98 protein-coding genes, 3 pseudogenes and 2 riboswitches (1 of these 103 cut by a window edge) are annotated in these 115,343 nt (G+C 39.2%); of the genes and pseudogenes, 71 read left to right on the top strand and 30 right to left on the bottom strand.

The features are described from left to right. The 3 genes from CEF19_RS08455 to CEF19_RS08445 all read left to right on the top strand — a co-directional run. Positions 1–170 carry the 3' end of a ferritin-like domain-containing protein gene (locus tag CEF19_RS08455; RefSeq protein ID WP_100408255.1) on the top strand. It extends 253 nt beyond the left edge of the window, so only the last 170 of its 423 coding nucleotides appear in the window; its start codon lies beyond the left edge, outside the window; the stop codon is at positions 168–170. 571 nt (positions 171–741) lie between these two features. After that, positions 742–3,777 carry a rhamnogalacturonan lyase family protein gene (locus CEF19_RS23730; RefSeq protein WP_100405683.1) on the top strand — a complete coding sequence of 1,012 codons (3,036 nt, stop codon included), beginning with the start codon at positions 742–744 and terminating at the stop codon, positions 3,775–3,777. A gap of 185 nt (positions 3,778–3,962) precedes the next feature. Further along, a riboswitch (cyclic di-GMP riboswitch) is annotated at positions 3,963–4,047 on the top strand. A gap of 80 nt (positions 4,048–4,127) precedes the next feature. Further along, positions 4,128–5,426 carry a DUF5667 domain-containing protein gene (locus tag CEF19_RS08445; RefSeq protein ID WP_100405682.1) on the top strand — a complete coding sequence of 433 codons (1,299 nt, stop codon included), beginning with the start codon at positions 4,128–4,130 and terminating at the stop codon, positions 5,424–5,426. Positions 5,427–5,557: 131 nt separating this feature from the next. Here CEF19_RS08445 and CEF19_RS08440 read toward each other — a convergent pair whose 3' ends face one another. The 3 genes from CEF19_RS08440 to CEF19_RS08430 all read right to left on the bottom strand — a co-directional run bounded on the left by CEF19_RS08440 (position 5,558) and on the right by CEF19_RS08430 (position 9,572). Further along, positions 5,558–6,286 (bottom strand): response regulator transcription factor, encoded by a 729-nt coding sequence (locus tag CEF19_RS08440; protein WP_319830072.1) that lies wholly within the window; start codon positions 6,284–6,286, stop codon positions 5,558–5,560. 242 nt (positions 6,287–6,528) lie between these two features. Continuing rightward, positions 6,529–8,364 (bottom strand): midas domain-containing protein, encoded by a 1,836-nt coding sequence (locus tag CEF19_RS08435; RefSeq protein WP_100405681.1) that lies wholly within the window; start codon positions 8,362–8,364, stop codon positions 6,529–6,531. A gap of 287 nt (positions 8,365–8,651) precedes the next feature. Beyond that, complete coding sequence (locus tag CEF19_RS08430; RefSeq protein WP_100405680.1) at positions 8,652–9,572, bottom strand: ArsR/SmtB family transcription factor; 921 nt, start codon at positions 9,570–9,572, stop codon at positions 8,652–8,654. Positions 9,573–9,844: 272 nt separating this feature from the next. Here CEF19_RS08430 and rraA point away from each other — a divergent pair, with 272 nt between their 5' ends. The 9 genes from rraA to CEF19_RS08385 all read left to right on the top strand — a co-directional run bounded on the left by rraA (position 9,845) and on the right by CEF19_RS08385 (position 22,010). After that, on the top strand, positions 9,845–10,327 hold the full coding sequence (gene rraA, locus CEF19_RS08425) for a ribonuclease E activity regulator RraA (RefSeq protein ID WP_100405679.1): 483 nt from the start codon (positions 9,845–9,847) through the stop codon (positions 10,325–10,327). A gap of 175 nt (positions 10,328–10,502) precedes the next feature. Then, entirely contained in the window at positions 10,503–13,469 is a 2,967-nt protein-coding gene (locus CEF19_RS08420) for an EAL domain-containing protein (RefSeq protein ID WP_100405678.1), read from the top strand. Positions 13,470–13,603: 134 nt separating this feature from the next. Then, complete coding sequence (locus CEF19_RS08415) at positions 13,604–13,735, top strand: CPBP family glutamic-type intramembrane protease (RefSeq protein WP_227521957.1); 132 nt, start codon at positions 13,604–13,606, stop codon at positions 13,733–13,735. Between the two features lie 938 nt (positions 13,736–14,673). After that, positions 14,674–16,008, top strand: a complete 1,335-nt coding sequence (locus tag CEF19_RS08410) for an arabinan endo-1,5-alpha-L-arabinosidase (RefSeq protein ID WP_198510262.1) — start codon at positions 14,674–14,676, stop codon at positions 16,006–16,008. Between the two features lie 94 nt (positions 16,009–16,102). Next, entirely contained in the window at positions 16,103–17,485 is a 1,383-nt protein-coding gene (locus tag CEF19_RS08405) for an ABC transporter substrate-binding protein (RefSeq protein ID WP_100405676.1), read from the top strand. A gap of 81 nt (positions 17,486–17,566) precedes the next feature. Then, a complete protein-coding gene (locus tag CEF19_RS08400) occupies positions 17,567–18,442 on the top strand; it encodes a carbohydrate ABC transporter permease (protein ID WP_227521956.1) in 876 nt (291 codons plus the stop codon). 60 nt (positions 18,443–18,502) lie between these two features. Then, positions 18,503–19,345 carry a carbohydrate ABC transporter permease gene (locus CEF19_RS08395; RefSeq protein WP_100408252.1) on the top strand — a complete coding sequence of 281 codons (843 nt, stop codon included), beginning with the start codon at positions 18,503–18,505 and terminating at the stop codon, positions 19,343–19,345. A 116-nt stretch (positions 19,346–19,461) separates the two neighbouring features. Continuing rightward, positions 19,462–20,454: a glycoside hydrolase family 43 protein gene (locus CEF19_RS08390; RefSeq protein ID WP_100405675.1), complete on the top strand. Its 993-nt coding sequence runs from the start codon at positions 19,462–19,464 to the stop codon at positions 20,452–20,454. Positions 20,455–20,552: 98 nt separating this feature from the next. Then, on the top strand, positions 20,553–22,010 hold the full coding sequence (locus tag CEF19_RS08385) for an arabinan endo-1,5-alpha-L-arabinosidase (protein ID WP_100405674.1): 1,458 nt from the start codon (positions 20,553–20,555) through the stop codon (positions 22,008–22,010). 70 nt (positions 22,011–22,080) lie between these two features. Here the strand turns inward: CEF19_RS08385 and CEF19_RS23725 are convergent, their stop codons facing one another. From CEF19_RS23725 to CEF19_RS08340, 9 genes and pseudogenes are all read right to left on the bottom strand, one after another. Further along, a complete protein-coding gene (locus CEF19_RS23725) occupies positions 22,081–22,509 on the bottom strand; it encodes an RICIN domain-containing protein (RefSeq protein ID WP_227522086.1) in 429 nt (142 codons plus the stop codon). A gap of 18 nt (positions 22,510–22,527) precedes the next feature. Then, a pseudogene (locus tag CEF19_RS08380) lies at positions 22,528–23,439 on the bottom strand (glycoside hydrolase family 43 protein); the annotation flags it as partial. A gap of 469 nt (positions 23,440–23,908) precedes the next feature. Continuing rightward, positions 23,909–25,633 carry a M14 family zinc carboxypeptidase gene (locus tag CEF19_RS08375; RefSeq protein ID WP_100405673.1) on the bottom strand — a complete coding sequence of 575 codons (1,725 nt, stop codon included), beginning with the start codon at positions 25,631–25,633 and terminating at the stop codon, positions 23,909–23,911. A 158-nt stretch (positions 25,634–25,791) separates the two neighbouring features. Then, complete coding sequence (locus CEF19_RS08370) at positions 25,792–26,235, bottom strand: DUF4362 domain-containing protein (RefSeq protein WP_100405672.1); 444 nt, start codon at positions 26,233–26,235, stop codon at positions 25,792–25,794. Between the two features lie 40 nt (positions 26,236–26,275). Beyond that, complete coding sequence (locus CEF19_RS08365) at positions 26,276–27,001, bottom strand: class I SAM-dependent methyltransferase (protein WP_100405671.1); 726 nt, start codon at positions 26,999–27,001, stop codon at positions 26,276–26,278. A gap of 489 nt (positions 27,002–27,490) precedes the next feature. Beyond that, positions 27,491–29,404, bottom strand: coding sequence for an FtsX-like permease family protein (locus tag CEF19_RS08355; protein WP_100405669.1), 1,914 nt, complete (start codon positions 29,402–29,404; stop codon positions 27,491–27,493). Beyond that, positions 29,391–30,179: an ABC transporter ATP-binding protein gene (locus CEF19_RS08350; protein ID WP_100405668.1), complete on the bottom strand. Its 789-nt coding sequence runs from the start codon at positions 30,177–30,179 to the stop codon at positions 29,391–29,393. The genes CEF19_RS08355 and CEF19_RS08350 overlap by 14 nt, the downstream gene beginning before the upstream one ends. 104 nt (positions 30,180–30,283) lie before the next feature. Further along, positions 30,284–31,306, bottom strand: a complete 1,023-nt coding sequence (locus CEF19_RS08345; RefSeq protein ID WP_227521955.1) for a sensor histidine kinase — start codon at positions 31,304–31,306, stop codon at positions 30,284–30,286. 14 nt (positions 31,307–31,320) lie between these two features. Further along, positions 31,321–31,998: a response regulator transcription factor gene (locus CEF19_RS08340; RefSeq protein ID WP_100408250.1), complete on the bottom strand. Its 678-nt coding sequence runs from the start codon at positions 31,996–31,998 to the stop codon at positions 31,321–31,323. A gap of 282 nt (positions 31,999–32,280) precedes the next feature. On the opposite strand from CEF19_RS08340, the gene CEF19_RS08335 reads away from it, so the two are divergent. The 3 genes from CEF19_RS08335 to CEF19_RS08325 all read left to right on the top strand — a co-directional run bounded on the left by CEF19_RS08335 (position 32,281) and on the right by CEF19_RS08325 (position 33,886). Further along, positions 32,281–32,463 carry a CsbD family protein gene (locus CEF19_RS08335; RefSeq protein ID WP_100405667.1) on the top strand — a complete coding sequence of 61 codons (183 nt, stop codon included), beginning with the start codon at positions 32,281–32,283 and terminating at the stop codon, positions 32,461–32,463. Between the two features lie 220 nt (positions 32,464–32,683). Further along, positions 32,684–33,514 carry an undecaprenyl-diphosphate phosphatase gene (locus CEF19_RS08330; RefSeq protein ID WP_100405666.1) on the top strand — a complete coding sequence of 277 codons (831 nt, stop codon included), beginning with the start codon at positions 32,684–32,686 and terminating at the stop codon, positions 33,512–33,514. A 159-nt stretch (positions 33,515–33,673) separates the two neighbouring features. Next, positions 33,674–33,886, top strand: coding sequence for a DUF4083 domain-containing protein (locus CEF19_RS08325; RefSeq protein ID WP_100405665.1), 213 nt, complete (start codon positions 33,674–33,676; stop codon positions 33,884–33,886). A 539-nt stretch (positions 33,887–34,425) separates the two neighbouring features. Here the strand turns inward: CEF19_RS08325 and CEF19_RS08320 are convergent. Further along, on the bottom strand, positions 34,426–35,895 hold the full coding sequence (locus tag CEF19_RS08320; RefSeq protein ID WP_227521954.1) for a S8 family serine peptidase: 1,470 nt from the start codon (positions 35,893–35,895) through the stop codon (positions 34,426–34,428). Between the two features lie 101 nt (positions 35,896–35,996). Next, positions 35,997–36,078: riboswitch (cyclic di-GMP riboswitch) on the bottom strand. A 363-nt stretch (positions 36,079–36,441) separates the two neighbouring features. On the opposite strand from CEF19_RS08320, the gene CEF19_RS08315 reads away from it, so the two are divergent. The 6 genes from CEF19_RS08315 to CEF19_RS08290 all read left to right on the top strand — a co-directional run bounded on the left by CEF19_RS08315 (position 36,442) and on the right by CEF19_RS08290 (position 44,574). Further along, a complete protein-coding gene (locus CEF19_RS08315; protein ID WP_100405664.1) occupies positions 36,442–38,619 on the top strand; it encodes an S-layer homology domain-containing protein in 2,178 nt (725 codons plus the stop codon). 158 nt (positions 38,620–38,777) lie between these two features. Beyond that, a complete protein-coding gene (locus CEF19_RS08310; RefSeq protein ID WP_100405663.1) occupies positions 38,778–39,023 on the top strand; it encodes a hypothetical protein in 246 nt (81 codons plus the stop codon). Positions 39,024–39,087: 64 nt separating this feature from the next. Continuing rightward, a complete protein-coding gene (locus CEF19_RS08305; RefSeq protein WP_100405662.1) occupies positions 39,088–39,351 on the top strand; it encodes a hypothetical protein in 264 nt (87 codons plus the stop codon). 157 nt (positions 39,352–39,508) lie between these two features. Then, the gene (locus CEF19_RS08300; protein WP_100405661.1) at positions 39,509–40,897 is read left to right on the top strand and encodes an efflux RND transporter periplasmic adaptor subunit; all 1,389 of its coding nucleotides are present in this window, start codon (positions 39,509–39,511) and stop codon (positions 40,895–40,897) included. A 1-nt stretch (position 40,898) separates the two neighbouring features. Continuing rightward, complete coding sequence (locus CEF19_RS08295) at positions 40,899–44,015, top strand: efflux RND transporter permease subunit (protein ID WP_100405660.1); 3,117 nt, start codon at positions 40,899–40,901, stop codon at positions 44,013–44,015. Further along, the gene (locus CEF19_RS08290; RefSeq protein WP_198510261.1) at positions 43,996–44,574 is read left to right on the top strand and encodes a TetR/AcrR family transcriptional regulator; all 579 of its coding nucleotides are present in this window, start codon (positions 43,996–43,998) and stop codon (positions 44,572–44,574) included. Before CEF19_RS08295 ends, CEF19_RS08290 begins: the two co-directional genes overlap by 20 nt. A gap of 82 nt (positions 44,575–44,656) precedes the next feature. Here the strand turns inward: CEF19_RS08290 and CEF19_RS08285 are convergent, their stop codons facing one another. Both CEF19_RS08285 and CEF19_RS08280 read right to left on the bottom strand, forming a co-directional pair. After that, entirely contained in the window at positions 44,657–45,094 is a 438-nt protein-coding gene (locus tag CEF19_RS08285; RefSeq protein ID WP_100405658.1) for a hypothetical protein, read from the bottom strand. 222 nt (positions 45,095–45,316) lie between these two features. After that, on the bottom strand, positions 45,317–45,751 hold the full coding sequence (locus tag CEF19_RS08280; RefSeq protein WP_100405657.1) for a hypothetical protein: 435 nt from the start codon (positions 45,749–45,751) through the stop codon (positions 45,317–45,319). A gap of 786 nt (positions 45,752–46,537) precedes the next feature. On the opposite strand from CEF19_RS08280, the gene CEF19_RS08275 reads away from it, so the two are divergent. Then, positions 46,538–47,455, top strand: a complete 918-nt coding sequence (locus tag CEF19_RS08275; RefSeq protein WP_100405656.1) for a sensor domain-containing diguanylate cyclase — start codon at positions 46,538–46,540, stop codon at positions 47,453–47,455. On the opposite strand, the gene CEF19_RS23110 is transcribed toward CEF19_RS08275, so the two are convergent. Continuing rightward, positions 47,456–47,863 carry a hypothetical protein gene (locus CEF19_RS23110; protein WP_157800913.1) on the bottom strand — a complete coding sequence of 136 codons (408 nt, stop codon included), beginning with the start codon at positions 47,861–47,863 and terminating at the stop codon, positions 47,456–47,458. It abuts the gene before it with no gap. Between the two features lie 136 nt (positions 47,864–47,999). Between CEF19_RS23110 and CEF19_RS08265 the strand changes: the two genes are divergently transcribed. The 3 genes and pseudogenes from CEF19_RS08265 (at position 48,000) to CEF19_RS24100 (ending at position 53,997) form a co-directional block, all read left to right on the top strand. Continuing rightward, positions 48,000–48,203, top strand: coding sequence for a PLDc N-terminal domain-containing protein (locus CEF19_RS08265; RefSeq protein ID WP_100405654.1), 204 nt, complete (start codon positions 48,000–48,002; stop codon positions 48,201–48,203). 1,144 nt (positions 48,204–49,347) lie between these two features. After that, positions 49,348–51,594: pseudogene (locus CEF19_RS24105) on the top strand (rhamnogalacturonan lyase); the annotation flags it as partial. Between the two features lie 129 nt (positions 51,595–51,723). Beyond that, positions 51,724–53,997, top strand: coding sequence for an S-layer homology domain-containing protein (locus CEF19_RS24100; protein ID WP_406565384.1), 2,274 nt, complete (start codon positions 51,724–51,726; stop codon positions 53,995–53,997). Positions 53,998–54,089: 92 nt separating this feature from the next. On the opposite strand, the gene CEF19_RS08255 is transcribed toward CEF19_RS24100, so the two are convergent. Both CEF19_RS08255 and CEF19_RS08250 read right to left on the bottom strand, forming a co-directional pair. After that, a complete protein-coding gene (locus tag CEF19_RS08255; protein WP_406565383.1) occupies positions 54,090–55,352 on the bottom strand; it encodes a diguanylate cyclase domain-containing protein in 1,263 nt (420 codons plus the stop codon). Between the two features lie 9 nt (positions 55,353–55,361). Continuing rightward, complete coding sequence (locus tag CEF19_RS08250) at positions 55,362–55,547, bottom strand: hypothetical protein (protein WP_100405651.1); 186 nt, start codon at positions 55,545–55,547, stop codon at positions 55,362–55,364. A 434-nt stretch (positions 55,548–55,981) separates the two neighbouring features. Between CEF19_RS08250 and CEF19_RS08245 the strand changes: the two genes are divergently transcribed. The 5 genes from CEF19_RS08245 (at position 55,982) to CEF19_RS08225 (ending at position 62,754) form a co-directional block, all read left to right on the top strand. Continuing rightward, positions 55,982–56,464, top strand: a complete 483-nt coding sequence (locus CEF19_RS08245; protein WP_100405650.1) for a GNAT family N-acetyltransferase — start codon at positions 55,982–55,984, stop codon at positions 56,462–56,464. 96 nt (positions 56,465–56,560) lie between these two features. After that, the gene (locus tag CEF19_RS08240) at positions 56,561–57,079 is read left to right on the top strand and encodes a phage tail protein (RefSeq protein WP_100405649.1); all 519 of its coding nucleotides are present in this window, start codon (positions 56,561–56,563) and stop codon (positions 57,077–57,079) included. Positions 57,080–57,102: 23 nt separating this feature from the next. Then, complete coding sequence (locus tag CEF19_RS08235; RefSeq protein WP_100405648.1) at positions 57,103–57,600, top strand: phage tail protein; 498 nt, start codon at positions 57,103–57,105, stop codon at positions 57,598–57,600. A 20-nt stretch (positions 57,601–57,620) separates the two neighbouring features. Further along, on the top strand, positions 57,621–58,145 hold the full coding sequence (locus tag CEF19_RS08230; protein WP_100405647.1) for a phage tail protein: 525 nt from the start codon (positions 57,621–57,623) through the stop codon (positions 58,143–58,145). 70 nt (positions 58,146–58,215) lie between these two features. After that, positions 58,216–62,754: an S-layer homology domain-containing protein gene (locus CEF19_RS08225; protein ID WP_100405646.1), complete on the top strand. Its 4,539-nt coding sequence runs from the start codon at positions 58,216–58,218 to the stop codon at positions 62,752–62,754. Positions 62,755–63,115: 361 nt separating this feature from the next. Here the strand turns inward: CEF19_RS08225 and CEF19_RS08215 are convergent, their stop codons facing one another. After that, positions 63,116–63,571, bottom strand: a complete 456-nt coding sequence (locus CEF19_RS08215) for a hypothetical protein (RefSeq protein WP_100405644.1) — start codon at positions 63,569–63,571, stop codon at positions 63,116–63,118. Between the two features lie 149 nt (positions 63,572–63,720). Between CEF19_RS08215 and CEF19_RS08210 the strand changes: the two genes are divergently transcribed. From CEF19_RS08210 to CEF19_RS24225, 23 genes and pseudogenes are all read left to right on the top strand, one after another. After that, positions 63,721–64,764, top strand: a complete 1,044-nt coding sequence (locus CEF19_RS08210; RefSeq protein ID WP_100405643.1) for an S-layer homology domain-containing protein — start codon at positions 63,721–63,723, stop codon at positions 64,762–64,764. A gap of 221 nt (positions 64,765–64,985) precedes the next feature. Then, positions 64,986–65,753, top strand: a complete 768-nt coding sequence (locus tag CEF19_RS08205; RefSeq protein WP_100405642.1) for a tyrosine-protein phosphatase — start codon at positions 64,986–64,988, stop codon at positions 65,751–65,753. Positions 65,754–66,473: 720 nt separating this feature from the next. Next, positions 66,474–66,644 carry a hypothetical protein gene (locus CEF19_RS23105; protein WP_157800912.1) on the top strand — a complete coding sequence of 57 codons (171 nt, stop codon included), beginning with the start codon at positions 66,474–66,476 and terminating at the stop codon, positions 66,642–66,644. A gap of 628 nt (positions 66,645–67,272) precedes the next feature. Continuing rightward, positions 67,273–69,093, top strand: a complete 1,821-nt coding sequence (locus CEF19_RS08200; RefSeq protein WP_100405641.1) for a polysaccharide biosynthesis protein — start codon at positions 67,273–67,275, stop codon at positions 69,091–69,093. A 37-nt stretch (positions 69,094–69,130) separates the two neighbouring features. Beyond that, a complete protein-coding gene (gene galU, locus CEF19_RS08195) occupies positions 69,131–70,018 on the top strand; it encodes a UTP--glucose-1-phosphate uridylyltransferase GalU (RefSeq protein ID WP_100405640.1) in 888 nt (295 codons plus the stop codon). Positions 70,019–70,055: 37 nt separating this feature from the next. Next, complete coding sequence (locus tag CEF19_RS08190) at positions 70,056–70,436, top strand: type II secretion system protein (RefSeq protein WP_100405639.1); 381 nt, start codon at positions 70,056–70,058, stop codon at positions 70,434–70,436. A gap of 482 nt (positions 70,437–70,918) precedes the next feature. Next, entirely contained in the window at positions 70,919–72,034 is a 1,116-nt protein-coding gene (locus CEF19_RS08185) for a DegT/DnrJ/EryC1/StrS family aminotransferase (RefSeq protein WP_100408248.1), read from the top strand. Continuing rightward, a complete protein-coding gene (locus tag CEF19_RS08180) occupies positions 72,034–72,678 on the top strand; it encodes a sugar transferase (protein ID WP_100405638.1) in 645 nt (214 codons plus the stop codon). Before CEF19_RS08185 ends, CEF19_RS08180 begins: the two co-directional genes overlap by 1 nt. Beyond that, positions 72,675–73,295 carry an acetyltransferase gene (locus tag CEF19_RS08175; RefSeq protein ID WP_100405637.1) on the top strand — a complete coding sequence of 207 codons (621 nt, stop codon included), beginning with the start codon at positions 72,675–72,677 and terminating at the stop codon, positions 73,293–73,295. The genes CEF19_RS08180 and CEF19_RS08175 overlap by 4 nt, the downstream gene beginning before the upstream one ends. 27 nt (positions 73,296–73,322) lie before the next feature. Beyond that, positions 73,323–74,489: a glycosyltransferase family 2 protein gene (locus CEF19_RS08170; protein WP_100405636.1), complete on the top strand. Its 1,167-nt coding sequence runs from the start codon at positions 73,323–73,325 to the stop codon at positions 74,487–74,489. A 90-nt stretch (positions 74,490–74,579) separates the two neighbouring features. Then, a complete protein-coding gene (locus CEF19_RS08165; protein WP_100405635.1) occupies positions 74,580–75,893 on the top strand; it encodes a nucleotide sugar dehydrogenase in 1,314 nt (437 codons plus the stop codon). 34 nt (positions 75,894–75,927) lie between these two features. After that, positions 75,928–77,079 carry a glycosyltransferase family 4 protein gene (locus CEF19_RS08160; RefSeq protein ID WP_100405634.1) on the top strand — a complete coding sequence of 384 codons (1,152 nt, stop codon included), beginning with the start codon at positions 75,928–75,930 and terminating at the stop codon, positions 77,077–77,079. A 107-nt stretch (positions 77,080–77,186) separates the two neighbouring features. After that, complete coding sequence (locus CEF19_RS08155; RefSeq protein WP_100405633.1) at positions 77,187–78,413, top strand: MATE family efflux transporter; 1,227 nt, start codon at positions 77,187–77,189, stop codon at positions 78,411–78,413. A 28-nt stretch (positions 78,414–78,441) separates the two neighbouring features. Continuing rightward, on the top strand, positions 78,442–79,980 hold the full coding sequence (locus CEF19_RS08150) for an asparagine synthetase B family protein (RefSeq protein WP_100405632.1): 1,539 nt from the start codon (positions 78,442–78,444) through the stop codon (positions 79,978–79,980). Further along, positions 79,977–80,705, top strand: a complete 729-nt coding sequence (locus CEF19_RS08145) for a CatB-related O-acetyltransferase (RefSeq protein WP_100405631.1) — start codon at positions 79,977–79,979, stop codon at positions 80,703–80,705. Before CEF19_RS08150 ends, CEF19_RS08145 begins: the two co-directional genes overlap by 4 nt. A gap of 8 nt (positions 80,706–80,713) precedes the next feature. Beyond that, positions 80,714–81,991, top strand: a complete 1,278-nt coding sequence (locus CEF19_RS08140; RefSeq protein ID WP_100405630.1) for an O-antigen polymerase — start codon at positions 80,714–80,716, stop codon at positions 81,989–81,991. Between the two features lie 110 nt (positions 81,992–82,101). Beyond that, a pseudogene (locus tag CEF19_RS08135) lies at positions 82,102–83,266 on the top strand (nucleotide sugar dehydrogenase). 79 nt (positions 83,267–83,345) lie between these two features. Continuing rightward, positions 83,346–83,651 (top strand): transposase, encoded by a 306-nt coding sequence (locus tag CEF19_RS08130; protein WP_100405629.1) that lies wholly within the window; start codon positions 83,346–83,348, stop codon positions 83,649–83,651. Beyond that, positions 83,638–83,964: a hypothetical protein gene (locus tag CEF19_RS08125; protein ID WP_100405628.1), complete on the top strand. Its 327-nt coding sequence runs from the start codon at positions 83,638–83,640 to the stop codon at positions 83,962–83,964. Before CEF19_RS08130 ends, CEF19_RS08125 begins: the two co-directional genes overlap by 14 nt. A gap of 80 nt (positions 83,965–84,044) precedes the next feature. Continuing rightward, entirely contained in the window at positions 84,045–84,296 is a 252-nt protein-coding gene (locus CEF19_RS24230) for a DDE-type integrase/transposase/recombinase (RefSeq protein ID WP_100405627.1), read from the top strand. A gap of 62 nt (positions 84,297–84,358) precedes the next feature. Then, on the top strand, positions 84,359–84,583 hold the full coding sequence (locus CEF19_RS08115; RefSeq protein ID WP_100405626.1) for an IS1096 element passenger TnpR family protein: 225 nt from the start codon (positions 84,359–84,361) through the stop codon (positions 84,581–84,583). Continuing rightward, a complete protein-coding gene (locus CEF19_RS23100) occupies positions 84,580–84,747 on the top strand; it encodes a hypothetical protein (RefSeq protein WP_157800911.1) in 168 nt (55 codons plus the stop codon). The genes CEF19_RS08115 and CEF19_RS23100 overlap by 4 nt, the downstream gene beginning before the upstream one ends. A 453-nt stretch (positions 84,748–85,200) precedes the next feature. Further along, positions 85,201–85,359 (top strand): hypothetical protein, encoded by a 159-nt coding sequence (locus CEF19_RS24225; RefSeq protein ID WP_406565347.1) that lies wholly within the window; start codon positions 85,201–85,203, stop codon positions 85,357–85,359. A gap of 366 nt (positions 85,360–85,725) precedes the next feature. On the opposite strand, the gene CEF19_RS08105 is transcribed toward CEF19_RS24225, so the two are convergent. Continuing rightward, a complete protein-coding gene (locus CEF19_RS08105; protein WP_227521952.1) occupies positions 85,726–86,580 on the bottom strand; it encodes an AraC family transcriptional regulator in 855 nt (284 codons plus the stop codon). A 294-nt stretch (positions 86,581–86,874) separates the two neighbouring features. On the opposite strand from CEF19_RS08105, the gene CEF19_RS08100 reads away from it, so the two are divergent. Then, positions 86,875–87,678 (top strand): rhamnogalacturonan acetylesterase, encoded by an 804-nt coding sequence (locus CEF19_RS08100; RefSeq protein WP_100405625.1) that lies wholly within the window; start codon positions 86,875–86,877, stop codon positions 87,676–87,678. A gap of 50 nt (positions 87,679–87,728) precedes the next feature. Continuing rightward, complete coding sequence (locus CEF19_RS08095) at positions 87,729–89,402, top strand: rhamnogalacturonan acetylesterase (protein ID WP_100405624.1); 1,674 nt, start codon at positions 87,729–87,731, stop codon at positions 89,400–89,402. Between the two features lie 189 nt (positions 89,403–89,591). On the opposite strand, the gene CEF19_RS08090 is transcribed toward CEF19_RS08095, so the two are convergent. Next, positions 89,592–89,909 (bottom strand): hypothetical protein, encoded by a 318-nt coding sequence (locus tag CEF19_RS08090; RefSeq protein ID WP_227521951.1) that lies wholly within the window; start codon positions 89,907–89,909, stop codon positions 89,592–89,594. Positions 89,910–89,957: 48 nt separating this feature from the next. After that, entirely contained in the window at positions 89,958–90,092 is a 135-nt protein-coding gene (locus tag CEF19_RS23955) for a hypothetical protein (RefSeq protein WP_264755129.1), read from the bottom strand. Between the two features lie 176 nt (positions 90,093–90,268). Between CEF19_RS23955 and CEF19_RS08085 the strand changes: the two genes are divergently transcribed. The 3 genes from CEF19_RS08085 to CEF19_RS08075 all read left to right on the top strand — a co-directional run bounded on the left by CEF19_RS08085 (position 90,269) and on the right by CEF19_RS08075 (position 92,022). After that, on the top strand, positions 90,269–90,745 hold the full coding sequence (locus tag CEF19_RS08085; RefSeq protein WP_100405623.1) for a cell wall hydrolase: 477 nt from the start codon (positions 90,269–90,271) through the stop codon (positions 90,743–90,745). A 26-nt stretch (positions 90,746–90,771) separates the two neighbouring features. Next, positions 90,772–91,242, top strand: coding sequence for a spore coat protein GerQ (gene gerQ, locus CEF19_RS08080; protein ID WP_100405622.1), 471 nt, complete (start codon positions 90,772–90,774; stop codon positions 91,240–91,242). Positions 91,243–91,653: 411 nt separating this feature from the next. Further along, a complete protein-coding gene (locus CEF19_RS08075) occupies positions 91,654–92,022 on the top strand; it encodes a hypothetical protein (RefSeq protein WP_100405621.1) in 369 nt (122 codons plus the stop codon). Here the strand turns inward: CEF19_RS08075 and CEF19_RS24220 are convergent. Then, a complete protein-coding gene (locus CEF19_RS24220; protein WP_100405620.1) occupies positions 91,976–92,236 on the bottom strand; it encodes a diguanylate cyclase domain-containing protein in 261 nt (86 codons plus the stop codon). The two genes, CEF19_RS08075 and CEF19_RS24220, sit on opposite strands and share 47 nt — an antisense overlap. A 48-nt stretch (positions 92,237–92,284) precedes the next feature. Continuing rightward, positions 92,285–92,464 carry a small acid-soluble spore protein H gene (locus CEF19_RS08065; RefSeq protein ID WP_100405619.1) on the bottom strand — a complete coding sequence of 60 codons (180 nt, stop codon included), beginning with the start codon at positions 92,462–92,464 and terminating at the stop codon, positions 92,285–92,287. A 133-nt stretch (positions 92,465–92,597) separates the two neighbouring features. Between CEF19_RS08065 and CEF19_RS08060 the strand changes: the two genes are divergently transcribed. From CEF19_RS08060 to CEF19_RS08045, 4 genes are all read left to right on the top strand, one after another. Further along, positions 92,598–93,059 carry a hypothetical protein gene (locus tag CEF19_RS08060; RefSeq protein WP_198510260.1) on the top strand — a complete coding sequence of 154 codons (462 nt, stop codon included), beginning with the start codon at positions 92,598–92,600 and terminating at the stop codon, positions 93,057–93,059. Between the two features lie 125 nt (positions 93,060–93,184). Beyond that, complete coding sequence (locus tag CEF19_RS08055; RefSeq protein ID WP_100405618.1) at positions 93,185–93,916, top strand: nucleotidyltransferase family protein; 732 nt, start codon at positions 93,185–93,187, stop codon at positions 93,914–93,916. Between the two features lie 339 nt (positions 93,917–94,255). Continuing rightward, on the top strand, positions 94,256–94,492 hold the full coding sequence (locus CEF19_RS08050; protein ID WP_100405617.1) for a hypothetical protein: 237 nt from the start codon (positions 94,256–94,258) through the stop codon (positions 94,490–94,492). After that, positions 94,470–95,156: a YdcF family protein gene (locus tag CEF19_RS08045; protein WP_157800909.1), complete on the top strand. Its 687-nt coding sequence runs from the start codon at positions 94,470–94,472 to the stop codon at positions 95,154–95,156. Before CEF19_RS08050 ends, CEF19_RS08045 begins: the two co-directional genes overlap by 23 nt. 224 nt (positions 95,157–95,380) lie before the next feature. On the opposite strand, the gene CEF19_RS08040 is transcribed toward CEF19_RS08045, so the two are convergent. Then, positions 95,381–95,857, bottom strand: coding sequence for a type 1 periplasmic-binding domain-containing protein (locus tag CEF19_RS08040; protein WP_157800908.1), 477 nt, complete (start codon positions 95,855–95,857; stop codon positions 95,381–95,383). A gap of 250 nt (positions 95,858–96,107) precedes the next feature. Between CEF19_RS08040 and CEF19_RS08035 the strand changes: the two genes are divergently transcribed. Genes CEF19_RS08035 through CEF19_RS08025 form a run of 3 tightly spaced genes read left to right on the top strand, consistent with a single transcriptional unit; the run spans position 96,108 to position 100,942 of the window. Further along, positions 96,108–97,988 (top strand): DUF2264 domain-containing protein, encoded by a 1,881-nt coding sequence (locus CEF19_RS08035; protein ID WP_100405614.1) that lies wholly within the window; start codon positions 96,108–96,110, stop codon positions 97,986–97,988. Beyond that, a complete protein-coding gene (locus CEF19_RS08030) occupies positions 97,969–99,801 on the top strand; it encodes a heparinase II/III family protein (RefSeq protein WP_100405613.1) in 1,833 nt (610 codons plus the stop codon). The genes CEF19_RS08035 and CEF19_RS08030 overlap by 20 nt, the downstream gene beginning before the upstream one ends. 13 nt (positions 99,802–99,814) lie before the next feature. Continuing rightward, entirely contained in the window at positions 99,815–100,942 is a 1,128-nt protein-coding gene (locus CEF19_RS08025) for a glycoside hydrolase family 88 protein (protein WP_100405612.1), read from the top strand. A 296-nt stretch (positions 100,943–101,238) separates the two neighbouring features. On the opposite strand, the gene CEF19_RS08020 is transcribed toward CEF19_RS08025, so the two are convergent. After that, positions 101,239–101,868: a nitroreductase family protein gene (locus tag CEF19_RS08020; RefSeq protein WP_100405611.1), complete on the bottom strand. Its 630-nt coding sequence runs from the start codon at positions 101,866–101,868 to the stop codon at positions 101,239–101,241. 123 nt (positions 101,869–101,991) lie between these two features. Between CEF19_RS08020 and CEF19_RS08015 the strand changes: the two genes are divergently transcribed. Further along, positions 101,992–102,348: a winged helix-turn-helix transcriptional regulator gene (locus CEF19_RS08015; RefSeq protein ID WP_100405610.1), complete on the top strand. Its 357-nt coding sequence runs from the start codon at positions 101,992–101,994 to the stop codon at positions 102,346–102,348. Between the two features lie 97 nt (positions 102,349–102,445). Here the strand turns inward: CEF19_RS08015 and CEF19_RS08010 are convergent, their stop codons facing one another. Then, positions 102,446–103,231, bottom strand: a complete 786-nt coding sequence (locus CEF19_RS08010) for an SDR family oxidoreductase (protein WP_100405609.1) — start codon at positions 103,229–103,231, stop codon at positions 102,446–102,448. 572 nt (positions 103,232–103,803) lie between these two features. Here CEF19_RS08010 and CEF19_RS08000 point away from each other — a divergent pair. Both CEF19_RS08000 and CEF19_RS07995 read left to right on the top strand, forming a co-directional pair. Then, positions 103,804–104,934 carry a plasmid pRiA4b ORF-3 family protein gene (locus CEF19_RS08000; RefSeq protein ID WP_227521950.1) on the top strand — a complete coding sequence of 377 codons (1,131 nt, stop codon included), beginning with the start codon at positions 103,804–103,806 and terminating at the stop codon, positions 104,932–104,934. A gap of 490 nt (positions 104,935–105,424) precedes the next feature. After that, positions 105,425–110,302, top strand: a complete 4,878-nt coding sequence (locus CEF19_RS07995; protein ID WP_100405606.1) for a glycerophosphodiester phosphodiesterase family protein — start codon at positions 105,425–105,427, stop codon at positions 110,300–110,302. 170 nt (positions 110,303–110,472) lie between these two features. On the opposite strand, the gene CEF19_RS07990 is transcribed toward CEF19_RS07995, so the two are convergent. Next, positions 110,473–110,679 carry a hypothetical protein gene (locus CEF19_RS07990; protein WP_100405605.1) on the bottom strand — a complete coding sequence of 69 codons (207 nt, stop codon included), beginning with the start codon at positions 110,677–110,679 and terminating at the stop codon, positions 110,473–110,475. Between the two features lie 247 nt (positions 110,680–110,926). Between CEF19_RS07990 and CEF19_RS07985 the strand changes: the two genes are divergently transcribed. Both CEF19_RS07985 and CEF19_RS07980 read left to right on the top strand, forming a co-directional pair. Then, the gene (locus tag CEF19_RS07985) at positions 110,927–111,430 is read left to right on the top strand and encodes a GNAT family N-acetyltransferase (RefSeq protein ID WP_157800907.1); all 504 of its coding nucleotides are present in this window, start codon (positions 110,927–110,929) and stop codon (positions 111,428–111,430) included. Positions 111,431–111,444: 14 nt separating this feature from the next. Then, on the top strand, positions 111,445–111,867 hold the full coding sequence (locus CEF19_RS07980; RefSeq protein WP_100405603.1) for a VOC family protein: 423 nt from the start codon (positions 111,445–111,447) through the stop codon (positions 111,865–111,867). Between the two features lie 485 nt (positions 111,868–112,352). On the opposite strand, the gene CEF19_RS07975 is transcribed toward CEF19_RS07980, so the two are convergent. Further along, positions 112,353–113,765, bottom strand: a complete 1,413-nt coding sequence (locus tag CEF19_RS07975; protein WP_100405602.1) for a glycoside hydrolase family 18 protein — start codon at positions 113,763–113,765, stop codon at positions 112,353–112,355. A gap of 251 nt (positions 113,766–114,016) precedes the next feature. Between CEF19_RS07975 and CEF19_RS07970 the strand changes: the two genes are divergently transcribed. Beyond that, positions 114,017–114,406 (top strand): VOC family protein, encoded by a 390-nt coding sequence (locus tag CEF19_RS07970; protein ID WP_100405601.1) that lies wholly within the window; start codon positions 114,017–114,019, stop codon positions 114,404–114,406. A gap of 57 nt (positions 114,407–114,463) precedes the next feature. Here the strand turns inward: CEF19_RS07970 and CEF19_RS07965 are convergent, their stop codons facing one another. After that, positions 114,464–114,748, bottom strand: coding sequence for a hypothetical protein (locus CEF19_RS07965; protein ID WP_100405600.1), 285 nt, complete (start codon positions 114,746–114,748; stop codon positions 114,464–114,466). Positions 114,749–115,343 lie beyond the last annotated feature (595 nt).

Here is a 115,343-nt window from a genome sequence, read left to right as displayed (position 1 = left end):
AAGCAAGAAAAGCGGAGTATGAAACGATCAAGCGTTATGAAACACGTAAGAAACTGGCTGATGAGTTAGGTCAGACCGAGCTTGTTGTTAAGCTTGAAGATATGATAGCCGATGAAACGCATCATATGGAAGAATTAGATCGCATATTAGCAGACACTCGTCTGAACTAAAGAGAAGATGGGAAAGGGTCCTGTAGATTCTACAGGGCCCTTTTGTGATCTTGCTAATAGATGTTATAGAGCTAAGAACAAAAAAACCTCTGTCTCTATTGGTTCTATAAGACTAGAACTCTTGATTCAGGTAATAAATTAAAAGATTCTTTTCATTTCTAACATAATCTGAACATCTATAATTCTGCGACATATACATAGTAAATATTTCAACATAATCAGACAAAAACCGACATTAACCTCGCGTTTTCTGCTGTATTTGTATTGTTATTCATTACTTTTTAAAAGATATTTAACATTTTTTCTATATAAATGTTTGAAAACGCCTACTATACTGTGGGTACATATGACAAAGCACATTTTAGGTTTTGCGAAAGATTAGTCCCGGTCAATGGTCTTAATGCTGCCTATAGGTACGCTTACTTAATTAACCTAAATAAGTAATAACTCTTAAGAACTATTATAATATTTGGAATTGTAACCGCTTAATCTTAAGGGGGTGATGCGACGGTTTTGATAAAGGTATTTGAAACATGGTTTCACAAATTTCTATCAAAACAGGGAGGGTTTTATGTTCAGGAAAAAGTTTTCAATGTTTATGGCCACGACAATGGTTTTTACAATGTTCTCAAGTTCGGGTGCATTTGTTCAAACGGCTACAGCTGAAGAAGGGCAAGATGAGCTGCCTTTGAAGTTTGATTTTGGTTCAGCGAGTAGTCCTGTAGCAGATGGATACTTGAGTGTGTCGAACACAATGATCTATGATGAGGAACGAGGCTACGGGTTGAACAAGGCTGTGGCAGAGCGTAATCGTGGAGGTCCAGATGCCTTACGACGAGATTTTACGCTTGATGGAAATTATGAATTTATGGTTGATCTTCCGAACGGTGATTATTTTGTTCGACTGATTGCAGGAGATGATATTGCCTTCAACCGTACGGGCTTTACCGTCGAGGGGGAGAATAAAGGAAATATTTCTTCACAAGCCGGTGAGTATGCTGAGCTCACGACGATGACATCCGTCTTGGATGGGCAATTAAATATAGCTATGAGTGAAAATGGCAGAGTGAATGGGCTTGAAATTATTCCTATGTCTGAAATCACGACCCTTGAAGTAGCAAGCAAGGAACTTTCTCCAGAAGCGTCTGTTACGTTAACTTGGGAGGAAAATGATGCTGCAGAGAGTTACTCGGTTTATCGTAAGGCTGAAGGAGAAGCTGATTTTAGTAAAATTGGTAGCTCCGATTTGGCTGAGTATGTTGACACAAGCGCAGAGCTAGGCTTTACATACACGTATGCTGTGGCTTTAGTCAACGAACAAGGCATTGAATCTGATAAAAGTAATGAAGTGACAGTAACGATGATAGACGAATCTGTTGAAGTAGGTAGTGCACCAACGAATTTACAACTTAAAAGCGCTACAGAGGAATCTGTGACGTTCTCTTGGAATGCGGTAGATGGTGCGGTTGAATATTATGTGTACCGTGCGCGTTACAATGAAGCGGACTATCCAGAGGGAGCCGTTTCATATTCGAAGGTGGGCACAGCGAAGACGCCTGAGTTTACTGATGAGTCGGTCATTACGAATCGCCATTTTTACTATAAAGTAAAAGCAGCGAATGAAGGTGGGATTTCGGAAGCATCAAGCGTGCTTGAAACTCCAATTGAACTAAAGCAATTACGCCAAATGGAAAAGCTCAACCGCGGGTTAGTTGCTGTTGATACTGAGGATGGCATTTATGTTGGGTGGAGAATGTTTGGTACCGATCCTGGAAATGTAAGCTTTGATTTGTATCGTGATGGGGAAAAAATTACCGAACAACCGTTAACATCAAGTACAAATTATCTTGATGAGAATGGAAACATTGACTCTACTTATCAGGTTCGCATTCACAATGGGAGTGGGGAACCACTTTCGGAAGAAGTGAGTGTTTGGTCTGAGCAATACTTAAGTGTTCCACTTGAAAAGCCTGAAGGTGGCGTAACGCCAGACGGTGTGTCTTACACGTACTCAGCAAATGATGTGAGTGTTGGTGACCTAACAGGTGATGGAGAATACGAAATTATTTTGAAATGGGATCCTTCAAACTCAAAGGATAACTCTCGTTCTGGCTATACTGGAAATGTATTTATCGATGCGTATAAGCTAGATGGGACAAAGCTTTGGAGAATTGATGCAGGTGTAAACATCCGAGCAGGTGCACATTATACACAATTTCTAGTTTATGATTTTGATGGTAATGGCAAGTCTGAGGTTGTCTTTAAAACCGCGGATGGCACGACAGACGGAGCAGGAACCGTAATCGGAGACCCGAACGCTGATTACAGAAATAGCTCAGGTTATATTTTAAGTGGGCCTGAATATTTAACCGTGTTTGAAGGTGAAACAGGTAAGGCATTAGATACAGTGGATTATTATCCACCAAGAGGCGATGTAAATAGTTGGGGAGATGGCTATGGAAATCGTGTTGACCGTTTCCTAGCAGGAGTCGCTTATTTAGATGGAGAGCGTCCGAGCTTTGTGATGGCACGCGGATATTATACAAGATCCGTTCTTGCTGCTTACAATTTCCGCGATGGCGAAATTACGCAAGAATGGGTATTTGACAGCAATGAACCTGGTAACGGAGCGTATGCTGGTCAAGGAAACCATAGCTTATCTGTTGTTGATGTTGACGGTGATGGTTTTGATGAAATTTATTATGGCGGTGCGGTTATAGACCATGATGGTACTGGTCTTCATACAACAGGATGGGGACATGGTGATTCAAATCATGTTACAGATTTAAATCCGAATCGACCAGGAATTGAAGCGTTTCAAGCACATGAAAGCTCATCATCGCCATTTGGTTACGGTATACGTGATGCGGAAACGGGAGAATCATTATGGGGAGTTCGAACTGGAACAGATGTAGGTCGTAGTTTAGCGGCAGATATCGATCCTCGTTATGATGGAGCTGAGCTTTGGGCATCAGCAAGCTGGGATGGAACTTCAGGAACGAGCGGCTTGTTTACAGTTGAAGGTGAACGCATTTCAGATAAGTCACCACAATCGATTAATCACGCAGTATGGTGGACTGGAGATTTATTAAGAGAGTTACTCGACCATGATTTTAACCCAGATACTGATCCACATGGTGTCGGGAAAATCGAGAAATGGAACTGGGAAGAGGAAAAGCTTGAAACAGTTTTTATTCCAGAAGGGACCCGTACAAATAACTGGACAAAGGGGAATCCTTCCCTACAAGCTGATTTGTTTGGGGACTGGAGAGAAGAAGTAATCTGGCCTAGTAGTGATAGCACAGAGCTTCGTATTTACACAACGACTCATATGACGGACCATCGTATTTATACGTTAATGCATGATCCTACGTATCGACTTGCTGTGGCTTGGCAGAACGTTGCCTACAACCAGCCTCCTCATGTTGGCTTCTTCCTTGGTCACAACATGGATACCCCGCCAACACCAAACATCGTCACGGGCGATGAAGTAGCGGGACCTATTGCTTGTGAAAAGCCAGGCAAAGGAAAAGGACACGGTTATGGGATTGAGAATGGAAACGGACCATGTAACAATAATGGAAATGGGCAAGGGAATCGTCCATAATTAAAATAAGAGAAGGCAGCCTTTAGGGGCTGTCTTCTTTTAGGTGGTAACTGCAAAAGAACCCTTTAAATTACATAAAAATCATCCATTTTTCCTGGTCTAATAAACTATATTCAAAACAACTGATTTGCAGTATGATGGACTCAGAATAATATCCTAGTACTAATTAGCAATATTATTCCTCATTTGAATAAAGGCAAATCTGTCGAAAGATGGAGACGCAAAGTCACAGACCTAATGCTTTGATGCTATGGTGGCTGGGCTGCTGAAGAATGGAGAATGGAAACTTTTATAGTTAAATTCAAAATTCTTTCGATTCAAATAAACTATTTGATTTGGGAGGTTTTTTTGTGTTGATACGGAAATTTAGAAATGTTATGGCAACGAGTCTACTAATAAGTGTGAGTGTGTTTGTTGTAGGAACACATGTGTATGCGGACAACCATGAAACAACGGAGGAAGAAGCTACAGAGGTGACAGAAACTGAAGTAGTAGAACCAGTTGAAGAGTCAACAGAGGAGTTACCTGCTGAGGAGGGTGAGATAGTTGATTCTCCTAGTGAAGCTGAGGAAGAAGAGTCTTCTTTACTACCAGGGGATTTACTCTATTTTGTTAAGCGATTACAAGAGAATCTTCAAATGGCTTTTACCTTTGACGACGTGAAAGAGGCAGAGTTATTCGCTGATTTTGTTGAAGAGCGCATTAAGGAAGCAGAAGCTTTGTTTGCAAATGGAGAGGAAGAATTAGCAGCTGAAACCCTCCAAAGAGCGATTGACCAACAAGAACTTGCTTTAGCTAAATACGAAGCGGCTGAACCTACAGAACCTGAAGCAGAAGAGGCTAAGGGTGATGCTAGTCAAGATACTACTGAAAGTGAGCCGGTAACAGAAGAAGATGGAGAAGCAACAGAAGGAACTGAAGTAGAAGAGGTTGATGCAGTTCGAGTTAACCTAGAAGCAAAGTTTGAATCGAATCTTCTTGCCCTACAAGCTGCGCTAGAGAAGGTAACGAATCCTCAAGCAAAAGCTTCCTTAGAGAAAAACGTTGCAAAAGCTCAAGAAAGACTTGAAAAGAAAATCAACAAAGCATTAGCAAAGCTTGGCGAAAAAGAAGCTGAGTTAGAAGAAATAGCTTTAGAGGAAGAAGATAGTGAAGTAGCTGAAACCGTTGAAGAAGAAACAGAGGAAGGAACAGAGCCTCTTGAAGAAATTGCTGATCCTACAGATGAAGAGGAAGATGTAGTTCTCGCACTTGGGACGCAACAAGTAATCGAAACGGAAGAAGAACAAATTGCGGTAAAGAAAACGGAAGAGAAAAAGCAAGATGTTGCAAAGAAAACGGAAGAGAAGAAGCTAGAGGCCGAGAAGAAGGCTGAAGAGAAAAAGCTAAAAGCAGAGAAGAAAACGGAAGAGAAGAAGCAAGAAGCTGAGAAGAAGGCCGAAGAGAAAAAGCAAGAAGCAGAAAAGAAGGCTGAAGAAAAAAAGCAAGAAGCAGAAAAGAAGGCTGAAGAAAAAAAGCAAGAAGCTGAGAAGAAAGCCGAAGAAAAGAAGCAAGAAGCTGAGAAGAAGGCTGAAGAGAAAAAGCAGGACGCAAAAAAGAAGAATGAAGAGAAAAAGCAAGAGGACGACGCTACAGATCAGGAAGACTAAGATTATTAGTTTTCTATACATTGATTGTTATTTCAGGTAATAAAATGGGCAAAGAAAGTTGCTCATAAATAAATGAGGGAAGGCAGCCTTTTGGGGCTGTCTTCTTTTAGGTGAAGCATCGAGGGCTTTTATTATGTTCCGGCGGATTGTTGGTGGATAGATGGGACGGCTTCAACTTCAAACTTATAGCCAACGCCCCACACCGTTCTCAACACATCGCAACCAACTTTGTTTAACTTATTTCTGATTTTTTTGACATGGGCGTCAACAATTCTGATATCTCCGAAGAAGTCATAGCCCCAAATATGTTCCAGTAAGGTTTCGCGTGTGTAGACGTTACCAGGCGTTTTAGCAAGATATACGAGTAAATCAAATTCCTTTGGGCGAAGTGTTACTTTTGTATCTTTAACAATGACTTCCCGCCGGTCGACATCAATTTTAATTGTGCCATAATCATATGTATACGGATGTTCTTTTGTAATCTCCATGCTTGAGTTGTCCACTCGACGAAGGATGGCTTTGACTCGAGCGATTAGTTCTCTTGGGCTAAAGGGTTTTGTTATATAATCATCAGCCCCTAATTCTAAACCTAGTACACGGTCAAATTCATCACCGCTCGCTGTTACGAAAATAATCGGTACATTGGATACTCTACGAACCTCGCGACATACATCATACCCATCCATTTCAGGCATCAGTAAATCTAGAATAATTAAATCGGGTTGTTCCTGTCTGACTATCTCAATAGCAGCCTTCCCGTTGTCAGCCTCAAACGTAGTAATTTGTTGCTTTTTTAGGTAATGAGTAATGATGTTTCGGATGTTGTCATCATCATCTGCTACCAAAATCGTAAGCATCATGAAACCTCTCCTTTAATTCCTCATAGTCTATCGGAATTGCCCATAAGAAGCTTGTCCACTTATACAAGGTAACATTATAAGCGAAGGTGTCACAAGGGACCTAAGTTTGAACATCAATCCTAACCTCAATTCAAAAAGAGATTTGACGTAGTTCATAAGCCTAAAGAAAAGGAAGGCTAGTTCCAATTTCATAAGAAAGAGGAGTCCGGTTCCGGACCCCTCTCATACGTACTTAGTTAACCTTATTTTAAAAAGGTTAAAAAGTTAGAATAAGCCGTTTTAACTTTATCATAGTAACCAGCCAGCTTATCAAGTGTAGTTTCATATTCAACAGTAGTAGAGTCAGTTTGTTCGCCAGCCTCCACCTCAGCATCTGCTTCAGCTTCTGCATCACCTGTTACAACAACAGGGTTCTCAGCTACTTCCTCAACGACACTGTCAACTTCAGAAGTTACATCGCCAGTAGTAGAGTCAACATCCTCAACAACACCGTCAAGCTCAGAAGCTACATCGCCAGTAGTAGAGTCAACATCTTCAACGACACCGTCAAGCTCAGAAGCTACATCGCCAGTAGTAGAGTCAACATCTTCAACGACACCGTCAACTTCAGAAGCTACATCGCCAGTAGTAGAGTCAACATCTTCAACGACACCGTCAAGCTCAGAAGCTACATCGCCAGTAGTAGAGTCAACATCCTCAACGACACTGTCAAGCTCAGAAGTTACATCGCCAGTAGTAGAGTCAACATCTTCAACGACACCGTCAAGCTCAGAAGTTACATCTCCAGTAGTAGAGTCAACATCCTCAACGACACCGTCAACTTCAGAAGTTACATCGTCAGTAGTAGAGTCAACATCCTCAACGACACTGTCAATTTCAGAAGCTACGTCTTCCGTTTCTGAAGTAATGTCTTCAGATGAAAGAGCATCTAAGTATTCTTGAATGTATAGGTCAGTAGACTGAATTAACTGATCATAATGGTTAAAAATTGTTTGGTAGTTCGCGTAAATTTGCTCTTCGATAGCATTTGTTTCGTCAGCCGGAGCTTCTTCTTCAACTACCTCATCAGAATCAGAAGTGTTTTCGTCAGCCGGAGCTTCTTCCTCAACTACCTCATCAGAATCAGAAGCGTCTTCGTCAGCCGGAGCTTCTTCCTCAACTACCTCATCAGAATTAGAAGCGTCTTCGTCAGCCGGAGCTTCTTCCTCAACTACCTCATCAGAACCAGAAGTGTTTTCGTCAGCCGGAGCGTCTTCCTCAACTACCTCATCAGAATCAGAAGTGTTTTCGTCAGCCGGAGCGTCTTCGTCAGCCGGAGCGTCTTCCTCAACTACCTCATCAGAATCAGAAGTGTTTTCGTCAGCCGGAGCTTCTTCTTCAACTACCTCATCAGAATCAGAAGCGTCTTCGTCAGCCGGAGCGTCTTCCTCAACTACCTCATCAGAATCAGAAGTGTCTTCGTCAGCTGGAGCTTCTTCTTCAACTACCTCATCAGAATCAGAAGTGTTTTCGTCAGCCGGAGCGTCTTCGTCAGCCGGAGCGTCATCCTCAACTACCTCATCAGAATCAGAAGCGTCTTCGTCAGCCGGAGCGTCTTCCTCAACTACCTCATCAGAATCAGAAGTGTCTTCGTCAGCTGGAGCTTCTTCTTCAACTACCTCATCAGAATCAGAAGCGTCTTCGTCAGTAGGCTCTTCTTCATCAGCTGCATCATCAGAATCAGAAGCGTCTTCATCAGTAGGCTCTTCTGATTCTGTTGGTTCTTCATCTTCTATAGTATCTTCATCATTTTCTGAGTCGTCCTCAGGGTCAGTGTTTAGCCATTCAGCTGCGATTTCATAGTTACCTTTAGCAACCTCTCGCATTATCTTTCCTTTTTCAGGTGAGTCTGGAATATTTATTGCCGCTTCAGATACAATTTGGCCATGGTTTTTAGAACGAGTTTCTAGTTCAGCTGCGGAAACAGGCGCGCCAGCAGCAGCAAATGTACTTGCAAGCATTGCTGTGGATACTACTAATGGAACGACTTTCTTTGAATGCTTTCCTCTTTTGTTACGTTCATTTCTTTTTTCTACCATGTTTTAGTTCCTCCTCATAATGTGTTCAAAATTTTTAGGTAAACCCACGATTTCATTCTTAGACTTGGTTGACCGAGTTTGGATTGAAATTAATGGTTAGTACCCTCCTTTTTTTGACGTGCAGCTTTCCTAACTGCTTGTCTAACACTCTACAGAAGAAATGTAACGAAACTATGACCTATCTTAGACATAATTTAGACCTTTTTTAGAACAAAGAAAAAACCCCAGTGTCTACAGGGGTTGGTAAGAGTCTATGAACGTTAAAAGGCAAGAAAGAATACCCTTTTCTATTTTTCTTGGGAACTTTTGGAGTAATATAAACGAAAGACAATATCCTGGTTATAGTTTCCGAAACCTGAACCGAAGATGGTCGCGCCGCCCACATGTCTAGCGTCGTTATCTACGGAAATTCGAAAAATCCATTGTTTATCAAGAATACCAACATCATTAATAGTAACGTTGGATATTTTAGTGCCGTCAATAAATGTGCCACTAGATGTAATGCGTAACAGCTTTAATAGACCATATTGATTAATAACCCTTGGCCACCAATCAGGTGTGTACTTACCAGGGGCATCACCAAAGTCACCAGGACTTGTCCATGTGCCAACTACTACATTATTTAAAGTGAAAGAGATATCTGAAGGCCAATTATCGTTTGTAAAAGGGGCTTCTGAAGATAACTCCATTGAAATCACAAGTTCATCCGGCGTTTCACTAGGTAATAAGAAATTTGACAGCTTGTATTCAATAAACCCTTTACCAAACCAAAGGATTTTCGCGTTTACACGTGCTGGATCCAAAAAGTACCGAGGCTCATCAAATTCACCTACAAATTTTTCGACAGTGGCGAGTCCACAGGTAGGTTCAACATGGAAATCCGTATAGTGTCCTACAGATACTTCCGTTTGATGGTAATCCTGTGCTAGGATTTGTTGGGATGGAAATGTAATTTCTATATTATCGACGTTCATCACACATAGTTTTTGAACACCAGCCCGACCAGGAACCATTTGGCTACGGATGATATTAGCTTTTTCAAGTTTTTTAATATGCATAGTCATAATAGCGCTACTTAACCCTGTTGCTTCAGCTAGCTCTCTAATATTCATCGATTTAACGGTAAGCAGTTGAATGATTTTCAGTCTAACTTTACTAGCGAGAGCTTCGTAAACAGGAAGGGAGTTTTCAGAAATGTCTATTTCCATAAATGTGCTCCTTTTTCTTGTTGAAATCGTCCAATATAACCGATCATACAACCTATATAGCAATTTAACAAGTATATTAATGTTTTATACTATAAAATATTAGAATGCGAAAAAATAACTCTACTAAGGTTTCAGAACACCGATGTACAGCAGATATAAAATAAATAATGAAAATATTGATTATTGCATGGAAACGCTTTAACGTGGATGTTAAGAATGGTATGATAAAGAAAGATTTATGGATTCGTTAGGATACATTAGGAGGGATAGGGTTGAGTTTTTATACTTCTGAGCTATGTGATAAGCATCAAGATGAAATTTATGTAGCCGAACGTTCACTGTTTGAGTATTTTGGTAATAGCAAAGCTTTTTCTGGACCAATCGTCACGATAAAAGTTTATGAAGATAACGGACTTGTGGAGAATATAATCGATACTGCTGAAAAAGGTAGTGTTATTATTATTCATGGCTCTGGTTCGCGCCGTTGCGCTCTTCTTGGAAAACAATTAACGGAGAAAGCAGTTGAGAGAGAGATTGCGGGAATCATTGTATATGGTTGTATTAGAGACTCTCATCAAATTAATCAAATGGACATTGGTATAATCGCAATAGGGACAAACCCAATTATGAGTGTCAAAGAAGGAGCAGGAGAGAAGGATATCCCTGTTCACTTTGCCGGCATTGATTGGATTCCAGGCCAGTATACGTATGCGGATCAAGATGGAATCATCATTGCCAAACGGAAATTAGTGTAACGACCTTAATAACCTTAGCTCAAAAGGCATGAAGAGCTAAGGTCTTTTTATTATTATAAATCAATTCTTAACGTTACCTATAAAAGAAACAACGTACTATTTTAATCTATAGGTTTCATAATCCAGTCTATCAATCATTCCAGTACTTATTAATACGCACTAGAAGGTGATACAAATGCAAAAGACTATCGGTGTGTTAACACCTGTTTTAGATGGGTTTTATCATGGCAATTTATTAATAAATATCTCAAAAAAAGCGAAAGAGTGTAATTTTAAAGTCGTTGTGTTCGGAACATCTGCTAGCAATTATTCACATACCTATGCTTTAGATTATGTCGACGGATGGATTGTGATTATGGATGCCGTAGATAATAACTATCTAAAACAAATAAGAAAAGCTGGTAAACCTATTATCGGGATAAATACGTTATTAGACTGCGATTATACAATTTCAATCAATAATGAAGAAATGATGGAGTGTGCCATTCGTCATTTAGTGGAACACGGACATGACTGTATTGCGTATGTAGGAGATTCACATTTTTATGATGCGAATCAACGGTTTACTAGTTATGTTAAAGCTTTAAATACTAACCAGATAAAGTATAACGAGGCGTGGTTTTGCAATACTCTGGAACTCCATCCTCGTGATATTGTAAAAGATATGGTAGAGAAAGGTTTACCATGTACAGCTATTGTTGCCGTGAACGATAATATTGCACTAGACTTAATCCATCATTTTAGAAAATATACTATACGTGTTCCTGAAGATATAGCAATTATCGGATTTGACAATAGTCCCGCCGCTAAGTCTAGAAACCCTTCTTTATCTACAATTCATTTACCTATTAGGGAAATTGGCGAACAAGCTGTATTAGTTTTAATTGATATTTTACATAACGAAAATAAGCGTCGTTCGTTTTCTAATGTTAAGGCCTTTCCTGTTTTTCGAGAAAGTTGTGGGTGTAGCGTTAATTCCTCAAGGGATTATGAGCCTTCCGAAACGATTGAACACTTAACAAATATGGTAGCGCGAAATTTTAATTTAGGGCAATTAATGCAATCTAGCAATTATAAAGACATTATTGAAATGAACTGGTTAATCCATACACCATTTCGTAAAGGTCTATTAGGATTATGGGACACAAATCATAACAAACAACTAAAAGTAACTCAGTTTAATATGGATTTTGAACATAATAAACAAGAAAATATTCAAGTTGGACATTGCGGGCCTACTCAATTTCCATTGGAGAACGTCCTTTATAATGAGACGTTTATGCAAGATGAAAATGAAATGATTATTATCCCCATCGTCCAAGACGATAAAGAGTTAGGGGTTTTTGCTTTTGCTGGCTTAGCAGATATGACAACGCTAGCGACTCCTTTAAATACAACGTATCAACTAGCGAATTTCTTTGCATCAGCCCTACTTCGGGCCTCTATGACGGAGGAAATAAAGTCTTATTCCGAGCAATTAGAGATTATATCTAACATTATGTATGATGGTATCTGGACGTTAGACTTTCTTTCAAAAAAAATCTCAAGCCGAGGTGGGATTAACCATATACTCGGTTATTCAAACAACGGTTTTGAGTTTCATTTCGCTGAAATAATAGAAATGATTCATCCAAAAGACCGAGTAAAAGTTATGGGAAGTTTTCAAGAACACCTTAAGCACTCTTCCCCTTTTGAAGTAGAGTGTAGGTTTCTCCATACAAAAGGTCATTATATTTGGATGTACATTACCGGACAAGCACAGCGTGACTCTTACGGAGAAATTACAAAAGTACTTGGGTCAATAATGGATATTTCGAATCGAAAAAAGGCAGAGGAACGTATAAATGAGCTCGCCTATCAGGATACACTCACAGGACTATCAAACCGATTGTACTTTGAGGAACAGCTAATCATCTTATTAGAAGAAGCAAATCAAAACTATAACAAAGTTGCTCTTCTGTTATTTGACTTGGATCGATTTAAAATAGTTAATGATAGCTATGGTCATCAAGCTGGTGATAGGTTACTTCAGTATGTGGCAGAAAGAGTTCGTTCCATTGCTAATGAAGACAATCTAATAGCGCGGTTAGGTGGAGATGAATTCGTTATCGTTATGCCTGTTATTCACAGTGTGGAAGAAGCTTATGAATTGGGATTGAAAGTTGTAGCAAGCTTGAATGAACCCTTTTTAGACGAAGACAGAGAGTATCATATTTCAAGTAGTATTGGATTAAGCATTTATCCTGATAACAGTTTAGATTCTGAAACACTGAGGCTACAAGCGGATATTGCGATGTATAATGCCAAAGCCCAAGGAAGAAATAGACTTCAATTATACAATAAAGAAATAAATGATTATAATTTCGATCGTTTGAATATGGAAAGTTATTTAAGAAAAGCACTAGAACGAAACGAATTTATATTACATTATCAACCTCTATATGAAATAGAAACAGGTGAAATCCTCGGTGTTGAAGCATTATTACGATGGAAGTCGGCTGAATTCGGAATGGTGAAGCCAATGGACTTCATACCACTTGCCGAAGAAACAGGTCTAATTATACCAATAGGTGAGTGGGTTCTTAAAGAGGCTTGTCATTTGAACAGCCTATGGAAGGGGATGGGTTTTCCTCACCTTAAAATATTTGTAAACATTTCATCAAGACAATTAAATCATACTAGTTTTGTAAACCGTGTAGAATCGATATTGAAGGAAACAGATTGTTGCCCGGGAGATTTATGTTTAGAAATTACCGAAACTACGATGCTTGAGGACATAAGTTATAGTAGAAAAATGCTTCAGGAATTAATAGAAATAGGCGTGAGTATTGCTATTGATGATTTCGGTACAGGTTATTCATCATTATCCCTGTTGAGAGATTTACCGATACAAACTATAAAAATTGATAAGTCATTTATTGACGACGTCACAACTGACATTAAAAACAGCTCTATTGTACAAGCAGTCATTAATATGTCTCACATTATGTCTTTGAAAGTTGTGGCAGAAGGTGTTGAAACTTATGATCAATTAGAGGTTCTAAAAAAATTAGAAATTGATTATATACAAGGTTATTTCATTAGCAAACCGCTCCCTTATGAGGAATTAGTAAGTTGGTACCAGTCATTTTCCGTCGTTTGAGCTGGATGTAAACGATAAATGGTATCCCGCTTGCTCAGTTTCAAACAGTATACCTTCGTTTTTTAATGCGAATTTAATGACTAGTCCAGGCTTCGGCCTTCCGCTATTATCATTGGAATCCCGTTGTACTAAGCGTGCTTTTTTCTCTTGGAGGCCTCCTCTATGCATGGAGCATTTTGAAAACAAACAGTATCTACCCTGCAGTCATTTTCCATATGGTTATAAATATGGGGATGTTTTTAAGTGGATGGAACCTGCAAATATAATAAGAGTGTAAAAGCTGCTCTAGCTAATATATGAATAAAGATACATGACCTCCTTGAGCTGAGGTCATGTATCTTTAGGTTAGACTATATAAAACCCTCGATTTAAAGGGGCACTGAAAAAGGTACGGTTTTCACCTTTTTCAGTGCCCCTTTAAGCAATGAGCGGAACCGTTGCTTTGTCTTAAGCCTGCTATGAGTGGGTTTCTCGTAGCATGCGCGCAACGTGTGGAGCCATTGCTACTTCCTCGAATTTGCTAAAGGAACTTTTCCAGTGCCCTCCGATTTACCTACTTCTAGCTGCCCTATCTCTCTTGTCTCTTCCGTTGTGACAGTTTTGAATTTCATTGAGTTTCTGCAATGATTATGATCCCTTCTTGTGTTTCCTTAAACACCTCCAATAAAGCGGTATTAACATTCTTAGAGTATCGTTCTGAATCTTTAAGCTAATGTCAGGTAATTTTCATATAAGTGATAGATAAGACAAACATAATAATCGTTAGAAAAAAGTTAAACCACTTTTCCAGCCGAGTTTGACGTTTCTCGATTTATCCCCCTTATACACAATAAATATATTAATCAAATGTATAATATACTTATATTGGAAAAAGGAAGTAGGTTTCTGAGAGACTTTTTGGATATAATATACATTTTAGGGATTTTGAGAGTTTTAAAAGGGTCAAGTAATTGTCGGATTGAGTAGATACATTGGTATTATAGTAAGTATAGAGTATCTTTTACTAATTAGTAAGGGTATTTCGGTGTTGAAAAGAATACAATAAATATTATAACAATAAAATTAAAAGTTGAGAAATTATGAAAAATTACATTGACAGCGCATACAATTAAAATTATAATTAGGTTAATTAAGTTAATGAAAACATTAATTGAATAATGTTAGATTTAATATAATTATTAATCATAGTTTTAGGAGGGATTTGGTGAAAGGTCCGTTTAAGCCTCCTCATTACTTAAGTGAAATAGAACGCGCTCTAAGTGATGATGTTAGTGAATGGTCGATTTACAATGCACATGATCCATCAATTATTAAAGATGGAAAATACTATTATGTGTTTTCAACAGATACGAAAACAAGTTCAACTAATAGTAAGATAGCTTCTGGAGCTCAAGTTCGAAGGTCTACGAACTTAGTAGATTGGGAATGGGTAGGACATGCCCTTGATGGTGTACCCCAAGAAGCATATGAATGGACAAAAGCAGAAGGCCTTTGGGCACCAGAGGTTGTAAAGTGGGATGGCCAGTATTACTTATATTACTGTGCTTCTCAATTTGGAACCAATCAATCATTTATCGGTGTTGCAACAAGTTCATCTATTGAAGGACCATGGGTTGACCGGGGTAAGGTGTTTAAAACCTCAAAGGAAAATAAGCCAAATGCCATTGATCCTAATTTAATCTTAGATAAAAAAGGCACTCCTTTTATGATATACGGCTCGTTTTTCGGTGGTATCTATGCAATAGAGCTTGACAAGAAAACCGGGAAACCAATTGAGTCAAATGAAGGAGTCTGTATTGCAAAACGAGAGAATGAAACAAAAGAAGGAGCGGTAGAGGGGCCTTACATGGTCTACCACCCTGAATACGATATGTACTATTTGTTTGTCTCGTATGACTCTTTGTTTTCAAATTACAATGTCCGAGTAGGTCGTTCAAAACATATAACAGGTCCGTTTCTTGATTATAACGGAAGAGACTTGAATGATGACGAGTATAGACCCTCCGATGATATCGGTAACAAAATTTTGGCAGGATATTCGTTCCGTGATGGAGATGGATGGATGGCTCCTGGTCATAACTCAATATTAGAAGATGAAGGACACTATTATATTTGTCATCATGCAAGAATGCTTGATAGGAAAGATTTGTTTTGCATGCATATTCGTAAAGTAGTATGGACGTCAGATGGATGGCCAGTTGTATCACCAGAGCGCTATGCCGGTGAGGGGCTTGAGGTAATTGAAGAAAATGAATTACTTGGGAACTGGGATGCAATCGAATTTGGACGAGAAATAGAAGGTATCAACGTATCATTCGACTTCAAATTCCTTGAAAATGCAGATGTAAATATTCACGGAAAAGCTTTCAGGTGGAAGAAGACAGATGACATAACGGTGCAAATATATCAAGAAGATACTAATTTTAGTATTGAACTTAAAGTTCTTCCTGCATGGGATTGGAAAAGCAATCAGAAAACTTTAGTCTTTACGGGTATGGACAATACAGGTACATGCATATTCGGAAAAAAGCTACCTTAACCTAATTTCCAAAGGCTGAGTCACTTAGAGTCTCAGATTATATTTGTCTTTAATAGTAGCGTTTACATTACAATGTCAAAGGAGTGTTATTCAGATGATAAAAAAGAAATGGTTTACTAGTTTGGTTATGTTATTGATTTTAAGTGTTACTTTAATGGGTTGTTCAAGTAATTCTGGTGGGTCAGATTCTTCAGACAAAGGTGGAAGTTCAGATTCACCTGAAAAAGTAAAACTTTCAGTTAATATTTGGGCTCAGCCACATGAGGAAGAAATCTATAAAACGATTATTGCTGATTTCGAAGCAGAGAACCCTCATGTTAGTGTCGATTTTGTAGTTACACCGGGCGATGATTATAGTACAAGATTACAAACATTAATGGCTGGTAACAGAACACCGGATATCTTTTACTTAGGTGCTGGAGACACAAACTTTTATGTGGATACAAACCGAGTTCTTGATATTACAGATTTAGCAAACGATTCAAATGTATTAGATTTAGATAATATGTGGGAAAGTGGAATTTCAAGATATACAGTAGATGAGCGTATTTATGCACTTCCGAAAGATGTTGGTCCATTCGCTTATGCGTATAACAAAGATTTATTTGATGCAGCTGGTGTTGAGTATCCAAGTAGCACAGAGCCTTATACTTGGGATGAATATATTGAAGTTGCGAAGAAATTAACCCTTGATAAAAGTGGAAAACATCCGGATGAAGCTGGATTTAATAATAAAGAAATTGCCCAATTTGGCGCAGGCTTCTGGTGGTTAGAGCCAGCTGTCTATTCGAATGGTGGCCATTGGTTAAATGAGGATGCTACGGAAATTATTATTGATGAGCCTGAATTTATTGAAGCATTACAATATGTTGCGGACCTTCGTTTGGTTCATAATGTTGTACCTTCTCAAGAGCAAGAGTCTTCAACAAACAGTTACCAAAGATGGTTGAATGGTACGAGTGCAATGTTCCCGATGGGTCCTTGGGATCAAGCGGCTTTCTGGGAATTAGACTTTGACTATGACTTAATGCCTTGGCCTGCAAGTCCAAATACTGGTGAATCACGGACTTGGCTTGGTTCTTTAGGATTTGCGGTATCTGCACAAACAAAACATCCGCAAGAAGCTTTTGACCTTGCTGCTTATTTAACTGTAGATGAGGATGCTCAACGTAACTTAATGAACCGTGGGGCACAAGTTCCAAACTTGGTTGACATGGCAGAAACAGAGTATTTAGAAACAGATTTCGCTCCAGAGAGTAAGGAAGTATTCTTAAATGTTATCAAAGAACAATCACAGCCCCTACCTCACGAATTAACATATGATAGAGAGTGGTTCGATTACTTTACTCAAACCGTTGTAGATGTTTATGAAGGTAGAAAAACAGCCGAAGAATATGTACATGATGTCAAACCGGAGCTTCAACGATTACTAGATAATTCAATTGAAAAAGCGAAAAACGCTAGAGCTAATCAATAATCTAGTCTACAAAGGGGTACGAAACGATAAAAACGTTTCTACCCTCTCTCTATTTACAAAAAAATTTGTGAGGTGAAAAAGGTGAATTCTCTGAAAAAAAGACAAACAATGCTCGCATATTTATTTATTTTGCCGCTGCTTTTTCAGTTTGTTGTGTTTACATCAGGACCAATGCTTTATTCCGTTTACATTAGTTTAACAGAGTGGAATATTTTGCAACCGGCAAAGTTTGTGGGGCTAAGCAATTATATCTCTATTTTCTCTGATGCTCGTTTTTGGACATCGCTTGGGAATACCGTGTTCTACCTGCTTGGGGTTCCAATTGGTCTGTTTCTCTCCTTAATAATTGCTATTTGGATGAATCAAGGAATAAGAGGAACAGCATGGTATCGTGTCATTTATTACTTACCTGCGATCTCTTCTTTAGTAGCCATTACAATATTGTGGCAATGGATATATAACGCGGAATATGGTTTAATGAATCACTTTTTAGGTTTGATTGGAATAGAAGGGCCTAACTGGATTCGCAATGAATCGTTTGTTAAGCCAGCAATTATTATCATGGGAATTTGGAAAGGGATCGGTATAACCATTATCTTCTATTTAGCTGCATTGCAAAATATACCAAAGCAATTATATGAAGCAGCTGAAATTGACGGTGCGAATTTCCTTCATAAATTCAGGTTTGTCACCCTTCCATTGTTAACACCGATTACGTTCTTTTTAATCATTACAGGGATTATTAACTCCCTCCAAATATTTGTAGAGATCCAAATCATGGTTCCTGATGGCGGACCAAATTATGCTGGGGCATCGATTGTCTTTTACCTCTGGCAAAAAGCTTTTGTATATTATGAAATGGGTTATGCCAGTGCACTAGCATGGGTTCTTGGAATTCTGATGTTCATTGTGACTTACATTCAATTTAAGCTATCAACAAAATGGGTGCATGAGTAAAGAAGAGGGGGGAGAATCATGGGTCAAATACAGGTTAGTGAAAAATCGAACGTGAAGGTAATGAAACGGAGCACAGGTAAGAGAATTAAAAATGGCTTAGCTCATTTATTACTTACCACAGGTGCAATATTCATGTTAGCGCCCTTAGTTTGGATGATTTCAACGTCATTAAAAACGAATAGAGATACGCTAATTATGCCACCAAAGTGGATTCCTGATCCTTTTGTTTGGACAAAATATATTGAAATTTGGGAAAAGGCATCACTTCATTTAGGGTTTTTGAACAGTTTATACATGGCAGTGCCGATTATTTTATTCGGAACCTTTGCGACAAGTTTAGCGGCATTTGCATTTTCAAAAATGCAGTTTCCGTTCAAAGAAGGTATTTTCCTTGGGTTACTAGCAACAATGATGATTCCTTTTCCGGTCATTATGATTCCGCAGTTTCTGGTTTTTTCGCAGATAGGCTGGGTTGATACTTTACTACCATTAGTTGTTCCACAAATGCTTGGGAATGTATTTATGCTGTTTTTCTTAAGACAATATTTAAATGGAATATCAAATGAAATCATTGAAGCAGCAACCATAGACGGGAGCTCGATGTTTGGTACGTATTGGAGAATCATTCTCCCGATTATTAAACCTGCGATTGCGGCACAGGTTATATTATGGTTTATGGCCGTATGGAATGATTATTTAGGACCACTCATTTATCTATTTAGTCCAGATAAAATGACAATCCAATTGATGATTGCTAATTTCAATGCCTACTATGCGATTCAAAATGACTTTCCGTTAATTATGGCGGCGTCGGTAGTAGCGATGTTACCAATTATTATTATCTTTCTAATTTTCCAAAGACAGATTATTGAATCGGTTGCGGTTTCGGGTATTAAAGGCTAAGAATAATTAACGATTCATATTATCTTAATTCAGGATAATATGAATTGTATTCATCATTTTTTTGTAGTATAGTTTACAAATACATTAATTAAATAACAATAATAAGGAGAATAACGATGGAAAATCAGCTTTATAAAAATCCTATTGTCGAGCAACGTGCCGATCCATGGGTATATAAACACACAGATGGATTCTACTATTTTACCGCGTCCGTACCTGAGTATGACCGTATCGAACTTCGTAGAGCTCAGTCTATTCAAGGATTAGGTGAAGCCGAGGCTAAAACAGTATGGTGGAAGTATGATAGAGGACCAATGAGTGCAAATATTTGGGCTCCAGAGATTCACTTCATTGATGAAAAATGGTACATCTACTTTGCCGCAGCAAAAACGGCTGAGACAAATGAAGGATTGTTTGATCATCGTATGTTTGTTTTAGAAAATGCAGCAGCAAATCCTCTTGAGGGTGAATGGGTAGAAAAAGGGCAAATTAAAACAAAGTGGGAGTCATTTGCTCTTGATGCTACAACGTTCGAGCACCAAGGAACGAGATATTTAGTTTGGCCACAAAAAGACCCTGAAATTGAGGGGAATTCAAATTTATATATTGCAAAAATGAGTAATCCTTGGACGATTACTGGTGAGCAGGTGATGATTACTACACCTGAATATGACTGGGAAAAGATTGGCTTTCTAGTGAACGAAGGACCAGCTGTGATAAAGCATAAAGATAAGATATTCATTGCTTTTTCTGCAAGTGCGACGGATTATAACTACTGCATGGGTTTCTTGCATGCTTCGGATACAAGTGATTTGCTTGATGAGAATTCTTGGATAAAGCACCCTGAACCTGTTTTTCAAACGAATGAAAAAACAGGGCAGTATGGGCCTGGACATAATAGCTTTACCGTTTCCGAAGATGGTTTACAAGATGTAATGGTTTACCATGCGAGAAACTATAAAGAGATTGAGGGAGACCCCCTCTATGATCCGAACCGCCACACAAGAGCTCAAGTGATTACTTGGGATGCTCAAGGTTTTCCTGTTTTTGGGGAGCCGGTTCCAGATGCAAAGCCGGTTGTTAGTAAAAATAAGCACCTATTAAGATAACCAAAGAAAGAGGATGTCAGCGAGAGTGGCAACCTCTTTCTCTATTTAGTCCTTTTCTATGAAAGACTTTATATGTTTGAACTAAGGAGAATGCTTCCATGAAAAAAAGAGTGATTATTATCACCATTGTCATTATTTCTCTTTTTATTGGCTTGTTTACGTATTATGGATTAAATGGGGAAGGTAATCAGCTTGTCATGCCTGCCCCACCAGCGGAGGAACCTATTCCCAAAGTTGATACAGCAATTATGCATAATGAATCAAAATGGACTACAAACAATACACATGATGGGGAAATTATCAAGGTTGATGATTGGTATTATGTGTTCTCAACTGACTATATGGTTGCAGGAGAAGTTAAACCTGGTATTATGTTACGGAAATCACCAGATTTAATTAACTGGGAGTTTGTTGGTCGAGTCTTTGACGCTGTTCCTGAAGAAGCAAAGGAATGGACGAATGGAGCATCAATTTTTTGGGCTCCTGATGTGATTGAGATGAATAATACATTCTATCTTTATTATTCTGTTTCGGAATTTGGAACGAAAAACTCTTATATCGGGGTTGCCACGAGTTCTTCAATTGAAGGGCCTTGGGAGGATCAAGGTGAAGTATTTAAGTCGAAAGTTGGCGATGACAACCAAGTAAATGCAATCGATTCAGGTATTATCCTTGATAGAGAAGGCGAACCATGGATGGTCTTCGGTTCCTACGAAGGCGGTTTATTCATTACTGAATTAGATCAAGCAACAGGAAAATTAAAGGACCCCGGTAATCAGGGAACGCTCGTTGCAAATAAAGGAAGTCAAAACCATCAAGCTTTAGAAGGTCCTGCTATTATGTACAATGCAGATACGGATTATTTTTATTTAACGGTTTCTTATGGTTGGCTTGAGGATACCTACAATGTAAGAGTGGGTAGGTCTAAAGAGATTACTGGTCCTTATACCGACTATAATGGGAATGATCTTGTTGATATTGAAACAACCACAGGTTCCCCAGATGTCGGAACCAAAATCGTCGGATCCTATGCGTTTAATAATGATAACGGATGGCAAGGGACGGGGCACAATGGTTTGTTAAAGGATGGAGATGATTACTTTCTCGTTCATAATGCTCGAGCTGGGGATGATATTTATTGGTCGCATCTTCATGTAAGGAAAGTACTGTGGACAGAAGATGGTTGGCCTGCAATATCACCACAACGGTATGCAGGAGAAGTTGAGCAAAAGGTAACTGAAAAACAACTTGTCGGCGATTGGGAAAAGATCGTTTTAGATCGGTTAGATGATCGCATGCTTTCTTCTGATGTCCTTACTCTTTTACCAGATGGGAAGATAGGGGATGCTTCAGATGAAGACTACTGGGAGTTGGTCGGTGAGAATACATTAAAATTATCCTATCATGCTCCTGGCGATGCTCCTGATGATTATTGGGTCGAGAATGTGATTGTAGCTCCTGCGTGGGATTGGGAGAACTGGAATGAGACTCTCATATTCACAGGTTATTCACAGCAGTTCGGTGAAGCGATATGGGGAAAGAAAACGGTCCAATAACAAAATAACATATGAAGGGGTTGTGTCATAAGGTTAAAACCCACCTTATAACACAACCCTTGTTTATGTGTTAGTTCACTTTCACAAGCTGCCACTGCTGATTCGTTCCACCATGATAGTCATACTGTAAAACGTCTGACCCATTTGAAGTGCCATAACCATCTAGCGATTTACCAGAATGTCGGTTTGTTATTCTATAGTATCCATTTCCAAGTGGAACAAGACTAAATTGTTGGTTGTTTCCGCCTAAATCTGAATATTGAACGATATCCCCGCCGTTATTTGCACTCCATTCAAAAACCTCCAACGCCTTGCCGCTATTTGCATTCACAAATTTATAGTTGCCGTTATTAAGGTCAGTAATTGTCCACTGTTGGTTCGTCCCCCCATTATCAGTCCATTGAACCACATCAGCCCCATCAGCCGTACTTTTCCCAGTAACTTCAGCTACTTTCCCAGATGCTCGGTTAACTAACTTATATTTTGAACCAGTTAAAATGCCTGCTGCATTTTTATCGTAGGTAGGCCATCCTTGTGTATCCCAGTAGAGGTCATTAATAAGTAGACGAGGCATTCCATTATTTTGGCCATCATAGGCATGACGAACAATAATGTTGTTATAAACATCTTGATGACCTGGTCCAATCCAGCGGCCATTGCTTGATTCTATAATGGTTCCCCCGCCATTTAGCATATTGATGCCATTTTTATCAACGTATGGACCAGTGACGTTAGCCGATCGTCCATAAGCAATTTTATACGTACTGTCTGTACCTTTGCAGCACTTATCATAAGATACAAATAAGTAATAGTACCCATTCTTGTAAGTAATATTAGGTGCTTCAATCGCATGCTCAGGATCATTTGGTCTAGCGGCAATCGAGTAAAGCTGTCCGGTTGGCTTCATCGTGTTTTTGTCTAAACGAGTTAATTTAATTCCTGACCAAAATGAACCGAAGGAAAGGTAAGGATCTCCATTTGGAGTGATAACCAAATCTCCATCAATCGCATTATAATTATCAGAGTAAGTAGACCTTATCACGAGTCCGTCGTCTCTCCAGTTTCCAGAGCTGATACTCTCTGTCGAAATAAGACCTATGAAAGAGTTGTTACCTCCGAATGTTGACACTGAATAATATAGCCAATATCTTCCGTTGTAATACTGTATATCGGGGGCCCACTGAGCACTTGTATGATCAGGGACATACTGACGCCACCACGATAACGGCTGTGGAAATATAGTCGGAGCAGCAGACCAGTTAGTTCCATTGCTTGAACTTAATACGCGAAGTCCATTTTTATCAACTTCGCCTGTTCCAAAAGCCCACCATGTATTGTTTTCTTTAATGATTGATGGATCATGTAGCATGAGGTCGCCAGAAAGATCCCAGAAATCAGCGGAAACAGTTTGAGAAAGGGTAAAAAGCATGAGAATCGTTAAAAGCAATATTTTTCCTTTAACTTTCCAATTCTTATTGTTCATATAAGAGCCTCCATGTTTTTATTTGTAAACTAGTAACCAACTAACCTGTAAGTGTCGGTGACCTCCTCTCTTTAATTATCGTAAGCGTTGCCAAAATGAGAAAAATGGGAATATTTACAACACTCACATTTTTCATTGTAAAATAAAACTTTTTAATTAGCAATAGTATAAATTAAGTAATAAAATAATTAACTATAACAAAAAGGTAAAAAGAGGGCACTGAAAAAGGTGCGATTTTTGAAGCCACTGAAAAACCCTTTGAAAGCATTTCGAGGAAGTGCAATGGCTCCGCAGTCGCTCGCCCAACTATGAAAAAGCCCTGCTATAGCAGGGCTTTCAAAAAATGCGACACTTTGCACATTGAAAAAAGGCCACTGAAAAAGTGAAACCCGCACTTTTTTCAGTAGCCTTTTATTTAAAACTGAGCCAAATCTTCTTCCTCGTATTGAAGGACACGATTATCAATAAGGTTTATATACGCTTCTTCTAGTTCAAGTTCTTTCTCCTCTAGTTGAAGAACGAGGGCTTTTATTGGTTCTACGGGTTCGATATGGAAGGCAGCAAGCTGTTCGAATAAACCGCCCACTTCCTCTATCAGCTCTTCTTCTAGCTTTGCTTCTAATTCTTTCAGTAATTCATTCCGTTTAAAGACAAGAAGCAACGACTGCTCCGTCGCTTTTGGTAACTCAACATAAGCCTGGGTCACAATGCGACGATTACCGACGCCGATAATCCGTTCAATCGCATCCTCTGTCCGAGTCACTTCAACGAGCATTTGCTCATAAGCCGCGGTCACCTCATCGGTTACTTCTCCTTCTTTTAGAGCAACAACCAGATCATCATAACGCGTTAGTAGGAGTTCGCCTCGGTTAATCGCACGAATCATGACCGTAGCTCGACGTCTCAATTCAACGGTCCGCTCGATTCTTTCTGTTAGATGTCTCTTTAAGCTGCCACTGTTTAACTGGCGGACAGTACTTGCTGCTTTTGAAATCGCTAAGTTTGCATCAAGATATGTTTCTTCAAATTCAGGACTCAGTTTAACATCAGCTGGTGTTGGCACAATATAGTAAGTAGTCAGTTTGCTAGCGATGTCTTCAGCCTTAGCGACCTCGCGTTGTGCCACATCTCTTAAACGATTAAGGTATAGCTTATGTCCTTCTTTCGCTACGTATAATGGAACATAGCGATTCTGTTTCCATGCCCGGTCAAAGGCAGAGAGTGGAAGATTGGTTGCTCCCACGTAACGTCCGAGTTCAGGTGTGAATGCAGGACGCTTATAGTCTTGAATAAACCAGTCAGTCATTCCTCCCCCTGATGGATTCGACCCACCTGGAATCAAGCGGTAGCCTGTCATTCTACCAATTTGTGTAGCATACGATAAATCGCGTTGGAACTGGCTTCCGCTTTGCAGGAAGTTCCAGAAAAGAATCTCGCCACTAGAGTGATAGTTAACTGCCATCTCTGGATCAATTCGTTTCGTAAAATCGACAATGGCCTTCGTTTCACTAGAAGAGTGAGGGGAAGGTCCTTTATAGTTAGCAAAACTCGGTTTTCCTGTATTGTTACGGATAGTACTCCAATTGGCATCGTATTGGCGGTTCAAATCGACACCCTTGCCGTTTGCCTTCCATCGCTTAAAGTCACGACTGCCGTTATTCATCGCAATTAAAGCAGCATGATCCTTAGCTGGGAAAGAACTTAAGCCGTTTTGCTGTAATTCAACCCCATCCGGATTGATCATCGGAACAAACCAAATCGTCGTATTATTTAAAATTGAACGAAGAGGGTACCGCCCGCCGTCATAGCTACGATTGCTACGATATGCTTGGGCATATTGCTCAAGCATGTACAGGTTCAAATTGGTCGTTAGCCACTCGCGTGCATGATGAGATCCGTTCACAAATATGGTAGAATTCCCTTTTCCTAAGGAAATCGCATAAATATTGCGCCCGTACTCACTTTTGCCAATCACTTCATACCGAACGAGGTCAGGGTACGTGTTTGCAAGCCGTTCAATGTCTCGCTCCATTTTGGCGTAAGTATACACCTGCTTCGGTTCGACAACTGCAGCTGTCGTAACCGAGGCGAAAGCAAAACATGAAAGCAGAATAAAAATAACTAGAAAACGAACATTCATATGTTTAAGCCACAACTCCCTTATCTAAGATAGATACATTCCTAGTTTACTAGATTTTTTTAGGGAATGCTTAAAAAACTTTTTGTAAATTTGTACGTGAGGTGAGGATGTATTGGAACCCCGAGTTCGGGCTCCAAACTGATAATCGCAAAAAATAGTTACTTTTCAATTTGTAATATACTATTATCCATTGAATGTTCGAAGCAGCCTGTAAGCACGTACCTTAAATTCTGAGTGGTTTCAGCTACATCTAATCCTTGGCAAGTTACTGTCTCAATCCGTCCAGAACCATATGGATCTCGCGTATAATCTGTTGTTGAGTGAATTTGTTTTCCGTCATAGGAAAGGTCATGAAGCATCGCATCGCCTTCTGTTGTATAGCTGACGAGTCTCACCTCATCCACGGTCCCGGTCCTTGTGTTGCTAATGAATTCATCTAACCTCTCAAGATTCGTCAACTCCCCATGCCGATCAACTACATCTTCGGCTGAAGGTTGGTAGGGGACGGTTTGTTTTGTAGGTGCCATCTGTTTTTTTATGCTAAATTGGTTGCATGTCGCCAAAAGAGAAAAAATTAGAATTAAAAAGTACATTTTATTCATAAATCTATTTCCACCTTTTACTTGAAAAGTCGATAATCAGTTAGCGTCTCTTTTTCCCCTCTTTACGAAAAGCCTTGATAATAAGAAAGTGAGGGTTCCTCATTAACTTTTCGTACCCTTCAGCTGATGCTATCTTGAACTGGTTGGTCGGCTGTGGTTCAATCAGCTGTTCAACGGTAAAATGCAGCATCGTTTCATTTAAAATACTTTGAAGGGAACGACGGTATAAAGGAACGTTAAAGGTTCTCCCTTCCTTCTTCCACGTATCGATAACCTGCTCCGTTGTAAAGTAATCCCCGTGTTTGGATAGCTTGATATCCATAAAAGGATGGTGTACAGAATACAGGAGGCAGCCACTAGGTTTTAGTATTCGTTGAAACTCATCAAACGTAGGCGTCCACTCAAGTAAATAGTGAAGAGTTAACGAACTCACAATAAAGTCAAACGACTGTGCCGCAAAAGGCAAGGGCTCTTCCAAGTCTGCACATAAAACCTCCGCCTGGGTTCCGACACGTCTCTTCGTGGCAGCAACCATATTCGGACTAACATCAGTTGCTGTGACGCGGGCACCACGCAGGATAAGTTGCTCGGTATACCAACCCGCTGCGCAGCCTGCATCAAGAATGTGTTTGCCACTTAAGTCCTGAGGTAGCTGGTTTAACATAGAAGGTCGTTCGTATTCACTGTTATAAAGACTTGTGTTATCAACGCTGTGTTCATAGATGGGGGCGAGAGAATCAAAGGTATTGATTATGTGTTCTTTCATAGGTCACCTCGAAAAATTATTTGCGTACGATGATAGTATTTATTCTAGTCTACTAGATAATGGGAAAAGAGTGGGTTTTTTTATTGGGATTTTTAAGGGGAATTTAAGCATGCCGGTTAGAAAAAATCTATTGTTATTTGTTTCTTCTTCTGTACTAGCATTAAGCTGGCTTATCCATTTGTTGTGTGGAGTGGGAATGTATATGAAGTTACTGATAAGAGGTAGGAGACGAGGCCACTGAAAAAGTCTCTTTTAGCAGATTCAAGGAGGAAAAGGATGAGTAATAACGTTAAATGATATTAGCATCTTGGCTAAATTCTTAAAAAACTTGGACAGTAATCATTACGCATATCTTCACAAGGGCCTGATGACTGGATTAAATTGAAAAGAAGTAAGGCCTGTTTATTTCAGATAAGGCCTTACTTCTTTTCATCCAACAATCGAACTTTTTAGAGCATCAAAGAAGATGCAATGGCTCCGCACGTTGCATTATAATGCCCTTTTAACTGTATTCCGGTAATAACCGACAGTTAGGACGGCAAACGTCAGGTAAATTAATGCATAAAGTACCATTGCGATAGAAGCAGGAAGGGTAATATCTGATAGAAACAGGAACGATGCAGCTTTAATAGCAAACACAGAATGCGCTAAGCCAATAGCGAGCGGTAGACCGAAAACAAATGCCTGTTTGCGGATAATGCCATGCATAATATCTTTCACGGTAAAGCCAAGCTGACGTAAAGTCGCATAACTCTGTTTTTCCTGTTCCGCTTCGGTCATTTGCTTAAAATATAAAATACTACCCGTCGATATTAAGAACACTAACCCCAAGAATCCGGCGATAAAAATAAGTAAACCATTGGACTGGACCGATTCGTGATAACGCGAATAATAATCCACATGTAATCCATTTTTATACTTCGATTGCTGATAGAGTTCCGAGGCCTTTGCCATATCCTCTTCATTTGTTATATGAAATCCATCAATCTGTTCAAGTTTTGCCTCTCCGCCGTCAATTAAGAGCTGTTCTTTCAGTTTATTAAACGTTTCATCATTAACTACTAATTGTGATTTGAATACTGACCAGTTAATGACATTTGCTTCTCCAATTTCAGTGATGGACATCGGTACTTGTTGATTACCGTTCATCAGCACCATTTCAAAAGGGAGATCCGATGAGTCCAAAATGCCTCTCATACTCACGTCATGAAAACTTACGCTACTTACAGAAGCTGTGACGTCCACTCCAGCGTGTTGAAGCTGTTGCTCGCTAAGGAGAACAATGTCAGTGGCAGTGTCGTTTTGTGTTGGCAATAGGTCATTATTAAATATGGCAGGAACCACAATCATATCAACTTGATTATGCTGATATACAATTCCTCTACTGTTCAACTCTTCACTAATTTCTAGCGCGAACTCTTCATTATTCTCGAACATGAAATCAAATGGCATCATTGCCCGTGTTTCTCGTTCCGTGGCATAGTACAACGAATAGGAACCAGCAATCATGGTCAGTGTCATTGCTGAAAGAACCGTGATGATGGTTAGCGAGTTGGCGTTCCCTTTCAGGCGGTGCATGAGCGGTGCTAGCGATAAACTATTCATTAATCCAAGATGTCCTTGTTTGCGTTTGCGGATTTGATAAAATAACCAGCTGATTGTGACTCGGAACATTAAGTAGGTTCCAAGAATCGTTGCTGTCAATACAATTAGCATATTGACAAAAAGCCAAGAATTTATCATACGGCCTGAGAACCAATAACCGAATGCAATAAGTGCGATTCCGAGTAATGCTAAGAAAGCTGAGATAACTGTTTTCGGTTTTTTTGGGTGCTCTCCTTTTTTATCGGAATTGAACAAGGCAAGCAAAGTATTACGGTAAACAGTGTAAATCATTTGAATCGTCGTCAATGCGAAAATCGCGATGAAAACAACCACCGTTTGTATAATGGCTGCCGTAGAAAATGAGACCTCAATAAATGTTTCATAGCCAATCAGCTTCATAAGCAACAATAAAAACACACGGGAAACGAGCATGCCCACAACGATTCCTATCACAAGTGCAATTATGCCAAGAAAAGCATTTTCAATAATCAAAAGCTTCGCAACGACACGCTTCGTCAAACCAATCAATTGATAGAGTCCAATTTCACGGCTTCTTCTTTTTAAAAAAATAGCATTGGCATAGACAACGAAAATCCCTGCGATAAATATCAGTAAGATTCCAGCAACCTTGAAAGCAGAACCCATGGAACCTCCGCTTTGCGCTATAACAGCCGAATCGTATTGCAACGTGGCAAAGACAAAGTACAACACAACACTTAAGATAAGGGCAAAGAAGTATAAGTAATAATGCTTAATGTTTTTCCGCATACTGCGAATGACTAAATCAAATAGTGTCAACGCTGTCACCCCCGAGTACAGCCTGGACGTTTAAAATGTCCTGGAAAAATCCTTGTCTCGTTTTGTCTCCTCGGTACAGTTCTGAATAGATATTGCCATCCTTCAAAAAAACAACGCGGCTGCAATAACTAGAAGCGAGGGGATCATGTGTGACCATCATAATCGTCACCCCGCGTTTTTCATTAACATCGGCCATCGTGCCAAGTAGTGATGAAGCGGCTTTTGAATCGAGTGCGCCTGTCGGTTCATCAGCGAATACCATAGATGGTTGGTTGATGAGTGCACGTGCTGCGGATGTTCGCTGTTTTTGCCCGCCTGAAATTTCATGTGGGTATTTATTAGCAAGGTCAGTAATGCCGAGAATATCCGCTATCGAGCGAAATTCAGCTTCTGCTTCTTTTTTCTTCATTTTCCCAAGGGAGATAGGGAGCAAAATGTTTTCTTTCACTGTCAATGTATCGAGCAAATTATAATCCTGGAAGATAAAACCGAGCTTGTCGCGGCGAAAAGCAGAAAGTTCTGCGTCTTTCATTCTCGAAATATCAGCATTACTAATCAAAATCGTCCCTTCTGTGGCACGGTCGATTGTGGCTAAGACATTGAGTAAGGTCGTTTTACCTGCTCCGGATGCACCCATGATCCCGACAAATTCGCCTTCTCCGACGCGTAAATCAATCCCTTTTAATACTTGTTGCACATTGCCGCGCGAACCGAAAGACTTCCTGACATTTTGTGCATGCAGTACAGTTTGTCTGTTTGTTTTTGTGCTGTTCATTTTAAATGGCCTCCCTGTTTTCTTTCTATCCATATCGTATCGTTTGAAAGTCTACTGGTCGTTTGATTTACATGACAAACAGGGTGTCCTAAGTGACAATGTTGTCATGTAAGGATTTTGTCGAAGTCATTTTCTTTCGGAAATGCCATTTCTATTGTCGTTCCTCTTCCGAGATCGGACTGCGCCGAAAGCATTATACCGAGTTTAGCTGAGACTGTTTTCGCTAGATACAGCCCGAGACCTGTTGCTGCATTATGGAGTCGTCCGGTGCCACCCGTGAACCCTTTATCGAAAATACGGGGCAAGTCATGTTCAGGGATACCAGGACCTTCATCGTGTATGGCTAGCACAACGTGACCCGTTGGCTCGCTTCTCGCAGTAATAAAAATTGTTCCGCCTTCACGACTGTATTTCACGGCATTCGTCAAAATCTGGCGGATGATAAAGCGGCTCCATTTGACATCCGTCATCACCAACGCATGAAGTCCTTCCAATTCGACAGCTACATTTTTTTCCCGGCACCAAGACATCAGTTCCCGGACCTCAGCTGAGACTAGGTTTTTGGTGACTACTGATTCCAATACATAATCCGCTTCAAGAGTAGGTAAACGTGAAATATACAATTGTTGATCGACCAGTAAATAAACGCGCAGCCATTCCGCTTCGATTTTTCGCATGGCGAGATCGCCTCGGTTCGATTCGATTATAAGTCTCATCGCAGTAAGTGGCGCTTTTACCTCGTGCACCCATGCTGCCGTATAATCACCTTGCGCCACATTTGTCCGTCGAATATCGCTCAGTTGTTTTGAAAAAGATATTCCCGCTTCGTGCAATACGTAATTGACCATTTCATCGCGCTTAAACCGAGTTTCCGGCAAAGCTTCGTACCAATCTGTAGCCGGTTCGTTTGCGAGCAAGGCCAATTGGCGTGTATACGCCATTTCTCTGCGAAAACGCCATATGAAAAATGCGATAAACATAATCAGCACCAAGACATTGACATAGACCAACGCCGATAACTCTACGCCGATTCCTGGATCCATCAAGAGCAATATATCTGTCGCTGTGAGGGAGACTAGAAAAAAGAAAATCCAACTTTTCATATCATTTAAATAACGAAAAAACATCGAAACACGCCTTCCTATAAGGTGACGGCCACATAGCCAAGCCCTTTTTTCGTAATGATCGCTTCCTCTAACCCAAGAGCGGCCAATTTTTGACGGAGCCTCGTGACGTTCACCGTCAATGTATTATCATTAACGAAACGCTCATCGTCCCATAGTTTCCGGATCAACTCATCGCGCGAGATGATTTCATCTTTCGCTTCAACCAATACCGTCAAGATGAAAAATTCATTTTTTGTCAGCTCCGCTTCCTTGTCTTTCAAGCGGATAATCCCACGTTTCAAATCAATCGTTGCACCGTTCCATTCGAGAAAATCCGAAGTTTCTTCCCCATATGCATATACTCGGCGTAATGTTGCCTGGATTTTGGCAATAAGGACATCGGAATGAAACGGTTTCTGCACGTAATCATCGGCACCCATCTGCATCGCCATCACCATATCCATCGGATGATCACGGGAGGATAAAAAGATGATGGGGACTTTCGATACTGAGCGGATTTCGCGGCACCAATGGAAGCCGTCGTAAACGGGTAATTGGATGTCCATAATGACCAGATGAGGCTTTTCTTGAGTGAAATCGGTGATAACCTTTTGAAAGTCAGCCGGCCCAGCTACACGAAATCCCCATTTTTCCAATCCTTCTTTTAATGACCGAAAAATTACCGTATCGTCCTCTACAATAAAAATAGTCATCTCCATTCCAGCACACTTCCTTCCTTTCATCCATTCTAATGGAAATTCAAATAGACAAGCAATCACAATCTATCTTTGAAGAAACAGGGTCTGAACTCTCAACTAGATTCACCCCGGAAAAGAGAAATCTTTGGGCTAGTCTATTAACTTAATAGAGGCCTCAACGTTTTAGCAGTAGGGAAGTAAGGTTAGGCTAGGGAGAAGAATAGGATCAGCTACAAATTGAATGTTTACATCCATTAAATAACGGTTATATATCTCTAAACAAAGGAGGAATTAATCATGGCAAATAACAATAACGGTGTCTCAGATAAGGTAAAAGGAGGAGTAAATAAAGCAAAAGGTGAAGTGAAGGATCAAGTAGGAAATGCGACAAACAACCAAAAGCTTCAACGCGAAGGTAAGAAGGATAAAGTAGAAGGTAATGTGCAAGAAGAGGTCGGCAAGGCGAAGGACCGCCGTTAAGTGAACCTCTCACGTATAAGGATAGGGAGCATATAAGGACGAGATCCTATATGCTTTTTTGTACTGTGACGGTTTGAAGTGAATAGAGTTTGCCCCTATAAATAAGTTAAGCATAGCCGGTTTTAAAATAAATATAATCCGCATATATCCTAACTTAATAAATTGTTATATTATTAGTGAAGTTAAAGAAAGATACTTCATTTTACCAAGGAGTTAAGTTATGGATATTAGTATGATATTGAAAGCAATTATACTTGGAATAGTGGAGGGATTAACAGAGTTTGCTCCTGTTTCATCAACAGGACATATGATTATTGTCGATGATATGTGGTTGCAATCAGAACAATTTCTAACCAAATACGTAGCCAATACGTTTAAAATCGTGATTCAGCTTGGTTCAATTTTAGCTGTTATCGTCGTCTTTAAAGATCGCTTTATTGATTTATTAGGATTCAATAAATTTCATAAAGAAAACATTCAAATAGAAAGACGTCTTAGATTATCACAAGTAATTGTTGGACTTCTTCCAGCAGCAGGGTTGGGAGTTCTGTTTGAAGATTACATTGATGAACACTTATTTTCTATTACTACGGTATTAATAGGTTTAGTAGTAGGTGCAGTATTGATGATTTTGGCAGATAGAGTTAGCTCTAAAGAACCTATGATACAGACAGTTGACCAAATCACTTTCAAGCAGGCGTTATTCGTTGGATGTATTCAATGCCTATCGCTGTGGCCCGGGTTCTCCCGATCAGGCTCTACAATATCGGGTGGGGTTTTACTTGGAATGAGTCACCGTGCCGCTGCTGATTTCACGTTTATAATGGCTGTCCCTATAATGGTAGGAGCAAGTGGTTTATCATTATTGAAAAATTGGCAGTATTTCACCTTCGAAGCAATTCCTTTCTTTATAGCAGGTTTTATTAGTGCCTTTGTCTTTGCATTACTATCCATTCGCTTTTTCTTGAAACTTATTAACAGAATCAAGCTTGTTCCATTTGCTGTATACCGAATCATATTAGCATTTGTTATTTGTATCATTTACTTTTAATGACGAGACTTCCTTAAATAAATGACTTGATATGCTCCCCTAAGATATGACTAAGGGGAGTTTTTTGCTAAGCATTTATTCAAAGAATAGCATGAACCTTGGTTATTTAAAAAATGATATAATTGGGAGATAATTCACTAAAAGGGGGGTGGAGGTAAAATGTTTCAAGATATATCATGGGGCCTAGTAATTTATCAAATCATAGCATTTGGACTTATCACTTTATTTATTTTATCATTTACTCTTTTTATCAAAAGGTTACTTAAGAACTCAGTAGAAAAAAATAATCAACTTAAAACACTCGAAAAGAAACTAGATAAAGTAATAGAAATCTTAGAAGAAGAAAAAAATAACAATTTAACAAAATCTTAAATAGATGTGAAAAAGAGTACTTAAAGAAGGTTGAACTGAGGTAGCCATAGAAAAGGCACTTGGTTATGTTTGAAGGGTTAAAACAAGTAAAATTAATTATCCATCTTAAAAACCACGAGCGGCTATCTTCGCTCGTGGTTTTGTTTTCATATTTATCATAACTAGTCGTCGCTAGTTAATAATACGGAATCTAACGTTTAAATCTATATTATTGAAATAAAACCATAAATGTAAGAGCCACTAATGTTAGGATTCCTGGGTTTTTAAGTTTTCGGTTTGTCATAAGAATTCCCTCCGCATCTCGTTTTCTTTTGTTAAGTTAATGATAACAAGTAGAGAAGTAGATGTCCGTATTTTGGTTAGGAAATGTGACAGTAAACATATATTTAGAACTCATGTTAGAAAGAGTGGGATTTTCCTAGACGAAAACGCTAATAGGTGAGGGGAGCGGCGTGAAGCAGAGAATTTCGCTGAATACTTTTTTAAAACAAAAAAGGAACGAAACCACTTTAATAAGATGGTTTGCGTTCCTCTTGAAATTACTTGATTTGAAAAAATGTCGTGGCAGAACTGTTCTCGTAATTACTCATGGTTGTATCTGCTTTCACATGGTATATCCCTTTTGTTGTCGTGGTCTTTGTTGTCATGACAAATGAAACCGTTCCATTCTGATTGGTTGTTCCAGTTGCTCTTAACACTTTGCCTTTTGGTGGTGTAATGGTTACGGTCACGTTTGCTCCTGATAAGACTTCACCAGCTTCATCTGTCACGTTTACCGCGATGCTGACCTTTTCACCGGCAAGATAAGACGTCTTGTTTGTAGTGGTGCTTGTCATCGTTTGAAGAACTTGACTGACTTCTTCCACGATAGGTTCTTGTTGCTCCGCAGATGTGTCTTGCTGAACGAGTTTCGGTGCTTGAATAAGACCGTGTCCGAACCAGTTGTCTTTGCCTGAATCCCCTAAATCAATTAAGTTTTCCTGTAACTTCAATCTTAATTCAGCGTGTGTAAGAGTTGGGTTGGCTTGCTTTAATAATGCTAAATTTCCCGCTGTGTAAGGTGTTGCCATTGATGTGCCACTCATTTGAACGTATCTATTTCCGAGATAGGTGCTTACAATCCCTACCCCTGGTGCAGCGACTTCAACTGTATTTCCTGTTGCAGAAAAGGATGCTCGATTATTACTTGAATCGGTAGCTGCCACAGCGATGGCTGAAGCATAGCGAGCCGGATAATTAACCGTATCCTCCAAGCCTTCTATTGTACCGTTATTCCCTGCCGCAGCAACGACTAAAATCCCTTGGTTATAAGCTTTATCTACTACTTGTTGTAGTGTAGATGAATGAGACGTACTGCCAAGACTAAGATTGATGATATCCATCTTGTTTGTAATCGACCAATCAATTCCGGCTATCACATCAGATAGGTAGCCGCTGCCATTGGAATCTAATGCTTTTACTGCGTAAAGATTCACTTCAGGCGCAATCCCAACTGTCCCAAAATTGTTATTTCTAGCGCCAATAATCCCAGCAGCATGAGTGCCATGACCGTTATCATCAGAGTAAGAGGTTGTATAAGCTGTAAAGGAAGCCCCGCCCGAAATCACTAAATCCTCATGGGGTGCAATCCCTGTGTCAACAACAGCAATATTTACCCCTTTTCCTGTAAATCCGCTTTCCCAAGCAGTTGGAGCCTGCGTTTGCGTAATACCCCAATCCTGAGTTTGAGTCACGTTCACGACGCTATCTGGCTCAATCACCGCGATAGTAGGATTTTTTTGTAATCCTTTCATCGCTACGGCTGGGATACTGACCGTAACGGCTGGAACATGTTTATATTCTCTATGGATTTTTCCATTTGCCTTTGAAATTATATTTTTATCGACCTTGTTTTTGAACAAGATAATGACACGTTCATCAGCTGTAGGTGCCGCTGCCCCTACAAAAGATACTGGTAATGCGGTAAAGAGTAGTGTAAAAACAATAAATATGAAAAAGACGTTCCTCACAATAATTCCCCCTTGGTTAGTTAGTAAATCATCTGCGCTTTTCTTGGTATCAAGGAAAAAGCTTATTCCGAAGAATAGTCTAGGGGATGATGCCTGTTCTATTCGGTAGCTGGCGAGCATATCAGAGATGAAGCCCCTATAGCTTTGCGTCCCATAGTTTCCCACAGTTTGCCTTTTCGGTAAATTAAATATACTAAGTGATTGATAGTTTGGATACGGTAGAACGACTTATTAAATTCCCTATACTTGTAAAATAAGGGAGCGAAAACTCGGGATAAAGAGGCAAGACCATGAGCAACCGAGGTGACAATGAAGTGGACTGTAAATGAAGGCAAGCGAATAAAGTAAGAAATTGGTTTGAGAGGAAAATGCTAATGTCTAATTGCATGTTGTTGAAATCTGGACCGAAGTAGAGGGCTACTTCAATCGTATAACAAAACCTTTTTTGATAATCTTCGAATTAATTGAATCCACTTCCCATAGTCATCTCGTCTAATAAGTGTATATATTTTACTATTTTATTAAATTCAGAGAGAAGGTCGAAGCATGAAAGTTACTATGTTAGTTGCTGTCCTGGTACTAATGGTCATGCCAATAAACGCTATCGCGTCCAAGTCATTTAGTGATGTTACTAGCGGGCACTGGGCGAAGCTAGAGATTGAATTTCTAGCAAATAAAGGAATCATTGGAGGTTACGCTAACGGAACGTTTAAGCCGTCACAATCAATTACCCGTATCCAAGCGGCGGCGATGATTACAAAAGCCCTTGGCTTAACGAAAAGTGGAGACCAAGAACCGGAATTCAAGGATATTTCCACTAAGTTTCCTAATCGAGACGTGGTCGCAATTATGGAAGAGACAGGTATTATGCGTGGCAGCGACGGAAAGTTTCGTCCGTATGAGACAGTGACACGTGGGCAAATGGCGGCTATTTTAACACGATCCTTTCAGCTAGAAAAGGTCGATAGTGTCTATTTTACAGATATCTTGCCTGAACATTGGGTGTTTGCTGATATTGGTGCTGTTGCAGCAAAAGGAATTGCAGGAGGTCGTCCGGATGGAAGCTTTGGTGCTAGTCAAGCAACGACTCGTGCTCATTTCTCTGCCTTTTTATATCGGGCATTAAATGAAGAGAAGCGATTAAATGGTCGTCTACCACTTGGAGAGGATGCTGGGTCATTTGTTGCAAAAGGAGACTGGGTTTATCATATTGAAGATTATGCCTTGCAGAAAGAGAACCTCCGGACAGGGGAACGAGTAACGATATTAGATCGTTTTGATATTAAGGATGACTATGATACGAATCAAGGAGGGGATGTGAGCTTTGGAGGAGTAGGGTTTTCAACGGGATCTCAGATTCAGGTGAAAGATGGTTGGATTTATTACCCGGTCAATTATCGAATTAACATGCAATATAGCGAGTACGATTTGTATCGTGTTCGAGAAGATGGCACAGGGAAAGAAAAGATAGCAAATTATGCTTATCAATATCGGATCATTGGTGATAAAATTTATGCCATTTCAACGGGTGATATACGCTGGGAAAATAATCGATATTTTGTAGAAGTCGTCGAGATGGATTTAAACGGAAGAAATAAAAAGATAATCGCAAAGCCGAATATCCGCTATGTTATGTCAGGTAGTTTAACCTCTCCCAATTACTATATGGCCGATTATTTGGGTGAGGAATTGATTTATTCAAATAGCACTGAAATCCGGGCGCTGAATTTAAAAACGAAAAAAGAACGAAGGCTTTATAAAGGAGAAGTAGATCGAATGGTTTTGATCGGCCATCTCTTCTATGTTGAGTCAAATGGAAATATCCTTCGCTTATCTATTAATGGAAATAAGGAAAAGATTGAGAAGGGAAGAGAACTCATTAAAAATGAGACAGCGACCGAAACCTACCTTAGTTATGAAGCGAATGGTCAGGGGAAATTATTTTTAGTAGAAGGCAACGGCACATTGAAGGAAATACATGTTGGTGGAAAGATTCAACCAGTCGAAGCAACTCTCGATTATTCGTTTGCCTTTTTTATTAAGGGAGGAGGAATGGAGGTTGTCGATTTAAAGAATCGTAGCAAAGTCCATGCCTTCTTACCAGGTTTTTATCGAGTTGAAAAAGTGTTGGTTCTTGCTAATACCTATTATTTTGGAGGAAACTACCGTGCCATAAGTGCAGCCGTTTCAAATGATTTCAAAACAGTCAAACCACTAGACCACTCAATTGAATGGGGTAAACCATTCGATGGCAGCTACTATGGACAATTATTCTTAGAGAATGGAGCTCGTTTCTTTGCGTTACATGATGACAAACAGGTCTATTCAGAAGCGGTTAAAGGATACATTCCTGATTTTAAGGTGCGCGGTGGAGAGGTATTTTTTGCCTCTGAGTTTAGTTTAGATGCTTCCTTTTATAAAATGGATAAGCAAACAGGGGCCACAGTTGAAATAATTGGCGAAGATAATCCGTCGATGTTCGAGTCAGCCTTTGCCGTCGACAGCAACTACCTTTATGTGATAGCGAGAAAAGACAATTTTGAATATGACCTTGTTGCCTTCGATTTTGAGGGGAAGGAAATTCGTCGCATATCACTTCCGGCAAAACAACCCTACTCTATTTTAGAAATAGAGGGTGATAACCTGTTACTCTATCGTTACGAGGAACAATATTTAAAGCAAGCGCCAAATCTTATTGTCGATTTAAACACATTTACCTACTAAATTCTATTAAACAATTAGGCAAACTTCCGCTAAATCGGAAGTTTGCCTTCTTTCGTGTGCTGCGCGAAGGGAAGTTGCTGAAAAACTGAGCAAAGTCGCTGAAAAGAGGTTGGAGGTTGCTGATAAACTGAGCAAAGTCGCTGAAAAGAGGTCGGAGGTTGCTGATAAACTCAGTGAAGTTGCTGAAAAACCGAGTTGCTGAAAAGAGGTCTGAAGTTGCTGAAAAACTGAGCAAAGTCGCTGAAAAGAGGCTGGAGGTTGCTGAAAAACTGAGCAAAGTCGCTGAAAAGAGGTCGGAAGTTGCCGAAAAACTGAGCAAAGTTGCTGAAAAGAGGTCGGAGGTTGCCGAAAAACTGAGCAAAGTCGCTGAAAAGAGGTCGGAGGTTGCTGAAAAACTGAGTTAAGTCGCTGAAAAGAGGTCGGGAGTTGCTGAAAAACTGAGCGAAGTCGCTGAAAAGAGGCTGGAAGTTGCTGAAAAACTCAGCAAAGTCGCTGAAAAACCGAGTTGCTGAAAAGCGGTCTGAAGTTGCTGAAAAACTCAGCAAAGTTGCTGAAAAGCGGTCGGGAGTCGCCGAAAAACTCAGCAAAGTTGCCGAAAAGAGCCCCAAAGTCGCTGAAAACGGCACGAGTAGCACCGAATTACGCGTCGAAGTTACTGAATTTGTATCCGCCGTACACCTTTTTTCCAAAAAGTTGCGCAAAGGGCATAAAAGAGTCCTAAGCCTTATGTAAGGAACCTAGATATCTCATTATTGTGAACGACAAATAAATAGTATAAAAGTCATTGACTCTCTTAGTGGGAACACATACAATTAAAATGTTAATTCAGAACTGACCGGTCAGTCAGAACGGTTTCAATAATTACGTATAAGAAGGGAAGACAAGAAGCATGGGGAAATGGCGGTTAAAACAGACGGTGCTTGTAGTGGCATTGGGCCTGATGGTTGCAGGGTGTAATGAAACAACTGAAGTGAGTGATGAGGTGTATGAAACGCCGGTTGCAGTAGAAAAAGCGACCAATGGATCACTTAGCGGTAGTAATAGGATAACAGGGGAGGCCACGCCAGGATCGGATATAAGCGTGATGCCGAAAGTCGCTGGAGAAATCATTGAAGTCTACGTAGAAAAGGGACAACAAGTCAAAAAAGGGCAAGAGTTAGCTCGAATTGATGCAGAGGCCCAGGCGCGAGCACTTAAACAAGAGGAAGCGGCGCTAAAGCAAGCGCAAAGCTCATTGCAGCGTGCGCAAAATGGTTTGAATCAAGTGGAGGCAAACTACAGGCAGGCTGTTTCTAGTAAAAACCAAGCAGCAGCTAGTTTGAAAGATGCGAAGCAAAGTAAACAAAATAATATAGAAACAATTAATCTTGAGCTGAAAAATGCTGAGAATGCATGGAATGAAGCGAAGAAGGCGTTAAAGCGAACAGAGGCTTTATTTGAAGATGGCTTAATCTCTCAAATTGAGTTCGAAGAGGCGAAGAGTGCCGAGATACGTGCAAAATCAGCTTATGAGCAAGTAGAGCTTAGTAAAAGACAAGCTGAAAGTGGAAGTCTCGCATCACCGGAAGCCTCGGTCGAACAAGCTGAGATTAGCATTGAACTCGCAAAATCAAATGTTAGAGATGCTGAGTTAAGTGTCCAGGACGCGAACATTTCAGTCGAGCAAGCTCATCTTAACGTTGAAGCGGCAAGAAAAAATCTTACAGATTATGTTATTAAGGCGCCGGCGACTGGTGAACTTGTTTCCATTGATGCCGCAGTTGGGGAAATGGTTTCAAACCAAGCGGCGATTGCCCGCTTGATTACAGTGGACATTGTCCATACGTTGGTCCGTATTCCGGCTGGACAGTTAATGCTGTTTGAAGTGGGCGATGAGGTTGATGTGGTCTTTGCAGGGGTTGAGGGCGAAAGAGTAGGGCGTGTTTCGTACATCTCACCAACAAGCGATGACTCGGGTCTTTTTACGGTTGAGGTAGAAGTGAACAATGAAGATCGGACCATTCGTCCAGGAATGGTAGCAACCTTAAACATTGAACAGATCCTTGTCGCAGATAGCATGATTATTCCGACGACAGCTGTAGTTGAACGTCAGGACGAGACGTATATTTTTATCATTCAAGATGACGTGGCAATACGTCAGGAAATTGAAGTCACTCGCTATGATACGGAATTTACCGCAGTGAGCGGGAATGTGACTACAGGAGATCTTGTTGTTGTCAAAGGGCAGAATCTTCTTAATGATGGCGACCCGGTCAGAATCGTAGAGGGGGCTAAGTAACGTGAAGCTCGTTGAACTTTCAGTAAAACGTCCAGTCGGGGTGGTTATGTTAGTTATTGCCGCCCTCGTTCTTGGAGTTATGTCCCTAAAAGACTTAGCGATTGACCTTTTCCCGCAAATGGATATTCCAGTTGCGGTTGTGACGACAACGTATGATGGTGCTGCTCCGCAAGAGGTAGAACAGCTTGTCAGCCGCCCCATAGAATCTGCGCTTGGTTCCATCGAAGGGGTGACGATGGTTGAGTCCACCTCTTCAGCTGGTTCATCCCTCGTTATTATGCAATTCGATTGGGGGCGAGAAATTGATGAGGCGATGAATGATATTCGTGAACGAATTGACCAGGTTGCCGGTATTTTACCGGAGGGAGCCAATCGTCCGTCCATTTTACGAATTGATCCACAACAAACCCCAGTGATGTGGCTTGGTCTTGCCGGAGGATCACCTGAGAGAATGCAAGCGTTAGTTGATGAGGAGCTGCAGCCTTATTTCGAACGAATTAGTGGTGTCGCTTCAGTCGGGATTGAAGGCAGTCAGCAACGTGAAATTCTAGTTGAATTAAATCGTGCAAACCTGCAGAACTATGGACTTAGTGGCTCCGAAGTGGTTCAAGCCATTAATGGGGCTAATACGAATGCATCTGCTGGGAATTTAACACGAGGTACCCAGGATCTTCAGCTACGAATAAGCGGTGAATTTACCTCACTTGCTGATATTGAACATACCATCATTCCTCTGCCACAAGGGGGAACGGTGAAAGTATCAGATGTGGCGGTGGTACAAGATACATTTAAAGAGATGACGATGCTGTCACAAGTAAACGGAGAAAATGCGCTTGTTCTTTCAATAATGAAGCAGTCGGATGGGAATACCGTTGATGTTGCAAATGGTGTCCAACGTGCAATGGGTCAGTTACAAGAAGAACTGGCACAGGAAGGTCTTGAGCTATCCGTTGTCTTAGATACGTCACAGTTTATTAAACAGTCGATTAGTAGTGTTCTCAATAATATGCTTATGGGAGCTTTGCTATCTGTTATTATTTTACTACTCTTTTTACGAAGCATACGGACGACACTCGTTATCGGATTAACCATTCCGATTGCGATTATCTCAACGTTTACGCTTATGTATTTTACGGGAGAAACGTTAAACATTCTTTCCATGGGTGGTCTTGCGCTTGGGATTGGGATGATGGTCGATAGTGCGATCGTTATTCTTGAAAATATTTTCACCAAGCTGCAGAAAGGATATCCGGTAAAAAAGGCAGCGATTGAGGGGGGCGCCGAGTTAGCTCCTGCTGTTCTAGCATCAACACTGACAACGGTCGTCGTTTTCGTACCAATTGTCTTTGTTGAAGGGCTCGCGGCTGAAATCTTTAGACCGCTTGCGTTAACTGTTGCCTTTTCTCTTTTTGCTTCACTCGTTGCAGCGTTAACGTTAATTCCTATGCTTTCCTCTAAATTCCTTGGTAATACGAAGGTTAGTTTTGACGGAGAGGACAATAAAGGCTTCAATAAGCTAATTAATAAGCTTGCCAATCGTTATGGAAAGCTGCTTAAAAAGGCGCTTCGTTTCCGAAAATCGACTCTCGCAATTACAGGTGGGTTAATTATCGCCAGTCTTCTACTCGTTCCGTTTATCGGTACCGAATTTATCCCTGGGTCTGACCAAGGCCAAGTAACGATAAGTGTCGTTGGGCAAACGGGATCTTCACTTGCGGAGACGGAGGCGATTGTAAAACAAATTAACGGAATGATGGAGCCTTATGCAGACGCCATTGATGCAAGTTATGTCGCAATTGGTGGAGGAGAAGGAGGATTTGGAGCAACTGCCTCTCACGTTGCTGATTACACCATTCAGCTTTTACCACCTAGTGAACGAGACATTACGACAGAGCAATTTAAAAAAGGCTTATCAGAATCAATTGTTGATATTCCTGGAGCAGAAATTACCGTTCAAGATGTGGATGCCGGCTTTAGCACAGGTTCCCCAGTGCAAATAAACATTAGTGGTTCCGATTTAGATATACTTGAGGACTTAGCGCAACAGGTCGTTTGGAGTCTTGAAGAAGTAAAAGGAACCGAAAACGTTGAAAGTAGTGTAGATGAAGGGCGTCCTGAACTTCGCGTGGTTGTCGATCGTGATATTGCGAGCCAATACGGATTAACGTATCAGCAGGTGATGAATGAAGTGGTTCTGGGCTTTAACGGACAACTTGCGACTCAATACCGTGCGGATGGCAGCGAGTACGACGTTCGAGTAATTCTTCCAAAGCAAGACCGTGAATCGATTCGAGATTTAGAAACGATGGTTGTTCGCTCAAATCAAGGAATCGATGTACCGATTTCTGCTGTAGCTGAATTTAGACAGGTACAAGGCCCATCTGAGATAAACCGGAGCAATCAGCAGCGTCAAGTAAGGGTAACGAGCGAAATTGATGGAAGTGACTTAGGTACAGTCTTGAAGGAAATTGAACAAAGGATTTCAGCAATGAATTTACCTGATGGGTACTCGGTCTCAACAGGTGGCCAAGCCGAAGATATGAATGAATCCTTTACCCAGTTAACGCTCGCCTTATTGCTTTCTATTTTTCTGGTATACTTAGTTATGGCGATTCAGTTTGAATCATTTATTCACCCATTAACGATTATGTTCTCGTTACCAACGACGGTTATTGGAATTTTGGTCGGACTGTTTGTGATGAATGAGCCGTTAAGCATCCCTGCCTTTATCGGGGTCATTATGCTGGCGGGGATTGTTGTAAACAACGCCATCATTCTTGTCAGCTATATCAATATTTTACGAGGACAAGGAATCGACCGCTACGAAGCCATTATCGAAGCTGGTCACAGTCGGTTGAGACCGATCTTAATGACGACCTTAACGACTGCTTTAGCGATGGTACCACTAGCACTAGGTATCGGAGAGGGAGCAGAAGCCCAAGCGCCAATGGGGGTTGTTATTATTTTCGGATTGATGTTCTCCACTCTATTTACACTGGTTCTTATACCAGTTGTGTATACAATACTGGAAGATCTCTCACACTGGTTTAAGAGGAAGTTAACTTTTAAAAGAAAGCCAAGAATAGGAGAGGTTGAAATTGCAGAAAAAGGAGAGTAAGCGGCAGTTAATTTTGCAAGCCGCGTTACAAACTTTTGTTGAAGAAGGTTACGAACGAGCGACCATTCAAAAAATCGCTCAACGTGCAGGGGTTGGAAAAGGGACGACCTATGAATACTTTCCAAGCAAGGAAACTCTCTTTTCAGAAGTAGTCTATTCGGGGATTGAGACCGTCATTGATGAGTTAGTTGCAGAATTGAAAAAGCCAGGCACGGTCTCTGACAGAATCCAGCGATTGTACGAAAAGAATGTCATCATGTTCCAATCAAAAACAGAATTAAAAGATATCATGTTGAATGAAATGGGGAAAATCCCAAAAGAAGTTCATGACAAACTCATGCTAAAGCAACTCGAGATTGTTCAACTCACCGAGCAGATAATTAGTGACGGGATCGACCAAGGTGAGCTCCGAGCAGACATTGACCCGCGCGTTGCCGCTTCGGTCATTCTTCACGGCCTCAAGGTCATCTACACGTTTGTCTTGAAGGAGGATGAACCCCTTATTGACATAGCCAATAAACAGTCTCAGCTAATCATGAGAGGTTTGTTAGCAGAATGAGTGGAAGGCCTATTTTAGAGCATTTTTTGACAATAAAATAGCATAAAAAGTAGCAACTGAATTCACTCAGTTGCTATTTTTATTATTTGATCGATAACACCACATCAGCATAAAATTCACCATCTACTATGACTTCATAACGCCATAAACCACTTTTAGGAACTGCGAAGGTAGCAGTAAAGCGTTCTAAACTAGAGTAACCTGACGATGGTTCGTCAATTTTTTTAGAAGATACCGCCGTTATTTTATCTCCCGTTTCTTTATGGTAAGCATAGATAGCTAATTCTTTTCCTTCAAAAATTTCGAAAGGTGCAGTAAAATGAAACAAATACCCAAATGATGTGCCTGCTACAAGACCGGGGTCTGGAGCAACGGTTAATAAAACTTCTCCATCTTTTACATATTCATCTCGTTCTTCCCACTCCCTTATTTCTTTTGATTCTTGTACAGTTTCCTTTGAACACGCAACTAATGAGAATACTAAAACTATGTAAAATACAAATAATATTGACTTTTTCATAAAATTCCTCCTAAAAAATTTCTTGTATTAAACTAGACGAATTAGCACTCTGATTAGTTTCTATTATTATGTAAATATTGTCATGGAATTCCAAAAGGCTATCAGTTAATCCTAACGCATTCAGTCCCGCCTCACCCAAAATAAAAAGACCCTTTCCAATCAGAAAGGGCCTTGCGTTCTAGTAAAAGGCTGTGCAATAAGGGGAAAACCGCTCTAGTTTCATTAATCTAAAGTAATGTTCGCAACATTTTCACCGTCTTGAATAGCTTGTACATTAACTTTTTTATCAGCATGTTCGTCTTTAATTTGGTCAGCATAGCGCTCAGCAAGTGCCGTGACAGAATCTTGGTCAAGCTCTGCCTCAAGCATCATTGTTGCAACAACCGTATCGCCGTCCACGTATACTTGACCACCACGTACCCCGTCTTCCTCAAGTAGCTGGGCAGTTAAATCCTCGTCGCCCGGTGAAGCGGCTTCTTCCATGTTGCTTTCTTCTTCTGGCGCATCGGTATCAGGCACATTCTCTTCGTCTGGTATTAACACATCTTCAAATACATCCTCTTTCTCATCCTGCACCTCATTTGTTTCAGAGCATGCGACGATGAAAAGTGAGAACATCACCCCGATAAGAAGTAGGAAATATGGTTTCTTTAACATCCAGTTGCCCTCCCTTCAAGCATGGTTTGGTTCACCTTAACATGGGCAGTTTCCACTAACAACGATACAAAAAACCTAATTTCGACTAAGTCTAACGAAGGTGTTTCACTTATTTTTTTCCTCTAGCTGCAGCGCGCCAAGAAATACCCACATAAACGGAAACGCCTTGCTCTTTGCAATAGCTTCACGGATTTTACCGGTAATAATCGATTCAAGAACCCAGAGCTTTACCCTAGGAGATAAGTGGGGCAGGTAGGGAGTTATCACTAAAGAAGCTCTCACTCATAAACTAGTTCTTTGGTATGGAAAATGGTGCCAATTTGCACGTCCTGTAGCATATGACGTTCGCTGAAGCATCGTTCTCTGTTGATCCACCATCCCTAATTAAAAATAATCTTCGTGTTTCCGGTTAATTTTCAGCTTTTATAGCATACCTTTAAGTAAGGGTTCAAAATTTGGTGAGTACTTGTTCGAAGGATTGCTCGTGTATAAAGTGTTTCCTTTTCGAAGCTTGCTCCCACTGGATCCCATGGGAGATTCAGCTTAAGAGATACTAGGCTTTCGAGCACGTTGTTAGCAGAATACAAAAATCGCCTACCATACATACCCGAATGGAATATATTGACTAGGACAAATTGCTAAAATGCGTGTTTAAAAATATGCAATTTTACCCAAAATATGCTATTTTTAAGGTAGTAAAAAATGAGTAGGTTTTGGTTTCGAATGAATCTTTTAAGGGTATTTACGGTTAGCGGGAGGTAAGTAATTGAAGTGGAGGAGAAGAAAATGATTCATTCTAAGGAAGAGTTTTTGGCAGAGGATATTTTAAACGCAGTAAAGGATCGAATCATTGTTATTGATATGAAAGGTCGGATTCGATCTTGTAACAAAGCGTGGCTTCAGCAAGGCGGGGCGCTCGCCCTAAACTGGCAAGGTGAAAATTATATAGAATTATGCGAAGAGACCATGCAGATGAAGGAAGAGGACGTTCACATGCTTCTTCATGGTATGCGAAAGCTATACTCGCAAACGGTGTCCGAATTCAAAATGGAATATGCTTTACCAACTGAAAGCGGAGAAAGCTGGTTCTCTCTGGCAGCGGTTCCGTTACATCCAAATAAACATGAACCAATGTTTGGCCTCGTCATTTCCATTTCCGACATAACTGAACGAAAGGAAATGGAGCTTAAGCTACGTATCTATTCAACGAAAGATCCACTCACCGATTTATATAACCGACGATACTTGGAAGACAAAATGAATGAAAAATTGCAAACGACAGGTAGTGAAGTGCTTTCTGTATTAATGATAGATATTGACAACTTCAAAGGCATTAACGATGATCACGGACATCAAATTGGTGATATCGTACTCATTGAGTTATCGAAATGCCTCAGTGACAATGTTCGTAAAAATGACGTCTGCACACGATACGGCGGAGACGAATTCCTCATTTATTTGCCAGAAACTAGCCATGACGAGGTTCATTGCTTTGCTGAGCGCATTTACCAGTACGTTAAACAAATAAATGTCCCATTGCCAGATGGTGACCCTCTCCACTTTAACGTTTCAATTGGAATCGTTACAGCACCAACAACCGTCTCTAGTCAACAATTACTAAAAGAAGTCGATAAAGCGTTATATCAAGCCAAAAAATTAGGCCGCAACCAAATCTACCAAGCTGTGGACTTGGTAGAGCAATAATTAAAACAAGCGCACACAGCAGAATGCTGGTGCGTTTGTTTGGATTGAATGCGAGCGGGGGATCTGTACTGAGGTTGGGGAGTTGCTGATAAAAAGGGCGAAGTTGCTGAAACCGATCCGGAAGTTGCTGATAAAAGTGGAGAAGTTGCTGAAACCGATCCGGAAGTTGCTGATAAAAGTGGAGAAGTTGCTGAAGCCGAGTCGTAGTTGCTGATAAGAGGGGCAAAGTTGCTGAAACCGAGTCGGAAGTTGCTGATAAAAGGCAAAGTTGCTGAAACCGCCCCGGGAGTTGCTGATAAAAGGGGCAAAGTTGCCGAAACTGACCCGGGAGTTGCTGATAAAAAGGGAGAAGTTGCTGAAACCGACCCTGAAGTTGCCGATAACCACCTCGCTCTGTCCCAAATTCATCCCAAATCCAGCCCATCCCCTCGCCAACGGCTCACCTAACCCACAAATAAACTATTAACCAAGCCCCATTCAGGAAAAAACTGAAACATTTACGCGAATGCTCACGTAAATAATGAAAGAATAGGAGCGTGAGGGCATGGGTACGGCATTGTCATTATATTTATTATCATTTTTGATTTTAATAGTGGGTGGCTTTGTATTAAACATTGTAACCAGCATATGGTGCTATCGTGATTCAATTCGTAAAGGCAACAGCAAAGAATTTAGTGTGATCATTCTAGTGGCTACGCTATTTTTTCCGGTAATCGGGTTAATTGTGTATCTGCTCATTCGAAAATGAGAGTCATCCTCCAGACCTCTTCATCCCCTTGGAAGAGGCCATGGAAAAAGGTGCGATGTTCACCTTTTTCCATGGCCTTTAAGCTATGAATGGGTTTCTCGTAGTAGATGCGTAACGTGGGGAGCCATTGCCGCTTCTTTCAGACTCAAAAAGGGTTTGGTTTTTACCTTTCTTGCCTCCAAGTGACTTGCTAACTTTGCTGAAAACCAATAAACAGCAGTTTAATAATCTTTCAATTTCAAAGTATGAGGACAAGCCTTAATAAATCCAGTTTCCGTTAATAAAAGTAAATTAATTTACAGAAGTAACTTTTTCTGTGAGTGTTTCAGTGTTTTTGAATAGTTTTTTAACATTTTTATTGTACCAAATTGAGGAAAACAGTATTAGAATTACCATATACGAGTTAAATTAAGAGTTTTTCCAACCCTACAGCTAGACCAAACCTCTAAATATCTAATCAAGATACAAGCAAATACTTTTCCGGTATACATACTTAATTACTTTAATAAATGTTTCATTGCATACTAAATTTTGATGTTTTTTACCTATGAATTTTAACGACTAACTGATCAGATGATCTGTTTTTTTATAGTCCTTTTTTTAAAAAGGGATTGGAAGCGTTTACTATTTTGGGAGGTGGTACATATAAAATTACTAGCTTGGAAACAAGAAAATAAATCGATGAAAAAGAGTAAGCACTGAAAAAGCGCGACTTGTCCTTTTCATTGCTAACTAAGCAGTGAGAACAGCCGTTACTTTATTATGGTTTTCTTATAGTAGAATGAGTGAAGTGCGGGCCATTGCTATGTAATCAAAGCACTGAACAAGATTGGTTTTTATTTTTTCAGTAGCTTCTGAAAAAAGAGGGGTTATCTGATTAGAAAAACTTTCTACTTTTCCGATTTTAATTATGGTATTTCCCTGTTTTCAGGAAGAAGGCGATTATTCAGACCAACATCTACTACTTGATTTTGGAATACGTTCTAGTTTAGTAGCAGGTGGTTATGTGCAAGTGTAGATTCGTCAGTACGAGTTATTCTGGCGTTATTCGAAGTCCCGACCTATTTGGTGGTTGAAAGCGCTTCGAAAAGGAAAGTTATTTAATTTGAGGAGGGCTATAGTGTCTAAAAAATTATCAGTTTTGATGGCGTGTACGCTAGTATTTTCATCGTTTGCTAATATTGGTGTGTTAGGATCTACAACAGCATCGGCAGAAGAAGATGCCGGTTTGAATGTCCAACTAGAGGATCTTGATAGAGGATTGGTTGCCGCCACAACAGAGGATGGCGTATTCCTAAGTTGGAGACTCTTATCCCAAGAGGTAACAGGGTATTCTAATTATGGCTTAAGAGGAACAGACTTTAACGTCTACCGTGATGGTGAGTTGATTGCCACGGTTGAAAAGAGTACAAACTTCTTAGACGCAGATGGCACAGCGGAATCTGAGTATTATGTAAGCGCTGTTGTTGACGGGGAAGAAGTTAACGGAAGCGAAAGTGACACGGTTACAGCATGGGGCGACACCCATTATGATTTACAGTTACAAAAGCCTGCTGATGGCGTGACACCAACTGGAGAAGAATATACGTATTCAGCAAATGATTTGAGTGTTGGTGACGTGACAGGTGATGGTCAATACGAATATATCGTTAAGTGGGACCCATCAAATTCAAAGGACGTTTCACAAGTTGGCTACACTGGAAATGTGTATATTGATACCTACAAACTTGACGGTACCCTTTTGTACAGAATTGACCTTGGTGTGAATATCCGTGCGGGTGCACATTATACACAATTTATGGTCTATGATTTTGATGGTAGCGGAAAAGCAGAAATGATGATGAAAACGGCTCCGGGATCAAAGATTATTCACTTTGACGAAAACGGAGAAGTGGCATCAGAAGAATATATTACTATGCCTCAAGAGGATATGGATGCAGGATATAGCAATGATGATGATTATCGTATGAGTGCCGATGATTATTATAATTATCTTGTAGACATGTTCATGACTTGGGATGAGCATGAAGAAGTGGTTGCAGGTAACTGGCCAGCGACACTTGAAGAAAGCTTTGGGATCGACAAGCAGTATGAATACCCACTTTCCGAAGCAGATGCGAAAGAGTTAGCGGACTACTTCGTGGATGAGTATGCTCCAAGTAGAAGTGCGCGTAATAAATTAAGAGAATTTGAAGGGTTTATTTTAACAGGACCTGAGTACTTAACAGTATTTGACGGAGAAACAGGTGCGGAATTGGAGACCATTCACTATAAGCCTGGTCGCCAAGATGATGGTTTAATGTGGGGAGATTATGCTTATTCAAGAATTGAGCCAGGTAATCGTGTAGATCGATTCCTTGCTGGGGTTGCGTATCTTGACGGTGAAAAGCCATCGGCAGTTTTTGCTCGTGGTTATTACACAAGAACAACACTCGTTTCCTATAATTGGGACGGAGAAAACTTGAATGAGGTATGGTTTGCAGATAGTGGCCATATCCCAATGAGTAATCCATTTAATGATAGTCCTCATGGTGGGACCGGTTCAAATCCAGAGCTTGGACAGCTTGCGGCTCAAGGGAATCATCAATTTAGTACAGCCGATGTTGATGGAGACGGAAAACAGGAAATTATCTATGGCGGGGCAACGCTAGATGATGATGGTACCTTGTTGTACAGTTCGATGGACGTGTTACCAGATGAAAGTCCTGCTGCGGGTGATTTAGCAGTATTTGGTCACGGCGATGCCCTTCATGTGGCAAATATTGATCCGGACAGAGACGGCTTAGAAATCTTTTCCGTTTTCGAAAGTGGTCCTTGGGCTCCATATGGCTTTGCCTTACGCGATGCTGCAACAGGCGAAGTGATCGATGGTGCCTATACGGGGGCAGATACTGGTCGTGGAATGATCGGTGATGTGGTTCGTGGACAAAGAGGCCTTGAAACATGGGCTGTTGATTTACGAACAGCGGATGGGACGGTACTCGGTACAAGTAGACCTGGTACAAATATGAATATCAAATGGTCAGCAGATATGGCAACACAGATTGTAAATGGTTCAGGCAATAGCTCAGTTACCATTGACGATTGGGAACTAGGTAGAATGCTTACGGATGAAGATGCACGAACGAATAATGGTACGAAAGGAAACCCTTCCTTAGTTGCTGATGTATTTGGTGACTGGAGAGAAGAATTACTAGTGAGAACAGCAGATAGTTCTGCGATTCGCATCCATTTAAGTTCAGAGGTGACGGATCGTAAATTGTTCACACTCATGCATGATATTCAATATCGAACAGGGATTGCATGGCAGAATAGTGCGTACAATCAGCCTGCTTACCCAAGCTTCTATTTTGCAACGGATATTGATTGGGACCAAATTGACGTTCCGAACGTTGGAGAATTAGAATTCATCGAAGAAGAAGGACCTGAAATCGATGTATCTGAACTGGAGGCATTACTGGCAGAGGCAAAAGCTATTTCAAATGAACATGATTCCTATACGTTAGATACATTTGAAGCATTGCAAACGGCAATTGTTCAAGCAGAAGAAGATCTTGAAGCCATTAACTATCAGTATGAGCTTTATGCTGCTTTAAATGCTTTGCAAACGGCAATTGACGGACTAGAAGAAGTAATTGATTTAGGACCAGGATATCGTTTTGACTTCGGTTCTGCATCAAGTCCAATTGCAAATGGGTACGAAAGAGTAACAGATACGACGATCTATAATGAAGAAACAGGCTTTGGGTTTGCTGCAGCAGCAGATGGAAATCGTGATCAAAGTGCACCAGATGACTTAAGACGCGACTTCATTTTGGCAAACGGAAGTGAATTTATCGTCGATGTTCCAGACGGCGAGTACGATGTAAAAGTTATTACAGGTGCCCAGACAGATAGCAATGACACAACGTTCACTTTGGAAGATGAAGAAGGTGAAGGCGGTACGCGCACCGAGCCGGGTGAATTTGCTGAATACGAAACAACTGTTAAAGTAACAGATGGTCAATTGAATATTGGTTTTACTGGGTCATGGGCACGTGTGAATGCAGTTGAAATTGTGAACGTTAATGATTTCAATGTAAAATATGACTTTGGTTCAGCAACAAGTCCAGTTTCTTATGGCTGGAAGCAAGTGACTAATACGATGATTTATGATAGCGAAATTGGCTATGGACTAGACAAAGCCGTAGCAGAGCGTGATCGTGGCGGCCCAGATGATGTTAGACGTGACTTTGTTATCAATGGAGATTATCAGTTTACAGCGGATCTTCGTGACGGAGATTACCTTGTGCGCATCATTGCTGGAGATGACATTGCTTCTAATACCTCTGCCTTTATTATAGAGGGAGAAGATTTTGGAACGATTAATTCGGCATCAGGGCAATTTGAAACACTAGAAGAAACAGTCACAGTCACAGACGGCCAATTGAACATTGAAATTGGTGGCGTCGGACGCATAAACGGTCTGGAGGTTTATTACGTACCGGAAGATGTTGAAGAGCCAGGTGCACCAGCTGAACCAGGTAACGGATCAGGTGGCGGTGCAAGTCCGAACCCAAGACCTAATCCAACACCACCAACACCAACTCCAGAGCCTGGTCAAGTAATTGTCGATAATGACGTGGTGAAGGTAGAACGTGTAACGACGGAAGATGGAAAAACAAAGGTAACAACAACCGTAAACAAAGAACGGCTTACAAAAATGATTGAAGAAGAAGACTTTATCGAAAAAGTAACAGTGAATATCGAAAAAAAATCAGGTGAAGTAGGCGAAGTGAACGTACCCGCGTCGGTATCAAAACTTTTGGCTGAAAAGAACCCAAATGCCGTCATTGAAATTGAGTCGGAAGAGGGAACATATCGTTTCCCAGCTTCTCAAGTGAACTATGCAGATCTTTCTGCACAGCTTGGTAGCGAAGATTTTGAATTAACGATTTCAATCAACGAGGTCACTCCTGAAGTGACGACTCAAAGTACAAAAGAGAGCGTTGTCTCAAACTATGTTGAGTTTAAAGTTGTAGCAAGTGTAGATGGAAACGAAGTTGAACTTCATGAGTTTACTGGCTATGTCGAAGGAGAAATTATTGTTTCAGCGGACGTAAACCCAGAGAGATCGGTTGTCATGAAGGTTGAAGCGGATGGCAGTTACACATCTGTACCAACAGTATTCAACGGAGACGTGGCGACATTTAAGAGCATGTCGAGTGGAACATTTGTTGTCGTTGAAAGCGAAGTTAGCTTTAACGATTTACCAGTAACATTCTGGGCAAAGGATCACTTCGATAAATTAGCAGCGAAGCATATTTTCCAAGGTAATAACGGAGATGTGATGCCAAATGCACCAACATCACGCATCAACTTGGCTGTTCTAATTACCCGAAGCCTTGGTCTAGAAGCAAGAAGCGAATACAACCAACAATTCAGTGATGTAAACGGAGATGAGTGGTATGTCTCTGAGTTAATGGCAGCTGTAGAAGCAGGCATTATTACGGGGAAAAATGATGGCAGCTTCGATGCATACGCAGTTGTCACACGCGAACAAGCCGCAGCGATGATTTCTCGTGCAATGAAGCTTGTTGAGTTTGACGAAAGTAAGCTTGATGGTTCAAAGAAAAGCGAGGCATTTGCTGATTATGCAAGCGTAAGTGCGTTTGCGAAAGCTGATGTTGAGCTATTATTACAAGCGGGTATTGTAGATGAGCGCGACAGCTTTAACCCAAAAGCCTCTACAACACGTGCTCAAATGGCAAAAATGGTGGATGAGTTCTTACAATTTGTAAATCTATCAAATTAATATGAATTAGGAAGAGACCCCTCACGAGCTGAGGGGTCTCTTCACCATGGTTGGGGAGCGAGTGAGATGGGGGAGTTGCCTTTGTATAAGTGTCATCCCTCATAAAACGCAAAGCAGTTCTTCCCGCTCTTTTTCGCCTGATACATCGCATAATCTGCTGCCTTTTTTAAATCGGTTATAGTTGAAGCATTCCTTGGAAAAGAGGCGATTCCGATGCTAGCGGTGACCGCTAGTCCAATCCCTTCGTACAGCACCGGTTTTGTGACTGCATTGATAACTTGTAGTGCAATATCCTTCGCTTTATCTTCATCCATGTTTTGAAGAACGAAGGCGAACTCATCTCCGCCTAATCTAGCAACAAATCCCTCGCTCTCGATACATGGTTTAATTCGATCTGTGATCTCTATTAACACGTCATCCCCAGCTAGATGCCCATGTGTATCATTAATTTCCTTAAATTCATCTAAATCTAGAATCATCATAAAGAGGGAGTTCGTTTCTTGGAATGCTGTGTCGAGATACTTTATTAAGTACCGCCTGTTCGGTAATTGCGTTAATTCATCATGATAGGCTAAAAAGTGAATAAATTCTTCATCTCGCTTTTTCTCTAACGCAATCGAAGCAAGTGAGGAAAACTGTTCAAGACGTTCTATTTCTTCAACAGTTGGCGTTCTTTGCTCAGGGTAATACATCGCAAAGGTACCTAAGACTTCATTCGCTGAGGAGAGAATGGGTATAGACCAACATGCTCGTAAACCTTCTTTTAAAACCCTTTCACGTCCGACGTCCCATAAAGGATCAAGACTAATATCAGAGACGGCAACTAATTCTTTTCGATAAGCTGCTGTGCCACAGGATCCATGCTTTGGACCAATTGCCAGCCCATTTAGACGCTGTTTAAACTCATTCGGAAAGCTAGGAGCGGCAATTAAAGAAAGGCGTTCCGTATCTTTATTGAATCCAAGAACAGAGCACCGAACCCCCGCACCCATTTCCTCAACAGTGTAGCAAATGGTCTCCAACACTTTTTCGAGAGGGGCCCCTCTAGCGATCGAGGTCAAAATTTGATTGTGATTATTTAATCGTTTTTGCGCCTGTTCTTTTTTGGCGATTTCTTCATCTAGTTCAATAATGGTTGAAACGTATTGGGCCATAGTCTTTATAAAGGCTTTGTGCTTCTCTTTAAAATCGAAGGTAACTGAATCAGTTGCACAGAGTGTACCAATCACGGATCCGTCACTCGACGTAATAGGTGTTCCAAGATAGCTCTTGAATCGTTTTGTCAGTTCATGGTCCTTTGTTAATGGATGTACGGTTAAATCAGATATCGCAAGCGGTTCCCGACCGCCCTCTATGGTAAGCCTTCAGTAAGCATCCTTAAACATTGTTTCAAATCCTTCAATCAATAGGACTTTCTTTTTATTGAATGTTTGGAACATACGATTGGATTGGCCATCATTGAAAGCAATATAAAACGTATTCGTTTCAATAAATGCGGCCATCATCTCAAAGACGTGCTTTGCTGATCTCTGCAACCTTTTTAAATACATACTCTATCCTCCTTTACGAGACATTCTAATAGTTATTATTTTAATCGAAATTATCAGAAGTTCATAGATAAGGTTTTATGAACTATTGGTGCTATTTGTGGTGAAACGCGTATATCTGATGCAGAAACGCGAATATATTGCTCAGAACCGCGAATAAAAAACTAAAATCGCGAATATCCTTCTCAGAATCGCGATTAAACTCACATAACCGCAAATATATCCGACAAGCCGTATTAAAACCGGACTGCCACAACTACCACTCAGTTAAAGCAGAAAACCATCTCCTCAGCCGAAGTAGATCCCCTTATCCAGGAAAGCCGACTATCAGCGAGACGTAATATTAATAGTTTGTTGAATATTCAGCAAACTATTGCGAAAAATGGTAAAACATAATAAAGTTATTTTATACAAAAAGTGGAAGGTGACTAGGTATTTTGGAACACAATACAGTAGTTGTTTCAGATGGCGATGATATAGATTTTTTATATGAAGTGTATGCAAGTTCAAGAATCGAGGAAGTGTCTATATGGGGTTGGAGCGAAGGTGAAATAACGCAATTTTTGCAAATGCAATTTCAGTTTCAAATGCGCTCCTATGAACAACAATACCCAAATTTAGAAACAAGAATCATTGTTTATAAAAATGAACAGGCAGGTCGCTTACTTCTAGCAAACTTAGAAGATAGGATGGTTATCGTTGAGATTACATTGTTACCTCTCTATCAGCATAAAGGGCTGGGTACAACGGTATTAACAGAAATTTTGAATGAAGCAAAATCCTCGAACCTATTTGTAGAACTCAGTGTATTAAAAAGTAATCAGCGAGCGATTTGTTTTTATGAAAAAATGGGATTTTCCGAGGTTAGTAGAAATGATTTATATTTGAAAATGATAAATAATGAAAGCGGCAGTTCTTAATTGACTAATTATAGGAGGTGATGACAAGGAAGTAGTTATAGAGTCAGTTTAGGTTCAAATAGAATGGCATTCGCCTTAAGGAGGTAAGAAAGAATTATGTCAGATCAATTTATCGGAGAAATTCGACAGTTTGCTGGTAACTACGCACCAGTGGATTGGGCTTTTTGTGATGGGAAAGTATTAAGCATTTCAGAAAACGAGGCGCTCTTTTCACTCATCGGTACTACGTACGGAGGGGATGGCCAAACAACGTTCGCTCTTCCAGATTTTCGTGGGAGAATCGTTCTAAATCAAGGGAGCAATCCAACAACCGGCACGGCATATAATCAAGGTCAAAAGAGTGGAACCGAAACGGTAACACTTACCGAGCAACAATTGCCAAATCATACACATGGTGTAGCCGCTTCATCTACAGCTGGTACTGAACCAAGTCCAGCTAATGCGCTTTGGGCAAAGGCGGGATATAACCAATATTCTAATCAACAGCCGAATCAAACAATGAATGTAGCAGTTGTTTCAAGCACAGGTGGAAGTCAATCTCATGAAAATATGATGCCTTATTTAACCGTTAGCTACATTATTGCTTTAACAGGTTATTACCCAACAAGAAATTAGGAAAAGAAGGAGGGAAATATAAAATGGCAGAACCGTTTATCGGAGAAATTAGATGTTTTAGCTTTCCATTTGAACCAAAAGGCTGGGCGCCATGTAATGGACAACTACTATCCATTGCACAAAATCAAGCATTATATGCAATTTTAGGAACAACATATGGTGGGAATGGGACGACTACATTTGGGTTGCCAGACCTAAGAGGAAGGGCCCCTGTTCATAAAGGCAATCAGATCACTCTCGGTCAAAGTGCGGGGGAAGAATCCCATACCTTGACAATGAATGAGATGCCAGCCCATACACACACAATTAATGCAAGTACAGTAGCAGCTAATAAAATAGAAACCAATAACAATGTGTGGGCAAATAATGGAAAAAATGACTATGCACTTCAATCGAATGGTGTCATGAGTCCAGAGGCGCTGTCATCTACTGGTGGCGGTCAAGCGCATTCAAATATGCAACCATATAATGTGGCTAATTATTGTATTGCCTTAATAGGGATATTCCCACCAAGAAACTAATTTAAGAAGGAAGTGAAAAAATGGATCCTTTTGTCGGAGAAATTCGTTTGTTTGCGGGAAATTATGCGCCAAGAGACTGGGCATTTTGCGAAGGACAGTTGTTAGCAATCTCACAAAATACTGCGTTGTTTTCAATACTAGGAACAACGTATGGTGGAGATGGTAAGACAACCTTTGCTTTGCCAGATTTAAGAGGGAGAACAAGTATGCATCAAGGACAAGGTACTGGTTTGACACCTAGAGTACTAGGTGCAGCTGGAGGGGAAACAACAGTAACATTAAATCAAGCGGAAATCCCAAGCCATAATCATAGCGCAAATAGTAATAGTACCTCCAATCAACAAGATACTATTGGTGCAGTATGGGCTAGTGTTCCATCTGGGAAAGGAAGTCAACCAGCCTATACTGACCTTTCCCCAAACACAACGATGAACCCCCAGGCATTGCAACCCACTGGTGGGAACGTAGGGCATAATAATATGCAACCTTATGTAGGGCTGAACTTTATTATTGCATTATATGGAATTTACCCGGCGCATTCATAACTAGGTAATAAGAAATCCCGGAAAAAAAGTGAGGTGTAAAATAAAATTTCACTTAAAAGGAGTTTAATAAATGGGGAAAAAAACTATTAATATATTTGTTTGTTTTACATTAGTTTTCTATCAATTACTAGGAGTAATTTTTATTCCTACAGCAAAGGCTGCTAGTCTTCCGCAAACAACACAAGAGCTCAATGGCGATTGGTTATCAGACATTGCTAATGGTTTTGATGTGATTGAAGAAACTCACCCAGTTGAATCTTATAATAATAACGGTATTTATTTTGATTATGGTTCCGTAGGTTCAGCTTCAATGAAGATTATTGCCGCAGAAGACTTTGGAGGGGGAGTATTTGACTTAAAGAGTCTTGTAATCGAACATTATGATGAAAGGCAAGGGTTTGATTGGACGATAACAGGTCATGACGCTTCGGGAGTAGATATTGCTACGGAATCTGGTACGGTTAACGGTGTACCTGGAAGCAACGTCGATATGGTATACACTTTAGAATTCGTTCATTTAAATAATATTAATTCATTTACTATTTATATAAGTACAACTAACCATGATCTTACTGCTTCTGTTGATGAGATAAGTAAGATATGGAATTTTGATTTTAAGGAATTCACAATAGCCAATACGTCACTCGGTGATTCAACACCACCCGAACTTACAAATGTCACGATGTCATCAAGTAATAACAATTCGACAATGGCAAAAGTAGGAGATGTCATTACACTTGATATTATTGCAAATGAAGATATAAATCCCCCTACAATAACGATCGCCGGAAATACTGTAACCCCAACTGATAAAAGTGATGGTAATCCTTCAACATGGTTGGCAACATATACACTGCAATCAAGTGATATAGAAGGGACTATACCATTTACAATCAATTATAGTGACTTGGCTGGGAATAATGGAACAGAAGTTACTTCTGTCACATCAGGTATGGCTGTTATATTTGACAAAACAAAAGCAGATGACATCACACTCTCCAGCAGTTCAATCTATGAAAAAAAACCAATCGGTACAGCAGTGGGAACATTAAGTGCAACCGACCCAAATGATGGTAGTGAAACGTTCACCTATTCTTTACACGCAGGTGACACAAGTGCCTTCACTATTAATGGAACAACATTAAAAACAGCAGAAGTGTTTGATTTTAATACGAAGAATAGCTATAGTATCACGATTCGGGCAACTGACGATGTTGGAAACACGTTTGATAAAGCTTTTACAATTAATGTAACAGAAAATCAAACCCCAACTGGTTCTGTTACGATTAATAGTGATGCCTCCCACACAAATTCAACAAGTGTCAGCTTAACCAACACAGCAAGTGATGCCGAAAATGAAGCGATTGAGATGCGTTTTTCTGATGATGATGCTAATTGGAATAGTTGGGAAGAATTTAATGCATCGAAGTTATACACCCTACCAGTGGGAGATGGAACAAAAACTGTATATATGCAGTTAAGGGATTCTACTGGAAATATTTCAACGTCTTATTCAGATACAATTGAATTGGACACAACTCCTCCAGTAGTAACGGGTATAAATGATGGAGATAAAACGAAAGAAGACGTAACGATTGAGTTTAACGAAGGAACAGCCACATTGGATGGTGACCCTTTTACAAGTGCTGGAACAGTAAGTACTGAAGGGGACCATATATTAATTGTCACAGATGCTGCTGGAAATAGCACGTCGGTGAACTTTACAATTGACAAAACTATCCCAACGGCATCCATAGTCACTCTCACCTCGAATAGTACCGAGGGAGCAACGGAAGCAAAAGTTGGAGATGAACTCACTCTCGCTCTCATCACAAATGAGTCCATCAGCACCCCATCAATAACAATTGCCAAAAATACAGCAACCATAATTGATGATGAAGATGGAGACGCGTCCACATGGAAAGCAACCTACACCTTGCAGGAAAGCGACACAGAGGGAGACGTTTCGTTCACAGTCGACTTTCAAGACGAAGTAGGAAACGTGGCCACACAAGTAACAACAACAACGGACGGTTCAGCTGTTACGTTTGATAAAACAGCACCAACCGGCACCGTCACATACAGCACCGACGATCCGACAAATGGGAATGTGACCGCAACATTAACCATTGATGCCGGTGTAACAGTGACAAATAATGAAGGCCGTAAAGAATATACCTTTACAACAAATGATAGCTTTACGTTTGAACTGAGAGACGCAGCAGGGAACACAGGAACAGCAACAGCGACGGTCTCGAATATCGACAAGAATGTCCCAACGCTGACAACAGTGGAAATGACATCAACCAATGCTAATTCAACAACAAAAGCGAAAATTGGTGACGAGGTCACATTGACATTTGTCGCGAATGAGTTGATTGCTGATCCTACTGTAACGATTGGTGGAAATGCCGCAACCGTCAGTGACAACGAAGACGACGATGCAACGACATGGCGCGCGACATACACCATGGCAGAAGGAGATACGGAAGGTACTATTGCCTTTACGATTGATTTCGCAGACCTTGTTGGTAATGATGGCACGGAGGTAACAACGGTGACATCAGGAGTAGCTGTGACATTTGATAAAACAGCGCCAACCGGAACAATTGACTACAATACAACAGATCCAACAAACGAAGATGTAATCGCAACACTAAATCCAAGTGAAGACGTCACGATTACAAATAACAATGGTGAAACCACATTTATCTTTACAACAAATGCTTCGTTTACGTTTGAGTTTATCGATGGCGCTGGAAATGTAGGCAGTGCAACAGCGACAGTGGCCAATATCGACATAACTCCTCCAGTGGTAACAGGGATTAGTGATGGAGACAAGGTTAATGAGGATGTGACGATTACCTTTGACGAAGGGGCGGCGACATTAAACAACAACGTATTCAATAATGGAGACACCGTAACAGAAGAGGGCGATTATACATTAATCGTCACCGATGAGGCAGGAAATGAAACGCACGTCACGTTTAAGATTGACCAAACAGCTCCGAAGGGGACCATTGTATATAGCATAACGGAACCAACGAGGGAAAAAGTCACAGCGACCTTGAGTCTCGATGAAGCCGCAACGATTACAAATAACGGTGGTTCTGCGACGTATGAATTTACATGGAATGGGACGTTTACCTTTGAATTTGTCGATGAAGCAGGAAACATCGGGAGTGAGACAGCGACGGTCAATAATATTAGAAGTATTTCTTCGCCAAGTCCAACCCAACCAACTACCGAGGAAATTACCGTTGACATCGAAATTGGGAATCCAGGTCAAGGTTCAACGGTTACCCAAACCAAAATTAAACGGACGCGTGGAGCGGATGGAATTGTACGGGACGAAGTGACGTATCAAGAGGAACAAGCAAGAGAGACGATCAAACAAGTAAAAGAAACGGGACAGACGACAGCAAGAATTGTCATTCCAGACTCAAAGGATGAAGTGTCACAAGTAGATGTCACGATTCCAAGAGACGCGTTCGACGCATTAGCACAAGCTGGAATTAACCTTGAAATCTCGACCGCAAATGGTCGGGTGACGATTCCAAAGAACTCTTTGCAAGGTTTTGAAGAAGACTTATACTTCCGGATTGTTCCGATAAAAGAAGATTCTAAACGTAAAGAAGTCGAAGACCGTGCGAGAGTTGAACGGATTGTTAAGGAAATATCTAATGGTCGTGCTATCACAATACTAGGCCGTCCAATGACAATTGAAACAAATATGCAGGGTCGAGCTGTAGAATTAGTTCTTCCTTTAAAATCCGTTACCCTACCAACAGATGCTGAAGAAAGAGAGCAATTCCTTTCTGATCTCGTCGTCTTTATCGAACATAGTGATGGGGAACGAGAATTAACTAAAGTCGAGGTTGTCCCATATGAAGGGAATGAAGCCGAACTTGGTGTGAAATTTATTGTTAACAAATTTAGTACGTTTACGATTCTTAATATGGAAGGCTGGGGAGAGTACGAGGAGGAGAACACCCTGAATGCACGGACCTCTTACATTAATGGTTTCCCAGATGGAACATTTAGAGCAGGAGCGTCAATTACCCGTGCACAAATGGCTGCAATTCTCGCAAGAAATCTAGGTTATGATGAAACGAAGCAAGTGAATTATTCGCCATTTAAGGATGTTTCCACACGTCACCATGCGCTTGGGGAAATTGCATTTGTCAAGGAACTGGGTATTATGAATGGCGATGAGCAAGGAAACTTCCGACCTGGTGATGAGATTACGCGAGCACAAATGGCAACAATCGTCGTCAATTATAAACAGCTTGATGTGATGACGAATACCCCATTGTCCTTTACTGACACAACGAAACATTGGGCGAGGTGGAATATTGAAGCCAACTTAGAAGCTGGGATTATCAAAGGTTATCAGGATGGGACATTTAAGCCAAATGCAGCTTTAACAAGAGCGCAGGCCGTTGTCATGATGAACCGAATGTTTGAACGTGGTCCATTATATGGAGTCACAACACCAAGCTTCCCAGATGTGCAACCAACACATTGGGCCTTTGAAGAGATTGAATCAGCTTCACGAGATTATCAGTATACTCTTGACCAAAACGGCATGGAGTGGATTCACAATTAATACGTAACAAAACCTACTTGTCTTCTAGGCAAGTAGGTTTTTAATCTTTGCAGATCTCCGTCTCCCTCACTGTCACCGTCGTATCCGCATCCGAAAGGTCGAAATACCGCGAAACGCGAATAACCTGAGCAAAACCGCGAATAAAATCTCAAAACCGCGAATAACCTGAGCAGAACCGCGAATAAACCCACCCCGCCCCAATCAACCACCGCATCCAATTGCCCCAACTGCCACTCAGCCAAAGCAAAAACCCACTCCCCTAAGCCTGAAGTAGGTCCCCAAATCCATTATCCCCGAATTACCACCTAAAAACGCCGACTTCGCCCCACCGCACTCCCACCTCTCCACACAAAAAGTCCACTCACTCCTGATAATCCCACATCAAAGCCCAACCCTCCGCGTCCTCCGCCACATACACCGGCTGCACCAACTCGAACTTACCATACTTCCCGTTATACACCTGCGTCACCACCACCTCGTACACCACCTCAAACGGCTCGCCGTCATCAGTCATCTTCCAATTCACGCGCTTCGTCGGCCGCGACAGCGAGTAGCTAAATGTATCAACGCCGAAATGATTCATGAATACATGCGCTCGGTCCTGGATATACGTACCCTTCGAAAATTTCTGGTGCATGCTCGGATGGAACAGATCCCAGGACGACGAGAACTCGCTCGCCTGCTCATAGCTGTAGAAGGAATCTACGATATTGGTCGCCTGTCTCGCTTCGGATGGTAGCAACAAGAGAAACAATAAACCTACAATTGCAACGCCGGCCGCAATTAATATGAATGCTGGCACTCGTCTTCGTATCATGGCACGTCCCTCCCCATAGGTCGTCTCCCTCATCTCTATTCAGAATAAGTGCCCATCATTCCCACTTAGTTCCTATTTACGTATCGTCTTCTCTGTCATAAAATGATCTAGTACGACTAATTTTGACAAGAAAGAAGGGCTCATCCAAGATGAAAAAATTCATCACGACTATTATGGCTTGTATGCTACTCGCATTAATGGCGCTCCCTGTCATGGCTCAAGAAGAAACACGCACCGCAGATTCCTATTTAATGTATGACATTTGGGGTCACTGGGCGGAAGACGAACTTGATGACTTAGTGAACGCAGATATTATAAAAGGGTACCAAGATGCCGATGGCGACTATTACCTAAATCCGGGCGGAAAGATTACCCGCGCTCAGTTTGCAGCAATTACCGTACGTGCGTTAGGACTTGAAGCAACAGGCGAAGGCAAAGTCTTCTCCGATATCTCAGCACATGGCTTGAAGAATGAAATACAAATTGCTAGTGACCATGGCATTGCACGTGGTCGTGAAGATGGAACGTATAACCCGAATGCACCGATTACCCGCGACCAATTGGCAACGATGATCGTTCGTGCATTTAATGACACGATCGAATTTACGGGCACAGCAAAAGAATTCACAGATGTATCAAGTGACTACTGGGCAGCGTTAGAAATTACTGAAGCTAGCCGCGTTGGCGTCATTCGTGGCGACGAGAAGAACCACTTCCGTCCACGTGAGCAAGCCTCTCGTGCTCATGCAGCCGTCATGATTCACCGTGCTTTACAGCTAGAGCAATCAAACACGCCAAGCGATGCGGATTTAACGAGCTTTGTGTTAAACAGCGAAACGGAAAGCTTTCCATTATTTGCGAGCAGTGATACGAACGGCTTATTAGCTCATAATGCAAAGTATTACACAGGCTACCAAAAAGCTTCAGCTGATGAAATGGTTGAGTGGTTTTTCGAAGACTCCACTACGCAAGAAATGGCGTTTACCAACGAACCTACACTTACAGTCCTTTCAAAAAGCAATCGTTATGCAAAGGTAGAACTTGATGGCGAACTATCGTTAAGCTACACAGACAGCTCGACAAACTTCTCAACCGTCATGCCATATACATCAACTTATTATGTGAAGAATGTAGATGGAGAATGGAAGGTATATTATACTGATATCCCTTTTGAATTAGATGACCTAGAATAGTAGATTGAAAGTGGTCGTCCTCACTGTTGAGGATGACCACTTTTTGTAAGTAAATAAACATAAATCAGAAAATGTCGAACAATGACTATAAGTTTATTGTTTAATTTACGCAAAAAGTCTCGAATACTAACCAAATATATGGTAGATTATTAGATATTAATTCATAAGTCCTAATATTTAAATGTTTGAATATAATTTAAATTAAAAAGAGGGTGCTCAAAATGATCGACATCCACAGTCACATACTTCCTAACATAGATGATGGTGCGCATTCCATTGACGAAGCGATCAACATGGCAAAGCAAGCCGAGGAACAAGGGATCTACACGATGGTCGCAACACCACATCACAGAAATGGAACCTACAATAATTCAAAGCTTGAAATCGAGAACCATGTCGTTAGCTTAAAATCAATATTTAATGAAAAAGGCTTGAATCTAAACATTGTCCCAGGTCAAGAGATTCGGATATACGGAGAATTGATGCAAGACATTGAAGAGCAGCAGCAACTACTTACCCTCAATCATACCAACTATATACTAGTAGAATTACCATCTGACCATGTGCCTGCTTATACATCAAGATTACTTTACGATTTACAGTTGGCTGGCATCCAACCTGTCATTGCTCATCCAGAGCGAAATAGTGAAATCGTCCAACGACCAGATAAGCTTTACAATCTAATTAAACAAGGCATGCTAGCCCAGCTAACAGCATCTAGCCTAACAGGTAGATTCGGCAAGAATATAAAGAAATTCTCAGAACAGCTTGTTGATCACCAGCTCGTTCACTTTATCGCTTCCGATACACATAACACAACCACGCGACCAAATGACCTTCGAGAAGCCTTTAACCTCGTTGAGCAGAAATTTGGTACGCAAACCGCCTATTACTTACAAGAAAACGCAGAAACCCTCGTTTACGGTGAAGCCGTTCTACCCGAACCGCCCTACCAAATCAAGAAGCGTAAATTCTTAGGATTAATTTAAGGGCAGTGGTTATACCTCTTACTCGTGACCGCAACAAGGAGTCTTGTGGAAATCAACCGTATTTTCCTAAGGCCCTTGTTTCTCCGTGTCGCAGGATAAAACAGTAATATGATTAATGTAAATATTAATTTATTAATATTTATACGAATGTTTTGAAGGATGTAAGCACTTTTTATTACAGAGCTTGAAATAATTTTATTTAACCAACGGATTATTAAGTTTTCCTATTTATTACTTTAGTTACATTTGGAATTGGTGAAATTACCATATGATAAAAGTACGGGACTAAATAAATGCGAAAATAGGAGGGTTTCTATGCAGATCACAAATATGTTTAATCATGTTTACTTTAATAGCCTTATTGATGACCACTGTTTCACGGATAATCGCTCAAGAAAGTGATGACTAAACCGACTAAGCAGTCTTCCGTGGCATTGCTAAGACCATACTGACTAGCTGCTTAATTAGCGAGACGGAAGGTTTTCGAGAAATTAAAAAAACTGCAACTTCTTATGAGTAAAAACTTAGTGATGTCCGTCACTACCATTTTCTATATGAAATGACACCGATACCTATAAAATCAGTAATCTACCTCTTTATAGAGGGTGTTCAATGAATGAAATAGGCCATTTTACTGAAGCAAAACAAAGATCAGGTACCTAATTTAGGGTAGGTACGATAAAACGATTCACTCGGATATCGAACATAGGGGCGAGATTGATGAAAAGAGAAGGAAACTACATCGAGTTACTGACCAGCAGGAATCCAGAGGAAGCTTATATCATGTTAACCTCTACGATTATTTCTGAAAAGTCAGTACCAAATGAAACAAAGATGACAATTCTAAAAAAGATTGTCGACAGCTATCAACTCCTTCAAGAAATTGAATAAACGTGAAGATAACTAGTCTAGCTATCTCACTTTTATAAAAACGGAGAGATTGGTCATGGCATATATGAAAGAAATTTGGACACCCTTATCAATTTTTAAAATTCGGATGTTTCATAACAGCACGGATGGGCATTATTACTTTAAAGTAGGCAGAAAAAGAAGACGAAGGTTATTTTAAGAAAACTAGTAAAATAGTTTGCTCTGATGCGTTTGAAGTAGTGTCGCGGCTATGTCTCCTACCCGTTACCGTTGGAGGCACTCGACGATCCTGTGGGGAAATGAATCCGTTTCCCTTAGGCACCAGTTGCCGGAAGGGCCGTGTGAGGGGAGGTTTAATGCCTCAAGGGGGAAACCCCGTAGAAAAAGGAGTACTTATTTCCCTTCCATTTTTTATAGATTAAGAAAATAGTCTTACTTATAAATTTTGAAAATTCGACATTTTTACTCTGAAAAATATTATAATAGATAGGAATAAAAAAACACTAGCATGATTTCTAGCACGAGTATCCTACCCATACACAGAAAGAAACCTTAACTAATTTGCCTCTATCTAGCGACAAGTTTGTTAGGGTTTCTTATTTTAAGAAGTAAAATAATCTGTGTTCAACCTTAAAAGGAGGGCCAATAAATGACATTAAAAAAACGCATTCTATCCCTTGTACTTATAGATTCTATTATAGTGTTAACATCCATTTATGTGAGTAATTTTTTACTCCTTCCAACCAATAATCCATTTACACTTTTGTTACTTGTGAGCTCGATTGTTTTATTATGTAGTCACCATACCTTTGCGGCTATGTATAAGCTTTACAAACGAGTTTGGCAATACGCAAGTATGAATGAGCTATACGCCATTTTCCTGGCGGTCACGCTCTCGGTCGGTGTAACGGCCATCGCCCAAATTCTCCTTATTCAAGACGTGACTTTCAGGACCCTTACGATTACATGGATGATGCATATCATTCTAATAGGGGGTTCGCGTTTTGCATGGCGTATGTACCGTGATACATATCTTCCTCACCAAAGAACAGGGAAACGCACACTAATTATCGGTGCTGGAAATGCGGGAACAATGATTGCGCGCCAGCTAAAGCAAAGCAATGAGGGTGAACTTGAGCCCGTCGGTTTTGTTGATGATGACATTCACAAGCAGCAGCTTGAAATCTTAGGAGTGCCTGTCTTAGGCAACGTGAAAGAAATAGAAGAACTCGTCAAAGACCATGATATTGAAAATATTGTGATTGCGATCCCGTCCTTAAATCAACGCGCATTGAATGAAATCTTTCTTGAATGCTCGAAGACGAAAGCAAAGACGCAAATCCTGCCACGAATTGAAGACTTAATGCTCGGAAATGTCTCGGTAAACCACTTCCGTGATGTTGAAGTAGAAGACTTACTTGGACGTGAACCCGTCGAGTTAGATGTTGATGGCATTGCCGAGTACATTACAAAAAGAACAATTTTAGTCACTGGCGCAGGTGGGTCGATTGGTTCCGAGGTTTGTCGTCAGGTCGCGCGTTTTACGCCAAAAGAAATCATTCTCCTTGGACACGGCGAAAACAGCATCTATTCCATTGAGATGGAATTAAGACGAAATCTGCCAGACCTAGTCATCTCAACCGAAATCGCGGATGTACAAGACCGTGAGAAAATATTCAAGATTATGAACACTAGGCAACCACATGTGGTCTTCCATGCAGCTGCGCATAAGCATGTGCCATTAATGGAACGCAACCCAGAAGAGGCCGTGAAAAACAATATCATCGGAACGAGAAACGTAGCCGAAGCAGCAAGTGACGCCAAGGTAAACACATTCGTGATGATTTCTACAGATAAAGCCGTTAACCCTACAAGCGTAATGGGAGCAACGAAGCGAATTGCCGAAATGATTATTCAGCATATGGACATGGTAAGCAAAACAAGGTTTGTCGCTGTCCGCTTCGGAAATGTACTCGGTAGCCGAGGAAGTGTGATTCCTCTATTTAAAGACCAAATTAAAAGCGGTGGACCTGTTACCGTTACAGATCCTGAAATGGTTCGTTATTTTATGACAATTCCTGAAGCATCGAGACTCGTCCTTCAAGCAGGATCACTTGCACAAGGCGGAGAAGTATTCGTCCTTGATATGGGTGAGCCGGTGAAAATTGTTGACTTGGCAAGGAATCTTATTAAGCTATCAGGTTACACCGAAGACGAGATTCCGATTAAGTTTACCGGTATGCGTCCTGGGGAGAAGATGTTTGAAGAGCTTCTAGGTAAGGATGAAGTCCACGCTGAACAAGTGTATCCGTCGATTTATCGAGGAAAGACGCCGCTAGTTAATATTAATGTAACGTTTGATTTGGTTGAAAGGTTTCAGGGGATGAGTCGTGAAATGTTGCGACAGGAGTTATTGGATATTGCGAACTTCAGGACTCGTGAGTTGAGAATTTTGAGTGTGGTGAAGTGATAGTAAAAGCGATAGGGTTTTCTAAGGAGGGTCATGGATGAAAAAGATAAAAAAAGCGATTATACCAGCAGCAGGACTTGGAACGAGATTTCTTCCAGCGACAAAGGCTATGCCAAAAGAAATGCTACCAATCGTTGATAAACCAACGATTCAATATATCGTCGAAGAAGCGGTCCAATCAGGTATTGAAGATATTATCATTGTCACAGGCAAAGGAAAACGCGCGATTGAAGATCATTTTGACCATGCATTTGAATTAGAAAAAAACTTATTCGATAAAGGGAAGACGGAATTACTAGAAAAAGTGCAATACTCAACAAATATGGTTGATATTCATTATATTCGTCAAAAGGAACCTAAGGGTTTAGGACATGCGGTCTGGTGTGCACGTAAATTTATTGGAGACGAGCCATTTGCTGTATTACTAGGTGATGATATCGTTCAAGCAGAAAAGCCTTGTTTGCAACAATTGATGGAGCAATACAATGAAACATTGTCGTCTGTGGTCGGTGTCATGTCCGTACCTGACGAAGAAACGCATCGTTACGGAATTGTCGACCCAATTACAAGAGAAGGAAGACGCTATAGCGTTAATCAATTCGTTGAAAAGCCAGCACAAGGGACAGCTCCTTCTAATTTAGCTATTATGGGGCGTTATATTTTAACTCCGGAGATTTTCACGTTTCTTGAGCAGCAAGAAGTAGGGGCTGGTGGAGAGATTCAGCTTACGGATGCAATTCAAAGATTGAATGAGATTCAGCGGGTCTTTGCTTATGCTTATGAAGGCGAGCGTTATGATGTTGGAGAGAAGTTGGGGTTTGTGAAGACGTCAATTGAGTTTGCTTTGCAGAATCCAGAGTTGAGAGGGGAATTGCTGGTTTATCTTGAAGGAGCGATGGATAAGCATAGGCAGGCGGTGAAGTAATCGCCTGCTTATCGAACTAGCTAAAAGGTATGGTAAGATGAGCTGTGTTAAGACGTTAGTTATAGCCAAAGGGAAGTTACTAAATTCTAAAGGAATAACTTTAGTCGAACTACTTGTAACTATAACAATATTAGGAATACTAGCAGCCATTGTAATTCCTACATTAACTGGATTAACAGAAAAGGCTAAAGTAGAAGTATGTAACGCAAACCTGTTAGAGCTAGACAGAGGTTATAAAGCCTATTTAACTTTAGAAAATGTAGAACACTCAGATTTACGGTTCACTCGGTTTTTACAGAATTTTGAAGGAGACCTTTGCCAAAGGGAATGTGAAATAGCTTATATCGATGGGAAAGTTCAATGTAGTACCCTTCCAATAAATGATGAAAATAATGATAATGATGTTCCTTTTCTTTAAAAGAAGACACCTAAAGCCTGTTCTATTATGGAAAGCGTAGGCCTAGATATACGCAAGAAGTAGTGTGGGTTGTTTCTATTTGGAGTTTAACATTTAGTTTGGTGGAATGTGATGGTGTGGGGGGTAAGTGGATTTGTTTTTATTGATTGAATGTTGTAGGAGAACTGACTATCGAATTTAGATGGAACGCTAGAAACCTTGCGGGATAAGGGTTTGAGGCGTTTTTAGTGAGGTTTATAGATTGATTGAATGGTATATATAATAGGAAGAAACTCGGGTTAGGGTGGTTTGGTAGTGAATATCTAATCGGTATTTGCTTGGTAAATTGAATAGATATTACGAGGTGGCTATCAGAAGTAGATAACGATTTTAGTGGTTTAGAAGTTGGTTGGAGTAATAGTTTTGAAGATTCCAAGTAAGTCCTAATCTACTAAAATATTAACTTAACGATGGAAGGAAGTCTATAGATGGAGACAACAAAAGTGAACGAGAGAATTTTTCTTTCATCACCGCATATGAGTGATGAAGGTTATGAAATGGAATATGTAAAGGAAGCTTTTGATACCAACTGGATTGCTCCACTTGGAGAAAACGTAAATGGATTTGAAAAGGAACTGGCAGAAAAGGTTGGTTCTAAAGCAGCAGCAGCACTTTCTTCTGGAACGGCAGCTATTCATTTAGCCCTAAGAGCAGCTGGAGTTGGTGAAGGGGATATCGTATTCTGTCCAACACTTACATTCTCTGCTACAGCTAATCCAATTATCTATCAAAATGCTGTTCCCGTTTTTATTGATAGTGATTATAAAACATGGAATATGTGTCCTGAAGCATTAGAAGAAGCATTCCAAAAGTATCCTAAGGTTAAGGCAGTAATCGTTGTACATCTTTATGGTTTGTCTGCTGATATGGATAGAATCGTAGAACTTTGTAAGAAACATAATGTTGTATTAATAGAAGATGCAGCCGAATCTCTGGGCACTTACTATAAAGGTAGGCACACAGGAACATTTGGCAATTATGGCATCTTCTCTTTTAATGGGAATAAAATCATTACTACTTCTGGTGGTGGAATGCTCGTTTCTGATAATGAAGAGAGAATTGCTAAGGCTAGATTTTGGGCGACTCAATCGAGAGATCAGGCAAGGCACTATCAACATAGCGAATTAGGATTCAATTACCGTATGAGTAATGTAGTTGCAGGGATTGGTAGAGGACAGTTAAAGGTTTTAGATCAAAGGGTGGAGAAGAAACGGTATATCTTCGAGTTTTATAAAAGGGAACTAGATGGGCTTGAAGGAGTTCAGTTCATGCCAAGTAATGAATGGGATGCACCGAATTACTGGTTAAGCTCAATGACGTTGACTGGTAAAGTGAGACCAATTGATATATTTAAAGCGTTGGAAGCTGAGAATATCGAGTCAAGACCGGTTTGGAAGCCAATGCATATGCAGCCTTTCTTTGAGAAGTATGATTATGTTGGGACGGCTGTTTCGGAGAAGTTGTTTGAGAATGGTGTGTGTTTGCCTTCTGACACGAAAATGACTGATGCTGACTTAGCGAAAATTGTAGAAATTATTAAAAAGTTGTGGTGTGAATAATGAGTAATTCAAAAGGTGGATTTTATAGAAGGTTTATAAAAAGACCGATGGATTTCATATTGTCATTAATGGCTATTGTAGCACTTAGTCCCGTTCTTTTAGTAGTTGCTATCTTAGCAAGAACAAAACTAGGAAGTCCGGTATTGTTTAAACAGATACGTCCGGGTTTAAATGAAAAGGTCTTTATGATGTACAAGTTTAGAACGATGACAGATGAAAGAGATGAGAATGGGGAGTTATTGTCGGACAGTGTAAGGTTGACGAAGTTTGGTAAGTTTCTACGTTCCACATCACTAGATGAGCTTCCGGGACTCTTTAATATTGTTAAAGGGGATATGTCGATTATTGGGCCTAGGCCTCTACTGGTTCAATATCTACCTCTTTATAGTAATCATCAAAAACGTCGACACGAAGTTAGACCGGGATTATCAGGGCTGGCTCAAGTTAGTGGTAGAAATACAATCAGTTGGGAAGAAAAATTTAATCTTGATGTGGAATATGTAGAGAATGTTAGTTTTATAAGAGATTGGAAGATTATTCTCCTAACTATAAAAAAAGTGTTTGTTAGGGAAGGTATCAACTCAGAAACTGCAGCAACAATGGAACCTTTTAAAGGGACTAAAAAGGAAAGAATGGAATTATGAAAAAGAAACTTCTTATAATTGGCGCTAGTGGCCACGGCAAGGTTGTGGCTGATCTCGCTTTAAAAATGAATAAGTGGCAGAGTATTGCTTTTTTAGATGATGACGAAAGCATTGAGATGTCAATCGGGATAAAGGTAATAGGGAAATCTTGTGAGGCTTATAATCTTCTAAACGACTATGATATTTTTGTTGCGATAGGTGATAATTCTATCAGAAAAAGGATTCAGAATGAATTAGAAGAAGAAGGTGCAAGTATACCTACTTTAATCCATCCAAATGTAGTACTTGGAGAAAAAGTTGATGTGGCATCTGGAACAGTAATCATGGCCGGTGTAGTGATTAATTGCTGTACCAAAATTGGAAAGGGATGCATCATCAACACGGGGTCTACGGTAGATCATGATAATTTAATTGAGGAATTCGTTCATATATCACCGGGTGCACATTTAGCTGGTATGGTGAGAGTTGGTCAAAAGTCTTGGTTAGGTATTGGTAGTGTGGTAAGTAATAATGTTACTATTACAAGCAGTTGTAAGATTGGTGCAGGTGCTGTTGTAGTTAGGGACATAACTGAAACCGGAACCTATATAGGGGTTCCAGTAAGGAAAGTAAATTAGTTAGTAAAAATTCTAAGGAGAAATCACATGGAGTTAGTATCAAAAATACTATTTTATATAAGTGCATTTATTATTGTATGGGCAATGGTTGGTTATCCAATATCTATAAAATTAATCGGATTCTTATATAAGAACCGAAAGTTAGCAAAAGATTATTCTTATAAACCATCAGTAACAGTTATGGTAGTTGCTCATAATGAAGAAAAAGTAATATTAGAGAAACTTAATAACATTGTTGAATTAGATTATCCCAAAAACAAGATTGAGTTCTTGATAGCATCTGATAATAGTACAGATAAAACAAATGAAATTGTAAAAAAATTTATTAAAGAACATCCAGAAAAAAATATACGTCTATATGAGGTCAGGGAGCGAAAAGGAAAAACAAATGCCCAAAATGAAGCTCATAAAACGGTTACAACTGAATATCTAATTATGACTGATGCAAATTCTATGATGGATAAAAATTCGGTGAAAGAACTTATGGCAGCATTTACATCAGATGACATTGCGTATGTCTCAGGAAGGTTAAAGATTGTCAACCAAGATGTAAGTGATGTGAGTAATGCCGAAGCAAGCTATTGGGATAGTGATATGGCAATTCGTGAAATAGAGGGAAGAATTCAAACTATAACAGCTGGTAACGGAGCATTATACGCTTGTAGCACAAAGGATTATTATGACTTAAATCCAATTCAATGTCATGATAGTGCAATGCCGCCATTATATGCACTTCAAGGAAAACGAGCAATTGCAAATCACGATGCCGTTGCTTATGAGAAGGCAGGAGAAGTTATTGAAGACGAGTTTAGCCGTAAAGTAAGAATGAATAGAATTATCCTTAAACACATTTTACCTGATGTAAGGATATTAAACATTTATAAGTACCAATGGTTTTCGTACTTTTATTTTGGTCACAGGACATGTAGATATTTACTATGGATATCACATTTAGTTGTGTTAATATCCAATGCAATATTGATAACTGACTCACCTTTTTATATGGTTACATTTTTTGGACAAGTACTTTTTTATCTTTTAGCCTTGTTGAGGGCAATCACTAAATCAAATAATAAATATTTAACTTTAATTTATTATTACTGTGTAACAATAATTGCTCAGTGGGTCGGAGTTTATAATATATTGACAGGAAAGGCAAAACCGTTTTGGGAGAAGGCAGAGAGTACAAGGTGAACGTTTCCAGACCATTAAAGATATCATTAATAATTTGGAATTAATAAAAATGTTAACTAACTTATAATATTGTTATAGAGGTGATTTAGAGTGAATTTATTCACTAATATTAAAGATAAAGTGGAAAGAATATCAGTAATTGGACTAGGTTATGTTGGTCTTCCTTTAGCTATCGAACTAGCAAAAAAGTTTGAAGTACTAGGTTTTGATACTAATAAGGAGAAGTTGAACAAATACCTTAATGGTATTGATGTAACGAATGAAGTTGGAGATGAAGCAATCAAAAATACAACTTTAGAATTTACGAGTGAAGAAAGTAGATTAAGAGATTGTAAGTTCCATATTGTAGCTGTCCCTACCCCAATTAACAGTGATAAAACTCCAGATTTAACACCAGTAATCGGAGCAAGTAAAACAGTAGGAAAAAACCTTACAAAAGGTTCGATAGTAGTATTTGAATCAACAGTATATCCGGGCACAACAGAGGAGATATGTATCCCAATCATTGAAAAGGAATCAGGGTTAAAATTCGGAAAAGATTTCAAAGTAGGTTATTCACCTGAACGTATAAATCCGGGAGATAAGGTTAATACATTAACAAAAATAACTAAAGTAGTTTCGGGTTCAGATCAGGATGCCCTGGAAGTAATTTCAAATGTATATGGTTCAATTATAGAAGCTGGAGTTCACAGAGCTGAATCTATAAAAGTAGCAGAAGCATCTAAAGTGATCGAAAACTCTCAGCGAGATATTAATATTGCTTTTATGAACGAGCTTTCAATGGTATTTAACAAGATGGGTATCGATACGAAAGCTGTACTTGAAGCAGCTGGAACAAAGTGGAATTTCCTTAAGTTTACTCCTGGATTAGTGGGAGGACACTGTATTGGTGTAGATCCATATTACTTCACATATAAAGCAGAACAATTGGGGTATCACTCACAAATTATACTAGCTGGAAGGAAAATAAATGATGATATGGGCAAATATGTTGCAAATAATATCATTAAAAAGCTTATAAAAGCAGACCAACCTGTTAAGGGTGCAAAGGTGGCTATTCTAGGTATTACTTTTAAAGAAAATTGTCCAGATGTTCGGAATACAAAGGTAATTGATATTATTAATGAATTAGAAGACTTTGGTGTCGAAGTGTTAGTTCATGATCCAGTAGCTAATAAAGAAGAAGTATGGGATGAATATAGAATAAATTTAGTAGACAAGGAAGCTTTAATTAATTTAAATGGCATTGTTTTAGCAGTTTCGCATAAAAAGTTCAAAGATACTTACGGTTTAGATTTCTTTAACGACTTATATGCAAGTGGTAAGAAAGTAATTATAGATGTTAAAAGTATATTGAATAGGAAAGAGTATGAATCAAGTGGTTATATATATTGGGGTTTGTAATTAGATAACTAATACAAAATATAGGGATGTTGAAATGAAAATATTACACATTTGTTCGTATTATATAGGAAATAAATTATATAAAAATTTAATAAAAGAGTTAGCTAAAGAAGGTTTAGATCAGCACATATTTATTCCTTTAAAAGATGATAATTATGTTGGTAAAAATCAATTATCATCGGATTATAATAATATTAAATATTATTATAAAAAAATCCTTAACAAATATGATAGGTTTTTTTACTCTAATAAAATTAATAAACAAAAGAAAGAAATTGAAAGGGAGATACTGCTAAATACCAAAATTGACTTTATTCATGCACATACTGTTTTTAGTGATGGAGGTACAGCTTATAAACTCTACAAGAAATACAAAATTAACTATGCAGTTAACGTGCGTAATACCGATATTAATTATTTTTACAAGTATGCTTTACACTTAAGACCCTTTATGCATAAAGTTCTATTAAACTCTGGTTATGTGGTTTTTATTTCTTATGCCTACAAAGAACAGTTACTGTCTGCATTGCCGAAGTCAATTGTTTCAAAAATCAAAGATAAATGTGTTGTAATACCTAATGGAATTGATAATTTCTGGCATGAGAACTCACTATTAGAATATAGAAAAAAGAAATTTAATAAAAAAATATCATTTTTATTTATTGGTTTAATAAATAAAAATAAAAACCTTGAAACAGTAATAAAGACTTGTGCACATTTACGAAGTTTAGGATTTGAGCCAGAATTAAATGTTTTAGGGAATGGTCCACTTGAGGACCAATGTAAACAACTTTGTGTAAAATTAAATATTAACAAATATGTGTTTTTTCATGGTTATGTAAGTGATCGGAAAATCATTATGGAATATATAGATAATTCGGATATATTTATAATGCCTTCTTTTACGGAGACTTTTGGTTTAGTATATATTGAAAGTATGTCTAGAGGTATTCCTGTAATTTATTCTAGAGGGCAGGCAATAGATGGCTTTTATAAAGATGGGGAAGTGGGATATTCGGTAGAACCAAATAATATAAGTATGATGGTTGATGTAGTACAGAAAATAATGAACAATTATGTTGAAATTTCAACGAATTGTATTGATAATGCAAAGTTGTTTTTGTGGAAAGATATTGCTAGGAATTATTTAGAGTGTTACAAGAATAATACATCTAAGAATAATTAGTGCTTTGGGTATAAAAAAACTCCGAAAGCTTATTTTATATAGCACTTTTAAATGAATGAAGTAGATTATTGTAACATTAACTCTATTTAAGATGAAAGGTAAAAGTAATGAGTAGAATAATATTAAGTTATTTATCACAAGTTTCTAGAGTATTACTTCTTTTTTTCTTAAGTCTAGTTCTCTCTAGAGAATATGGGGCTATTGATAAGGGGAAGTTTGACTATACTTTGCTTATTTTTAATATCATACTTAATTTCGGGCACTTTGGATTAAATAATGCTTCATTATATTTTTTCAATAAATATAAGAATATATACTTGAAGATAATAAAGGCTAACTTTACTTTATTGATAATATTATATGCTTTTTACTTTTTAATTTTGAATAATCAATTTATTCAAGATTTGTTATCAATACAGTTGGGCACGTCTATTTTATTCGCAGGTATCTTGTACGCATGTTCACTCACACTATCTAATGAATTGAAAAATTTATTTGTCAGTATTAATAGGATTAATACTGTTAATACTATAGAATTAACTTCTAATACAATAAATACTATTGCTATTATTATAGCAATCTTTCTAAATTTTGAAATAGAAAATTTCATTGTTATCTATCTTATGAGTTACTTTTTAAAAATATTAATATCAATAATTATCTTAATTAGGTATAAAAATTTGGGTGTTATATCAAAAAACTCTTATCAAATAGATACAAATAGTATAAATATATTGAAAAACCAAGTGAAGTTTGCAACAGCTATCTATTTATCTACATTTTTTGTTTTTATGAACTATAGAATTGACCAATTATTCATAAAGAATTTTAGTGGTTTTGCTGATTTAGGAGTTTATAGTTTGGCAGTATCACTTTCAGAATTAATATTCATTGTTCATTTGGGAATAGTAAATATACTAAACAGTCAAATGTTAAATTCAAAGAATATCGAAGATAAAATTAAGGGATATAAAAAATATCTAAAATTTTCAGGGATTTTACTTTTGATATTAGTTCCTATTGCTATTGCTATGTCAAATTTAATAACAGTAGTATTTGGACAAGAATTTAAAGGTGCAGTTCCTGTATTTATTATTTTAATAATAGCAAATACGATAGCATCTTTTGCAAAAGTTAGTTTTTCTTTCTTGTACTCAGAAAACAAAAACAATTTCCATTTATTTGTAACCTTTTTCACGGTTTCTATTAATATAATTCTAAATTTTTTATTAATACCCGATTATGGGATGTTAGGAGCAGCCTATGCTTCTTTAATTTCATACATGTTTTATAGTATTTCTTATTTTGTTTACATGAAAAAGAAATATTTATAGCTATAACAAGAAAGAAAGGTGTGAGGATATGTTTCTTGACAAGCACTTGAAAAAGATTAATAGATATGGAAATACTATTTATAGTATAGGTTTGAGTAAAAAAGAAGAGAATTTATTTGAAGATTATGATTTTAATTACTTCAAACATAGTAAATTTCTTCCTATATTAGAGAAATTAAAGGGGAGTTTTTGTATTGTAATTATATGTGAAAATTTTGAGCTACTAATAGTAGATCGTGTAAGAAGTAGACCGTTATTTTACCGATCTGTTGAGCAGAAAATAGAGTACTCTGATAGTATTAACCAATTAATTAGTGGTAACAATGATTTAAATATGAGCTCTATTCAATTATTTAAATCGTCAGGAATTTTCCTTAATTCCAATACGTTTGTTAATGGTATAAACCAGATAGAATCAGGGAATTATTTGGTTATTGATAAGGTGGAAAAATCTTATAATATTAAGCAGTATTATGCATACAAAAAATCAGGATCGGAAACATTTTCATTAGAAGAGTTAGATAATATTTATAATAATTGTATTAAGAGGCTTATTGAAAAGGCAGATGGAAAAAAAATATGCGTACCATTGAGTGCTGGTGAAGACTCTAGATTAATAGTAAAAAAGTTACATGAATATAAGTATACAAACGTATTATGTTACACATTCGGAAAAAAGGGGAATAAAGAAGCAGTTATATCTAAGAAAATTGCGGAAAAATATAATTTTGAATGGCATTTTATAGAGTATGATAAGAAAATGTGGAAAGCACTATTTTTAAGTGAAGATTTTAATGACTTCACTAAATTTAGTTTAAACAAAGCTGGTTTACCACATGTATTAGACTTTATGGCTGTTAAAGAGATGGTCAATAATAATATTATCCCTAAAGATGTGTTGTTTTGTCCTGGACATTCGGGTGATTTTGTTGCGGGCACTCATATACCAAAAAATTTATTCGATTTTAATAAGTATGATTTTAATATCCTTATAAATTATATAATTTATAAACACTTTTATTTAAATGATATAGAAGGTATTGATGATTTAAAAAAACAAATTATAAGTTCATTAAATGTTAACTCAAAAACTCTAAGTCCAGAACAATATGCTGAACTTATTGAATATTGGGATTGGAAAGAAAGACAGTCAAAATTTATTGTAAACTCCGTGAGAGTTTATGAGTATTTTGGTTTTGATTGGGATATACCTTTATGGGATTTCGATATAATGAAATTATGGAATATGACGTGTTATAAGAATAAACTAGATAGAAATTATTATATTAAGTACTCTAATAAATTTATTAAAGAACTGAATAACTCAAATCGAAGTACTCTTTCGATGTTTAAAAAGAAAGGTAAAGTTTATTTGAGCAGTATTGGTATGGTGAGGGATATTTATAAAATATTAGAATATTATACTCATCCTATGAACTGGTATAGTGACGGATTTTTTAAATATGTTAAACATTATTTTGCCAATAAAAAATATAGTATTAATAGTAAAGTAGCCAATTATTCTGTAGAAATACTATGTAATTCTGATAAAGAGGATAAATTATGAAAAGCATATTAAAAAAAATTATTACTCCTTTAATAATTAAATTAATTTTTCTTGGTAAAAATATAAAAGTTGATTCCAACACAACAATTGCGTTATCTTCAATAAAAACTCTGAGATTAAACAAATGTAGTAAAAAATTTCCTAGCACTATTCAAAGAAGTATTATTGGTGATTTAAGAATGGGAGACGGTTGTAGGATAACTTCTTCAGTTGTTGTAGGAGAGGTTGAAATTGAAAGATTTGTTTCTATCAATGGGCCGGGTACAAGGTTAAGTGGTAAATTAAATGGAATTTCAATAGGCAGTTTTACGTCGATAGCTTCAAATGTGGTTATTCAGGAGGAGTACCATAATTACCAAAATCCATCTAGTTACTTTATTATGAAAAATATATTCAACGAGAATATAAAATCTGATATTAACACAAAGGGTAAAATAATTATTGAAGAAGATGTATGGGTTGGCTCAAATTCTGTTATTCTCTCTGGAGTTAAGATTGGTAGAGGAGCAATTATAGGTGCTGGAAGTGTAGTTACCAAAAATGTTCCCCCATATAGTATTTATGCTGGAAATCCGGCTAGATTAATTAGAATGAGATTTACAAATGAAGAAATACATTATCTAGAAAATTCACAATGGTGGAAAATGGGTATAGACCAAATGTTAAAGAATAAAGAATTTTTTAATACTCCTGTTAGTGAACAAGTCTTGAGAAAAAGGAAGTAATTATCCTAATGAATATAAGTAGAACTAAATTATTAATTATTATTCTATTTTATAAAACAATCCTCGAGCTTATTTATAGTTTCCTTATAGTGGAAAATCCAATATATATAGGTTTCTCTATGGATTTTAGTATTCCAAAATATATAATAGGTACAATAATAGTGGTTATTACAATTTATCTATTGCCATTATTACGGAAGCCATCTAGTTATTATTTATTCTTTTATTATTTGGTCTCTGTTATACCTCTTGCAAGTTTATATGCTTTAGAGTCTAATTCATCTGGTTATTTAGTAGCTTCAATTTTTAGTTTTTATATATTATTATTTATTGTAAAAATGAATATAAAATTCAAGGTCAAATCTTTCAAAATAAATTCAAAATTATTTGACTCAGCCTGCTATATTATCATTTTCGGGTTAATAGTATATTTATATACTTCAGGATATAGACCAAGTATATTAGCTTTTAATTTAAATTTAAATTATGCAATTAGAGGGGATATTGAATTTTCAGGGATATTAGGTTATTACTTTGGTATTGTAAATAGAGCGATAATACCAGGGTGTTTCATATTAAGCATTTTTGAGAAAAAATATCTAAAATCGTTATCTTTTGTATTATTGCAATTAGTAATATTTATGTTTTTTCCTCAAAAAACAATATTGTTTTCGCTGTTATTAGTTTTTATTATTTACCTTATAGTTACAAAAGGTAAGTATTATTTTTATCTAATAAATTTTCAGGTTTTTTATTTCATCATTGCAAGTCTATTATATATAATTTTCAATTTTCACTATCTGATTACATTTTCTCCGAGAAGAACACATTTTACCCCAGCGGATATACAATTTTCGTATTATGACTTCTTTGTAAATAGTAATTATTTAAGTTTTTCTCAAAATTTAATTGGAAGGATTTTTAATTTAACGGAAGTGTATGATACGAGTATCGTTTATATAATAGGAGGAATATATTACAATTCTCCAAATATGAGTGCGAATACTAATTTTATGGCAGATGGTTATGCTAATTTTGGAATTTTGGGTATGATTTTGGTGACGGTTATTTTATCCTTTACACTTATCACGTTAGATAGCTTTACAAAAGACTCTAAACATGCAGTAAACATTAGTATATGTTTTATGCCATTATATGCATTGTTAGATGCGTCTATATTTACTGCATTTTTAACTCACGGTATATTATGGGTTTTAATCTTTATTTTTCTTACCCATTTTAGAACAACAAAAAATAATAAAATAGTAAATGAAATAGAGCGCTAATAGTTCTGATGATCGAGCTAAAAATTAAAATATAAAATAGTAAATATAGAAGTACAATATGAGAGTGTTAATGACTGTTAGCTTACATTATAGAGTAAGGATGTGAAAAAATGAAAATTACAATTGCTGGAACAGGATATGTGGGATTATCTAATGCTGTATTGTTATCCCAACATAATGAAGTTATAGCACTAGATATTATTCAAGAGAAAGTAGATATGATTAATAATAAAAAATCTCCGATTTTTGATAATGAGATTGAAGAGTATTTAGTAACTAAAGAATTAAATTTAACTGCAACAACTGATAATTATATAGCTTTTAAAGATGCAGAATATGTAATTATTTCTACTCCAACAAACTATGATCCGGAAAAAATTACTTCAATACTAGAACAGTAGAAGCGGTCATTGCCAATGTTTTATCCATTAACCCAGATGCAGTAATGGTCATCAAATCAACTGTTCCAGTAGGTTATACAGAGAAAGTTCGTAAAAACTTCGAAACTAACAATATTATATTCTCGCCAGAATTTCTAAGAGAAGGTAAGGCTTTATATGATAATCTATATCCTTCTCGGATCATTGTAGGCGAGCAGTCTAAAAGAGCTAAGGTTTTTGCAGATTTATTAGTGCAAGGTGCTCTAAAAGAAGATATTGATGTCTTGTATACTAATTCAACCGAAGCAGAAGCTATAAAGCTATTTGCTAACACATACTTAGCAATGAGGGTTGCTTTCTTTAATGAGCTCGATTCGTATGCAGAGGTTAGGGGATTAAATGCACAGCAAATAATTGAAGGTGTAGGACTTGATCCCCGAATTGGGAACCACTATAACAATCCATCGTTTGGTTATGGAGGTTACTGTTTGCCAAAGGACACAAAGCAGCTACTTGCTAACTATGCTGATGTTCCAAATAATATTATGGCAGCAATTGTAGATGCTAACAGAACAAGAAAAGATCATATAGCAGAAATGATTATTAAACGAAACCCTAAGATTGTAGGAATTTATCGACTGACAATGAAAATGGATTCGGACAACTTTAGGCAATCTGCTATTCAAGGGGTTATGAAACGTATAAAAGCAAAGGGTATTGAAGTCGTTGTTTATGAGCCAGCTTTAAGCGAGGATAGTTTTATAATTCAAGAGTAGTAAATGATTTTGAAGAATTTAAGAAGATTAGTGATGTTATTGTGGCTAATCGCTTATCAGATGACTTACGTGAAGTAGAGGATAAAGTATACACAAGAGATTTATTTAGTAGAGATTAGTAGTACAAATAATCACCCGCTAACATACCGTACCCAAAAACATGGACAAAAAATTACAGATTATGCTATAGTTTGAGCCATGAAAAATCATAAAAAATATTCTCCTGAATTTAAAGAAACGGTCATTTTAGACCTTTTTAGTAGTAATAAAACGATGGTAAGTATTAGAGAAAAGTATGGGATTAATTATGTAACGTTACGGAAGTGGAAAGAGGAAGCTTTGGGTAGGTTGCCGTTAGTCTTATTTAAGGAAACAACTGGAGATCTTAGAGTACAGGAGTTGCAGAAGGAGAATAGTCGATTACTAGACCAGTTGAATAAGAAAGAAATGGAGTTATCATTTGCAAAGCACGATTGTGAGAGGAATGCGGGTGAAGGATCGTAAGAGTTTAATAGAGCCAAATTATCCGAAACTATCGATTAGTCGTCAATGCGATGTACTCCAAATTTCTCAGTCTTCTTATTATACATCATCCAAGGAACCTTCTTTGGATGATGTTCTTCTTATGAATTGTATTGATGAGATTCATACAAATTTCCCAGGTTTTGGGGTTCGGTTAATAAATGGCCGCCTTCGAAAGCGCTACAATATTAAGAACGGTCTAAAGCGAACAAGTAGTTTGATGGAGAAGATGAAAATAAAGATTCCGGTAAAGCAATATGTAGAGATGCACACGGTTATCTATTACAAGGTTTAACGATTGATCATCCGAATCATGTCTGGAGCATTAATATCTCATATATTGGAATGATCGATTGTTTTTGTTATTAAGTTGCGATTATCGACTGGTATAGTCGTTATGTCGTTGGTTGGCAATTAGAGCCGACGCTGCATTTACATAATGTCATTGAGACAATTGAGCAAGCAATCATTGAATATGGCAATCCTAAAATCATGAATTGTGATAATGGAAATCAATTTACTTCTAATGCCTATCATAGGTTGTTAATGGAAAGCGGGATTACGATGAGTTTTAACCGCAAAGGCAAGCCGATAATCATGCAATCGAACGTTTTTCCGCAGCTTTAGTCTAGCAGTTACACCATGCTGTTGACGCAGTAGCAAATCAAGAAATAGTTGGTAAAGTCTCTGTGTTATCTCCATGTAATGATGGGCAGTGGAGTCGCCCACCGGAATTTATTCGCTCAGTTGAAAGGTATGATGCATTTTTGAAAATAGTCATGAATCCCGACCATCCTCAGCATGAAGAAATGCTTGAGGCAGCAGAGAAAGACACGTATTTCGCAGGAAGTTCGATCCAGAGTACTTTTACAAAAGAGCTGCCAATCAAAAGATTGATTACTATATTAGTATGAACAAGCTTCAATTTGAAGATGATATTTATGGTACAGTTGAATCAATTGAGGATAAGCGTATCTACATTCAAACCGTTGACGGTCCTATCAGTCTTTCCGATCTTGAAGATTTATTGGGATCCTATGCAAACCAGGCATCGATTGAGATCAAAGTGAAGAAGTAGGCGCAAAGGGAATGATTCCTTGTCCCAAAACCCATTCCTATAGGCAGTGCCGACACTAAACTAGAATAATTGTCTGATTAGTTGAATAGTTTCCAAACTTGGCTCCACATCATGGGTACCCTTATGGACAAGGGTCGCGATTTTTCCCTGATTACTACAATCATAATTATTGTTTCTGGTCCGAAGATCGGTTCGGTAAATACTCTATTTCAAACCGATAGCTTGCTCATCAACAGTAGGAAATAATAGCTCGTCGGTTTGACCAAGTTACCGGTACTAAAAATAACAACAGGCCCTCCATAAATAATGGGAGGGCCTGTTGTTATGACCGTCAAGTAAAACTGGAATATACCATATTATGTGGCGGGGGCTGGTGGGCAGGATATTTTTTATGACGATGAGAACCGGATAAAGTATCTTGATACGGTTTTGAAATATAAAAAGCGGGTGAACATGACGGTGTATGGTTGGTGTTTGATGAGTAACCATGTTCATTTGCTAGTAATAAGGGAGGGGAATGAGGATCTTTGGATTACAATGAAGCGGATTGGGATTAGCTTTACATCTTATTATAATTGGAAATACCGCAAGTTAAGAGTTTGCCGAACGTGAAGCGAAATGAATTGTTGAAAAAAGTAAAAAGAATTGAGGGGGGATCGCAACGGCAAGCAACGAGGATTTTGGGAGTTTCTCCTAATCTTATTTTTAAAGCGTAGGATGAAGCGCGGGAACCGTCCCGGCGCTTCCCTTACCAAAATTGTCATTGCTTGTCTTGAAGTTATTACATCTATGAGAACGGCAATCCTTTGAACACTTCGTTCAGTCAAGGCTTGAACTTTAGAAAAAAAGAATTCAGCAAACCTTCTATTATACAACGTAGCTATCCATTAGACGGAGGTCTTCCTGTAAGCCTGGAGCTGGATACCGCCGTTGTTCGGTATAGTGTATTTCAGAGGTTGCATGTTTAGAGTAGTTAAATTAACGCTCCCCTGATCTTTTCCGATACTGTATCGGAGTGACTCCTACAAGCTTTTTAAACGTTGTATTAAAGTGAGATAACGTTGAAAACCCAACATTGTCAGCAATCGTCAATGTTTTTTCTTGTGTCTCTCGTAATTGTTTTTTAGCCTCGTTCATTCGAATCTCCACTAAATATTCTCGGAAGCCAAACCCAGTCAACTTTTTAAAGATTCTGCTTAAATAGGAAGGGCTTATGTAAAAATCCTTTGCAATGTCTTCCAATTTAATATCATCGTAGTAGTGTCTTTTAATATAGGAGGTTATTTCTTGTATTTTTTCAAACATGGGGTGTGTGTGGTCATGAAGGTCTCGATTCTCTTGATTCAGAAGACGGTAAATTCGGATGAGCAGCAGGCTCAAGGTTGATTTCACACATGGTTCAAATCCTGATTCCTGTTGGCTGCATTCCGAAAATAGCTCACGGATGATTTGCTCGATGGCTAACTGATCCTTTAAGGGAAACTTTATGAGCTGGGAGCCTTGAGCTAAAGGGAAAAGGGTATCCGCTAGTTCCTCGCATTGAGGAAGGATAAATTCCGGCTCAAAATAAACCACAATTCGTTCAAAATTCGGTACATCTGTACTAGTCGTATAATGAGGGTCATGAGGATTAATGATGACGAGATCGCCTTTTTGGGCTTTATATTCTATGTTATTAATTAAATAGGTTCGTTCTCCTCCAAGCAAATAAAAAATTTCATAATAAGAATGATGGTGACTTTTCGTCATGTTGAATTTCCCATAAAAGTTTAAATATTGAATCGAGAAGGCTTCGTTTTCTATACTGTACTTTTCGTTGACAGGGCTTATCAAGCTACCTTCACCTCACTAGAAAATATAATAAACCGCTTTCATAAGAAGGGTTACTTTTATAAGATTTTGCTCAGATAATAGAAACAGAATAAAAAAATTTTTATTTATTGAACATGTAAATGTAAAGATAAGACAAAAAACCGTAACAATATCTTAAACTTTCGTGTTAAATTTATCAATGCATAGAAAGTAATGCATTTTTAATACTCTTTTGGAAAGGAGTAGAAATGTTCTTTTTATTGAAAGCGCTTCAATTTTTAGGAGGTTTAATTAATTTTAGGAGGGGATAAACAGATGAAAAAGAAGCTTTCTTTGTTATGTATCGCTCTATTTCCTTTGTTTCTAACTTTAGGTGCTTTGACTATTTTTGCGTCAATCGGATTGGAAAAAGGAAAGTCTGATCACGACCAAAATACTAGATCCATCTATGTGGTCGGTGATTCTACCGCTTCCAACTATTCAAGCAATTTCGCCCCAAGAGCTGGATGGGGACAGGTTTTTGGTGAGATGTTTGATCAGAAAATTGTTGTAAAAAATCATGCTGCATCCGGACGAAGCTCGAAAAGTTTTATTGATGAAGGCAGGCTAACGGATGTTTTGAATCAGATTGAAAAAGGGGATTATCTATTTATTCAATTTGGTCATAACGATCAAAAAAATGATGACCCAAGCCGGTACACAGAGCCTTCAACAACGTATAAAAGCTATTTAAAGCAGTATATTGATGGAGCTTATGCAAAAGATGCGCTCCCGGTTTTAGTAACGTCAGTGGAACGAAGACGTTTTACAGATGACGGGCAGGCTAGAGATTCTCTCGGAGATTACCCGCAGGCTTTGAGGGAGCTTGGTGCTGAATTACATGTACCTGTTATTGATTTAACAACAAAAAGTAAGGCATTGTATCAAGAGGTTGGTCCAGAAGAAACGAAAAAAGTATTTTTATGGCTTGAGGCGGATGAACATGAAAATTACCCTGACGGAGTTCAAGATAATACGCATTTTCAAGAGAATGGAGCTAGACTAATTGCAAAATTGGTCGCACATGAGATTAAGGAATTGAAGCTTAGGTATCTTCATAGTCATGTGATTCAAGAATAACTTATGAGTGTTCCTACCAATAAAAACCTGAAAATTGAAAGGAGTATAATATGAAAAAAGGGAAACGAATATGGAGTTTAACTTTTGTTTTTCTCATAGTCTTTATGAGTATCATGTCTACTGCTACACCATTAAGCCAGGTACTAGCGGCAGAAATTGAACAAGGTTTCAAATTTTCATTCGGAGAAAATCCAAAAGATGGGTTTATCAGAATCGATAAGTCCTCAAATTACTCATCGGAAACGGGAAATGGATTGGAAAATTCATCTGAAATTCAAACTAGTCAAGATGCAATTTCAGGTTCGGAAATTCTATTCCGTGTCGATTTACCAGTAAACGATTATAGTGTTTCTCTGGTTGCCCCTCATACAATGGATACTGCTAAAACAAAAGTCTTTGTCAATAATGTAGAAATCAAAAAGTCATGGGTCCAGCAGGATGGCGAAAATATATTGACATTTAAGTTCGCTTTAATCGATGATTCCATGAATTTTAGGATGACGGGAGAACCAAATACTCTTTCCGAGCTGACCATTACTCCATTGCCAAAACGGACAGCAGGTGAAGACCCATCCATTTTTTTGATTAGTGACTCAACTGTAAGGAATTATGAAATTGCACGTGCTCCAATGACTGGCTGGGGACAAGTTCTTGACCGTCTATTTCAGCCAGAAATAAAAATTAAAAACCGGGCAATGGGGGGGAGAAGTACTAGAACTGCCTATGCTGAAGGCAGATTGAATGACTTGCTTGTTGATGTGAAACCTGGGGATTATGTCTTTATTCAGTTTGCTCACAATGATGAAGCTGTTAATTATCCTGATCGATACGTGACAGTTGATGAATACAAGTCATACCTGAACAATTATTACGTTAAAGGGGCAATCCAACGAGGAGCAATCCCAGTTGCTTTAACTTCAATGAACAGACGTACGTTTAAAAAAGATATTGGTGCCTTTGTTGATAGTTTTCCAGCCTATACTCAGGCGATGAAAGAGGTAGCTGCTGAGAATAATCTGGTCCTTCTCGATTTGAACACAAAAAGTTTGGAGTATTATAACGAACTTGGCTATGAAGGGACAGCTTCCATCTTTATGCAGCTAAAGCCAGGTGAAAATCCCAATTATCCTACTGGATCGAATGACAATACGCATTTTAAAGAAGCAGGTGCTAAGCAAATGGCAAGAATGATTGTCGAGGAAATAAATGATAAGATTCCTGCTTTAGCTCAATACTCACTTCCATACCATAAAGAAATGAGAGAAGTATTTAAAGATACCGAAACAGTTTGGGAAAGAGAACAAATTGAAAAGATGGCTCTTTTAGGAGTAATGTCTGGTGTAGGCGAAAATTTCAAACCAGAACGAGAGGTTCGCTTGAAAGATTATGTAGAGATGTTAGAAAAATTAACTGGTTTACAACCAAACGAACTGGGACTTGAAAATATAGATCAGAGACCTGAACTCTTAACTCGCGAAAATGCGGTCAGCCTTGCTCTTGATGCCTACTCTCTAAAGAAGAATATCACTCCTCCTGAAGGAAATCTGAATATCTATTCTGATAATGGCGCTGTATCTCCTAACCTTGTGAATAAAGTGGCGTCTGCAGCTGAGTTAAAACTTATAATTTCTGATAAAGATAACTTGCTGCATCCAAAGGCAGTCATGACAAAAAAAGATACTGCGGTATTATTGTACAAAATTTACATCATGCTAAATATTTAGAAAGTTGTGGAAGCGCGGGGACGGTTCTCGTGCTTTCTCTAGAATAAGAGAGCTACTTCGTGCAATAGGTTGCGAGTCATAGCTTGTTTTTAATAAAGTTATCAATATATGATCAAGCTCAAGTCAGCCATACAGCAATTCAAACATACTCAATAACAGAACGATCCTTAACTTCCTCCAGTTCCTTCCTTATACAATCAAGCATTGGTTTGCCTCCACGCCCGAGGTTATGCTTGCCCCAGTTCTTGATCGCCAGCTCCCTTGTTTCACTCTTGTAACGAATGAGCGCATGCTGGTGCAAAAAGCGCTCAAATAACAGCTGCACCGCTTCGATGAAGAAACTGTTTCAAAAGCCACTTGTTTTTTCGTAATCCGGTAGATGCCGATTGGAGTCACTTGCAGATTGGTGAGAAGATACATGAAAAAGAACTTATCCTCCGGTGTCATCTCCACCATCACTTTTGCGGTCTTCCAGAACCCTGTTTGGATCATACGGAATGGAGTCATATGAAGATCCTCCTATCGTATGTATGTCTTCATAATATCTATATAAAGCTAAGTTAATTTTGGTAGGAGAATTTCAAAAAAATTACTCTTCGTAAAAACGGAAGCACGGGGAGTGTATTCCAGCCCTTCTTCAGCCTGCTCCCCATTTGTATCACTAATTACTCTCCCATCAGCTTTTTCCATAGAATCAACCCATTATGTTAATAAGTCAGGAGCAACACATACTGTGCTTCCCAAAGCAGCAAATGGTCCGTCCCCTCGCTATTAATATGCAACTTCCAAGGTTTGGGCAGATAGGCAAGTTACCAAAACTCACTTCAGGCAATAAGTTACTTATATAAGCCGAAGGGGGTGAGAAAATGGGTAGACGAATAAAACATACTTCCCGTGACGTGGATGCGTTAGCGAGGCTCATGCTGTCGGAATCGATAGGTGAAGGAGCCCAAGGGATGAGCATGGTAGGAACGGTTGTGGCCAATCGGGTGGAGGCAGACTGTGAACCGGACTTCAAAAATTTGCGTAATATCAGGCATGCCATTTATCAAACTATCCCTGGAACTGGAATCCCTCATTTCGAGCCCGTCTTAAACGGAACTTTGTATACACAGCGTCCCGACGAAGCTGACCTCCAGAGGGCCCGGGATTTGCTAAATGGTTACAGGGAACCTCGGGCCAAAATGAACTTGTGGTTTTTTAACCCAAGTCCAGGACAGTCCTACCGAGATCCTTGTACCCCCACGATGCCAAGATCCCCCATGACACAGTTTGACTTTGCGCACAAAAATCATTGTTTTTATGTCGCTGTACCGGGCTATTGCCCAGAGTTTTATCGCTAAAATAAAAATTAGGAGCTGAGCTTCACATGACATTTGGAGAATCTCGCTATTATCCAACAAATGAAAATTCTTTTTCCGGTTACTATCCTCCTTCGAAAATGCAGGGTCATACCGCACAACAACCAGGTGACTTCCCTATGGGTATGCCTTCTGGGCCCACGTATTCTGTGCCAGTGGTTCCTATGGGGACTGGGCAGCAATTTCCGACAGGCGTGGTGGAAGAATCATTTATTGAAAATATCCTGCGTTTCAATAAAGGCAAGATTGGTACATTCTACTTTACTTACCAAGGTAACGACAGGTGGAATGCAATGGTTTATCGGGGGCGCGTAGAAACAGCTGGCCGTGACCACATCATTATCAGCGATCCGTCCAGCGGGAAACGCTACCTGCTACTGATGGCAAATCTCGACTGGGTAGAATTTGATGAACAAATCAACTATCCTCACGTGGAATTAAGTCCGGCTGTCCAGGCGTCCTTGGAAACATCGGAGTGAGGTTGTAGTACGCTAAAAAACCGCTGCCTTTTTGAACTGCACCCGGGAAGCATGGGGACGGTTCTCAAGCTTCCCAAAGAACCATCCCTCACATCAAGTTCATCGTGTATGGAGATGGGGTGTAAAAGTAGAGTGTATTTGGATTATTATAAGAAGAAATAAGGAGTCAATATGATGAAGCCCGTTGAGTTTTATAGCTTGGCGGGGGTATTCATTTATAACGATTCACTTTAGTACGGTGATTGATAAAATGTGATTGGAAGCAGACGGTTCTCGTGCTTCCTCTAGAAAGAGACGACTCTATATAATAGGATGCCAGAAAAAAGCGTGAATTTATAAAGTTAATAACATTGACACAGCCCCTGGCCCCTTACGATAGTATGTTACATGAGAGGTTTTTAACAGCTCTTCTTGAATATTGTTAGGGAAGTACAAGAACCGTCCCGTTTCAACCCACATGTATTGGATTTAAAGGGAGTTCAAAATTCGAAGGGGAACAATAAATCTGTTGCTACGGTTCGGATTGAGTTGCCAAAAGGTTTTGTGCTTGAAGACATTGATGTGGAATCCATTCAACTGAATGGTGCTGTCAAACCTGTTAAAGGCGATGTTCAAGTGACAGAGACGCAATTGTCTGTAATGTTTTCTCGTCAAGATCTTCTTCCGGTAGTAGAAGAAGGCGATGAGGTTCCTAGCACCACCCGAAGATTGTTAGGAAAACCACCTTGTAGTTCTATGTCGGAAGAGACAAAATTGAAGGGAATATTAAAATTAGGATGACTCTATTAAGGTCATCCTTTTGTATTAAAGTGGTCTTTTCGCTTTCCATTATTCGGTATTTCGGTTCATTTGAATTTTCATGGCTTAGCACTTCATCGCCTTTTTTATGACCAAAATCCTCATTTATTGTCTTGAAGGTATTGACATCTAACATGAGAACGGCAATCCTTTGATTGACCAAGTACCGGCTAAAAAATAACAACAGGCCCTCCATAAATAATGGGAGGGCCTGTTGTATATGTAGGGAAAATGTCCCTTTACATTATTGCTCAGATAAGCTATTTACAGAAACACTCTGTTTTTGATTTGGATCATCAAGAGGATGGATAGTAGCTGTTCCACTTTGTTGATCCACATGTTCAATATAGATCGGGTTCCCGTTATACATTACATTTGCCATATTGGTGGAGGAAGAAATCTCCTGTGCTCGTTGTGCGTCCATTGTTGTCACCTCCTTATAATTCGTTGCCTTTATAATATTTGTCGAAATGACATAGTTATACTGTGTTAGTGAAATTTTTCCCAGTCTTGCTAATTGGGTTTATTTCTCGGAATGCTAGTACTAAAACTTGAAGATGGAGAAGTACGTTGGATGGTTTTTAACAGGAAATACAAAATGGAAATATGGCAGCACCATGGAGGATTTCAATTTTAGGACATGGAGGTACATCAGTATTGAGATGATTATTGAGAAAACAAAGGAAAGCTACTATGAAGTGCTAGAGGAAAGTTCAAAAGGATGGCATGAAGGAAAAAACAACTATTCACCATTTGTAAAGTACTATCTAGGAGTTATCCTCAGTGCCTATAAAGAGTTTAGCGGTAGGGTAGAAACAATACGAATTCAAGGACTTACTAAGGCTGAACGTGTAAGACACATCTTTGCAACGAAGCTAGGAAAGATATCAAAATCAGAAATTGCTACTCTTTGTCCAGACATTGGCGTTACAACGATTGAAAAAGCACTCTCAGATTTATGGATAAAAGTGTCGAGTAATGAGGAATTGTGCTACTGTAAAAAGGAGAATGAATTATAACAGTTGCTCTTCGTTTTACATATTATTTTCACGTTTAACTGCCATTTCATACTTTACTCCTCATCCAAATTATGACAAATACAGATGGTGACAGGCACAGCATCAAAAAGGAGGCTCTTGCTCAAATGAAATGTATTATATTAGCAGCTGGTTATGCCACTCGCTTATACCCACTCACAAAGAATACAGCGAAACCCTTACTAAAGGTCGCAAATAAATCGATTTTGGACCATATCATTGAAAAGGTTGAAAAAGTAGATATCATCGATGACGTCTATATCGTTACAAATGAAAAGTTCTTTCAAAGCTTTGTGAACTGGGCGAATAATTATCTTGGTCCGCTGAACGTCTCAGTCATTAATGATAAGACGACAACAAATGACAATAGATTAGGAGCAATTGCGGATATTCAATACGTCTTAGATGAAGCTGAACTTGATGAGGATGTCATGGTTTTAGCAGGAGACAATCTGTTTGACTTTGAGCTGACTTCTTTTGTTGATTTCTACAAGACTTTAAATGCCGATTGTATTACTACACATGAGTTAAATGACACCGAAGAGATCAAGAGAACCGGTGTAATTGAAGTAGACGGCGGTGATAGAGTTACCTCCTTTGAAGAGAAGCCAGAACATCCTAAATCAAACCTAGCCGTTCCACCGTTCTATATTTATCAAAAAGAAACCTTGCCACTTATCAAAAATTATATTGAAGAAGGTAATAATCCAGATGCTCCTGGTAACTTCATCCCATGGCTTATTCAACACAAAGATGTCTATGTGTATAAATTTGAAGGGATGCGGTTCGATATTGGGACGCTGGATAGCTATGAGAAGGTTCAGACGTTATTTAAATGAGTGACTCCTATTTTTGACCCTAAGCACCTCGATGCTTAGGGATTTTTTAGAATGCCTAACAATTACGGCAGTCGATATTCAATGTTCTCCCTCTCTCTGACGTGAATAAATCGAGTGTTATTAGGGGGTAATTGTTCTTTTAGTGAAAATATTTTTTATTCTAGTACTTGAACATAAGAGTGAGAACTATCCGGAGAGAGTGTGTAACAGTATCCATTTGTTAAAAAAATCTATGAGTGATGACAAAAAGGAAATTAATGTATATAGTAGAAATGAAAGTTCACTAGAATATAATTATCTAGTGTGGTTCCATCCCTAAATCGAAGGAGAGATCTTTTTTTGGCTACCTTAACACCCGTGCCTGTTACGCAAGAGAAGCTTGTGGACCTGCTTCTGGCGATTAAGTCATACGAGAATAAGACTTGTCATACAATTGAATTGGTTGCATTTATCGAAACAGAGTTAAGGCGACTGATGGCGGAGGGGCTCTTCGATGTTGAGAGAGAACACCCTACCGTAAAAGTAGGTCATTTTGTAAATGAGGATGTACGAGATGAGGACGAAAAAGGAAATTAACGTGAGGAACCGAGTGAAACCGCTTGTGATTCTTTTTGTAAGCAACCTTTTGATTTTAACTGTTATCTTAACGGTACTTTTCTTGCCAAGGCCGCTACTCATTGATTTCTTATTTTACGAGGAAGAGCCAATTAAAGCAGATGTGATTATTCTGCTTAGCGGAGCAAGTGGTAGGATGGAGACGGCAGCTGAGTTGTATCATCAGGGCTATGCCGATAAAGTATTGCTGACAAATGCTAAGGCCGTAGGGAGTACGGTGGAACGTGCTGACAAGTTTGGCATCCCTCGTGCAGCAGTCTTAAAGGAAAATCAGGCGACGAGTACATATGAGAATGCTCTTTATTCAAGGGACATTGTTTTGGAACATGGCTTTCGCTCGGCACTTGTTGTGACGAGTAATTTTCACATGAGAAGAACGCGCTTGGCGTATGAACGAATCTTTCGCGGTACTGATGTGACGTTCACCTATGTCCCTTATCACCATTCTACGATTACAAGGGATAGCTGGGATGCTAACGAGAAAATGTTCAAACGGGAGTATCGAAAGCTGATTGGTGGGTATTTTGTTTATTTTGAGGGCGTGATGAACTTTTATAAGGAGCATGTGTTTGATCGGGTTTGTGAGTACCCGGAGGTTATGGAGTTGTTTGATGATTGTAGTTGAGGGGATTTGTAGCTGTCTATTTAGACAAACGCTACCAAATTTAGATATTTAGAGTCTGTTAACTAGTTTAACAGGAGTCAATTGCAAAGAAAACGACCTGTTTGGAAATTGCCCATATCAAGTCGTTTTTTTGTTATTTGTTCTAAGTCAGTTGGTCAATTTGCTAACCTGAAAGTATTAGCCGCCCATTTAGCGCTGCAATTACGTTGTTGTGTCCTTACCATTCATTTCGTCTCAATAGCGGTAGGCAATTTGTCTTTTAGTTTGGATATCGCTTCTTTCATGAGTTGATAACCGGCATTCACGGTGAAGATTTGCGTGTAAATATACTCCAAATATCGTCTAAAAAATATTTCCCGTTTTTCTTGAATAGGCGGTGCGTTGTTGGAAAATGTTTGAACACCGCCTAAAAACCCAATGTGTTGATGCCCGGTTTCGATAAAATGATCTAAAATTTGTCTTGTTACTCTTTCAAAGTCTATTAAAAGCGCATCGCAATGGTCATTGACATAATAGGAATCGATTACCAAAATATTCGGTGTGATTTTCTTCAAGAGTTCAAGTTGCTCTTCAAACGTATCTCCCACGACGATGATTCCATCAATATCTTTCGGGATGTTATCATACTCTCCCTTTATGAATTTGAGCAGTTGGATTTTATGATTTTCGGCCCGCTCTTCCATTTCTATACGGATCCCCATGTCATACACGTCATTACTTGACCTGCTGAATGTAGTGAATTAATATGAAACTCATAAAGCGCTTACAATTCAGAGAAATTCCATATCTCTCAAATGTTAGAGAAGTGGTCTAGCTTAGTAGTCATTCTTGAGTCCTTGCAATCGCAACGATACTAAAGAATCTACATAAATCAATCTTGCTTAGGGGGGGCTTGTGGCGTTTGAAAAGGTAGAAAAGAAGAATACGGCAAAGATTTCTCTGGAGGTATAGATGATGAAAAATTTTGACTTGCCCATTTATAAAAATCTGTTCAAAACACGAGAAGATGTCCAAGAAGCGTTAGAACAGCTATGTCAGCCTGTCACCAATACTCTCGGTCAAACATCAGCCCATGTTCATATTGGAAACACAAGTGCTGCGTACCCTGACCGAGTTGCTGAAATGGAGGGCTTTTCAAGAATCCTTTGGGGGATTGCTCCACTTCTAGCAGGGGGAAGAGACTATTCATCTTTGGACACGATCTTAGAGGGAATTAAAAATGGAACGAACCCGAATCATCAAGAATATTGGGGTGACATACATGATTATGATCAGCGAATCGTCGAAATGGCGGTCTATGGCTTTTCGTTAGCGCTTGCCCCTGAAAAAATCTATCATCCATTAACAAAGGAAGAAAAAACAAACCTCATCACATGGCTTTCGCAAATCAATCACTGCAAAGCCTATGATTGCAATTGGCTCCTATTTGTCGTCCTCGTCAACTTAGGGCTTAAAAGTGTCGGGGTCCCTTATGATAAAGAAAAGATGGAACAAAATTTAAATAGAATTGATGAGTTTTACCTATCAGATGGCTGGTATTCAGATGGAGTAGGCGCCCATTGCGATTACTACACCTCGTTTGCGATTCATTATTATTGCTTACTTTATGCAAAATTGATGGAAAAAGAAGACCGCGAACGCTCGACACGTTATAAAGAAAGAGCAGGTTTGTTTGCGGAACAGTTTATTTACTGGTTTTCAAAAGACGGTTCTGCTCTGCCGTATGGAAGAAGTCTTTCGTACCGATTTGCCCAAGTTTCATTTTGGAGTGCGTTGGTGTTTGCTGAAGTGGAGGCATTCTCATACGGTGAAATGAAGGGAATCATTTTAAATCATCTACGTTGGTGGTGTGAACAGCCGATTTTTCATCAAGATGGGACGTTAAGTATTGGCTATGCTTACCCGAATTTAGTGATGGCGGAAAACTATAATTCTCCAGGATCTCCTTATTGGGGTATGAAAACATTTCTAATTTTAGCCTTACCTAGCGATCACCCGTTTTGGCAAGCGGAAGAGAAGCCACTCCCTCGTTTAAAGACATTGTCTATTCAAGAACCCGCCCATCTCGTTATCTGTCGTCAAGAGGAAACGGGACATGTAGCAGCGTTTAACTCAGGCCATTCAACTACAAATGAACACACACATACATCCGCCAAATATGAAAAGTTTGTCTACTCTACCTACTTCGGTTTTAGCGTACCAAGAGCAGAGTGGGGACTGGGCCAAGGGGCGTTTGACTCGATGCTTGCTGTAAGCGAAGGTGATAAGATCTACCGAGTCAAAAGAAAAAGTGAAGAATATACAATAGAAGGAAATGTGATTTATACAAAGTGGAAACCGTGGGAAGACGTTGTGATTCGAACATGGGTTATCGCTGGTATTCCGTGGCATATACGCGTCCATCACATTGATACGAAACGAAAGTTAGATGTAGCTGATGGTGGATTTGCGTTAGGAAAAACGGATGAGGCCTTTCAAGAAGGAATAGTTGATGAAGTGAAGAACAAGAAGAGTGTGGTAGTGAAAACCGCCTTAGGCCTCAGTGGGATTGAGAGTATAAGCATGAACGGTAGAGCGGTTGTTATCCACCCAAATGCGAACACAAACATCATCAACTCGCGCACAGTCATCCCAACGGTTACAGCTAGTTTCGAGATTGGCACGCACTTGCTCGTTACGGCTGTGTTTGGTGAACCTAGTCATGACACCGGTAACTGGGGAGAGAAGCCGCACGTAGAACTAGACGGCCATAAAGTGACGGTTTACTCAGCAGATAAGAAGACAATTCAATTCGAGCAGGAGTTTGAAAACTATGAACATATTAGAACTTAGTTCATTAAAAGAAACATCCTCGCTTTTATTTCCAAGCAAAGAGGAGCAAGATCACTGGTTTAAGAAGGTACGGGAGAATCCTTCAAAAATGGTGGAAGATATTAGACAAGAAGCCAAAAAACTACTAAACGAGGTAGAGCCTACACTAGACTATTCTTTATTTATCCAATATCAGAAAACGGGGTCGCGTCTAGAGTATGAGCGCGTGTATTTTGCGAGAAGAAGGCGGTTAAATACCTTTGCGATGATGCTGTTAGTGGAGCCAGAAAACCTTGTTTACCGAGATGCTTTGCAAAACACGATTTGGTCGATTTGTGAGGAATCGACGTGGTGCTTACCTGCCCATTTAGGAAATCTGGAAACAGAGCCAGACGATAATTTATCGCTTCCGCAAGAAACAGCACGAGAGAAGAGGTGGCACTCGATTGATTTGTTTGCCTCAGAAACGGCCTTTGCGCTAAGTGAGATTTACCAATTAACAGAACAGTGGCTTGACCCAATAGTGGGCAGGCGGATTCATGAAGAAGTATACAGGCGGATTTTTTGGCCGTTTCATCATGGTTCTTTTCACTGGGAGACAGCGACTCACAATTGGGCGTCCGTTTGTGCCGGGTCAATCGGCGCCGCTGCTCTTTATATCATTAAAGATAAAGAGGAGCTAGCGATGACTCTTGAGCGAGTAATCCGGACGATGGATCATTATCTTGAAGGGTTTTATGAGGATGGCGCGTGTTTAGAAGGGTATGAGTATTGGCAATATGGCTTCGGTTTTTATGTGTATTTTGCAGATTTACTGAAGAAGAAAACAGCTGGAGCGATCAATTTATTTCAGTCGAAAAAAGTGCATCAGATTGCCTTGTTTGAGCAAAAAAGCTTTCTTCATAAAAATGTAATTGTTAATTTTTCCGACTCCGTTCCAAGGGCATCAGTATTTTTAGGTCTAAGTCATTATTTACACCGCCTTTATCCGGATGTTCAAATTCCAGAACGGGACATTTGTGCCAATTACACAGATGATCCTTGCAGCAGATGGGCTCCAGCGATTCGTAATTTAATCTGGGTTGCTGAGGATATCGAAGGAAACCCATGGGAAGATGGAACCTATTATTTACCAGAGGCCCAATGGTTCATTTCAAGGGTATCAAATCAAGGTCAGGCTTATGCTTTCGCAACAAAAGGTGGACATAATGATGAGCCTCACAATCATAATGATCTTGGCCATTTCATGCTGTTTGGAGGCGGAGACGTATTTTTACAAGATTTAGGTAGTGGAGAATATACGAAAAAGTACTTTGGGCCAGAGCGATATTCGTATATGTCCAATGGGTCACAAGGCCATTCCGTTCCAATCATTAACCATCACTATCAGCACGAAGGGGCTTCATATGCTGCTTCCGATCTAAATGTAAGGACAGAGGACGACGGGCGAAGTGACATCGTCGAACTAGAAATTTCCGGTGCCTATAAAGTCGAGAGCTTGAAGCGATTGGTAAGGATGTTCACATGGGAAAAACGAGAAAAACCGATTCTTCACTTAGAAGATTCGTATACATTTGATAAGGATCTAGACTCGATTGTTGAACGATTTATTACACCAATATTCGTAATAAAAGAAGACAATGATGGAATTGTTCTAGTAGGGACGAAACAAAAGCTACGGATCTCCTATGATAAAGAGGTATTAGAATGCAAGAAAACAAAGCAGGATTTTTCTAATCATCACGGGAAATTGGAAGAGTTCGTGGTCCTTGATTTTCGTGTGAAAAACATAGAAAAGAAGTGTACGGTCAATCTAAAGTTTCAATTTGAGTAGAGGAGATGAGCGGATGGACGTTAATCAAAACTGGGTAGAAGAAGCATGGGGAAAGATAACAACAAAGCTTGAGCGAACGAGTAAGAAAATCGGAGCAAACTTTCCTCATTTAAGCAAGAATGGTACATATGAGCTTGCGCCGCCTCATTGGTGGACAGCAGGTTTCTGGCCAGGGCAGTTGTGGTTGCTATATCGCGAGACGAAAGATGAATCGTTCCGAAAGATGGCTGAGGAATGTGAGGCGCAATTAGATAAGGTAGTGACAGACTATTACCGGTTAGATCATGATATTGGATTTATGTGGACGTTAACAAGTGTGGCTCGATATAAGTTGCTTGGAGATGAAGATGCGCGTCGCCGTGCGCTTTTAGCTGCAAACTTACTCATGGGCCGTTTCAACATTAACGGAAACTTTATTCGCGCCTGGAATCCTTGGTTTGAAGGGGATGAAAACACAGGGTATGCGATTATTGATTGTGCGATGAACTTGTCCTTATTATTTTGGGCATCACAGGAATCGGATGATCCGCGCTACAAAGCCGTGGCGATGAAGCATGCGGATACAATTCTTGCCCATTTTATCGAATCGGATGGTTCTGTTCACCATATCGTACACTTTGACCCAGAAACGGGAGAGCGCCGCGCATTTATTGGCGGGCAAGGGTATGGCCCGCATTCGGCATGGTCAAGGGGAGCGGCTTGGGCCCTTTATGGGTTAACACTTTGCTACGATTATACAGAAGAAGAGCGATATTTACAGACTGCAAAGAAAATCGCGCATTTCTTTATTGCTAATTTACCAGAAGACTCCGTTCCACATTGGGACTTCCGTATTCCTGAAGATGTGACGCCTTACCGGGATTCTTCTGCAGGAGCAATAGCCGCATCAGGGTTATTGTTACTCGCGGAAAAAGTACCTGCTAGCGAATCAAAGATGTATAAAAAAGCAGCGATTCAGATATTAAAATCGTTATATGAGAATTATGGTGCATGGGATAACGATGATGAAGATGGATTAATTCTTTCCGGTACAAGTCATTATCCAGAACAGAAAGGCTTAGATGCTCCCCTTATTTATGGCGACTACTTCTTTGTAGAAGGGATTGCGAAATTAAAAGGTGAGAAGGAGTTATTTTGGTAGTAGTGCCTAGCCGTGCAGATGGGATTGCTACTAAATATCAGAGCATAGCTTAACATAGAAAGAGCCACCTCTATGGGTGGCACGAAAAAAGGTGAAGTTTATAAGGGCCCTGAAAAAGGATGTTTTTCCTATTTCAGTGCCCTCCGCTTTTCTTTTTCAATGGCCTTTAAGCAATGAGCTGGTTTCTCGTAGCAGGCGCGCAACGTGTGGGGCCTGCGTTCTCTGATCGACTAATGCCATAATCACATATTAGATACGATCTCGGATCACCTGATAAGGAAAGAAGCTGTAACAAGTCATGACTGTAATGTATTTTTATAAATCACTTTATTGACATCATGTCTTACTGTTTTATGACCATCTTTCAGGCCTTTCCCCATCGCTATAAGCATAACGTCCAAATATCTCTCAGAAATATTCAAGACCGACTTTAGTTGTTTGGAGTCATATCCTGACATCGTGATGGTTTCAAGACCTGCATCATTAGCCAGTAAAATCAATGACATGGACGCTAGGCTTGCATCTCTAGTTAATTCAATTGTTAACTCCTCTTTTGATTTACTTGCATAGTACTGTATAGCAGCACCCGCTAAAAAATCTCTCAAGGATGCATCAAAAAAACCTTTCTGAAATCCCTCTTCATGTATCTTTAGAATATTATCTTTCTCAAAAGCCTGATAATCGCCAAGTACAACGATTAATACCGATGCTTCTATTACTTGCTGCTGGTTAAAAGCTATCGGAAGTATTACATTGCGTAGATGGGGATCGTCAATAACTAAGTATCTCGTTGCTTGTATATTATTTCCGTTAGGCGACTTACTTGCACATTCAATTAATGAGGACAATGTTTCTGAACTGACTTTATAGTTTGCGTCGTAATGCCTAACGGAACGTCTTTTTTCTAAAACCTCTTTTACACTCATTGTATCCACTCCAACTGTTTTATTTGCTACATTACCAAGTATAATAGACACTAATACAGGAGGAAATAACGCACAATAATGTGGCATAGCCACTTTTAAGTATCTATTTAGGAGGAGCAAAGGATGAGCAGTCAAAACACTGGCATCAATATTTTCATGAATACTGTAGGCGGAAAGTGGAAATGTTTAATCCTCTTTTTCTTGAGCCAAAAATCAATGAGGACGAAAGAGTTTTATGAAGTGATTCCTACGATTACCCAAAAAGTCTTAACAGATCAATTAAAGCAACTAGAACGAGATGGGCTTGTCCGAAGAGAAGTTTTTAAGGAAGTGCCGCCAAAAGTAGAATACAGTTTAACGGAGCTCGGCACATCATTTGTCCCAGTGTTAAACACTATGTGTGAATGGGGAAATAAGTATGCGGATCTGAGAGACATAGATCGTGGGGAAGAAATTTGCTGTAATCATAACTCAATATAAATTATCTAGTAATCAACCAATTTTGCAGGAATTATTAAACTTTATTATTAAAGGTGACAGGTGCCACCAGCCTTAATTGGAACCTGTCACCAGTTGATTATATGTCCTTCTCCCAGTTTTCGGCTTCTTCTTTTTTCATTTGTTCCTCTGTTTCGGGAGGGTAGACGGTACGGAATTTATGGGAGTCCTTTGGAATGATTTCGACCATTTTCGCAATCATGTCTGCTGGGTCAAATTGATCCGCCACCCCTTTATCCTTCTCCTTCATCTCTTCTGCCGGTGAGAAATGGATGTCTTCGTTAAACCATTTCCACTTTGCTTCTACAGCGCGGTCATTGAATCCGGTCGCAAATGGACCAGGGTTAATTGTTGCCACTTGCACCCCGAAGTGCGCCATTTCTTTTTGCATCGTTTTCGCAATCGCTTCAAGGGCATGTTTCGATGCAGCGTAAAGTCCGCTATAGGGAGATGCCATAATACCAGCCATCGAAGACATGAAAATGATTTTACCTTTCCCTTTTTCCACAAACTTCTTCGCAGCAAGCTGAGCCGTTTCTAGTGTACTGAAGACGTTCACTTCAAATATCTCGCGAAAAATCGGCATCGGCACTTCTCCAAGTGGACCGCCTTCATTTATCGCTGCATTTGCCACGAAAATATCAAAGTCATATCGTAACATCCGGGCCCTGTCTGCCGGATTTTTAATATCCATTTTGAAGACCTCGAGTTCTACACCTTCCGCAGCTGCTTCTTCTCGTAAAGAAGTTTCCTGTGCATGAATCTCAACCGGTGCAATCACGCGATGCCCTTCCTTCGCTAGTCCGATTGCTGCTCCTTTTCCAAGACCGGTTGCTGCACCGGTAATCAAGATTGTTTTTGCCAATTCCTACGCCTCCTCAATATTAAAATTTCCTCTATTTTTGTATTCCCAGTAGTGACGTAGATAAACATGGGTAGTCAATACACGTTGTATATGGGGAGTTGCTGATAAAAGTTGGAAAGTTGCTGAAACGTGGCCGGGAGTTGCTGATAAAAGTTGGAAAGTTGCTGAAACGTGGCCGGGAGTTTCTGATAAAAGTTGGGGAGTTGCTGAAACGTGGTCGGGAGTTGCTGATAAAAGTTGGGGAGTTGCTGAAACGTGGCCGGGAGTTGCTGATAAAAGTCGGATAGTTGCTGAAACGTGGCCGGGAGTTGCTGATAAAAGTCGGGAAGTTGCCGAAACGTGGCCGGGAGTTGCTGATAAAAGTTGGAAAGTTGCCGAAACGTGGCCTGGAGTTGCTGATAAAAGTTGGATAGTTGCTGAAATCACGTAGAAAGTTGCTGAAATCCCATCTAGGAGGGAGTACTTTCGCTTGTAAAGTGTGGAATGTTGAAGAAAGGCAGTCAGCGCGTAGGTGTGTTATCATAGCTGTAAGTTTCTCACAATAAGGACCAAAACTAATAATAGGAGCTTTTATGATGCAAATTCAATGTACAAAGAAATTATTAGATGAACTAAAGGTAAAGCCATCTGCACCTTTAGAGGAAGAGCCGTTGTATTCTTGGCATGCCAACTTACTAACAGTGGGCCGGAGAAAGACGGTTGTGCTTGTGAATGATTCAAACCGATATGTGGTTGTTCTCTATGGAGTAAAAACAAAAGACTTCAAAAAAATAGATGAACTCATCTTACATGCAATCCGTGAAACATTTCGGGATGAGGGGATAATGGATGAGGCTATCGAACAGCTTATTTCTCAGTCTAAGGAAATCTCTTTCACAAAAACAAAGAATCGAACATTGGTTGCGAGGATGAATAAAGCTTGTGAGACGTTATACTTTTATGAAGACTTACTAAATACAGATTCGCTGTATCAAAGTTCTTTAAGTAAGAAGATTAGCCGTTTGTTAGTTGGGGATGGAAAAAAGAGTTATATTTACCCGAATAAAGAGTTATATAAGGATCTCGAGGGTTTGACTGGGCGTCCGATTTTTAGTTTAAAGGCAATGGAGCTTCACGTCACATTGAAGCTTGAGAAGTATAAGGTTTGGCGGAGAATAGTAGTTCCGGTGAATATGACATTTAGCAATTTACATAAAATATTACAAATAGTGTTTGATTGGAAGGATTATCATCTTCATGAGTTTTATATTTATGCTGATAAACCAACTGAAAATGTCTTATCTATTAATCATTTGGCGTATCATGAGGAAGAATATCAACCGATTGTGAATCTAGTTTGTAGCGAAGAGGCTTTTAATTATGCAGACGAGATACCAATGAAGCTTGAAACGCATGTAAAGCTATCGGAATACCTTCCTGCAAAAGTTAAATACAATTATGACTTTGGGGACGACTGGCAGCATGTAATTGAAGTTGAAGAAGTTGTTGAGGATTATGCTGTGAATTATCCTATCTGTCTTGATGGGGAGGGGAACACACCGCCAGAAGACGTTGGTGGGGAGACTGGATTTGAAGAGTTCCTTGAGATTATTGCTGATAAAACCCATTCGGAATACGAGTTTATGAATACCTGGGGAAGGAGACAGGGTTACCAGGATTTTGATATTAAGATGATTAATCTGAGACTTAAATCTATGTGGTAAGTATCAAAGTCAGAGAACAAATATAGACCCTATAATGAAAGAAGCCTTGCGGATAGATACTCCGCAAGGCTTCTTTCATTTATGGTATTCAGCGACTATCGTGCACGGGTCGCTGAATTTGGTTTTAAGAGAAACGAAGTCTCTATTTCACTTGGAGAACTTAAGTTTAAAATCGGAATTATTAACCTCCCTTAACAATTCATAAAACTTCAATCCTAATTTTACATAGCATTTATATAGTTTTAATAAAGTCCGAGTAGTATTAAAAGAGGCTCCTACTAACGACTAACCAATTAGTATCACCTACTACCGGAAAACACACTTTTATTGCAAAGAAATGATCAATGCTAGAAAAGGTAAAAAACGTTCTTCATGGACTTTTTGGGTATAGGGGTAGTAGAGGGGAAATTGGTATGTACTTTAAAATGGGAGCTAAAATCAGCGATGGTCTCAACTAAAATATAAAGTAAGAGGAAGGAATGAGAGAAATATGATGAAGAATAGAACTATCTATATATTACTCGTCTTAACAATCATTTTTAGCTCCTTAAATCTGAACATTTTAAGTGCATATGCCGTAGAAAAGACAAGACCCTCATTAGATATTAAAAAAACGATGGATGCCCCTATAATGGACGGGCTTATTGATGAATCAATGTGGACTGTAAATGAACCATTAACCGTTTCGTTTGGTGAAGGAGGAGCTGGTGCTACGTTTGGTATGCTCTGGGATCAGACTTATCTCTATATTGCTGTTGATGTAGAAGATGACTCCCTCATTCATGAAGGTGACGGAAATTGGTTTCAACAGGATAACATTAGTATGTTTTTCGATCCAACCACGCATCAATCTGCTCCGTATCTCAATAATGATATGCAAATAGGATTTGTCTATCAACCTAATACAACCACACCTGAGTTTCACTTTGGTTCAGCTCTGAACAATCATGCATCCAAAAATGAAAATGATATTTTAAGAGCCATCCAGACCACTGATAAGGGGTGGTCTGCGGAGGTTGCGGTACCGTGGGAGATGCTAGATTTTGACCCGGAACGTGTAAAAGAATTAGGCTTTGAAATCAATGTTACAGATCGTGATGATGTTATCGATGCCCCCTTTAGTGCATGGAGTGCTCACGAATCAAGTTCATTCTGGAATGACACATCAGGATATGGAACAATTGTCCTTGATGAAGAAACGGTCAGCGGAAACGTGAGTGACATTCTTCTAGAGGAAGATTTTAATCAAGCTGAAGAAGGGGAGTTACCGTTTGGATGGACGTCACATCCGAATAATGGGAGCAATGAGTTTGCAATTGTTAATGATGATAGCGGTAATGGAAAACTGGTATTTGACGGGAATGCTGCAGGTAAAGCGGCAAGAGCATTAGCCCCTGTTCAATGGGATGATTATACCGTTGAAGCTGATTTGACGTTTGAGGGAGTTCAGAACAGTGCTAGGTGGGCCGCTCTTATGGTAAGAGCATCTGCTAATGGAGCCAACCAATACAACCAAATGGCTGTAAGGCAGAACGGGGCATATGAATTTGCTTATCGCACGCCAACCAATTCATGGTCCGTTCCTCTTAAAGGAAATTGGTCGCAGGCGTTAATATTAGATGAAGAATATACGTTGAAAATTCGAGTTGTAGGTAATCACATTAAGGAATACATGAAGGCTAAAAATGATGATGAATTTACATTAGTGATGGACGAGTCTCTTAATCATCATCTGCTTGAAAGAGGAAAGATTGGCTTACAAGGCGATCAAAGCAAAGTGGCTTTTGACAATCTTAAAGTTACGCGGGTGACAGCTGATCGGATAGCCATGAATGTCCCTGAAGAATTAGAAGCCTTAAGCGGTGCGATGCCTGTTTCATATCAGGTCCAGTTTTCTGATGGGTTTAATGAAGCTGTGCAAGCGGATGAAGTCAAATTGTACTCATCCGACGAATCTGTCATTAGAATAATAGATAATGAGATTCATCCTTTAGCAGCAGGGAGTGTTACGTTAAAGGCGATTTACCGAAATGCAGAAGTGGAAAAGGAAATTACCGTCAACCCTTCAACAACAGGTGTTTCTGTTACCTCGCTTCAACATGAGGAAGGATATTTGTTAGCTTCAACTAAAGAGCAAATTGAGCTTAGTAATCTCACGCTTAATGCTTCTTTTAATAATTTGACAGAAGGAACTATTAAAGGTGACGAGTTAATGTGGACGGCTAACAGCGACCAAGTAGTCATTTCAAATAATGCTATTACAGTAACGCAAAAAGGAATATATGAACTTACTGCAGAAAAAAATGGCGTTTCTGAACTTATCTATCTTGTTGTCAAAGATGCAGCAGAAGCTGAGTATGTTCTATTTGAGGAAAACTTCGATTCTCTTGAGGCAATTCCAGCGTCATGGACTAGAGTAGGATTGAAAACGGCTAATGCGATTTCTATTAAGAACGGGGCACTGGAGATTGATGGTTTAGCTGATAATTATAGCTCTACTGGAGTCCTTCTTCCTGAATATTTAGGTCTGTTTGGTAATTACAAAATCGAAGCAGATCTCACGCATTTACAAGCGAATACGCCAAGTCGTTGGCACTCGATAATGTACAGAGTGCAACACAATGATTTTCCGTACTATCAGATGGCGGTCAGACAAGGTGCAACAGCTGCCAATGGTATAGAATTTGCAGAACGAACCGCGGACTCAGAATGGAATGTACCTGAAAAGACTTCATTTAAAGAGGACATTGCTGCGAATAAAATGTATCATTACACCGTTAAAACTCATGGAAACCGTGTGCAAAATTTTATTAATGATGAGTTATTCATCAACACAGATCTTGCTACTACCTATACGAAAGGTCGAATTGGCTTTCAAGCGGCTGGTAGTAAGATGAAGATTGATAATATCAAAGTGTCACTTCAGGCCAAAGAACTATCGGCTATGCCACCAAAGCCTGGAGAAAACTTTGTAACAGTATCAGAACCAGATACGGGTATTTCGATGGCACCATCTATTATTCATGAAGTAACAACGAACGAAGAACTTGAACAGTTGACAGAAGGGGAACTTCCCGCCACCGCTATCCTTCAGGTGAACCGTGATTTACAGGTAATAGATGCTGATAATCAGTCAATTGCCTCACTTGAAACAGTCTTAGAAGAGATGGATACGAAAATCATTCCTGCCTTTGCCATTGATGAGGAGGCTACGATTGCACCATTGATTACCTTGTTAAAGAGCAAAGACTTAGAAGATGCATTTGTCCTTTCTAATCAGCCTGATTTAGTGAAAAAGACAAGAGAAGCGTATCCAATTATTCGTGGAGTTGTCGATTTTTCACAGATAACGAAATTGAATGAAGAGAGGCTGATGGATATTCGCAGAACAACCAATAGCAATCTCGCAAAAATTGCGATTCTTTCTGAAGATGAGGCAACAATCGAAAACATCTCATATTTACAGAGAAAGCTAATCACTGTATGGGTGAAGGAGGCAACAGATAGACAGACAACAAAGGTTGATCTTCATAAAATGATTACTGCCGGGCCTAATGGAATGGTCATCAAGGATACAAACGACGTTATCGATGCGCTCTCGTTGTATACCAATAACACAACTCTTGTTCGAAAGCCACTTATGGTTGGGCATCGCGGGATCCCAGGGCTTGCACCGGAGAACACACTAGCAGGTGCGAAACTTGCTTATGAAAAGGGAGCAGATATCATCGAAAACGATATCTATCTTACAACTGACGGTCATATTGTTGTGATGCATGACGGAACGATTGACAGAACAACAAATGGGACAGGAAACGTTGAGAGTTATACACTTGAGCAATTAAAGCAATTCAAAGCCAATAAGCAGTTCCCAGACGAGTATCCTGACGAAGAAATTCCAACACTTAGAGAATTTTTCGAGGAATTTAAAGGTAAGGATGTAGATCACTTTGTCGAAATCAAAAGCTATAAGCCAGAGATTATCGAAAAGCTAGTTGAACTGATTAAAGAAATGGGTGTAGAGGATCAAGTATCCGTCATTTCATTTAATAGAAATCAAATACAGTTACTAGGTGAAAAAATGCCGGGCATGCCTGCTGGATTGCTAACGAGTGGGATTGCGAGTGAAACAGATCTCTACCCGTCATTACGAGAAGCGATTCATATTACTCAAAATCTTAATAGCACATTCAACACAAGCTATAGCGGTTTAGGGGAAAATTTTATGGAGGCCGCCAAGCACCGTGGTTTGACGTTCTGGCCTTGGACATACCGAAACACAGCGGATTTCAATAAGTACTTTTTGTTAGGGACAAATGGACTCACGACAGATTATAACCACTGGGCATCTGAATGGGCCGCGCAAATAAAGCCTGAACAAGCATCCTATATACTAAATGGAAATAAAAGTGTTGAGATAGGTGCGACGATAGATTTGTATAATCGTCAGACGAAGGAAATAACGCCCGAAATTGTCATTCTAGATGGTGAGGATAAACTTGAAGTAAATGGAAATACGGTAACGCCTAAGAGTGCTGGAACTGTTCATGCCTTGTTACGTTACACACAGGAAATCGATTCTACGAATAAGTATGATATTTATACACAACCTGTTACCTTCACAATTAAAGGGAATGGGAAAGAAAAGGAAAAGGAAAAGGAAAAGCCAAAACAGCCAGGCAAACCGAATCCAACTCCTAAACCCAAACCGGAACCGAAACCAAGCCAAGTCATCGTGGATAACCATGCCGTTCGAGTAGAGCGCAGCACAACAGAGGGTGGAAAAACAATCGTTACAACAACCGTAAATAAAGACCGAATCACAGAGATATTGGAGGAACAAGACGAAATTGAGCGTGTAACAGTGAACATAGAGAAGGAAGTAGGGGAAGTAGGGGAAGTGAAAATTCCAGCTTCAATCGTAAAGCTTCTTACTGAGAAAAACCCTCAATCTCTCTTAGAAATTACTTCAGAGGAAGGAACGTACAGAATCCCAGCTTCTGAAATAAACATCACAGCACTGGCAACAGAACTTGAAGTCGACACAGATGATGTGATGATTTCGATTATGGTCAATGAAGTAGAAGATCCAGACGTTATAGCTCAGAGCACGAGCGAGAAATTTGTCTCAGGATTTATTGAGTTCAAGGTTCTCGCAAGTGCAGGGGACAAAGAGCTTGAACTTGACAGCTTTCAATCTTATGTAGAACGAGAGATTGCTCTAACAATGGATGTTAATCCGAAACATGCGACAGTGATGAAGCTTGAAGCAGATGGTCGCTATATATCTATCCCAACGGTCTTTTCTGAAGATGTCGCCACATTTACAAGCAAGTCTAATGGCATCTTTGTCATCGTTGAAAGGTAAGTTGACTTTTCCGAAGCACTAGTTAAACCCACCACCCAAAAAACGTCCTCCCTTTGTGTACATGGAGTACGGTGGAAAAGCCTACTGTAGATAAAGATAGGATAATAAAAAAAGAAATAGATAGTTTAACTATATCAAGAAGCTATAAATATAGCTTCTTGATAATAGACCTAATACATTGGCAACTGTCCTGGCATTTGGTGGGCGCTATGGCCATGGGGGTTCATGTAGTGTTGTTCAAGCTGCATCACGCAGTTAAAGTGCATTTGATAAAAATGTATATGTTTTTCAGGGTCAACGTACTTATACCTTTCTGCGAGTAAGCCATATAAGCTTGCTTTAGTTAAAAGATCTTTTACTGTTTGATCTAAATGCATTGAGAATCCTCCTTTTATTCGTTTCAGTTTAGGGTATTCATCTATCCGCATTTGGTCACCTAATACTACCTAGTCAAAAAGGAAAGGAATCGAAATGCTGTAGGAAAATAACAATAGTAATGGATATTTGGAAGCGATTCCATTACAATTAAAGAAAGTTTTTTTTGAATATATTGTAAAATAGTAATGATAGTTAAACTGAAAGGAATGTGAAGATTTATAATTTAGTAAAAGAAGGTGAGAAAAATTGTTGGTATTAGTACCAGTTGAGGAACCAATGGCTAATGAAAATGTAAGTATCCAGAAGTATATTATGAATTCGGACTCTTTTTTTAATCAGGTAGTGAGAGGTAAAAATAATCTAACTGAGGAAGATATTCTAAAGAATAACAAGCAAAATCTAGAGTTAGGTGCAAAGTATTTTTATATTATAGAAGACGAGGAACCTATTGGCTTAATTCATTATCTTCCTAACAATCCATTTGATAATCACTGTTGGATAGGCTTACTTATTATACATAAGGCACATCAAAGAACCGGATTAGGTAGTTATGCACTTCAATTATTAGAAAATGAACTTGATAGACATCATATTAATAAAGTAAGACTTTGCGTTCAAACCGGAAATGATAATGGTGCAGCTTTTTGGGGTAAAAAGGGATTTACTAAAATCAGTACTTCCACCGATAGTCATAATAACCCAATCGATATTTATGAAAAGGTTCAAAAATCCGTCAAGGTTAATTCATAGGAGGAATTGAATATATGAAACCACGAATTTCTGTTCTTACATTGGGAGTAGATGATTTGGAAAGGTCATTGAAATTCTATCAGGATGGACTCGGGCTCCCCACACAAGGCATAGTAGGCAAAGAATTCGAGCATGGAGCTGTTGCCTTTTTCGACTTACAAGCGGGACTAAAACTTGCAATTTGGAATCGTCAAAATATCGCACATGAGGCAAAGGTGAACCAGACTGCAACAAGCCCCACTGAGTTTACTATTGGTCATAATGTAGGGAGTAAAGAAGAAGTCGATATGGTAATAGAACAGGCAAAAAAGGCTGGTGCCGTTATTACAGATCCAGCACACGATACCTTTTGGGGTGGATACTCTGGACACTTCCAAGACCCAGATGGCCATTTGTGGGAAGTGGTTTGGAATCCACATTGGGAGGTCGTTGAATAAATGTAAAGTGCCTTCTTTAATATCCAGTGCTTGAAAAGAAGTGTAGGGGTTGTCGTTTTTGGCAACTCCTACTTCTTTTTGCTCTACGTTTATAAGAGTGCTTGGTCGGGTGATCTCCTTCAAGAGTAGTAGTTGCAACATTAGTGATATAATCTTGCAACTACTAATATATTCGTTTTTACTATAGTAATGTAGGAGAGGAAAATGGTCTTTGGTTGGAGAACTTTTGCGTTGAAGGGTTTACGTTCGGTATGAAAAGGGAGCGATAGCCTCAAACGCTTACCTCTCTGTATCAATAAGTAACGGTTTATATTGAAGGTTAAAGAGTGAAATTTAGAGGAGTATGAATGTTCAATAAACATTAGTAATTATAAACTTGCAAAAATTGCTCTACTATATCCGACTAAAAGCATACTCAAAGCTACAAACATCATTAAACAAAGCTTAGAGAACTGTTGGTTCTCTAAGCTAGAAGAACCCTTGCTTTATATAAGCTTTTGAATATTAAAATTGTCATTTAATAGTGCCCAGTTTTGTGGATAAGGATAACCTAAAGCCCAGTAGCTAACACCACGTAAATTGTATTGTTTAATCATATCGAATTTCGCTTGAGCGCTTCGGGCATCTTCGAACCAGACTTCGTGACTCCGGCCTTGTTCATCCACATAACGGAAAAATGGTGATTGGGCTCTCGTGTCATATTGGATGGTGGCACCATATTGAACCGCTAGACTAATAGCTTCCTGTGGACTGAAGGTTCTTGCTTCTTGTCGGGGAACATGTGGTAGCAACCAATCTCGGGCATAGATTTGGAATCCTAATACAACTTTTTCAGGTGGGATAACAGATAATGCATATTCCACAACCCGACGCATTTCATTTATCGGTGAAATCGCTTGCGGTGGTCCTAAACGATATCCCCATTCATAGGTCATTAATATAACAAAATCGACAATCCTACCATGTGCCTCGTAATCATGTGCTTCATATAATAGACCCGCTTGCGTACCACTTACCTTTGGTGCTACAGCAGTTGAGACAAAATAACCAAGTGGATGTAAGCGATCCACCGTCTGTTGTAAAAAATCGTTATACAACTCTCGGTCAGCAGGTAATACATTTTCAAAATCAACGTTCAAACCTCGGTAGCCTTTTTCCTCCATTATCCGTATGATGTCAGTTAATAAATTCTCCCGGTATTCCGCTGTGGCTAGAACCTCATGTGCTAGGTTGGATCCTGCAGAAGTAGAGGTGAAGTTGGTAATGGACATCATTGGTACTACATTCTCTTCTAAAGCAGCAGGAATCATTGCTTCATCTTTCATGGGAGCAAGGGTTCCGTTTTCGGTGATAAGATAAGCAAATGGACTTAAGTAGGTTAGAAGGTCACCAAGTTGATTAATGGACGTTACGGCTGCTTGATTGGATTGATACGTATAAGCATTTACCTCAATGGTTGGTTTTGCTCTTGGAATGACTAACTGTATCCCTGGGTAAATCAAATTAGGATTTACAATTTGATTTTCGGAAATGATAGCTTGAATCGTGGTTCCATATCGTTGAGCAATTGACCACAATGTTTCTCCAGTTTGGACTTGATGCATTAAGGGTGGAATAATCAGTGTAGTACCAGGATAAAGAAGGTTAGGATCAGTTAGTTGGTTTGTTTGAACAATTTCATTAATTGTAACACCATATTGTTGGGAAATTGACCACAATGTCTCACCATATCTCACAATATGGGAGGTGCCAGGTACTGGTATGACTAACGCTTGCCCAATGACTAACTGGTTAGGGTTGGGTAATTCATTTACTTGAACAATTGAAGTAAGATCAACATTATAACGCCGTGCGATTTGCCACAACGCTTCACCACTTTGAACAACGTGTATGATCATTTATAACTCCTCCATTATAATTGTCTAAATTACTATATGAATAGGGCGGTAAGATGTGTGTGTTTTACCTAGAAAAGATTCTCCACCTTAAATGGCTGACCTTACCTATCTGTAAAGAAACAAGATTAGATATGAAAAAAAAGAAAATTCTGAAATATAATTGTAAAAACCACCCTGGGATGTATATAATATGAAAGATAATAACTTCTTAGGCAAAACAGCGATTTCATTATTGGATAAGGAGTAGATTAATGATTACTAAAGTCGGTCAAATTATGTTGTATGTGAATAACCAAGATGAGGCAGTGAATTTTTGGACAGAAAAACTAGGGTTTAATGTGATTTCTGAAGAAGATAATGGTCAAGGAATGAGATGGATTGAAATTTCTCCATCAAAGGGTGCAGAAACAAGTATCATTCTACATAATAAGGAATTTATTGCAAAAATGTCCCCTGAATTAAATCTTGGTACACCTTCTTTAATGTTTTTCACAGACGACCTCGATAAGCTATATACGGACTATACAAGTAAAGATATTACAGTCGGAGAAATTGTAGAAATGCCTTCTGGGAGAGTATTTAACTTTGCAGATGGTGAAGGAAATTACTTCGCAGTCATAGAAAAAAGAGATAACAAATAATCGACATTGAAAATAGGAAGAATCCTTGCACAAACTCAAGGATTCTTCTTTTCGTATCTAATATAAATAAATTGTGATTGGCTTCATTGTTGTTAGTTCAATTCCCTCTCCTGAAGCTTTGGAGTAACAAACTTTAGGTATTAAAGTTAACGAAGTAGCATTAAGGTTTAATGAGTAGAGGGTTGTACGCCAGTTTTTTGAAGCTCCGTTGTCATGGCTTCCCCCATTTCCATTTAATTCATACATAATTTCCAAGATAAATATATCAATATCTGAGATTGCTTCGGTCTCGGAGGAATCTGCAGCGGGGATTGAAGAAACTGCTGCTTCTGTTGACAGCATTAAGTGCTGCCTGGTTAAATGGTTTATCTAACGACATAAAGCAACTAATTAGTAGATTCGTATTATAACAAAGTAGGAGGGGGAGTAACCCCTGACTCATCGGTTATTAAATATTGAATTGGACTCGATTTAATATTATAGGCAGACTTTATAACAATAAAACTAAAGGGGCATTACTGAAACAGTAATGCTCAGACCGTAGACAAAACGCCTTTGAGGAATGACTCTCAAAGGCGTTTTTGTAGATTTAGACTTGTTTGCTGAAAAAAATGTTCTTAAAGGGTTGCGTTTCTATAATAAAAGCAGATATGCTTTTTCCATTTTGTAGACTTTAAAAAGGGAATTAATGTTAAAATTGAATTGGTAATTAAGGGTTATTCGACTTGTATGCTTGTGATAAGAGCATTGTGAACCCTCCTGTACCAAGTCTTTATACAGGAATTATTGACGCATTTATTCTAAAGAATACAAAATAACCAAACAAAAAAGGGAATTAATGTTAAAATAATAAAATGATTGTTCAACTATCGAAGCAGGTTAATGTAATAAGAATTAGAATTATCTTGAGTGAAATGAGGTGTTCTTGTGGAATTAT

It is taken from the genome of Bacillus solitudinis, from assembly GCF_002797395.1.
In the GTDB taxonomy this organism is placed as follows: domain Bacteria; phylum Bacillota; class Bacilli; order Bacillales; family Bacillaceae_D; genus Halalkalibacter_A; species Halalkalibacter_A solitudinis.
Note: the sequence above shows the minus strand (reverse complement) of the source record. Positions and strands in the feature narration are given on the sequence as shown.

What these genes read in the sequence shown, in the direction of transcription:
- CEF19_RS23730 (WP_100405683.1), top strand. Translation starts at nt 742, where the DNA reads ATGTTCAGGAAAAAGTTTTCAATGTTTATGGCCACGACAATGGTTTTT.
- CEF19_RS08440 (WP_319830072.1), bottom strand. Translation starts at nt 6,286, where the DNA reads ATGATGCTTACGATTTTGGTAGCAGATGATGATGACAACATCCGAAAC.
- CEF19_RS08435 (WP_100405681.1), bottom strand. Translation starts at nt 8,364, where the DNA reads ATGGTAGAAAAAAGAAATGAACGTAACAAAAGAGGAAAGCATTCAAAG.
- CEF19_RS08430 (WP_100405680.1), bottom strand. Translation starts at nt 9,572, where the DNA reads ATGGAAATAGACATTTCTGAAAACTCCCTTCCTGTTTACGAAGCTCTC.
- CEF19_RS08420 (WP_100405678.1), top strand. Translation starts at nt 10,503, where the DNA reads ATGCAAAAGACTATCGGTGTGTTAACACCTGTTTTAGATGGGTTTTAT.
- CEF19_RS08405 (WP_100405676.1), top strand. Translation starts at nt 16,103, where the DNA reads ATGATAAAAAAGAAATGGTTTACTAGTTTGGTTATGTTATTGATTTTA.
- CEF19_RS08395 (WP_100408252.1), top strand. Translation starts at nt 18,503, where the DNA reads ATGAAACGGAGCACAGGTAAGAGAATTAAAAATGGCTTAGCTCATTTA.
- CEF19_RS08390 (WP_100405675.1), top strand. Translation starts at nt 19,462, where the DNA reads ATGGAAAATCAGCTTTATAAAAATCCTATTGTCGAGCAACGTGCCGAT.
- CEF19_RS08385 (WP_100405674.1), top strand. Translation starts at nt 20,553, where the DNA reads ATGAAAAAAAGAGTGATTATTATCACCATTGTCATTATTTCTCTTTTT.
- CEF19_RS08375 (WP_100405673.1), bottom strand. Translation starts at nt 25,633, where the DNA reads ATGAATGTTCGTTTTCTAGTTATTTTTATTCTGCTTTCATGTTTTGCT.
- CEF19_RS08370 (WP_100405672.1), bottom strand. Translation starts at nt 26,235, where the DNA reads ATGAATAAAATGTACTTTTTAATTCTAATTTTTTCTCTTTTGGCGACA.
- CEF19_RS08365 (WP_100405671.1), bottom strand. Translation starts at nt 27,001, where the DNA reads ATGAAAGAACACATAATCAATACCTTTGATTCTCTCGCCCCCATCTAT.
- CEF19_RS08350 (WP_100405668.1), bottom strand. Translation starts at nt 30,179, where the DNA reads ATGAACAGCACAAAAACAAACAGACAAACTGTACTGCATGCACAAAAT.
- CEF19_RS08345 (WP_227521955.1), bottom strand. Translation starts at nt 31,306, where the DNA reads ATGTTTTTTCGTTATTTAAATGATATGAAAAGTTGGATTTTCTTTTTT.
- CEF19_RS08340 (WP_100408250.1), bottom strand. Translation starts at nt 31,998, where the DNA reads ATGACTATTTTTATTGTAGAGGACGATACGGTAATTTTTCGGTCATTA.
- CEF19_RS08335 (WP_100405667.1), top strand. Translation starts at nt 32,281, where the DNA reads ATGGCAAATAACAATAACGGTGTCTCAGATAAGGTAAAAGGAGGAGTA.
- CEF19_RS08330 (WP_100405666.1), top strand. Translation starts at nt 32,684, where the DNA reads ATGGATATTAGTATGATATTGAAAGCAATTATACTTGGAATAGTGGAG.
- CEF19_RS08325 (WP_100405665.1), top strand. Translation starts at nt 33,674, where the DNA reads ATGTTTCAAGATATATCATGGGGCCTAGTAATTTATCAAATCATAGCA.
- CEF19_RS08315 (WP_100405664.1), top strand. Translation starts at nt 36,442, where the DNA reads ATGAAAGTTACTATGTTAGTTGCTGTCCTGGTACTAATGGTCATGCCA.
- CEF19_RS08300 (WP_100405661.1), top strand. Translation starts at nt 39,509, where the DNA reads ATGGGGAAATGGCGGTTAAAACAGACGGTGCTTGTAGTGGCATTGGGC.
- CEF19_RS08285 (WP_100405658.1), bottom strand. Translation starts at nt 45,094, where the DNA reads ATGAAAAAGTCAATATTATTTGTATTTTACATAGTTTTAGTATTCTCA.
- CEF19_RS08280 (WP_100405657.1), bottom strand. Translation starts at nt 45,751, where the DNA reads ATGTTAAAGAAACCATATTTCCTACTTCTTATCGGGGTGATGTTCTCA.
- CEF19_RS08275 (WP_100405656.1), top strand. Translation starts at nt 46,538, where the DNA reads ATGATTCATTCTAAGGAAGAGTTTTTGGCAGAGGATATTTTAAACGCA.
- CEF19_RS23110 (WP_157800913.1), bottom strand. Translation starts at nt 47,863, where the DNA reads ATGAATTTGGGACAGAGCGAGGTGGTTATCGGCAACTTCAGGGTCGGT.
- CEF19_RS08265 (WP_100405654.1), top strand. Translation starts at nt 48,000, where the DNA reads ATGGGTACGGCATTGTCATTATATTTATTATCATTTTTGATTTTAATA.
- CEF19_RS08250 (WP_100405651.1), bottom strand. Translation starts at nt 55,547, where the DNA reads ATGTATTTAAAAAGGTTGCAGAGATCAGCAAAGCACGTCTTTGAGATG.
- CEF19_RS08240 (WP_100405649.1), top strand. Translation starts at nt 56,561, where the DNA reads ATGTCAGATCAATTTATCGGAGAAATTCGACAGTTTGCTGGTAACTAC.
- CEF19_RS08235 (WP_100405648.1), top strand. Translation starts at nt 57,103, where the DNA reads ATGGCAGAACCGTTTATCGGAGAAATTAGATGTTTTAGCTTTCCATTT.
- CEF19_RS08230 (WP_100405647.1), top strand. Translation starts at nt 57,621, where the DNA reads ATGGATCCTTTTGTCGGAGAAATTCGTTTGTTTGCGGGAAATTATGCG.
- CEF19_RS08225 (WP_100405646.1), top strand. Translation starts at nt 58,216, where the DNA reads ATGGGGAAAAAAACTATTAATATATTTGTTTGTTTTACATTAGTTTTC.
- CEF19_RS08215 (WP_100405644.1), bottom strand. Translation starts at nt 63,571, where the DNA reads ATGATACGAAGACGAGTGCCAGCATTCATATTAATTGCGGCCGGCGTT.
- CEF19_RS08210 (WP_100405643.1), top strand. Translation starts at nt 63,721, where the DNA reads ATGAAAAAATTCATCACGACTATTATGGCTTGTATGCTACTCGCATTA.
- CEF19_RS08205 (WP_100405642.1), top strand. Translation starts at nt 64,986, where the DNA reads ATGATCGACATCCACAGTCACATACTTCCTAACATAGATGATGGTGCG.
- CEF19_RS23105 (WP_157800912.1), top strand. Translation starts at nt 66,474, where the DNA reads ATGAAAAGAGAAGGAAACTACATCGAGTTACTGACCAGCAGGAATCCA.
- CEF19_RS08200 (WP_100405641.1), top strand. Translation starts at nt 67,273, where the DNA reads ATGACATTAAAAAAACGCATTCTATCCCTTGTACTTATAGATTCTATT.
- galU (WP_100405640.1), top strand. Translation starts at nt 69,131, where the DNA reads ATGAAAAAGATAAAAAAAGCGATTATACCAGCAGCAGGACTTGGAACG.
- CEF19_RS08190 (WP_100405639.1), top strand. Translation starts at nt 70,056, where the DNA reads ATGAGCTGTGTTAAGACGTTAGTTATAGCCAAAGGGAAGTTACTAAAT.
- CEF19_RS08180 (WP_100405638.1), top strand. Translation starts at nt 72,034, where the DNA reads ATGAGTAATTCAAAAGGTGGATTTTATAGAAGGTTTATAAAAAGACCG.
- CEF19_RS08175 (WP_100405637.1), top strand. Translation starts at nt 72,675, where the DNA reads ATGAAAAAGAAACTTCTTATAATTGGCGCTAGTGGCCACGGCAAGGTT.
- CEF19_RS08170 (WP_100405636.1), top strand. Translation starts at nt 73,323, where the DNA reads ATGGAGTTAGTATCAAAAATACTATTTTATATAAGTGCATTTATTATT.
- CEF19_RS08160 (WP_100405634.1), top strand. Translation starts at nt 75,928, where the DNA reads ATGAAAATATTACACATTTGTTCGTATTATATAGGAAATAAATTATAT.
- CEF19_RS08155 (WP_100405633.1), top strand. Translation starts at nt 77,187, where the DNA reads ATGAGTAGAATAATATTAAGTTATTTATCACAAGTTTCTAGAGTATTA.
- CEF19_RS08150 (WP_100405632.1), top strand. Translation starts at nt 78,442, where the DNA reads ATGTTTCTTGACAAGCACTTGAAAAAGATTAATAGATATGGAAATACT.
- CEF19_RS08145 (WP_100405631.1), top strand. Translation starts at nt 79,977, where the DNA reads ATGAAAAGCATATTAAAAAAAATTATTACTCCTTTAATAATTAAATTA.
- CEF19_RS08140 (WP_100405630.1), top strand. Translation starts at nt 80,714, where the DNA reads ATGAATATAAGTAGAACTAAATTATTAATTATTATTCTATTTTATAAA.
- CEF19_RS08130 (WP_100405629.1), top strand. Translation starts at nt 83,346, where the DNA reads ATGAAAAATCATAAAAAATATTCTCCTGAATTTAAAGAAACGGTCATT.
- CEF19_RS23100 (WP_157800911.1), top strand. Translation starts at nt 84,580, where the DNA reads ATGAACAAGCTTCAATTTGAAGATGATATTTATGGTACAGTTGAATCA.
- CEF19_RS24225 (WP_406565347.1), top strand. Translation starts at nt 85,201, where the DNA reads ATGACGGTGTATGGTTGGTGTTTGATGAGTAACCATGTTCATTTGCTA.
- CEF19_RS08100 (WP_100405625.1), top strand. Translation starts at nt 86,875, where the DNA reads ATGAAAAAGAAGCTTTCTTTGTTATGTATCGCTCTATTTCCTTTGTTT.
- CEF19_RS08095 (WP_100405624.1), top strand. Translation starts at nt 87,729, where the DNA reads ATGAAAAAAGGGAAACGAATATGGAGTTTAACTTTTGTTTTTCTCATA.
- CEF19_RS08090 (WP_227521951.1), bottom strand. Translation starts at nt 89,909, where the DNA reads ATGACTCCATTCCGTATGATCCAAACAGGGTTCTGGAAGACCGCAAAA.
- CEF19_RS23955 (WP_264755129.1), bottom strand. Translation starts at nt 90,092, where the DNA reads ATGGAAAAAGCTGATGGGAGAGTAATTAGTGATACAAATGGGGAGCAG.
- CEF19_RS08085 (WP_100405623.1), top strand. Translation starts at nt 90,269, where the DNA reads ATGGGTAGACGAATAAAACATACTTCCCGTGACGTGGATGCGTTAGCG.
- gerQ (WP_100405622.1), top strand. Translation starts at nt 90,772, where the DNA reads ATGACATTTGGAGAATCTCGCTATTATCCAACAAATGAAAATTCTTTT.
- CEF19_RS24220 (WP_100405620.1), bottom strand. Translation starts at nt 92,236, where the DNA reads ATGGAGGGCCTGTTGTTATTTTTTAGCCGGTACTTGGTCAATCAAAGG.
- CEF19_RS08065 (WP_100405619.1), bottom strand. Translation starts at nt 92,464, where the DNA reads ATGGACGCACAACGAGCACAGGAGATTTCTTCCTCCACCAATATGGCA.
- CEF19_RS08060 (WP_198510260.1), top strand. Translation starts at nt 92,598, where the DNA reads ATGGAGAAGTACGTTGGATGGTTTTTAACAGGAAATACAAAATGGAAA.
- CEF19_RS08055 (WP_100405618.1), top strand. Translation starts at nt 93,185, where the DNA reads ATGAAATGTATTATATTAGCAGCTGGTTATGCCACTCGCTTATACCCA.
- CEF19_RS08045 (WP_157800909.1), top strand. Translation starts at nt 94,470, where the DNA reads ATGAGGACGAAAAAGGAAATTAACGTGAGGAACCGAGTGAAACCGCTT.
- CEF19_RS08040 (WP_157800908.1), bottom strand. Translation starts at nt 95,857, where the DNA reads ATGGGGATCCGTATAGAAATGGAAGAGCGGGCCGAAAATCATAAAATC.
- CEF19_RS08035 (WP_100405614.1), top strand. Translation starts at nt 96,108, where the DNA reads ATGATGAAAAATTTTGACTTGCCCATTTATAAAAATCTGTTCAAAACA.
- CEF19_RS08030 (WP_100405613.1), top strand. Translation starts at nt 97,969, where the DNA reads ATGAACATATTAGAACTTAGTTCATTAAAAGAAACATCCTCGCTTTTA.
- CEF19_RS08025 (WP_100405612.1), top strand. Translation starts at nt 99,815, where the DNA reads ATGGACGTTAATCAAAACTGGGTAGAAGAAGCATGGGGAAAGATAACA.
- CEF19_RS08020 (WP_100405611.1), bottom strand. Translation starts at nt 101,868, where the DNA reads ATGAGTGTAAAAGAGGTTTTAGAAAAAAGACGTTCCGTTAGGCATTAC.
- CEF19_RS08015 (WP_100405610.1), top strand. Translation starts at nt 101,992, where the DNA reads ATGAGCAGTCAAAACACTGGCATCAATATTTTCATGAATACTGTAGGC.
- CEF19_RS08000 (WP_227521950.1), top strand. Translation starts at nt 103,804, where the DNA reads ATGATGCAAATTCAATGTACAAAGAAATTATTAGATGAACTAAAGGTA.
- CEF19_RS07995 (WP_100405606.1), top strand. Translation starts at nt 105,425, where the DNA reads ATGATGAAGAATAGAACTATCTATATATTACTCGTCTTAACAATCATT.
- CEF19_RS07990 (WP_100405605.1), bottom strand. Translation starts at nt 110,679, where the DNA reads ATGCATTTAGATCAAACAGTAAAAGATCTTTTAACTAAAGCAAGCTTA.
- CEF19_RS07980 (WP_100405603.1), top strand. Translation starts at nt 111,445, where the DNA reads ATGAAACCACGAATTTCTGTTCTTACATTGGGAGTAGATGATTTGGAA.
- CEF19_RS07975 (WP_100405602.1), bottom strand. Translation starts at nt 113,765, where the DNA reads ATGATCATACACGTTGTTCAAAGTGGTGAAGCGTTGTGGCAAATCGCA.
- CEF19_RS07970 (WP_100405601.1), top strand. Translation starts at nt 114,017, where the DNA reads ATGATTACTAAAGTCGGTCAAATTATGTTGTATGTGAATAACCAAGAT.
- CEF19_RS07965 (WP_100405600.1), bottom strand. Translation starts at nt 114,748, where the DNA reads ATGCTGTCAACAGAAGCAGCAGTTTCTTCAATCCCCGCTGCAGATTCC.